This window comes from Aquiflexum gelatinilyticum, from assembly GCF_024813435.1.
In the GTDB taxonomy this organism is placed as follows: Bacteria; Bacteroidota; Bacteroidia; order Cytophagales; family Cyclobacteriaceae; genus Cognataquiflexum; species Cognataquiflexum gelatinilyticum.
The window spans coordinates 168,974-284,316 of record NZ_JANAEZ010000005.1 but is presented as its reverse complement, the minus strand read 5'-3'; the positions used below and the strand labels follow the sequence as shown (position 1 = coordinate 284,316).

General features: G+C 40.3%; 72 protein-coding genes and 1 tRNA gene (2 of these 73 running past the window's edge). 15 read left to right on the top strand and 58 right to left on the bottom strand.

Features of this window, described 5'->3' with window-relative positions; all coding sequences use genetic code 11:
- The 21 genes from NK987_RS13150 to NK987_RS13050 all read right to left on the bottom strand — a co-directional run.
- Positions 1-1,367 carry the 5' portion of a type I restriction-modification system subunit M gene (locus NK987_RS13150; protein ID WP_259264222.1) on the bottom strand. The gene continues 442 nt to the left of window position 1, outside the view, so 1,367 of the gene's 1,809 nt are visible here — the first part of the coding sequence; it begins with the start codon at positions 1,365-1,367; the stop codon falls past the left edge of the window.
- 353 nt (positions 1,368-1,720) lie between these two features.
- Positions 1,721-2,722, bottom strand: a complete 1,002-nt coding sequence (locus tag NK987_RS13145; protein ID WP_259264221.1) for a DNA-protecting protein DprA — start codon at positions 2,720-2,722, stop codon at positions 1,721-1,723.
- A gap of 14 nt (positions 2,723-2,736) precedes the next feature.
- Positions 2,737-3,417 carry a phosphoribosyltransferase gene (locus tag NK987_RS13140; protein ID WP_259264220.1) on the bottom strand — a complete coding sequence of 227 codons (681 nt, stop codon included), beginning with the start codon at positions 3,415-3,417 and terminating at the stop codon, positions 2,737-2,739.
- The gene (locus tag NK987_RS13135) at positions 3,414-4,001 is read right to left on the bottom strand and encodes an HAD family hydrolase (protein ID WP_259264219.1); all 588 of its coding nucleotides are present in this window, start codon (positions 3,999-4,001) and stop codon (positions 3,414-3,416) included. Before NK987_RS13135 ends, NK987_RS13140 begins: the two co-directional genes overlap by 4 nt.
- 1,184 nt (positions 4,002-5,185) lie before the next feature.
- Entirely contained in the window at positions 5,186-5,662 is a 477-nt protein-coding gene (locus tag NK987_RS13130) for a hypothetical protein (RefSeq protein ID WP_259264218.1), read from the bottom strand.
- A gap of 670 nt (positions 5,663-6,332) precedes the next feature.
- Positions 6,333-10,745, bottom strand: a complete 4,413-nt coding sequence (locus NK987_RS13125) for an HYR domain-containing protein (RefSeq protein WP_259264217.1) — start codon at positions 10,743-10,745, stop codon at positions 6,333-6,335.
- Between the two features lie 48 nt (positions 10,746-10,793).
- Positions 10,794-11,336 carry a phage tail protein gene (locus NK987_RS13120; protein ID WP_259264216.1) on the bottom strand — a complete coding sequence of 181 codons (543 nt, stop codon included), beginning with the start codon at positions 11,334-11,336 and terminating at the stop codon, positions 10,794-10,796.
- 64 nt (positions 11,337-11,400) lie between these two features.
- A complete protein-coding gene (locus tag NK987_RS13115) occupies positions 11,401-11,946 on the bottom strand; it encodes a phage tail protein (RefSeq protein ID WP_259264215.1) in 546 nt (181 codons plus the stop codon).
- 63 nt (positions 11,947-12,009) lie between these two features.
- Positions 12,010-12,552: a phage tail protein gene (locus NK987_RS13110; RefSeq protein WP_259264214.1), complete on the bottom strand. Its 543-nt coding sequence runs from the start codon at positions 12,550-12,552 to the stop codon at positions 12,010-12,012.
- Between the two features lie 12 nt (positions 12,553-12,564).
- Positions 12,565-13,356: a hypothetical protein gene (locus NK987_RS13105; RefSeq protein WP_258423178.1), complete on the bottom strand. Its 792-nt coding sequence runs from the start codon at positions 13,354-13,356 to the stop codon at positions 12,565-12,567.
- Between the two features lie 755 nt (positions 13,357-14,111).
- Positions 14,112-18,695, bottom strand: coding sequence for a choice-of-anchor tandem repeat GloVer-containing protein (locus tag NK987_RS13100; protein ID WP_259264213.1), 4,584 nt, complete (start codon positions 18,693-18,695; stop codon positions 14,112-14,114).
- Positions 18,696-19,179: 484 nt separating this feature from the next.
- The gene (locus NK987_RS13095; RefSeq protein ID WP_259264212.1) at positions 19,180-19,389 is read right to left on the bottom strand and encodes a hypothetical protein; all 210 of its coding nucleotides are present in this window, start codon (positions 19,387-19,389) and stop codon (positions 19,180-19,182) included.
- A gap of 24 nt (positions 19,390-19,413) precedes the next feature.
- Entirely contained in the window at positions 19,414-21,771 is a 2,358-nt protein-coding gene (locus tag NK987_RS13090; RefSeq protein ID WP_259264211.1) for an ABC transporter permease, read from the bottom strand.
- A 261-nt stretch (positions 21,772-22,032) separates the two neighbouring features.
- On the bottom strand, positions 22,033-24,444 hold the full coding sequence (locus NK987_RS13085; RefSeq protein ID WP_259264210.1) for an ABC transporter permease: 2,412 nt from the start codon (positions 24,442-24,444) through the stop codon (positions 22,033-22,035).
- Positions 24,445-24,727: 283 nt separating this feature from the next.
- On the bottom strand, positions 24,728-27,136 hold the full coding sequence (locus NK987_RS13080; protein WP_259264209.1) for an FtsX-like permease family protein: 2,409 nt from the start codon (positions 27,134-27,136) through the stop codon (positions 24,728-24,730).
- A 387-nt stretch (positions 27,137-27,523) separates the two neighbouring features.
- Positions 27,524-29,974, bottom strand: coding sequence for an ABC transporter permease (locus tag NK987_RS13075; protein ID WP_259264208.1), 2,451 nt, complete (start codon positions 29,972-29,974; stop codon positions 27,524-27,526).
- A 125-nt stretch (positions 29,975-30,099) separates the two neighbouring features.
- Complete coding sequence (locus NK987_RS13070) at positions 30,100-32,556, bottom strand: ABC transporter permease (protein WP_259264207.1); 2,457 nt, start codon at positions 32,554-32,556, stop codon at positions 30,100-30,102.
- A gap of 291 nt (positions 32,557-32,847) precedes the next feature.
- Positions 32,848-35,268: an ABC transporter permease gene (locus NK987_RS13065; RefSeq protein ID WP_259264206.1), complete on the bottom strand. Its 2,421-nt coding sequence runs from the start codon at positions 35,266-35,268 to the stop codon at positions 32,848-32,850.
- A 101-nt stretch (positions 35,269-35,369) separates the two neighbouring features.
- Complete coding sequence (locus NK987_RS13060) at positions 35,370-37,811, bottom strand: ABC transporter permease (RefSeq protein ID WP_259264205.1); 2,442 nt, start codon at positions 37,809-37,811, stop codon at positions 35,370-35,372.
- A 326-nt stretch (positions 37,812-38,137) separates the two neighbouring features.
- Positions 38,138-40,564, bottom strand: a complete 2,427-nt coding sequence (locus tag NK987_RS13055) for an ABC transporter permease (RefSeq protein WP_259264204.1) — start codon at positions 40,562-40,564, stop codon at positions 38,138-38,140.
- Positions 40,565-40,815: 251 nt separating this feature from the next.
- Entirely contained in the window at positions 40,816-41,544 is a 729-nt protein-coding gene (locus NK987_RS13050; protein ID WP_259264203.1) for a head GIN domain-containing protein, read from the bottom strand.
- 416 nt (positions 41,545-41,960) lie between these two features.
- Here NK987_RS13050 and NK987_RS13045 point away from each other — a divergent pair, with 416 nt between their 5' ends.
- Positions 41,961-43,622 carry a DUF7133 domain-containing protein gene (locus NK987_RS13045; protein ID WP_259264202.1) on the top strand — a complete coding sequence of 554 codons (1,662 nt, stop codon included), beginning with the start codon at positions 41,961-41,963 and terminating at the stop codon, positions 43,620-43,622.
- 218 nt (positions 43,623-43,840) lie between these two features.
- Here NK987_RS13045 and NK987_RS13040 read toward each other — a convergent pair whose 3' ends face one another.
- The 10 genes from NK987_RS13040 to NK987_RS12995 form a co-directional block, all read right to left on the bottom strand.
- A complete protein-coding gene (locus tag NK987_RS13040; protein ID WP_259264201.1) occupies positions 43,841-46,246 on the bottom strand; it encodes an ABC transporter permease in 2,406 nt (801 codons plus the stop codon).
- Positions 46,247-46,655: 409 nt separating this feature from the next.
- Positions 46,656-47,003 (bottom strand): hypothetical protein, encoded by a 348-nt coding sequence (locus NK987_RS13035; protein ID WP_259264200.1) that lies wholly within the window; start codon positions 47,001-47,003, stop codon positions 46,656-46,658.
- 3 nt (positions 47,004-47,006) lie between these two features.
- A complete protein-coding gene (locus NK987_RS13030; protein WP_259264199.1) occupies positions 47,007-47,321 on the bottom strand; it encodes a hypothetical protein in 315 nt (104 codons plus the stop codon).
- A 1,023-nt stretch (positions 47,322-48,344) separates the two neighbouring features.
- Positions 48,345-48,986, bottom strand: coding sequence for a hypothetical protein (locus NK987_RS13025; protein WP_258423195.1), 642 nt, complete (start codon positions 48,984-48,986; stop codon positions 48,345-48,347).
- A gap of 375 nt (positions 48,987-49,361) precedes the next feature.
- Positions 49,362-49,760 carry a hypothetical protein gene (locus NK987_RS13020; protein ID WP_259264198.1) on the bottom strand — a complete coding sequence of 133 codons (399 nt, stop codon included), beginning with the start codon at positions 49,758-49,760 and terminating at the stop codon, positions 49,362-49,364.
- A 197-nt stretch (positions 49,761-49,957) separates the two neighbouring features.
- Positions 49,958-50,572 carry a hypothetical protein gene (locus NK987_RS13015; RefSeq protein WP_259264197.1) on the bottom strand — a complete coding sequence of 205 codons (615 nt, stop codon included), beginning with the start codon at positions 50,570-50,572 and terminating at the stop codon, positions 49,958-49,960.
- Between the two features lie 285 nt (positions 50,573-50,857).
- Positions 50,858-51,457 (bottom strand): hypothetical protein, encoded by a 600-nt coding sequence (locus NK987_RS13010; RefSeq protein WP_259264196.1) that lies wholly within the window; start codon positions 51,455-51,457, stop codon positions 50,858-50,860.
- 334 nt (positions 51,458-51,791) lie between these two features.
- Complete coding sequence (locus NK987_RS13005; RefSeq protein WP_259264195.1) at positions 51,792-54,167, bottom strand: arylsulfatase; 2,376 nt, start codon at positions 54,165-54,167, stop codon at positions 51,792-51,794.
- A 480-nt stretch (positions 54,168-54,647) separates the two neighbouring features.
- Positions 54,648-54,992: a type II toxin-antitoxin system PemK/MazF family toxin gene (locus NK987_RS13000; protein ID WP_113922341.1), complete on the bottom strand. Its 345-nt coding sequence runs from the start codon at positions 54,990-54,992 to the stop codon at positions 54,648-54,650.
- Positions 54,973-55,212, bottom strand: a complete 240-nt coding sequence (locus NK987_RS12995; RefSeq protein ID WP_259264194.1) for a hypothetical protein — start codon at positions 55,210-55,212, stop codon at positions 54,973-54,975. The genes NK987_RS13000 and NK987_RS12995 overlap by 20 nt, the downstream gene beginning before the upstream one ends.
- Positions 55,213-55,291: 79 nt before the next feature.
- Between NK987_RS12995 and NK987_RS12990 the strand changes: the two genes are divergently transcribed.
- Positions 55,292-55,543 carry a hypothetical protein gene (locus NK987_RS12990; RefSeq protein ID WP_259264193.1) on the top strand — a complete coding sequence of 84 codons (252 nt, stop codon included), beginning with the start codon at positions 55,292-55,294 and terminating at the stop codon, positions 55,541-55,543.
- Positions 55,544-55,766: 223 nt separating this feature from the next.
- Here NK987_RS12990 and NK987_RS12985 read toward each other — a convergent pair whose 3' ends face one another.
- The 5 genes from NK987_RS12985 to NK987_RS12965 form a co-directional block, all read right to left on the bottom strand.
- Positions 55,767-58,220, bottom strand: a complete 2,454-nt coding sequence (locus tag NK987_RS12985) for an ABC transporter permease (protein ID WP_259264192.1) — start codon at positions 58,218-58,220, stop codon at positions 55,767-55,769.
- Positions 58,221-58,499: 279 nt separating this feature from the next.
- Complete coding sequence (locus tag NK987_RS12980; protein ID WP_259264191.1) at positions 58,500-60,968, bottom strand: ABC transporter permease; 2,469 nt, start codon at positions 60,966-60,968, stop codon at positions 58,500-58,502.
- 278 nt (positions 60,969-61,246) lie between these two features.
- Positions 61,247-61,519: a hypothetical protein gene (locus tag NK987_RS12975; protein ID WP_259264190.1), complete on the bottom strand. Its 273-nt coding sequence runs from the start codon at positions 61,517-61,519 to the stop codon at positions 61,247-61,249.
- A gap of 192 nt (positions 61,520-61,711) precedes the next feature.
- The gene (locus NK987_RS12970; RefSeq protein WP_259264189.1) at positions 61,712-64,162 is read right to left on the bottom strand and encodes an ABC transporter permease; all 2,451 of its coding nucleotides are present in this window, start codon (positions 64,160-64,162) and stop codon (positions 61,712-61,714) included.
- A gap of 315 nt (positions 64,163-64,477) precedes the next feature.
- Positions 64,478-66,034: a carboxylesterase/lipase family protein gene (locus NK987_RS12965; RefSeq protein WP_420841182.1), complete on the bottom strand. Its 1,557-nt coding sequence runs from the start codon at positions 66,032-66,034 to the stop codon at positions 64,478-64,480.
- A gap of 368 nt (positions 66,035-66,402) precedes the next feature.
- On the opposite strand from NK987_RS12965, the gene NK987_RS12960 reads away from it, so the two are divergent.
- Positions 66,403-67,026 (top strand): hypothetical protein, encoded by a 624-nt coding sequence (locus NK987_RS12960; protein ID WP_259264187.1) that lies wholly within the window; start codon positions 66,403-66,405, stop codon positions 67,024-67,026.
- Between the two features lie 32 nt (positions 67,027-67,058).
- On the opposite strand, the gene NK987_RS12955 is transcribed toward NK987_RS12960, so the two are convergent.
- From NK987_RS12955 to NK987_RS12935, 5 genes are all read right to left on the bottom strand, one after another.
- Positions 67,059-69,428: an ABC transporter permease gene (locus NK987_RS12955; RefSeq protein ID WP_259264186.1), complete on the bottom strand. Its 2,370-nt coding sequence runs from the start codon at positions 69,426-69,428 to the stop codon at positions 67,059-67,061.
- Positions 69,429-69,497: 69 nt separating this feature from the next.
- Positions 69,498-71,921 (bottom strand): ABC transporter permease, encoded by a 2,424-nt coding sequence (locus NK987_RS12950; RefSeq protein ID WP_259264185.1) that lies wholly within the window; start codon positions 71,919-71,921, stop codon positions 69,498-69,500.
- A 7-nt stretch (positions 71,922-71,928) separates the two neighbouring features.
- Entirely contained in the window at positions 71,929-74,289 is a 2,361-nt protein-coding gene (locus tag NK987_RS12945) for an ABC transporter permease (RefSeq protein WP_259264184.1), read from the bottom strand.
- A 268-nt stretch (positions 74,290-74,557) separates the two neighbouring features.
- Positions 74,558-75,256 (bottom strand): ABC transporter ATP-binding protein, encoded by a 699-nt coding sequence (locus tag NK987_RS12940; RefSeq protein WP_258423211.1) that lies wholly within the window; start codon positions 75,254-75,256, stop codon positions 74,558-74,560.
- A 257-nt stretch (positions 75,257-75,513) separates the two neighbouring features.
- Entirely contained in the window at positions 75,514-76,764 is a 1,251-nt protein-coding gene (locus NK987_RS12935) for an efflux RND transporter periplasmic adaptor subunit (RefSeq protein WP_258423212.1), read from the bottom strand.
- Positions 76,765-77,209: 445 nt separating this feature from the next.
- On the opposite strand from NK987_RS12935, the gene NK987_RS12930 reads away from it, so the two are divergent.
- Both NK987_RS12930 and NK987_RS12925 read left to right on the top strand, forming a co-directional pair.
- Positions 77,210-78,598: a sigma-54-dependent transcriptional regulator gene (locus NK987_RS12930; protein ID WP_259264183.1), complete on the top strand. Its 1,389-nt coding sequence runs from the start codon at positions 77,210-77,212 to the stop codon at positions 78,596-78,598.
- Positions 78,599-78,701: 103 nt separating this feature from the next.
- Positions 78,702-79,943 (top strand): sensor histidine kinase, encoded by a 1,242-nt coding sequence (locus NK987_RS12925; RefSeq protein ID WP_259264182.1) that lies wholly within the window; start codon positions 78,702-78,704, stop codon positions 79,941-79,943.
- A 314-nt stretch (positions 79,944-80,257) separates the two neighbouring features.
- On the opposite strand, the gene NK987_RS12920 is transcribed toward NK987_RS12925, so the two are convergent.
- Together NK987_RS12920 and NK987_RS12915 are read right to left on the bottom strand one after the other, a co-directional pair.
- On the bottom strand, positions 80,258-85,936 hold the full coding sequence (locus tag NK987_RS12920; protein WP_259264181.1) for a right-handed parallel beta-helix repeat-containing protein: 5,679 nt from the start codon (positions 85,934-85,936) through the stop codon (positions 80,258-80,260).
- Between the two features lie 945 nt (positions 85,937-86,881).
- Positions 86,882-86,955, bottom strand: a tRNA-Pro gene (locus NK987_RS12915).
- Between the two features lie 204 nt (positions 86,956-87,159).
- Here NK987_RS12915 and NK987_RS12910 point away from each other — a divergent pair.
- Complete coding sequence (locus tag NK987_RS12910; RefSeq protein WP_259264180.1) at positions 87,160-87,576, top strand: CBS domain-containing protein; 417 nt, start codon at positions 87,160-87,162, stop codon at positions 87,574-87,576.
- A gap of 378 nt (positions 87,577-87,954) precedes the next feature.
- Here the strand turns inward: NK987_RS12910 and NK987_RS12905 are convergent, their stop codons facing one another.
- From NK987_RS12905 to NK987_RS12870, 8 genes are all read right to left on the bottom strand, one after another.
- Positions 87,955-88,338, bottom strand: a complete 384-nt coding sequence (locus tag NK987_RS12905; RefSeq protein ID WP_259264179.1) for a DUF4174 domain-containing protein — start codon at positions 88,336-88,338, stop codon at positions 87,955-87,957.
- A gap of 69 nt (positions 88,339-88,407) precedes the next feature.
- A complete protein-coding gene (locus NK987_RS12900; RefSeq protein WP_258423218.1) occupies positions 88,408-89,697 on the bottom strand; it encodes a metallophosphoesterase in 1,290 nt (429 codons plus the stop codon).
- A 191-nt stretch (positions 89,698-89,888) separates the two neighbouring features.
- Positions 89,889-90,728 (bottom strand): transglutaminase family protein, encoded by an 840-nt coding sequence (locus NK987_RS12895; RefSeq protein ID WP_259264178.1) that lies wholly within the window; start codon positions 90,726-90,728, stop codon positions 89,889-89,891.
- A 10-nt stretch (positions 90,729-90,738) separates the two neighbouring features.
- The gene (locus NK987_RS12890; RefSeq protein WP_258423220.1) at positions 90,739-91,470 is read right to left on the bottom strand and encodes a proteasome-type protease; all 732 of its coding nucleotides are present in this window, start codon (positions 91,468-91,470) and stop codon (positions 90,739-90,741) included.
- Positions 91,467-92,447, bottom strand: coding sequence for an alpha-E domain-containing protein (locus NK987_RS12885; RefSeq protein ID WP_258423221.1), 981 nt, complete (start codon positions 92,445-92,447; stop codon positions 91,467-91,469). The genes NK987_RS12890 and NK987_RS12885 overlap by 4 nt, the downstream gene beginning before the upstream one ends.
- Positions 92,448-92,453: 6 nt before the next feature.
- A complete protein-coding gene (locus NK987_RS12880) occupies positions 92,454-93,881 on the bottom strand; it encodes a circularly permuted type 2 ATP-grasp protein (RefSeq protein ID WP_259264177.1) in 1,428 nt (475 codons plus the stop codon).
- A gap of 186 nt (positions 93,882-94,067) precedes the next feature.
- Positions 94,068-96,128: a methionine--tRNA ligase gene (metG, locus tag NK987_RS12875; RefSeq protein WP_259264176.1), complete on the bottom strand. Its 2,061-nt coding sequence runs from the start codon at positions 96,126-96,128 to the stop codon at positions 94,068-94,070.
- 50 nt (positions 96,129-96,178) lie between these two features.
- Positions 96,179-96,841 (bottom strand): TetR/AcrR family transcriptional regulator, encoded by a 663-nt coding sequence (locus tag NK987_RS12870; protein ID WP_259264175.1) that lies wholly within the window; start codon positions 96,839-96,841, stop codon positions 96,179-96,181.
- Positions 96,842-96,960: 119 nt separating this feature from the next.
- Between NK987_RS12870 and ligA the strand changes: the two genes are divergently transcribed.
- Genes ligA through xseB form a run of 5 tightly spaced genes read left to right on the top strand, consistent with a single transcriptional unit; the run spans position 96,961 to position 102,344 of the window.
- Positions 96,961-99,423, top strand: coding sequence for an NAD-dependent DNA ligase LigA (gene ligA / locus NK987_RS12865; protein ID WP_259264174.1), 2,463 nt, complete (start codon positions 96,961-96,963; stop codon positions 99,421-99,423).
- Positions 99,420-99,920, top strand: a complete 501-nt coding sequence (locus NK987_RS12860; RefSeq protein WP_258423226.1) for a DUF6913 domain-containing protein — start codon at positions 99,420-99,422, stop codon at positions 99,918-99,920. The genes ligA and NK987_RS12860 overlap by 4 nt, the downstream gene beginning before the upstream one ends.
- A complete protein-coding gene (dapA, locus tag NK987_RS12855) occupies positions 99,914-100,771 on the top strand; it encodes a 4-hydroxy-tetrahydrodipicolinate synthase (RefSeq protein ID WP_259264173.1) in 858 nt (285 codons plus the stop codon). The genes NK987_RS12860 and dapA overlap by 7 nt, the downstream gene beginning before the upstream one ends.
- A gap of 60 nt (positions 100,772-100,831) precedes the next feature.
- Complete coding sequence (gene xseA / locus NK987_RS12850; protein WP_259264172.1) at positions 100,832-102,148, top strand: exodeoxyribonuclease VII large subunit; 1,317 nt, start codon at positions 100,832-100,834, stop codon at positions 102,146-102,148.
- Positions 102,138-102,344 carry an exodeoxyribonuclease VII small subunit gene (gene xseB / locus NK987_RS12845; protein WP_258423229.1) on the top strand — a complete coding sequence of 69 codons (207 nt, stop codon included), beginning with the start codon at positions 102,138-102,140 and terminating at the stop codon, positions 102,342-102,344. The genes xseA and xseB overlap by 11 nt, the downstream gene beginning before the upstream one ends.
- 21 nt (positions 102,345-102,365) lie before the next feature.
- Here the strand turns inward: xseB and NK987_RS12840 are convergent, their stop codons facing one another.
- From NK987_RS12840 to NK987_RS12820, 5 genes are all read right to left on the bottom strand, one after another.
- Positions 102,366-102,869, bottom strand: a complete 504-nt coding sequence (locus NK987_RS12840; protein ID WP_258423230.1) for a UpxY family transcription antiterminator — start codon at positions 102,867-102,869, stop codon at positions 102,366-102,368.
- A 141-nt stretch (positions 102,870-103,010) separates the two neighbouring features.
- Entirely contained in the window at positions 103,011-106,421 is a 3,411-nt protein-coding gene (locus NK987_RS12835; protein WP_259264171.1) for an efflux RND transporter permease subunit, read from the bottom strand.
- 7 nt (positions 106,422-106,428) lie between these two features.
- Complete coding sequence (locus NK987_RS12830; protein ID WP_259264170.1) at positions 106,429-107,556, bottom strand: efflux RND transporter periplasmic adaptor subunit; 1,128 nt, start codon at positions 107,554-107,556, stop codon at positions 106,429-106,431.
- Between the two features lie 29 nt (positions 107,557-107,585).
- Positions 107,586-108,944, bottom strand: a complete 1,359-nt coding sequence (locus NK987_RS12825; protein WP_259264169.1) for a TolC family protein — start codon at positions 108,942-108,944, stop codon at positions 107,586-107,588.
- The gene (locus NK987_RS12820; RefSeq protein ID WP_258423234.1) at positions 108,941-109,558 is read right to left on the bottom strand and encodes a TetR/AcrR family transcriptional regulator; all 618 of its coding nucleotides are present in this window, start codon (positions 109,556-109,558) and stop codon (positions 108,941-108,943) included. Before NK987_RS12820 ends, NK987_RS12825 begins: the two co-directional genes overlap by 4 nt.
- A 216-nt stretch (positions 109,559-109,774) precedes the next feature.
- On the opposite strand from NK987_RS12820, the gene NK987_RS12815 reads away from it, so the two are divergent.
- Complete coding sequence (locus NK987_RS12815; protein ID WP_259264168.1) at positions 109,775-110,581, top strand: alpha/beta hydrolase; 807 nt, start codon at positions 109,775-109,777, stop codon at positions 110,579-110,581.
- Between the two features lie 117 nt (positions 110,582-110,698).
- Here NK987_RS12815 and NK987_RS12810 read toward each other — a convergent pair whose 3' ends face one another.
- Together NK987_RS12810 and NK987_RS12805 are read right to left on the bottom strand one after the other, a co-directional pair.
- A complete protein-coding gene (locus NK987_RS12810; RefSeq protein ID WP_259264167.1) occupies positions 110,699-112,033 on the bottom strand; it encodes a S41 family peptidase in 1,335 nt (444 codons plus the stop codon).
- A gap of 52 nt (positions 112,034-112,085) precedes the next feature.
- Positions 112,086-112,475 carry a Dabb family protein gene (locus NK987_RS12805; RefSeq protein WP_258423237.1) on the bottom strand — a complete coding sequence of 130 codons (390 nt, stop codon included), beginning with the start codon at positions 112,473-112,475 and terminating at the stop codon, positions 112,086-112,088.
- 74 nt (positions 112,476-112,549) lie between these two features.
- Here NK987_RS12805 and NK987_RS12800 point away from each other — a divergent pair, with 74 nt between their 5' ends.
- From NK987_RS12800 to NK987_RS12790, 3 genes are all read left to right on the top strand, one after another.
- A complete protein-coding gene (locus tag NK987_RS12800) occupies positions 112,550-113,536 on the top strand; it encodes an aldo/keto reductase (RefSeq protein ID WP_259264166.1) in 987 nt (328 codons plus the stop codon).
- Between the two features lie 96 nt (positions 113,537-113,632).
- Positions 113,633-114,925 carry a glycosyltransferase family 4 protein gene (locus tag NK987_RS12795; protein ID WP_259264165.1) on the top strand — a complete coding sequence of 431 codons (1,293 nt, stop codon included), beginning with the start codon at positions 113,633-113,635 and terminating at the stop codon, positions 114,923-114,925.
- A protein-coding gene (locus NK987_RS12790) for a DegT/DnrJ/EryC1/StrS family aminotransferase (RefSeq protein WP_259264164.1) crosses the window boundary here: on the top strand, positions 114,900-115,343 show its 5' end (the start). It continues 663 nt past the right edge of the window; 444 of the gene's 1,107 nt are visible here — the first part of the coding sequence; its start codon is at positions 114,900-114,902; the stop codon falls past the right edge of the window. The genes NK987_RS12795 and NK987_RS12790 overlap by 26 nt, the downstream gene beginning before the upstream one ends.

The following is a 115,343-nucleotide window of genomic DNA, read 5'->3' as shown; positions in this document are numbered from 1 at the left end:
AGGGGCTTTCTCATATTTTTATAAAAGCCCTCTGATGAAGCATTAATCAATTGTACTTTTCCTTTTCGGCGGGCTTCCTTTACATTAGTCAATAGCCAGATGTAGGTGGTGATTCCTGTATTGTAGAACATATCATTGGGCAACTGAATAATACATTCCAACAAATCATTTTCCAGTATGTATTGACGAATACCGCTTTCACTACTGCCTGCATCCCCTGTAAACAAAGCCGAACCATTTTGGACAGAGGCAATGCGGCTTCCACCATCCTTCGGGTCTTTCATTTTAGAAAGCATATGGAGCAAAAACATCAACTGTCCATCATTGCTTCGGGAAGTCAAACAAGTTTCTTCCAATTCGCCTTTGAAGTTTTTGATTTTTAGATTAAACCGTTTATCTTTTATCTCCACTTTTTTGCCTGCGCCCACATTCAGGTTTTCAATGTCCTGCTTCCAAGAAGTGCCATGAGGTGGATTAGTGAGCATAAAATTGAACTTCAAATCAGGGTCAAAGCCATACTCACTCAAAGTAGAACCAAACTTGATTTTATCAGGATCTTCCCCTTTCAGTAGCATATCCGACTTGCAGGTGGCATACATTTCGCCAGTATTTTCCTGTCCGTAAAGGTGAAAGGTTGCTGTTGATTTGATTTCGCCTTCTGGGTCCGTTGCGAAATGTTTAGACTGAGTCAGCATAGCACCCGAACCCCCACAAGGGTCATAGACCAAAAATGTACCTTTTTGTATTTTTTCCTTCACAGGCAAATACACCAAATGGGTCATCAACTCAATGATTTCTCTTGGTGTAAAATGTCTCCCTGCTGCTGCGTTTGTTTTTTCGTTAAACCTGCGGATTAAGTCCTCAAACATGTAGCCCATCGCCATCGGGGAAATCTTTTCGGGGCTGAGTTCTACCTTTGGGTTGCAGAATTTTTCAATCAATGAAAAAGTGATGCCTGTTTCCTCAAAAGTCTTTAACTGATTGCGGAATTTGAATTTTGAAATTATATCCTGAACATTTTCAGAAAAACCATTGAGATAATCTGTAAAATTTGTGTCAATATTTTTAGGGTCAGCCAAGAGTTTTTTCATTGTAAATTGAGAAGTGTTGTAGAAAGCCAAACCACTTCCATGGACTTCACTAGTCAATAAACCTGAGATGTTATCAATCTTGCCCTTAAATTCATTGTGTGTTTTTAGCACCTTTTCTTTGGTTGGTTCTAATGCCAAGTCCAAACGCCTCAAAACGGTCATTGGTAGGATTACATCCTGATACTGATTTTCAAGAAATTTATTGATCAGTACATCATCCGCAACCGTCCAAATAAAGTTGATGATAGATTGTAAATTCTGTGTGTTTAAATTCATATTCCCTTTTTCTTCGATTATTTATTCTCTTTACGGTGATTCAGAGATTTGTCAAATGTTTAAGATAATCTAAACCTTGCAACTTTTATTTCAAAATGAATAATTATATCCATTTACTATTCGACTAAATTAGTTTAAAAACCCTTTTCAGCCTATCCCGTGAACAGGGTATTTTTCGGAAAAACGGGAAAAAATCAGCAACATACTACTTACAATATTCACGGGGGAAAAAGGATCGAGGTTATTGCCTCGTTCCTTGATTGAACTACAAAACTTGTTTAAAAAAGTTAAATAACAATTTGTCAATAGCTTAAATTTTTTAGGATTTCTGTCTAGCTCAATATTTTTGAATATTATTCAAAAAGTTTTTTTTGTTCTATTTTCAGGTTTTTAGTAGCAGTCTTAATATTCATTATTTTTTCGACTGTCTCTACATAATTTTCCTGTGTTATAATTGTAATGTCTTTCTGTTCTTTAATAATATCTCTATTCAAGTCAAACATTGGATTGTTTTCATCAATACTCTTGTCATACATCACCGCACGAGGAATATTGTAATCCCTTGCATAGCCCATTGCCAATCGAGCACCACTATCAAGTTTTTGCCCAAACTTTTTCCATCTTTCCGCAGAATTTTGAGCATAGCTTGCCGCTAAAACTATTGTGTCACAAAATAATGCCTGAAGTCGGTCGCGTTCTTTATAACGACTGCTTAATTCCATTGGAGTTTTAAAGTCATTACCATATTCAGTGACAAGAAGTCCACCATCTTCTACAATTTGAAATGCTAAACCTTTATTTCTCGAAGGCATTATATTGGTTAATGGACCTGGCAAAATAGCAACCGTCTTGCCATTAGAATCTAATGCTTGCTGATGGGAAATGCTATCACAACCAAAAGCCAATCCACTTACTATTGTAGCACCCATTTTTACAAACTGAGCCACTATTTTTCTTTCTCTTTCTTCGATGTCGCCTTCAGGATTTAAAAGCCCAATAACTGAAATATTTTTATTAATAATGCTCAATAACTCAATATCGCCTTTATAATAAAGAAAAATAGGTTGTTCGCTTTCTTTTACATGACCTCGGTACTTCGGAAAATTATCGTCCCCCAAAGCAACAAAACCATCACAGCAATTTTGAAATTTATCTACAATTTTTGCTTCAAAATTTCTCTTAAGATTTTCAAACTCATCTATATGAGTTGGTTCTCCTTTGATTGTTTTATTTAGAAGGTTTACAATGGTTTCAACATTCTCATTGCCTTTCAAATTTTTTACAATCCATGCGTTGCCAATTCCCTTGTAGGATTTTGTAGTTAAAATATTTAATGAGTTCTCTGTATATTTCATATTATGAAGATTTTTTAATAAGACTTTGCTGCTGTTTTGCCTAAAGCGTAAAATATAACAGAATTTGCCCCATTATCTAATAAAGCCTGAATAGCATCTTCGTCAATATTAATTGATTTTGTGTATAAATCATCTACTAACAAAATGTCTTTACCTTTTACATCTCCTGAGATATTGCAGGTTTTTTTTATAATGCCAGGATATGGTAAGTCACCGTCACCACCGTAACCTGATTTGTCTAAATGTGTTGTACGGGTGTTTTTATGTCTAGAAATGTACGTTGTGCCGTCACTAAATCCGATAAGGTCATTTATTGCTGCTTTCACACCCTGTTTAAATAATAATTGACTGTGTGAGTAAAATGTTTCAGCTTTAGCTCTTGGAATAACGCAAACAGTAAGATTTTTTTTACCTGTTCTAATTAAAATCTGCGGTAAATCCGCTTTTAATATTTGAATCATGCTATTCTTAGCCCTATTTAAAACATCATTACTCTTGTCTTGAAATTGGTTTTTTAGAGTGGTAATAATATTTTCAATTGTTCCTATTGTTACTCTCCTTTCGCTATTTCCACCATGATAATCTTCATGGTAAAAAGCATCTATAGTTTGGCGGACAAAAATACCAGTCTGCAGTGTTTGTGTTGTCGGATTTGTATACCAACTTTGAGTGGAGATAATTTTAAAACTATTCATATTGACATTATTTTTGGGTTAATAATTTTAATACCTGCTTCAAGAGCATCATTTATTTCTGTTTCTTCATTTTCAAAAGCTATAATGTTATTGGGATTAACTCCCAATTTTGAAATTGCATTTTGAAACTTATTTATTTTTTGCTTTTGTTTACTAATCTCTCTGTAGAATATTTTACTGAATCTGTCTGTGAGTTCAAAATAATTCAATGTGGTCAATGCCCTGTCTTTACGGCAATTTGTTACTAAAACAGTCTTATTCGTTTGTGAATATTTATTGAGAATATCCACGTTTTCTTGTATAAGTTTTGTTTCGTGCAAGAAATCTTCGTAGAAATTTTCTTTCTCTTGAATTATCATATCATATACAGATTCTGTTAAACATGGGACAGTAATTTTGAGAACACTACGGTTAAACCGGATTAATGTATTGTAAGTCTGGTCTGTGTCTGTTTTTGTGACGGATTTAATAGCTTTATTATAAGCTAGAAAGTTTGCCCAGTTTGTATCAACTAATGTTCCATCCATATCAAAAAATAATATTTTATCTTCTGTAATTATACTGTCTGTTTTAATCTCTTTCATTTTTCTTGATTATGAGAAAATTTCAGTTTTTGTTTTATAACTACTGCCGACTGTTAGCTATTAATACTTATTCATAGCAATTACTATAGTACCAAACATACCCATTCCCTAAGAACATAAAAATACCGTGATCGGGGTATTTTTTGATTATTGAAAGAATTTTTTACCAAAAATGGAGATGATTTCAAGGAAATCAGAAAATTTCCTTTAAGAAAAGGCAAAAAAAGAAAGTAAAGTTATTCGCGGCAGCCACTTACCTGTGCAGGTCTTTATGACCAGACTTGCAGATGGAAACTAACCATTCGATGGGTTCTTTGCTTCTGTTCTTTTTTTGACAGATTGTAAATGATGCACTTGGCTTGCCCTATTTCCTACCTCTCCTCGACCCTGTCCTCAAGGAGAGGGAGAAAATTGATCTCCTAGACACTCTCTTTTTCTGAAGGGAATGTTTTGGGCTTTCGTCAATTCTTGATTTAAATCATTCATGTTCCTTTCCGATGTTACTTTTTTCTTGACAAAAAAGTAACCGAAAAGTCAAGAAAATCCGATCCTATCAACCCGAAAGGCCCTTGCCGGCCCGGCGGATTTTCTTCCCGCCCGCGATCAAATGAGGTACTTTCTGAAGTTTGAGGGATTGGCTATCCTGCCAAGACTGGGTAGGATTTCTAATCCACGAATGGGTGGGATTTGTTATCCCAACCTCCTATACCTGCTAATTTGCAATTGATCCACCTCTCCCGGACCCTATCTTCAAGGATAGGGAGAAAGTCGTGGTGGTCTTTGTCCGTACAGACCATTCAGTATTTCTCGAAAAAGTATGTCCAACACTCGAAATACCTTCTTTAACATGCGATGGAGCGTCTTTTTTTCTCGTTAAAGCAAGTTCGAAACTCGAAATAGTTTCTCCATGATGCGATAAAGAGTGTTTTTTCCTCGATAAAGTCTGACCATCACTCAAAATACCATCTCCAAGACGCGATGACGAGTCTTTTTTCCTCGATAAAGCATGTTGAACACTCAAAATAGTATCTCAAAGATGCGATGAGGCATGTTTTTACCTCGAAGGGCTATATTGGAAATGGTATTTGGTCTTTGTGAAAGGCACAGGACTGACAGTCTGTATAAAAAGAAACTGCCGGAACATGATGTCCGGCAGTTGGTCATTCAGCAATTCCCTGCTGTGTTTAAGATTCGGTCCCGTTTTCCTTTTTGCGGGCTTTCTGTTCGTACCTGACCTTGAGGTCAGCCTCGATGGGCTTGGCATTTGGCACGTCCATCTTTACGCCCTGCTTGACCTGATTGTAGTAGGCATTTGCAAACTTCATCAGGTCCACCCCCAGTTCCAGCAATGTGTCGTTGAGGTTGCTGTTGACCTGATTGAGGGCGTTGTAGACCGGAGTAAGCTCCTGATAGGCCTTCCAGTCCGCCTGCAGTTCTGCAACATTGGCAAAAGATGGGAGGAATTGGGGGTTGGAAATCGAATATTCCACGACCTTTTCTACATAAGGTCGAGAGGCCTCTCCCATCTTGTTGCGTTTCTTGCGCTGTTCGTTGGTAAGGGCGACGAGTACCGGACTCAGCTTGGCTGTAAGCACGGCGATCGCATCCTTGATCGCCTGCAGATCCGCCGGTGGGATCTCAATGGAAACTTTGTTATCCATAAAAATGGGGTTAATGTGAGATAGGAAAGCACAGTCCACCTAGACTGAAGGCTTAAGTTATCGATTTGATTTCTTTCATCAAAGAAAAGAATCATTTATTTTTAAGTATGTTAGTTATATAATATATTGGGATAGGCATGGGAACTATATTTATTCCCCAAGGTCTTTGTGTTTCTCCACCTCAACCCGGCTCTCTCCCCACGACTGTGTGGGATTTGAAATCCCACCCTCCCATACCTGCCAATTTCCAATTGGCCCAAGACCATTTCGAAAAAAGTATGTTAAATACCCTCTTTTTTCTGGTGGGAATTTTTTGGGTTTCCGTCAATCCTTGATTTAAATCCTTCATGTTCCTTTCCGATGTTACTTTTTTCTAGACAAAAAAGTAACCAAAAAGTCAAGAAAATCCGATCCTATCAACCCGCAAGGCCCTTGCCGGCCCGGCGGATTTTCTTCCCGCCCGCGATCAAATGGGGTACATTCTGAAGTTTGAGGGATTGACTATCCCGGCAAGACCCGGTGGGATTTGTAATCTCCTGCAATCCCGGCCGATTTGTAATTGGTCCACCTCTCCCCGACCCTTTCCTCACGACATCTTTCGAATCGGCCTAATGCAAAAAAAATCCGTCCCGGATTCGGGACGGATTAATCATTTATATAAAACGAGGTATTATTCAAATATCAGCTGTACACGTTGCAGAGACGGGTATTTGTCATAATCTAGGATCAGGATATACATCCCTGCCTGTGTGACGTTGCCTGAGAAGTCCAATCGGATTGCTTTACCTTCCCCTATCTCGGCTTCCCCTTCGGACAGTTTCGAGCCGGTGATGCTGAATAGGATGTACTTCACTTTCCCTTCCCCGAACCTGCTGTCCACGATACTCACCCTTCCGTCTTGTACCGGATTCGGGAAGGCTTTCAGCGAATAGGCTCTCTGGATTTCAATGGCAGGTTTTTCATTTTCCATGACATCATTTTCAGGTTTGTCGGTTTCGGTTTCAGTCCTGAAGGCATTGCTGACTATGGTAAAGGTAATCGTCTTCTCAGGTCCTGCTGTTCCTTTTCTTCCACTTTCGGAATATGCCATTGCTGTCAGGGTATAGGTTCCCGAAGTGAGCGTCTTGCCTGAATAGTTGCCATTCTTGTCGCCAAAGAGCGCATAGGGTGCCACATTCTCAGTAGTAGTTCGGCTCACAGGTCCTGACAGTTTGATGTACACACTGCCCACTATCGATGGATTGGTATTCGCACGCACGTTAAGCTTTAGGCCGTTGATCTGGCTCTGGTTGATCACCATGCCATTGGTCAACTCAAACATATCAACATCTGTGTCGGAATTGATCAATGTGAAAGATACAATGCCTAGGTTGGGAGCAGCCACGACCGTGATGGTGGCGGAGGCCGTCAGGCCGCCGTCTTCAGAAGTCGCGGTGATAATCGCCTGACCCGGAGTATTTCCTGTCACCAATCCGTATGAATTGACGGATGCTATGCCGGAATTAGAAGATCCCCAGATTACTGCCTTATTGCTTGCGTTGGAAGGCTGTATGGTGGCGGTCAGCTGTACTGTCGAACCTGTCGCTATTTCTGCTGTGGCAGGGTCTACACTGATCCCGCTGACTGGAACTGGAGGACGGACTATACTGAAATTGACTGTCAGTGCAACTCCTTCTTCGCCACTCCTTCCGCTAAGGGTATATGGAACGGCTGACATGGTATAATTCCCGTTTGGAAGTGACCTGCCGCTGTAATTCCCGTTGTTGTCACCGAAGAGCGCATATGGTGCCACGTTTTCAGTCTTTGTGGAACCCACAGGTCCTGTTATCCTCATGAATACACTGCCCACCACTGATGGATTGGTTTCCGCACGGATGTTGAGCTGCATCCCCTTTACAAGGTCTGAATCTATCTCCATGCCTTCCGTGATCTCAAAGAGATCTTCGTCGGTCTGTGAGTTCACCAATACAAAGCGGGTCACTTTTTGTTTATCCTCTACAACAATTACTTTTTGTTGGACATCGACCGCTTCGTTTCCTGCAGCATCTTTCGCAGACCATGTGATGGTGGTCTCGCCCAAAGGATATGGATCTGTCAACTGCATGCCGTCATTCCTTACCCCAGTGACGGTGGCAGAACAGTTATCAGATACCGTAGGCTCGGGAACAGAAACACTCGTGACTGTCTGACCTGATGGAACGGTTACGTTGATATCAGAAACTGACCCAAACTCCGGCAATTCGTTGTCGACCACTGTCACATCAAAACTACATGTGGCCTGATTGCCTGCTGCGTCTGTGGCGGTATAAGTAACTCGGGTAGTTCCCACAGGGAAGAAATCACCTGGTTTAAAGTTGCTGACTAAGTCTACAAAACCGCTGTTGTCCGTAGCCGTCGGTTCAGTCAATCTGAATATAGCACCGCACTCACCTTCATCGTTTGACACAAAGAAATCCGGAGGACAGTTGCTGATCACAGGATCCTCGGTGTCAGGATCAGCGGTGACGGTTACGTCAAAACTGCATTCCGCTGAATTGCCTGCCTCATCTGTTGCTACGTAGGTAACAGTTGTAGTACCCAATGGGAATATCGAACCACTGGCCAAACCTGATGTCAATACTATGGCAGGCACTGAGCAGTTATCGGAAGCTACAGCCGGTAGGTAATTGATTATTTTCCCCGTTTCACCAAAAGCAACTGTCTCGTTGATGTCGCCGGAACAGAACTCAAAGGACGGCGGAATATTGTCTCTCACAACGATCCTTTGACTCACATTGCTTGAATTTCCATCTGCATCAACAAAAGTCCATGTCCTAACCTCTACAAAATCACTTGGGGAAGCTCCCGGGGCTATTGTTACTGTAGGGCTTACTGTAATCGGTCCTAAACAGTTGTCAATTGCAGTGAGATCCACCACTGGCGGAAGCTCACTTGCGCATTGAAGATTCAAATCCGCAGGTGCTGCGGTTGGCACCGGAGCAATATCATCTTTTACTATGATTTTCTGGCTTATGCTGCTTGAATTTCCTGAAGCATCGGTAAAAGTCCAGGTATAGATTAATTCAAAATCATTTGGTGAAGCACCGGGTTTCAATTGTATTGATGGGTTAACTGTTATCTTACCATCACAATTATCTATCGCAGTTAACTCAATAGATCCCGGGATATTACTTCCACACTGAAGATTCAAATCCGCAGGTGCAGTCGGTGGCACGGGAGCAAGATTATCACTCACATTAATTATTTGTTCCACAAAGACTGCGTTTCCTGTGGCATCGATAAATGCCCATTCGTATTTAATGGCAACACTTGTTGGTCCTGTTGATTGCTGGGTAACTGTCGGCATTGCCTTAATCTCACCGCTACAATTGTCTATTGCTGTCAACTCATAAGGAGCAGGGACATCACCGATACACTGAAGATTAAGGGTTTCAGGTGAAGTAGGTGGCACAGGCGGGGTAGTGTCATTTACTTTTACTGTAAAGCTACAGGTAGCCTGATTGCCTGATTCATCGGTAGCGGTGTAGGTTACTTCTGTTGTGCCCACAGGGAATACCGCACCCGATTCAAAGTTGCTGACAAAGTTTACTGCACCGCTGTTGTCTGTCGCTGTCGGAGGAGTCCAACTGACTGCGGCACCGCATTGACCCGCATCGTTGGATACAATGATGTCTGTCGGACAGTTTTCGATGACCGGGTTTATGACATCTAAATCTATACAGAATTCGAAATTATCAATGTTTATATATTGGAAGGCTGATCCCAAAGAAATCTCCAATTGATCGATGAGGATTTTGGAATTATCTGCTCCTCCTTCTGTGCTTAAATCAAAAATGTAATATCCGCTATTTGCACTAAAGTCTGTCGGGAATCCGGATGTTTTTGTGATGGAATAAACCTGGGAACCATCCTTCTTGCCAACAACAGTTATACTACCATCATTCGTAGGGAAATTACCGGCATCGTCTGATGAAAGGAAAACCGCAAATTTCTTTAAACCGATATCTTTGGTTAGAGAATTGATAATATATGGTCCGGATCCCGTATTGAGCAATACATACCGAGAGCCATTGATTCCAATTGAAGGTGTTTGTGTTTGGACCTCCAAATTTCCCGTAATCGAGAAATTATTTCCCCCATAGGAAAAGGTCTTACTGCCATCCGTCTCATCTTCAAAGTCCTCGACCAGACATGGGCTAATGTTATGTAGTTGCCCAGCAGTGAAGGCAGCTGTGCCGCTTACATTGTTTTCATTGGCGATGTCGGTACCTGCCTTGATATCTAACCTGATGGTACCTTCACCAGATAATCCCGTAACAAGAACCGAATAAGTGGCATTTGATCCTGTAACCGAAGCTATTGTTCCATTTGCAGAGCCTGTCTTGGTCAACTCAAAATCGTCTACGCTTACATTTTGTGCGATTTTCGAAAATTCAACATTGTAAGTAACTGATGTGGCTGTACTAAGGGGAGCACCGATCAGGTTAATCGCCAAAACTGCCGGAGCAGTATTGTCACCATCAACAAATGGATCATTGTAGGTGACTTCATCTAAAATCAAAAAAAGATCTACCCCTTCTATTAAAACATAGTCCACATCAAAAAAATCAGGGTCAGTGGCAAAAGATTTAAGACCTGAAGTCCCACTATCAAAATTGATAGTTTTTGTACCTCCTACCTGTGCACCCCCCTTAAATGCTTTGATTGTTCCCGAATCAGATGTTCCCAAAGCATTTGAAATATCCCGATCCTGAAGCCAAATACTCAAAAACTGAAAAGAGGCATCGTCTGCCCGGGATATTTTCCAACCAATTATGCCTCCTATTTCCTGGTTACTGTCATCTAATCCAGGACCACCGTTTTTCCCTTCATTTATATCTATTCCTACGCAGACTGTGCAAGTAGCCGAAGCACCTTTGATTGCCTCAAACCTCAATTCTCCCTCCACATGCGGATTAGAAAGCCCTTGGTTTTGGATGTAGCTGTTAAAGTTTACAGTGGTTTGTTGCCCGAAACCTTGCTGGGACCAAGCAAACCATATGGAGATGAATAAAAATATTTGTCTTTGGTACGAAAGTTTCATGGTAGTCAGGTTAAAATGAAGAAATAAAAATTAATACAATTTCACGCCTTACGGCCTCGAAGGGAAAATACCTTGGAGTGCAATAATATAATTTACTGCCAAATAGGGAGGCATATTATTAAAGGGTTGTCCCCCGCCTGTAATCCCGACCGTACTTGGCGCCATTGCCGCATTTGCACCTGAAGCATAGGTGTTGACGCCAATGGGATCCGCACCCCGATCAGGTACTACATTGACATTGGCGGGGAAGGCATTGCTAGGATTTGATTGGGTACCTGCTGCTGATGAAGCAAGAATAGGATGGTTATGGGGAGGAAGGTTATTTACGGATAAAAAGGTTGTAGGTGTCCCCGCTCTTTCACCCTGACTATAATTGGGCAAACCCGGTCCCTGACCCGGATGGATTAGCAAGCGTCCCCTCAAATCGGGCAGTGCAAAGGTTGTGCGACCATCTCCCCCATAGGTGGTGCCAAGCAATGAAAATAAAGCTTGATTTTGTGAAATTGCTAAGAGAGAACCATTGCATAATGCCCATCCTCGCGGGGCAAAATTGAAGGCTACCATCATGATTTGTCCTAAATATGGTTCCATTTCTTTTTTGTTTAATTAGTAAGAGAGAAATAAAAAAGAGAGATTTTTATGTTTTTTCCTGATATCAGGGTCTTGGAGGGTAAATTCCTTCTAGTGCAATAACATGATATACTGCCAAATAGGGAGGCATATTGTTGATGGGTTGTCCTCCGCCTGCATTCCCGACCATGCTTGGATTCATTGTCGTATTTGAATTTGAAGCATGGGCATTGACTCCAATTGGATCTGCTCCCCGCTCAGGTATCACATTTGCATTGGCAGGGAAGGCATTGCCGGGATTTGATTGGGTTCCATCTGCTGATGAAGCTTGAATCTGATGGTTGTGAGAGGGGAGATTGGTGACAAGCAAAGTGGTTGAAGGTGCCCCCGCCATTTGACCCAGACTATAATCGGGCAAGCCCGGACCCTGACCTGGATGGAGCGCCATGCGTCCCCTAAGATCGGGCAGTGCAAAGGTTGTTTGACCATTACCACCATAGGTGGTGCCTAATAGTGAAAATAAAGCAGTATTCTGTGCAATCGGTAAGAGTTGACCGTCGCATAATGCCCAGCCTCGCGGGGCAAAATTGAATCCTACTACCATGATTTGTCCTATATATGGTGTTTCCATTATATTTTTGTTTAAATACTAAGAGAAAAATTAAAACGAGAAATTTTCATGTTTTTTCTGATGTCAGCCCGGTGAAGGGAAAATTCCAAACAATGCAATAATATAATTTACTGCCAAATAAGGAGGCATATTGTCAAAGGGTTGACCACCGCCTGCATTCCCAACCATGATAGGATTCATCGTCGTATTTGGATTTGAAGCATAGGCGTTGACGCCAATTGGATCTGCTCCCCGCTCAGGTATCACATTGGCATTGGCAGGGAAGGCATTGGCAGGATTTGATTGGGTTCCAGCCGCTGATGAAGCCTGAATGGTATGATTATGGGGAGGAAGGTTACTTACTGTCAAAGTGGTAGAAACAGCACCCCCCGTTTGACCCACAGAATTAGAAGGCAAACCTGGTCCCTGACCTGCATGAAGCGCACTACGCCCCCTAAGATCGGGCAGTGCAAAGGTTGTTTGACCATCTCCGCCATAAGTAGTACCTATCAATGCAAACAAAGCATCATATTCTGAAATTGGTAAAAGAGAACCGTCACAAAATGCCCAGCCTGGAGGGGCAAAATTGAAACCTGTCTCCATGATTTGTCCGATAAATGGATCCATAGTTTTAAATGATTAAATGATGTAGTGATTAAAAGCTCCTTTATGCTGGTTGATGGTAGTAACTCCAAAATTTTTGGAATTTTCGGAGTTAACTTGAAGAAATACTTCCTGATTATCTTTGTTTCTTAAAGAAAAGCTTTTTGACTTTTCTGATGTGTCTGAATCTGTAAAAAACCAATCGACATCTTTGCTGCTTTTTACAAAGTCTCTATAATTCAAATAAGGAAAAACATCTTTGGGATTTTCCAACAAACAGATGACCTTATCACATCCTTCATTTTTCAATTCTTGACTTTTTGCTTGGATTATGTTGAGAATTTGGGTGATACTCTGGTTACTTCCAGTAAAGGCAATACCTAATACTCCGATCTTTTTTCCATTCAATTTGATAACCACCTTTTCTTGGAGAGCAGCCAAACCGCCTCTTGTACTTTTATCAAAATTTGAATTTATTAGAGGGTACGGCGCTTCCGCTATTTTCTTTTGCAAGTCATCATCAGAAAGCTGTAAAAGGCCGGGGTCAAAATTGATCAGTTGGGCAATTGATCCTGATGGACCGATACCAATCATATCCTTTGTATTTCTATACCTACCCGAATTGATAAAAATCAGGGCAGAATTTCTTGCATAGTTGGAGTCCATGAGATTCTTCAGGTTCTCTTCATCTATTCCCGGACCGAGATGTACCCAACTGATTGACTTGGGGTCTCCCAAAGCCAATACTGCCGAAGGAATAGAAATCAATGTGGATACCACAGAGGCAGCAATTGATTTTTTTAAAAATAATCTTCTGGAGAAATTCATATTTGAGGAATTTATTTTTAGATATAAACAATAAACAGTTTGGTATCCAACCTTAGGTCAATAGTCTAAGAAATCTTACCATTAAATTGGGGATAATTCATGCTGATACCTTTGTTTAAAAATAATGATGTTCAAGCACAGAAAAACACAGTCTAGGACAAACGCTTTCTCTTTCTGTCCCAACGTATGATTTTATTTACCCACTTGAAATCGGGAAGGAAAAGGCATGTCAAAAAGTAACCAAAATGAAAAAAATCTAAGAACAGAATCCAGAACTACCCTCAGTGATTGCGGTGATGAAAATTTGTGTTATTTGAGTGTTACAGTTCTAATTGTTTTAGTTGTTGTAATTGTTCTACTGATTGTAATGGTTGTCTGCTTTGCGTTATCAGGTTGTCAGGTTGAGGAATCCGTTCTTCTGAACCGGAGCTTGCGGAGGTAAAGAATCACTTTGACTAGTGAGACACTTCGCTTCACTTATAAATTCCAAATTTCTTTTGTCTCGTTTCTTGCTTCTTGCCTCTAAGACTCTCATTATTAATTTATCATTCTAAATTCAAAATTTCCCTTGTTCCTGCCTCTTGGATCTTATTGGTTGCCTGATAGTCGCTGTCATCAATATCTGGTTTTTTCCAAAGCCGACTTCCCCAAAAACATAAACCCGGGGAAGCCCAACCTTATATCAATGGTCAGATTTACCCGGGTTTTTATTCAATTTGTATTCTCAGTTTACCGGTGATAACCGGCATTCAACATCACTCAAAGATCAGTTGTACACGTAAAGGAGCCAGATAAACATCGCTGTCAAGGATCAGGATATACATTCCTGCCTGGTTGACGTTTCCTGAGAAGTCCAATCGGATGGTTTTGCCTTCTCCGATTTCTGCTTCCCCTTCAGTCAGTTTCGCACCGTTGATGCTGTACAGGATGTACTTCACTTTTCCTTCCTTAAACCTGCTGTCCATTATACTTACCCTGCCATCCTTTACCGGATTAGGGAATGCCTTCAGGGAATATCCGCTCTGGATTTCCATGCCTGGTCTTTCCTTCTCCATGGATTCATTTGCAGCGGGGTCAGTTTCATTTGTTATCCTTAATGAATTGTTGACTATGGAGAAAGTAATGGTCTTTTCAGGTCCCGCCGTACCTCTTCTCTTGCTCTCGGAATACGCCCTTGCTGTCAGCGTATAGGTTCCCGGAGACAGTGTCTTTCCTGAATAATTGCCATTTTTATCCCCAAACAGGGCATATGGGGCATCATTCTCAGTTGTTGTACGGTTTACCGGACCTGATAGCTTCAGGTACACACTTCCTACTACCGATGGATTTGTATTTGCCCTGATGTTCAGACTCAGTCCCTGAACTTCGCTTTGGCTGATCTGAAGACCATTTGTAACAGTCATAATATCCAAATCCGTTCCTGCATTTACAAGGGTAAATGATTCGATGTCAAAGTTTGGAACAGCCTGTACGGTGATCGTCGAAGAGGCCATGAGCCCTCCGTTGACTGTAGTCGCAGTGATGGACGCCTGCCCTGTAGCATGTCCCGTCACCAATCCGTTTTCGTTTACCGTAGCAACCGATTCGTCGGAACTGCTCCAGTTCACTGCCTTGTCTGTCGCATTAGACGGGAATACTGTTGCTGTCAGCTGAAATGCACTGCCTTCATTAATGGTGGCTGTCGATGGACTTACCGTTACCCCTGTCACAGCAACTAAAGGTGCTACGATGGAGAATTGGATGGAAGATAGGATTCCGGCTGTGCCGCCTCTGTTGGAAGCCGAATAAGCCCTTGCCGTCAGGGTATAGGTCCCTTCAGGCAGCGTCCTTCCTGAGTAATTGCCGTTATTGTCACCAAAGAGCGCATATGGTGCTACATTTTCTGTTGAAGTACGGTTTACAGGTCCCGAGATTGTGAGGTAAACACTCCCCACCACTGATGGATTGGTATTTGCCCTTATGTTCAGGCTTAAGCCCTGAACCTGATTCAGGCTGATCTGGAGCCCGTCTATAACTGTCAAAATATCTGCATCCGTCCCGGCATTGATCAAAGTAAAGCCTGTAATGGACAAAGGAGGCTCACTTTGAGTGACAGTCACTTTCTGGATCACTTCCACAGCATCATTTCCGGAAGGATCCTCCGCTGACCATGTAATAGTAGTCTCTCCTAACCCAAATGGCTCTCCAAGATCTTTACCGTCACTTCTTAATCCTGTGACCGTGGCAGAACAGTTGTCAGATACCGAAGGCTCGGGAACCGACACACTGGTGACTGTCTGACCTGACGGAACGCTTACATCGATATCAGATACTGATCCAATCACCGGCAATTCATCATCTGCTACAGTTACATCAAAACTACAGGTCACCTGATTGCCTGCTGCATCGGTAGCGGTGTAGGTAACTTTTGTAGTCCCCACAGGGAATACCGCACCCGGCTCAAAGTTGCTGACTAAGTCTACAGAACCGCTGTTGTCGTTCGCAGTCGGTGCAGTCCAACTGACTGCCGCACTGCAGTCACCCGGATCGTTGGACACGGTGATGTCTGTCGGACAGTTGTTGATTATTGGGTCTACCGCATCAGCATCTTCCATGATTGTCACTTTAAAGCTACATTCGGCGGTATTGCCTGCTGCATCTGTTGCTAGGTAAGTAACTATAGTCTCCCCTACAGGAAAAGTTGCTCCGCTTGCAAATCCTGATTTCAATTCAATCCCTGCTCCTGTACAGTTATCGCTGAAAGACGGATCGCTATAGCTGATCGTTTTTCCTGTTTCTCCGAAGGCAACCGTCTCGTTGATATCGTCAGGACAGGAAATAATGGGATCTTCCGTATCAGGCGTCAATAGGATTTCTACCTCAAGGCTTCCGGTAGCACCTGCATCATCCGTGACCACTACCTTATATATACCTGCGGCTAGGTTATTCAAATCTTCTACGTCAGCAGTATATGTATCCGGTCCTGTCCAGGAGATGACGGTCGTTCCGCTAGCCCCGCTTATGGTCAGGTCAATGCTTCCGTTACTTCCGGGGCAAGATTCATCTTCTTTGGTCGCTGAAAGGTCCAATTCAGCAGGAGGAGGAGTAAACAACGTGAATGATCCAAGAGGAACTGCACCGTTACTAAAGTTAAATTCTGCATTGCTGACAAAGGTTTCATATCTGAGATCGTATTCGAATACATTTCCCCAAGTATCCACACCTCCTCTAGACGTCATCCCGTAAAGCTTCCCATTATATTCCGTTAAACTACCAACAGCAGCGTCACCATCAATTCCTCCAAATGCGTGTTTACTGATATAAATATTTGTAACCGGATCGTACTCAAAAATAACACCTTTATCTGGTCTACCACCCTGACTGGTCATCCCATATAGTTTGTCTCCATATAAAATCAAACTACCATTTGGAAACCAACCGTTATTCTGATCGAAATTGTACTTTTCAGTAATTACACCACTTAAAGGATCGAATTCAAATAAAACTCCCCCATTACCGGAACCGCCACCTGAAGTCGTTCCGTATATTTTGCCATTATAAACTGTTAAATTACCCCTGGGACTAACTCCGTTTGTCATATCAAAATCATATAGCATCAATCCCCTCGTTCTTGGGTCATAACCAAATAAAACACCAACTCCACTATTCCCCCCACGAGAAGTCATCCCATACAAAATCCCGTCATATTCCGTTAAACCTCCTTGAGGGCTGCTACCATTAGTTCCATCAAATTCGTGCTGTTTGGTGTAGGTTTTGGTAACCGGGTCATATTCGTAGATTAAACCATGATCTATAAACCTTCCACCTTTGGCAGTCATTCCATATAGCTTACCGTTATAAGCCGTTAAAGCCCCATTTGGCCCACTACCATTATCTCCAACAAAATCAATATTCTTCGTGTATCTTTCAGTAGCAGGATCATACTCAAAGAGAACTCCCAGATTATCTTTCCCACCTGCATCAGCAGTTCCGAATAACTTGCCATTATAGTTGATTAGACTCCCAGTGGGATAACTACCATCCGTTTCATTAAAATCCAGTTTTTTGGTATAATGGAGAGTACTGGGTTCGAATTCAAAAATCACCCCACCATCATTTAAACCACCATTAGGAGTCATACCGTACAATTTGCCATTAAAGGATGTTAGATTACTACGAGGGAAGTTACCATTCACTTTATCAAAGTAGTAATTTGGGGAAATCAACTTTTCATCAAAGTTAAATTCATAAAGAACTCCAAAATTAAGTGGTCCCCCTTCAGATGCCATCCCGTATAATTTACCGTTGAAAAGTGTTAAACTCCCAAATGGAGTACTACCATTACTCCCATCAAAATCATATTTTGTTATACTCCTAAGAACTGGATCAAACTCAAAGACAAATCCCAAATCATTCGATCCACCTATTACTCTCGTACCAAATAGTCTATCATTGTAGACTGTTAAACTACCATCATGAGGGATACCGGAACCACTATCACCATCTATAAAATTGTGTAACACAGAATAATCACCTCCACTAACCACAAACAAAACACCACTATTGAAAGAACCTCCTAAGGTAGTGGTCCCATATAAATCATTATTAAAAAGCGTTAAACTACCAAAGGGTTTTTCTCCATTTGTACCATTAAAATCATGAATTTTATTGTAAGTGTCGCTGCCTGGATTATAAGAGAAAATCACCCCTTTATTAAAATTTCCCCCAAATTGAGTCATTCCGAATAAGGTTCCATCAACGTTTATTAAACTGCCTGAAGGAAAGGCACCATTTGCTTGGTTAAATTGGTACTTTGTACTATATATTTCTAGGATTGGATCGTATTCAAAAATAACTCCTGGATTTGGATCGCCTCGAAAATCCGTGCCAAATATTGTCCCATACAATTTACCGTCGCGAACAGTTAAACCGCCTTCTGTTAAAGAACCTATTCCAAACTCAAGCTTTTTTAAATAAACTCTTGTGTTTGGGTCATATTCAAAAAGAACGCCACCCAAAAAACTTCCACCAGCTGAAGTTATCCCGTACAGCTTTCCATTTAATTCTGTCAGATTATGTTGGGGTGATAAACCAGGCGCAAAATTAGAAAAACCTGTGGGTGCAGGGTCCCTCAAGGATTTGCTATTGATATCATATTCAATAATTGCCCCATTACCATCTTTTCCTCCTAAAGAAGTTAGTCCAAAGAATTTGGGGGTTTGGGCCAGTAATGGCACCATCGTCAGGAAGAATGCCAAAAAGGATAAACTCCAGAAAGAGGTGGAAATATGCTTCCATTTATTCGAGGAAATAGGATACTTCTGCCATTGAGAGTATTCATTGAGTATAATTCTATTCATATTGGTTTATTTAAATTAGAAAACTAATTTCTACCTATTTTTCAAGGTAGTTCAGGTATTTAAGAAATCTATTCATGAGTTCGCTCAAGGTTTAGGACATATTTTGAAAAAAACAAAAGATAGGATTGGGTGAATTTTGATATGCAGAATGGGATTAAGCTGATGTTTTTACAGATTAATTACAACCAACAAATACTTTATATCAATTATATTGATTATTAAATACAAAAAAATGTAGGTCGGGACGAACACCTGCTTTTTTTGTCCCAAGCAATGGATTTATTTTCCCAATAGAAAAGCAAATAGGAAGAGGAAGACCTAAAATAACCCAAATTGAAAAATATCGGGGTTCAAAATTCAGAACTACCCTCAGTGATTGCGGTGATGAAAATTTGTGTTATTTGAGTGTTACAGTTCTAATTGTTTTAGTTGTTGTAATTGTTCTACTGATTGTAATGGTTCTCTGCTTCGAGTTATCAGGTTGTCAATGTTGTCGGGTTTGGAAATCCGTCATTCTGAACTGCAGCCTGCAAAGGTGAGGAAACTCATTTAATCTGATTCTAAATGTTGTAATGGTTCTAGTTGTTGTAATGGTTGTCTGCTTCACTTTGTTATTGTTGTCGGGTTGTAAGGTTATCTCGTAGAAGAGAACCCGGTATTCTGAAATCACCATCATAAATTCTCCAAGTCTCATTTATTGGCTCTCACTTCATCCAAATCACTCGCTTTTCAAAACCTTGGCAGGATTGATCATGGCGGTTTTGATGGCCTGCGAACTGACGGTCAAAAATGCGATCCCCAAAGCCGCAAGCGCTGTCCAAAGGAAAATCTTCCAATCGATGGAGATTCTATAATCAAAGGTTTCCAACCAAGAATCCATGAAATACCATGTTACCGGAATTCCTACCAATACTGCAATCAGGACCAACTTTGTAAATTCGGATGATATCAACCTCACCAAACCGGGAATGGATGCTCCTAGAACTTTCCTGACTGAGATTTCTTTTCTTCTTTGCTCTGCTATGAAAGTAGCCAATCCAAAAAGCCCCATGCAGGAAATGAGAACAGCCAAGACTGTAAATAATCCGGTCAATTGAGCCGTACGATTCTGGGATTCAAACTTTCGGGCATGGACCTGATCTACAAAATTATAATCAAAAGGAGCTCCGGGGTTGAACTTTGCAAATACAGCTTCAACATTTGCCATTATTTCGGAATAGTCCTCTCCAGGATTTAGGCGGACATGGATAAAACTCAGATTTCTTTTGGGACCAAAGACCAAAATAGGCAATACCTCATCAAAAGGCGATTCCATTATAAAATCCTTCACCACGCCGACAACAGTAAAATTCAGCTCATCGTCTTGGATCACCTGTCCCAAAGGATCTTCAAATCCCATTCTCTTTGCTGCGGTCTCATTGATCAATACTGCATTGCTGTCACTTGGGAAAGTATATACATCGATATCCCTTCCTGCAATCAGTTCAAAACCGGCAGTTTCAACCAAATTCGCATCTGCTCCCATTCGGTACATGGTAGGTCTGTAACTATCATCTTTGCCCTGCCATTTCATCGTATTGGTATCACTATGCAGCTCTGTAATGGGAGAAAAAGTATAACTAACAGAATTGACCTCTTTCAAAGCCGACAATTCATTGCGGAAAGCCACCATGTTATTCTGCATTGTTCCGGAGACCTGATGGTAAATTAGGTTTTCCTTGTCCAACCCAAGATCTCTGTTTTGGACATGGTTCATCTGATCGCGGATAATCCATACGCTCGAAATCAATATGGCTACCACTGCAAATTGGAAAACTACCAAAGCTTCACGTGGATTGACCCAATATTTCTTGGCATTCAACTTCAGTTTGAATACTGAAGTAGCTTTGAAGGAACTCATCAAAAAAGCAGGATAACTTCCGGCCAATATCCCGATGACGATGACATAGACAAAAGAAATCACCCAAAACAAAGGCTGAGTAAATGGGCTTTGAAGTTCCTTCCCATTAAAATTACTGAAGTAAGGCAAGGCGATCGCAACTATTGTCATGGCAAATCCATAAGCAAACAAGGCGATCATGACCGATTCGACCAAAAACTGCCAAACCAACATCCCGCGACCTGCACCGGAGATTTTTCTTACTCCGACTTCCTTTGCCCTGTTTTCACTTTGGGCAGTACTGAGGTTGATAAAATTAATACAGGCCAATAGCAAAATGACAAGCGCAACTCCTCCAAACAATCGTATCAGTTCGATCTTGCCGCCGACAGAAACACCGTTTTCAAATTTAGAATACAGATGCAGGTCAGACATGGGGAACAAAAAATCGCTTACGCTTTTGTCTTCCGAATTCATGGCAGTAAATCCTGCGAATTTTTCATTGAATTCATTTACATCTGTACTTTCATGAAGCATTGCAAAAGTCCTGTAAGAATTATTGCCCCAAAAAGAATCCGCCCAACCCATTGATTCCAGTTTTTTGAATGGCAAAAAGACAGTGAAATTGAAGTTGGTGTTTTGTGGTAAATCCTGGACCACGGCCATGACCTGGAAATCAAGTTGCTTTTCTAAAACTACTGATTTTCCCATTGGGTCTTCCTTTCCAAAAAGCTTTTCTGCAACAGTTTTGGTAAGAATAATTCCATCCGGAACAGACAAAGCAGACTCGGTATCACCGGAAATGACTTCAAAAGTAAACAACTTAAAGAAACCGGGATCCACAAAAGTTGTCTTTTCATAGAAGCTGTTTGATCCTACCGTCAATAGATGCGGGTCCCATTCTGTAAGCCTTGTGGTTGCTTCCACTTCAGGAAACTTGTCTTTCAATGCTGGACCGTAAGGCGCAGGTGTATAATCCCAACTCATCACTTCCCCATCTATAGTGGTGTTCCGCCAAACTGCATAAACCCGATCCGAATGGGCATAAAACCTGTCGATCGAAAGCTCAAATTGGATCCAGATCAAGATCAAAACAGAAGCTGCAATCCCTATTCCTAACCCACCGATATTGATAATGGAAAACCCTTTACTTCTCAGGATATTTCTCCAGGCAATTTTCAGATAGTTTTTCCACATGGTTCTAAAGATTTAAAGATTGGAAAATTTTAAAATTGAAAGATTTAATGGTTTAAAGGTTAGAAGGTTGCAAGGTTGCTGAATCCGTCATTCTGAACCGCAGCCTGCGGAGGTGAAGAATCTCACTTAAAGAGACTCTTCGCTTCACTCAGAGTGACGACATGCATTTATTTCATTATTCATTCAGAATTCAGAATTCCCCAAGTCTTGTTTCTCGCTTCTCGTCTCTTGCCTCTCGTCTCTTGCCTCTCGCCTCACAAATTACTCACTCTTAAGGCTATCCACAGGATTCATCATAGCGGCTTTGAAAGCATGTGAACTGACTGTTGCCAATGCAATCACAATTGCGATCATTCCTGCAAGGAGAAATACCCACCATTCGATTGCTATCCGGTAAGCAAAGTCCTGAATCCAGCTGTCAACCACATACCATGAAATCGGAATGGCAATCAGTATAGCTGCCAATATCAATTTCATAAAATCCTTGGATAGCATCGCCACCACGCCACCAACAGATGCACCAAGGACTTTACGGATTCCGATTTCTTTGACCCGCTGTTCGGTGGTGAAGGACACCAACCCAAACAATCCCAAACAGGATATTAGGATCGAAAGCAAGGTCAGCATGCTGACAATGGTATTCAAAGTCTGATCGGAACGGTACATTTCATTAAAGTGGTCATCCAAAAACTTATATTGAAATTCCTCTTCCGGTATGATTGTGTCCCACACCGACTCGATATGTGCGATTGCTGCAGGAGCTGCATCGCCTTTGATTTTGACAGAGACCTCGGAATAGCCCCAATCTTTTTTGTTGAAAATGGCCAAGGACTCAATCTTATAGTGAAGTGAATTGAAGTTGAAATCCTTGGAAATACCAACAATCTGTCCCACAGAATCCATCCAAGCCAAGCCGATGGGTTGCCCGATCAAAGATTCAATCGGTCGGGTATTGCCTTCACTTTTGAGCAATTCTTTGGCGAGTGATTCATTGATGATAAATGCATTGCCGTTGTCAGAACTTATGTTCTGGTCAAAATCCCTACCCGCAATCAAGTCGATTTGATACACATCAAGATAATCCGGATCAACCACTATATGGGAAGTAGAAAGGATTCTTTCAGGTCCATCTCCCCGGAATACAATTCCTGTCTGATGGAGATTATTACCAAGCCGTTGACCCGATCCGGTTACCTTTTCTATGGCTGGATTTGCAAGGAGTTCTTGCTTCATGGATTCATACCTCGAAAAGAAACGCTGATTCAAGGGAATGGTCAGCACCTGTTCATGGGAAAAACCGAGGTCCTTTTCCTGCATAAATCTGATCTGTTGTGTCGCAAAAAGTGTCGTGATAATCAGGAATACCGCACCCGCAAACTGGACAACGACTAGTGCATTTCTGAATTCTGATTTTTTGTTTCCGACTTCAGGCGAACCTTTCAAAACTTTTGCCGGACGGAAATTAGAAAGGTATAAAGCCGGATAAGTTCCGGAAAGCATGCCCACCGCAACAGCCCCTAAAATGAGATTGAGCAGTAGAAAAGGATTACTAAACAAAGGGAAATCCAATTGTCTCTGGCTGAATTCATTAAGATATGGCAAAGCAATGGAGACCAACCCAATGGCAAAAAACATGGCTATCAGACTGATAAAAACCGATTCTCCGATAAACTGGATAAACAATTGTGGTTTGGAAGCCCCTGAAGCTTTCCTCACCCCGATTTCCATGGACCTTCCTATGGACTTTGCGGAGGAGAGGTTTACAAAATTGATCCCTGCAATAAAGAGCACTATGAGCGCGATGTAAAAAAATACCTGTGTATAGGCTCCATCAAATTTTCTGTAATTAAAATAATCATGGGTAATCTCTGATGAATTTGCATGGATTTCTTGGATCGGTTGCAGGAAAAGCTCGAACTCTTTCGCCCTTTCCTCCCCTAAATGGGACACGAGGTAGTCTGGAAATTTGGATTCGAGATTTGAAATGTTTGCTCCATCTGCCAATTTGAGGTAAGTCGTATACCAATTTGCTTCCCAATCACCCATCGCCTGAGGACTAAAGTAGGTGCTAAAAGAGGTCAAACCTTCAAATTGCAAATGTGAATTTGCCGGGATATCTTCCATCACACCGGTAATCCTATAAAAACTACTGTCCTGAGCGGAACTGAAAACTGTCTTTCCAATCGCAGATTCATCACCAAAGATCAGTCTTGCAGAAGAGGCCGTCAGCACCATGCTATTAGGTTCCTTCAGGGCAGAATTTGGATCTCCCTCCAACATCCTAAAATCAAATAGGTCAAAAAATGTAGAATCCGTCCATAAGATATTTTTAAGTGAAGTTTCTTTTTCTCCGTTTCTGAGTACCATTTCACCACCTTGGGTTAGCCGGGTAAAGTTTTCTACTTCAGGCATTTCCTCCAATAATGTAGGACCCATGGGGTACATGGTCAATGCTACCTTTTGTGGAGAAACCATTCCCTCCCACTTTTGAACTTCATTGAGACGGTAAGTATTTTTGGTTTGGAAACCATCAAAATCCCGCTCATAACTGACAAAAAGCATTATTAGAATACATACAGCCATCCCGATAGATAGTCCGGAAATATTGAGGAAAGAGAAAAGTTTGTTTTTCCTCAGGTTACGCCAAGCTATTTTTAGGTAGTATGTCCACATGGTAGGTCTAGATTAATGTTTTGAGGCTCGTTTTGTTTAAATGGTTGTAATAGTTCTAGTGGTTGTAATAGTTGTAATGGTTGTCTGCTTCGCGTTGTCAGGTTGTCGAGTTATCACGTTGTCTGGTTTCGGAATCGAGATTTTTTTTTCATCATTCCTAATTCAAAATTTTTAAAGTCTCGTCTCTCGCTTCTCGCTTCTCCCACATTTCTAATTATAAACTCATAATTCTGAATTCCCCAAATCTTGCTTCTTGTGTCTTGCATCTTGTGTCTTCATAAACTCATTCATCTTTCAGAATCTTCGCAGGATTGGTCTGTGCCGCTGAATAGGAATGTAAACCTACGATCAGGAGACAAAGTGACATGACACCAAGACCCGAAAGCCCATAAATGAAATATGGCATTTCTACTTTGTAGCTGAAGGAATTCAGCCATTCGTTTAGAAAATAATAAGCAGGATACACCGCCAAAACAAAGGAAACCAAAATCAGGATAACATATTCCCTTGATATTAGTCCCAAAATCTGCACTATGGACGCGCCCAATACTTTTCTGATACTGATTTCTTTGGTTCGCTGCGCAATGGTATAAGAAGAAAGTCCAAACAATCCCAAAGCTGATATGATGACTGCAAGGATGCAGGCCATTCCCAGCACATTTCTGATCTTCAAATCCTCTTCATAAAACGTAGCAATCGCTTCATCTAAAAACTTGAATTCTGAGGCGTCGTAGGGATATATCTCTTTGAAGATTCCCTCCATTTCTGCTTTGGCGAGGGCTAGGTTATAACCGCTTTCTAATTTGACATTCAGCACATTAAAACCTTCAGGTACATAAGTAAGCACCATCGGACGGATTTCTTCTCGCAAAGTCCGTGAATTAAAATCATTGACCACTCCAGTGATTTTCCTCTGGTTGGCACCGAACCTCACCAATTTCCCAACCACTTCATCCGGATTGTTGACGCCGATTTCTTTGGTAAAGGCTTCGTTAACCATGATTTCATCAGTTTGGTTGGAACTGCTTTTTCCTGCCAAGATCTTCAAACCATTCACTGACACAAATGCCGAATCGATATTCTTGACCTGAATGTAATAGCGGGTTTCAGAAGTATCCTGTGGGACATAGATATCCGAAGTCCAAAGCCCGTCCGAGGAAACCAAATCTCCGCTCAAACTTGCACTTTTCACAAAACTAAACTGAGATACCCTTTCCCTTAATCTTTCAGCCTTATCTATGCCAGCCATAAAAGGCAACTGTGTGTATACCACCGCATCCCGGTCAAAACCCAAAGGTTGGCTGGATACATATTTCATCTGAAACGAGATCACCGAAACCAAGATGATAAAGGCAATGGAACTGGCAAATTGTAATACTGTGAGATTTTTTCTCAGAAAAACTCCTATTGAAAACTTTCCACTTTGTTCCTTCTCCCCTTTGAGGGCACGTTGCGGATCATAATTGGCCAAGATCAGCGAAGGATATATCCCTGCCAATAGGGTCAGCACAAAAGAGATAAGGGTCAGAAAACCTATATTTTCCAGCTTGAGGTAATTCACTTCCAATCCTGAAGGAAGGTAATTTCTGAATACCAACACCAAGGCTTCTGCCATCGCCAAACTCAAAAGACAGGCAAAGAATACCATCAGATACGTTTCTGACAAAAACTGAAAAACCAACTGGGATTTGCCTCCACCAAGGGTTTTTCTGATACCCACTTCCTTAGCCCTGCCGATGGCTTGTGCTGTTTCGAGGTTGATAAAATTCAGACAGGCCAATGACAAAATGATCAGGCCGATAAATATCAGGCCATTTAAGAAAACCTTTGATACTGTCTGGGACCCCCCATCAGATTGGTCAAAATGCATTTCTACCAAGGGCTGCAGCGTAAACCTAGAGTTTCCCCCTTCTTGGTTGAGGTTCTTTTCAGATATTTTTGTCAATCCGGCAAGTAGGTCTGAATCAGTCTTCAGGGTTTCTTTTTTGATAAAGAGTTGTGAACTGGAGTTGACATTGCCCCAAGAGTCAAGTCCAAACCAATTTTCTTTATCCATACTTCTGATTGTAGAATAAGAAATGAAATCCGTGAAAAGGAAATCCGTATTTTCATCAAAGTCAGCCACAACACCGGTAATCTGAGCATTGATCGTGTCCGAGTCATAGTAAAAAATCTCCTTGCCCAAAACCTGGGAAGGTTCCTGCCCGGGAAAATACTTTTGCATGGAAGCATGGCTGATGACGGCTGTGTAGGGATTTGCAAGGGAATTTTCAGGACTTCCGGCAAGCCATTTTCTTGGAAAAATCTGGAAAAACCCTGCATCTGCAAAAGTCACGTTATTGGTCCTTCCCATCACTTTTTGTCCCTCAGGCAAAAACACCAAGGTCTCCCAAAGGGTATAAAGCCTCCCCTTTTGCGCTATGCCGGTCAATTCTTTGTCGATCACTTCTCCCAATGGACCGGGAGTTCCGGAATTCGGGAATTCCCCATCCCCAAAATCAGTAATCATCCCTACCCTGAATATCTGTTCGGTATCAGGATGGAATTTGTCAAAACTGTTTGAGTACCAAACGATGTTGAAAATCAAAAAACAGATAGAAATCCCTATTGACAATCCCAAAATATGGGTCGCTGTCCTAAGTTTATTTCTCTTTAGATTTCTCCAGGCGATGATCAAGTGGTTTCGAAACATAAGGGAAGGGGATTTAGTGGTTGTGATTGTTGTAATGGTTATAGTGGTTGTAATTGTTATAATGGTTTTCGGGTTGTCAAGTTGTCTGGTTGTCGGAATCCGTCATTCTGAACCGGAGCCTGCGGAGGTGATGAATCTCATTTTTCTGAGACTCTTCACTGCGTTCAGAGTGACGACCGATGTTTATTTCATTTTTCATTCTGAATCCGAAATTCTTAATTATTCATTCATAATTCATCATTTCTGTAAATCTCGCTTATCGCTTCTCGCATCTTGCTTCTTTTCAAGAGGCTTGGTACTTGGTATATAATACTTTGTTCAATAACGATTTCTTCTCCTTTTCGCGAATCTGTCTCGTGTCTCATGTCTCGCTTCTCGCCTCTAAAATCACTCGTTTCTTAAACTGTCCACCGGATTCCGGATCGCAACTTTAATGGATTGGAAGCCGACGGTCAACATCGCTATCCCCGCAGCAAGCAATCCTGCAAATCCGAAGATCCACCAATTGACAGTTACCTTATAAGCAAAATCTTCCAACCATTTATCCACTGCCCACCAAGCAAATGGAGAAGCAATCAGGATGGCGATAATTACCAGTTTGACAAAGTCCTTGGAAAGCATGGCAACTATTCCCGCGACATTTGCGCCTAATATTTTTCGGATTCCGATTTCTTTTGTCCTTTGGAAGGCCGTGAGCGAGGCCAGTCCAAACAATCCCAGACAGCTGATCACAATTGCAATAGCTGTGGTCAGGTTGATAAGCTTTGAAAGATTCCGCTCCTGCACATAAATGGCTTCCAAGGCTTCGTCGTAAAACTTATATGAAAAGGTCTCAGGCGGATAGAAGCTGTACCATTTTTCCTCTATTTCGGCCAGACTCTTTTGCCATTGTGAAGGATCATTGCTGTTGAGTTTGATATTGAAGGTCCCAAGATTTGACTTTTCATGAATCATGACTAGGGGCTCAATTCCTGTATAAAAATCTTTGATATGGAAATCCTTAACCACCCCTATGATAGGAAATGCTTCTCCCTCTCTTCTATTGATAAATTTCCCGATGGCATACTGAGGGCTTGAAAATCCATAAGCCTTAGCCGCGGTCTCATTGATCAGGTATTCGTTTTCAGTTTCTGAAGATTCAATATTCCTTCCGGCAACCAACTCAATATCATATACATCGAGGTAATTGGTATCAACCCATTTGATATTGAGTTGTCTTTCTGTGGAAACACCGCTGTTTTCATCCATATAGGCAAATGGGGCCGAATTGTATCCGGTAGCCAACGGTTCACTACCTAAGGAGACTTTTTGAACACCTTCGACATTTTTCAATTCCTCTTGCAAAGGAAATGATTTGATCTGCAAGGCTGAGTCCCACAGTATTTTGATGGGAATATCCACAAGGACAATCGCTTCTTTATTGAATCCCAGGTCTTTTTGCAGCACATATTTCAACTGTTGTCCCACGACCAACGCTCCGATAATGAACACTTGAGCGATGGTAAATTGAAATACAATCAGGCCCTTTCTCAAAGTCAACTTGCCTGTTCCGGTATTGACAATAGTTGGACCACGCATGATATTGATAGGCCTGACCTTTGCGATGAGCCAAGCAGGATAAATTCCTGACATCATGGTTGACAACAAGACAAGCAAAACCAAGAAGACAGCCGCTCCGATATGGTTTGAATACTCCAAAGTTCCTTGAGGAATGAGATCTCCCAAAAGCTTGAAAGCGAAATTGGAAAGGAAAAATGCCAGAATTATTGAAAGCAAAACGGTGATCAATGTCTCCCCTAATATCTGGGAGATCAGCTGAACCCTTCCTCCTCCCAACGTCTTTCTGACACCTATTTCCTTACTCCTTTGAGGTAATTGCACAGTGCTGAGGTTGATGTAATTGATGCAGGCCAAGAGCAAAAGAAATCCGCCGATGCCAATGAGTCCATAAATCACAGGCTTGCTTGCTTTTCTTAAATTATAGTCATTGATATGGGTCGAAAAGTGGGATTCTGAAATTGGAAGCAATTCATACCATTTTTTTACAGAGAGATTTTGCTCCCGGTTTTTGTTAAACTCATCCCATTTGGAAGCTGATAGTTCGTTGATCTGTTCCAAAACCGTCACCGGATCGGAATCTTCAAAAAACCTGAGATAGAGTTTATCCGATCCATTCGTATTGGTCCAATCGCCAAGAGCGTAAACTTCCGGCTTGAGGTAAATGAATTCCTGAGCGGTAAATTCCGTAGGACCTTCCAAGTCCTTGACAATTCCGGAAATGGTTTTTTGGATTTCCCCATTATAGACCAAAGGTTTTCCCAGTATTTCTTCAATTTTCAATTGGGGAAAATATTCCCTTGCCCGGTTTTCGGTAAGAACAACATTATTGGGATTTTCAAAACTTGAAGCGGAATTTCCCACCAACCAAGTATAAGGAACCATTTCAAAGTAGGATTCATCGACAGCCACTATTCCCTCCTGATCTTCGACGAGTATTGGTTTTCCTACCTTCTGAGAAATTTCCACGCTCCCTATCCACTGTCCAAAAACAGGGACAGCTTTCTCTACACCCGAAACTTCCTCCCGGATAGCCTGATAGATTGGTGCAGACACACCTCCATACCTTGATTCTCCTTCATCATAAACCGCCCCAGTTATGAGCCTAAATGTCCTCTCCTTATGAGGAAGGTCCTTATCATAACTATACTCAAAATCCACGATCCTGTAAATCATCCAGCTTGAAGCAATGCCAATCGCCAATCCTAGAATATTCAACCCTGTAAACAGTCTTTGTCTCCAAAGGAAGCGAAGTGTGGTTTTCAAATGGCGGTGGATCATGGGGGTTTTATTTGGTTGTAATTGTTCTAATTGTTATCAAGTTGTCATTGTTGTCGGGTTTTCGGGATCCGTCATTCTTAATTATTAATTCATCATTATGAATTCTCAAAGTCTCGCTTCTCAAATCACTCGCTTCTCAAAGAATCAACCGGATTAGCCATTGCCGCACGGACAGATTGGACTCCCATAACTCCCCACGCTACCAACAAAACACCCAAGGCAGAAAATACAAAAATCTCCCAACCTAAGTCAATCCTGAATTGATAATCTTCCAGCCACTGACTCATGCCATACCAAGCCAGAGGCGCAGCAAAGACAAAAGCAATCAAAACCAGTTTGGTAAACTCTTGAGAAAGCAAGAAAACTATCCCTCCCACACTTGCCCCAAGTGCTTTTCTGATACCGATTTCTTTTCTTCTTTGCTCTGCAGTATAGGCTGTCAAGGCAAATAAACCGAGACAGGCTATAAAAATGGCTATGACGGTAAAGGAAGCGAAAACCTTTCCGATACGGGACTCGGCTTTGTACATATCGCCAAACTTATCATCAAGGAATGAATAGTTGAAGGGTTGACCCGGTGCTATTGACCTCCATTTTGATTCGACCAGATCTATAACTTCTTTACTGTCCTTGGCATTGAACTTAAAAGAGGCAAATCCCTGAGGCCTTTTGCTGGGATAAATCATTACGGCATTGATATTTTCCTTTAGGGATTCAAAGTGGAAGTTTTCGACAATCCCCACGATGGTCTTGTATTCCAAATCCATATTGGATAATCCATCTGTAGGATTTCCGGAAAAAGTGGCTATCCGCTGTCCAATCGGATTTCCTTCCAGATTAAAGTTCTTCAAGGCAGTTTGATTTAGTATCACTGCATTGGAGTCAGAAGGAAATTCCACGGAAAAATCCCTCCCTTCTACGATTTTCATTCCCAAAGTTTTGATATAGTCAAAATCAACAGACCAGTTCTGAAGACTTACCAAGTTCTCCTGCTGCTTTGGATCTTTGCCTTCACCCCACCATGGATTGTCTGATCTCCAAGTACCGGAAACAGGCAGAAAACCGCTGAATGTCCCCACATCCACCAAACTGCTTTGCACGATTTCGTCTTTGAAGGACTGCGCCTGATCTCCAAGGGCATAGATGTCCTCCACCATGATCACTTGGTCTTTGTTGAAGCCGAGCTCCTTTTTCTGAATATAATTAAGCTGACTGAATACTGAAACTGTGGCAATGATCAGGATAATAGAGATTGCAAACTGAAATACTACCAGGCTGCTTCTAACAGACCCACTTCCTTTTCTGCCGGACAAATTGCCTTTCAAAACTTTTATCGGTTCAAAGGCTGCAAGGAAAAAGGAAGGATAAATTCCTGCCAAAAGTCCCACGAAAAGCGCACCTCCTAGTAAGCTAACGTAAAACAAAATGTCGGAATAAGGAATCTCCAATGAGCGGTTTGAAAGCTCGTTGAAAAACGGAAGCAAAAAGACAGTTATCGCCAACGCGACAATAAAAGAGAACAAACTCATCAAAAAGGTTTCGGTCAAAAATTGCCACATCAGATCTTTCTTACCCGATCCAAGCGCTTTTCTCACTCCCACCTCTTTGGCGCGGCTTGAAGACCTTGCAGTGGAAAGGTTCATGAAATTGATACAGGCTATCAACAGAATAAATACCGCGATGGCAGCAAACATGTAGATGTAGGTGATGTTGAAATTGGGTTCAAACTCACCTTGAAGGTTACTGTAAAGGTGGATATCAAGCAAAGGCTGAAGCGAATAATCAATTTTGTTTCCGCTTGATTCAAACTCCGTCAGGCTAAAACTTTCTCCCATCACCTGTCCCAAAGCCGGGACAACATGGGTTTGGATCATTTCCTTGAGTTTGGCATCGACAGCAGCTGGATCAGCACCTTCATGGAGTAAAAGGTAAGTGGGAAAATTATTGCTCAACCAAAAAGTGGATTGAGCTTCTTCCAATCCGGCTGCAGCCAAGATCAGATCAAAATGAAAATGGCTGTTGACCGGCATGTCTTCATAAACAGCTGTGATTTTATAATTGGATTTATTGTCCAAAATCAGGGTTTTGCCTACGGCACTTTCATTAGGGAAGAATTTGTCCGCGGTTTTTTTGCTGATGGCCATTGTATTGGGTTCATCCAAAGCACCTTCAACATTGCCTTCCAACAAGGGTACAGTAAAAACTTTGAAAAAGTCCTTACCGGCATAGACAACATCATTTTCCTTAATGTTATCTTCTTCCCTTTTGACCAAAAATGATCCCTGACTCCTAAAGTGAACTGCTGCTTCCACTTCAGGAATCTCAAGTGGCATGGCCTCAGCCATGGGTGCAGGGCATTGGATCATATTGAAACTGTTTCCGCCGAATATGATGTCGGATTTTACCCTGTAAATCCGCTCCGCATTTGTGTGATGCTTGTCGTAACTCAGTTCATTAAACAAAAACAGGGAAATGATAATGCAGATCGCTATACCAAGGGAAAGGCCTAGTACATTGATCAAGGAGATCGTTTTGGTTTTCCAAAAACTCCTGATTGCGGTTTTGAAGATGTTTTTGAACATAGGAAGAAAATTAAAGTGGTTGTAGTGGTTATGGTGGTTGTAATAGTTTTAATTGTTATCTGCTTTGCGTTGTCAGGTTGTCTGGTTTCGTGAACCGTCTTTCTGAGTGTAGCGAAGAATCTCAGATCTAATTGGTGGATTTGGTCTGTTGGTGGCCATTGTTGTCGGATTTTCTGGATCCTTCATTTTTCATTATTAATTCATCATTCCTAATTCCTATTTCCCCAAGTCTTTTTTCTTGCTTCTTGATTCTTTGCGTCTCATATCTCACGTCTCAAATCTTTTGTCTATTTATTCATCCGTCAAACTATCCACCGGATTAGCAATGGCTGCTTTTATTGCTTTAGATCCTACCGTCAATGCGGTGATCAGCAGGGAAACTAACATCACTGAAAAGAATAAACCGACCGACATCGGGGTTTTGAAGGCAAAGGAAGCCAACCATTCCTGCACCATGAAATAGGCTAGCGGAATGGCAATCACAAATGCCAGCAAAACCATTAAGATAAATTCCTTGGAAAGCATCAAGGTAATCTGTGTTACCGATGCGCCAAGGACTTTTCGAATTCCAATTTCTTTTACTTTTTGACCCACCATAAATGACACCAAGCCATAAAGTCCGATACAGGAAATCAAAATGGAAAGCACCGCAAATATTTTATAAACCAAAGCCAGCTTCTGCTCGCTTTCATAAAACGCGGCAATAGATTCATCAAGAAAATTTCCGCTGTAAATTTGTTCCGGATATATTTCTTCAAACTTTCCCTGAATCGCCTCCAGTGTTGCCTTTTGCGCAGATCTGTCAAGGCGAACCGCAACTTGCCTGTAGTTTGGTTTGTTACTCGTAATCAGCAATTGCTTAATTTCTTCGCGAAGTGAATTGACCGTGAAATCTTTTACCACACCTGTGATGGGAACCCAATCTCCGCCACCTCCTAGTCGGATGTTTTTGCCGATGGCTTCCTCCGGGGATGGAATCAAAAGTTTCTTCGCCATGGTCTCGTTGATCACCACATTTCGGATGGTATCACTCATAGGATATCCCTGACCCGCAACAAATTCCATTTCATACAAATCAAAATAGTCCTCGTCTGCAAACTTGAGAAAAGCAGGAAAAACAATGTCCTTACTCTTGTTGTCAAAATAAAAATTCGAAGCGGAGTTGTTGTCCGAGGAGGGTACATCTGAAGCCATACTCGCTCCTATCACGCCGGGAATCCCCAGTAACTGCTGCTTGAATCCTTCAATCCGAACATCTGATTTGGAATCAGTAGGTACATCGATAAAGTAAACCGCATCCTTGTTAAAGCCAAGGTCAGTATTTTGAACCAGATTCATCTGTCTGATTGCAATCAATGTACCGATCATCAGGATCTGTGCAATGGCAAACTGCAATACCACCAAACCTCTTCTGATAGAAACGCCTCCTATCTCTGCGCCTTGAAACTTGTTTTTCAATGCGCGGATAGGCTGAAATTTGGAAATAATCATGGCAGGATAAAAGCCTGCGAGCAAGGTCAGGATAGATATCAAAGCCAACATAAAAAATAAAATAGGCTGCTGAAAGAAACTGATTGTAGCCGGGACATCTGCGATCTTATCCAAAAAAGGCAATAAAAGATTGGCTAATCCAAATGACAAAACAGAAGCCAGCGCGATGGTCAAAAAAGTCTCTCCAAAGGATTGCAAAGCTATTTGGGATTTTGAGCTGCCCATCACTTTGCGCACGCCGATTTCTTTGCTTCTGCCGATGGCCTGTGACGTGCTCAGATTGACAAAGTTGATCGAGGCCATAATCAGAATAAAAACCCCTACAATGATCAAAGTCTGTATCGTTGATTTTCGGACCAATCTTCCGGTCAGCGGCTCCAGATCAGAATTAAAATGGATATCACTCATCGGCTGCAGGTGATGTGTCCTAATAGAAGTTCCCCGACCTTCGAAGTGCTTTTTAGAAAAATCATCCAACTGACTCTGAATCAAAGTCAGATCTGCATTGGGATCCACCAAAACATAGGCCTGAAAATTACTCCCGGTACTCCCCCATTCTCCAAGATCATACCCAAATACATCCTGATGCGATCTGAGTGTCTCATAAGAAACCAAGATGTCAAAATTAAAATTACTGTTTTCAGGTATGTCCGCTACCACCGCACCTACTTCCAAATTCACGCCATTGGTAAGCTGAAGTGATTTCCCTTGTGCAGTTTGCCAAGATCCAAAAAACCTGTCTCCTTCTGCGCGCGTCAAAACAACCATTTCCGGTTGGTTCAAGACCCCTGCACTTCCTGCCAAAAACTCCAAGTCAAACAAGTCTGCATATTCCGATGTGGAGAAAAACAGAGACTCAGATCTAAATTTGTTTATTTCTGAAGGTTTATCATCCGATTGGACATTGACTTGAACATCATAATGGGAAATCACAGGTACCACCTTTTCAAACCTTCCCTGATCTGCCATCAAGGCATCCGGCACAGGATTGGAAACACCGGGTGTTTTTTCGGTGATGTTTTCATATGTATCGTGGGAGACAACCCGGTAGATTTTGTCATAATTGCTTTGAAACTTATCATAACTCAGTTCGTGCTGCACTACGATAAATAGCAACAATGCCGCAGTAATCCCAATAGTCAGACCGAGGATATTGATGGCCCCGATCCATTTGCTTCGTGTAAGAGAGCGCCAGGCGATTTTGAAATAGTTTTTGAGCATGGAAGAAATTGTTGTAGTGGTTGTATTTGTTATGATTGTTGTCAGGTTGTCAATGTTGTGTAGTTCGTTGTCAGGTTGCGTCACCCTGATCCTCCTTGATTTTAATCATTTCTAAGACTTTCAATGGGATTAATGGTTGCCGCCCTATAAGCTTGGGAAAAGATTATCCCCAAACTGATCAACAAAACAGCTCCTACTCCAATCCCGATCGGAACTACTCCGATACTAACCCTAGAGGCGAAGAAATTGAGCCACAAATTATTGATGAAATAGGCTGATGGTACTGCTACCAAAACAGCGATCCCCAATAAGACCAAAAATGCCTTAGATAATAAAAAGACGATCTGAGGCGTACTTGACCCAAGGGTTTTTCTTATCCCGATTTCTTTGATCCGCGTTTGGGCGGTATAGGTTGCCATTCCCAAGAGTCCCAAACAAGAAACAAATACTGCTAAAAAGGAAATCAAACCGATCACGGAGGATACATCACCCAAAACCTGATGTATGAATAACAGCTCTTCGTCCAGAAATTTGTAAGAAAACTTGGAATTCGGATTCACTTCTTTCCAGGATGATTCCAATGCCGCAAGCGTCTCAGCTTGGTTTTGGTTTGAAATTTTAACCAAAGCAAAGCCAAGTTGGTCTTCCCTGTTTCGCAATACCAAGCTTTGCATTTCTCTGATGGATGGAAGAAACTGAAAATCCCTGACCACACCTGCTACCTGCAAATTTTGGTATTCACCGTTAGTATTTATTGTAAATTGCTTCCCGACAGCCTCATCCACACTTCCGAATTTGAATTCCCCTACTGCCTTTTCATTTATCAAGACCAGATTGGGACTTCCTTCAGCAGGAAGGTTAGACCCTGCCAGGATTTCCAATGCAAAAACATCTACTGCTGAGGAATTGATGTCAAAGAAATTGGTGGAAATACTATCCAAAGGAAAATCAGGGTTCACCACATCACTTCCAAAATTCCAACCTCCTGCAGGCAACAGCGATGACGCCCCTACTTCGATGACTGATGGATTGGAAGTTACAGCTTGGGCAAATCTCGAGTAGTTCTCAGTGTTGTAAAGCTTAACGGTAACAATGTTATCCTTTTCAAATCCATAATCGAAATTCAACATATGCATGGATTGTGACTTGATCAGCACTACTGAAATAATGAAAATCAGAGAAATGGAAAACTGTACCACCAACAGGATATTTCTTATCCTCAGGTTTTTGAACAATCGGACTCCACTTAATTTATTGAATAAGTTAATGGGATTCAGTTTGGACACATAGGAAGCAGGAAGCAATCCAGCCAAAATCCCAACAGTAATGCTGAAACCTATAAAAATCAATATTGCAGGTAGATTTTGATCAAAGGATATCTTGAGATACTTGTCAAAAGTCATACCTGCCACGCCTTTTTGGAGTAACTGGAGCAGAAAGAAAGCCAAGACCAATGAGCAAAGGGAAATAACCACAGCTTCAGTAATAAACTGTGCAAAAATCTGTGTCTTGCTTGCACCTGAAACCTTCCTGATCCCTACCTCTCGGATCCTGGTGAGTGCTCTGGCCACCGACATATTGGTATAGTTCAGACAGGCTGATATCATTACAATGATACATAGCACACCCAATATCAACAGGACTACTTTTGGAATCCCAACATGGGTTGTGTTTCCAATTATCCCCATCGGGTTAATTTCTCCCAATGCGACAGCTTTAAAAGAATGTTTGTTCTCAAATTTTGACCCATATATTTCCTCAGAAACTTTATCAAGAATTGATTGAAAGTCGCTTTTTTTCTTGCCTTCCTCCAATAGCACGTAAGTATAATTGGTCCAAACGTTGTTCCAATCCTGCTCATCTGTAGCCAATACCGATCCTTCTGGTAAGGATTTCATTGTACTCATTGAGGCCAAAAGTTTGAAGGGTAGATGGGTTTTGCCGGGATTGGGGTTGAGTACACCTGTGATGGTAAAGTAGCCGAAGTCAGTTTCAATATTGCCTTCCTCAATATCGGTGGCCCTGATATCTTTGTCGTGGAAAGCGACTGTTTTGCCAAGGGCTGATTCATTATTAAATAGTATCTCCGCCAACTCTGAAGTGATGACCAGAGAAAAAGGTTTTTTCAATGCTGTTTCGGGATTTCCTTCCCTGAAAGAAAAATCAAGTATTTTAAAAATGTTCTCATCAGCAAAATAACCTCCTCCCGATGCAAACTTATCTTCATAGATGACATCTCCCCCAATTTCACTGTTGAGGGCCGAAGCCTCAGCTATAATAGGGTATTCCCTTTTCAGTTTTTCAGCCAACGGCAAAGCAGAGCTCGCTGTTTCTCCTTGGTTGGTCTGATACTCCGTCGAATGTACCCTGTAGATTCTATCCTTTTGGCTATGGTAGGAATCATAGCTATACTGGTCCATCACGATCATGATAATCAGCAAACAAATAGACATACTTACCGCCAAGCCAAGGATATTGATTATGCTGAAGGATTTATTCCTTACGAGGTTTCTCCAAGCGATTCTAAAGTAATTTTTGAGCATGGGGTTATGGTTGTAATGTTTGTAGTTGTCACAATTGTTCTCAGCTTCTCGTAGTCGAGTTATCAGGTTGTTGGGTTATCGGAATCCGAAATTCTGAATACATTATTTTAAATTCATCATTTCACATTATCCCACTTCCATGCCATCAGAAAAATGCCTTCTATTTATCAAAAAGGCTGTTTGTGTAATATTTTGCTTAAAAACCCGAACATTTTTGTCCGCCAGTGGGCAAAAATGAAGTGCTGATTTTTTGAGCTGAAAAAAAGAAAAATCCACCCGGTCGATGCCTGAGGTGGATTTTTTGGTTTAGGTTCAACAGGATTTATTTATTCATTCTTTATCGATTTCACCGGATTGGCCAAAGCTGCTTTAATCGCCTGACCTGAAACGGTGACCGCTGCAATCAAACCCGCTACCAAGCCAGCAATCAAAAATACCTGCCAAGAAATCCCTATCCTAAAAGCAAAATCCTCCAACCACTGCGACATGCCATACCAGGATATGGGCACCGCGATCAAAAATCCGAAAAAGACAAGTTTCATAAAGTCTTTGCCCAACAATGTCACAATATTGAATGTCTCTGCTCCCATTACTTTTCGGATTCCTATTTCCCTTGTCCGCTGTTCGGTCTCAAAAGTCGTCAAACCCAACAAACCTAAAATTGAAATCAGTACAGCCAACCCTGCAAAAAAAGTGAAGATGGTCTTCACCTTATTTTCGGCCTCATATTGCCTGTTGAATCCTTCATCCACAAAAAGCGGATCAAAGGGATAATCGGGTCTCAACTGCTGCCATTCCTCTTTCAGGTAGGCCAAAGTCTCTTCTTTCTTTTCTGCATCGATTTTGATGGTCACAAGATTGCTCCGATCCACCGAAATCATAAATACGATCGGAACAATAGGCTGATGAAGCGATTCAAAATGAAAATCCTTCATCACACCTGTCACATAACCTTTTCTGCCGCCATAGTTGAATTGCTTTCCAACAGCTTCCTCAGGACTTGACCAACCGATGGCCCTGATAGCCGCTTCATTTAAGACAAATGCTTCTGTAGAATCTGTCGCCTGTAAATAATCAAAAGTCCTGCCTGCCACGATCGGAATACCGAATGTCTGGGTAAAATTATGGGCAACATGGATATCTGCGATCCGCACATTGACCTGACTCAACTCACCGTTGACTTCTGCAGAAGCGCCTTGTGAATCGAGCAAACGGCCTGATGGAACCCTGCTAGAAATACTCACTTCCCTGATTCCGGGGTGGTTTTCCAGCCGGTCTTTGAGGATCAAATAATTGCCTGTAATATTTTGATTGGCAGGCAGGACCACCAGATCATCCTTCTTGAATCCAAGGTCTTTGGATTGCATAAAATTGAGTTGGCTGATCACTACCAATACCGCCACGATCAGCATGACCGATATGGCAAACTGCCCTGTGACCAAAGCTGACCTGAATTGCTTGTGTCCCGAACCGGCTTTAAAGACACCTTTCAGGACTTTGGAAGGTGTAAATCCAGATAAAAACAAAGCAGGATAACTTCCTGATATCAAACCAACAAAGAGCGCCAAACCTAGCAATCCAAATAAGTACTCAGGATTTTTAATAAGGTTAAAGCTTAATGCTTTATCCGTGAAATTGGCAAAAACCGGCAAGAACACAAATACCAGAATCACGGCAAAAACCAAAGCAATAAATGCCAGGACAAATGACTCTCCCATAAACTGCCTTACCAAACCGGACCTGTCAGCCCCCATCACTTTCCTCAACCCCACTTCCATAGAGCGCAGTGAAGACCGTGCCGTGGATAAATTCATGAAATTGATACAAGCAATCAAAAGGATAAACAGCGCTACTGCCAAATAAACATAGACATAATCGATATTTCCGTTTGGTTCTATTTCTGAATCAAGGTTGGAATGAAGGTGAATATCTGTCAAAGGCCAAAGAAACAATTGGGTACCTTTGGAAGCAGGAACTCCAGCCTGATTTTCGCCCATGTGCCTATCGATCAGCTCGGGCAATTTGGCTTCCAAAACTTCTGCTTTCACACCTTCGGCCAAAAGAAGGTAAGTAGAGAAATTATTGGAACCATAATTTTGCATCATCTGCTCTTCCCCTCCATAAAAATCATTGACAGGCCGCATTGAAGCGAGGAAATCCACCTGAAAATGAGAATTGTCAGGAACATCTTCCATCAGTCCCCGAACCTGAAAAGGGACCCTGTTTCCGACAAGCTCCAATTCCAAGGTTTTTCCGATAGGATTTTCATTGCCAAAATATTTTTTGGCCATGGTCTCAGTCAGGATAATCGCATCGCTGAATTGGCCAAGCACATCAGATTTTCCTTCAAGCAGCTTCCATGAAAACACTTCGAAAACCTCCGGATCAGCGAAAAAAAAGCGCTCCTCTACAAACGCGTCATCATTGTATTTGACCAAAGGGTTGAAATTGAAAAACCTTACTGTTTGTTCCACATCATCTCCAAAGTCAGATTTGATCAGTGGCCCAAAAGGCGGAGCAGCATGGCCAAGGTGAAGACTGATTTCTCCATCCTGATTGAACCAAGCCCGCGAAACCCTTACAATTCGGTCAGAATTTTCATGGTATTTGTCGTAACTCAGTTCATGCTTGACAAACAAAAGAATCAAAATACTTACTGCCATCCCAACAGCCAAACCAAAGATGTTGATCATGACATATAGCGGATGCTTTTTGGTATTTCTGAATACGATTTTGAAATAGGTGCTGACCATGGTTGTAGAGTTCTAGTGGTTGTAGTGGTTATAGTGGTTGTAATTGTTGCCTGCTGTGCGTTGTCATATTTGTCTGCTGCGCGCCTGCCTGCGGTAGGCAGGTTGTCGAGTTCTCGTTATAGTCGAGATGTCAAGTCTTGAATCTTGCGACTTGCATCTTGCATCTCTTTTTCTTTTCGAATCCAACATTTTAAATTTTATCATTCCGAATTCATCATTCCAAAAACTGAATACTGACCACTGATTACTGTCTACTGATCACTCTTTTTAATCACCCTTGCCGAACCTGTAGAGGATATATTGGTACTCTCAGGATTTCCTGAATAATAAACATTTCCGGAACCCGTGGATTTCACATTCAGGTTTTCTACCGCGCCAATGTATGATTGTCCTGAACCTGTTTTGTTGATGCTCGCTTTTTCAGCTACCAATTCAGAACCTTTGAAATCGCCTGAACCTGTTTGGGATACACTAAGCGTTCCTACAGTTCCACCTGCGATGGACACGATTCCCGATCCTGTCAATCCCACAGATAGGTTGTCCGCATTTACGTTTTTCAAAATGACACTCCCTGAACCTGTATTTCCCAAGGAAAGCGACCCTGCAGAAATATCAGATTGCATCTTGATACTTCCCGAACCGGTGCTTTTCAAACCTTCCACTTCCCTGACAGTCACATAGACAGTCAAGCCGATATTCCGGTAATTGCCTTTTTCGAGGGAAATTTTTAAGGTATTGTTTTCAACTTCGGTGATGACTTTGTCCAATGAAATGTTGGTGGATTCCAAGCGGACCTCGTCTTTGTTTCCCTTTTGGACGATGACATCCCAACTTCCGCCTGAGTATATTTTTGTAAAATTACCCGGTGTACGGGTTTCGGTTTGTTGTGCCAACACTGATATGGCGATAAAGAAAAGAGAAAAAGCGAGAATGATGGATTTGCTGTTTTTCATGGCTATAGAATAAGAATTGGTTTCCATATCTTTTTCAGAGATTGTGCCAAAGCCAAAAACAGGCTTAAAGAGTATAAATTGGCAATTTTAAGAACATTCATTGTCCGTACAGGACTGATTTTGTTCGCTCACGGTCAATAAATTGAAGGAAGACTTTGTGAATTTGGATTTAGGAATGCGGAAATGATTAGGATCTGGTAACTTCCTCATTTCTATGGACTCAAAGACCTTGAACCTGTTTTTTACTATTGGTTTTCCCGTGTTTTGATTTGATTCATTGTAATAAATAAATATTCAAATTTCGAATCAAAATTTAATTCCTTTAACCTACATTTAATAGGTTTGAAATAGGGGAAAAATTCATTTAATACAGGTTTTTCTTTTTTTCCATTCTGCAATTCTATCCTTTAAATATTTTAAGTTTTTAACAATCAAAAGCACCTATGACCACAACATGTAAAAAGACCAACAAGGTCTATCTTTTTGTTAAAATAGGCTCCTTTGTTTGTTCGATATTTCTAGCCGTTTTGATTATTTCCTGTCAAAATCAAGGGAAATCCGCACTTGATCAGGAAACAGTTGAAAGGCTGAGGGAGAAAGATATCGATGTTTTTGGTTCTTATGCCATCATCAAACTTCCCATAGAAAAAGGAGTCAAAGTCAGAAATCCTGTTAAAATCATCTTGGGACCGGACAGTGTACTGTATGTAGCAAACAACACCGGAGAAATCTATTCGCTCCATGATTCTGATGGAGATGGTTGGGAAGATGAGGCAAGGCTGTTTTGTAATGTGAAAGATGATGGACTCCGCACTCCTGTCGGCCTTTTATTCAAAGGCAATGAACTTTATGTTGGCACTGCACAAGAAATCCGGATTTATACAGACCAAGACGGTGATGGGAAAGCTGATATTAGCAAAACATTTTTTGATAAAATACCTCAATCCGAACATCCCTATGAATTTACTTCCGGATTGACTTTTGGGCCTGATGGCTACTTATATGTTGTTTTGTCCACAGATTCATGGAATGCAGGCGCAGCCGCGGATCCCGATGGATTTAGAGGTGCGGTACTCCGAATCAGCCCTGACGGAAAAGAAGTAGAAAAATTTGTTACAGGAGTGAGATCAGTCCACAGTATGGTTTTCAATCAATACAATGACCTCTTGTTTATAGACAATGGCGGCGGAGGAAATCCCACCGAAGAACTCAATCGCGCACAGCAGGGCAAATTCTATGGACACCATCCTGCTAAATACAACAATCCTGAATCCAAGGAATTACCGATCCACAATTTTGTCTCCGAAGTGGCACCTGCAGGAATGGTTTTCAATCCCATGACAAATGATTTTGGAGGAACTGAAGGTGACCTTTTTGTATCATTTTTTGGACCGGGTGAAAGATGGGAACGGGGTGCTATCAGTAGGTTGGAAATAGAACGTCAAGAAGACGGAACCTACCAAATTGAGGAAATACCGGTAGCCAAAAGAATTCCGAAAATATCCGATTTGGCATTTGGGTCAAATGGTGACCTTTACATTACCCATGTCGGAAAGACCGACTATTGGTATCAGCCTATCGAACAGATAGAAGGGGCCATTTACAGAATGACCTATGCCCCTTGGATCAAACCAATGCCGCGCGAAATGCTCGCTGAAGAAAAATCGTCTTCCTCCTCAGAAGATGTTTTGGCTGCAGGAAAACAGCTTTTTGCCGAAAAAGCCTGTAGCGCCTGTCACAGTGTAGATGGTAAAAGTGACTTAATCGGTCCTGACCTCATGGACATTGGAAAATTCTATTCCAAAACTGAATTGCTGGAGGAAATCAACAATCCTTCCCTACGGTTAAAACCCGGAATGATTGCTACTAAAATCACCAATGTGAATGGTGAGGTATTTTTGGGAAGAGTTGTGGGTACGGACCAGGATTATATCAAGTTGATGGTTATTGGAAACCGTGTCCTGGATATTCCAAAGGCTGAAGTGAAAAGTGAAGAATCATACGAAAAGTCATTGATGTATAACGGCTTGCTCAATGGTATGAGCGAAGAAGAGACTGACGCCCTTTTGTCTTATATCATCAATTTGAAAGAGGAAAATGATTAGGGTCAAATAGGAACAATTGCAGGGAATAAATTTTTTTCGAAAGATCCGGAGAAACAGAAATGGAATCCGTAGCAATTGTTTACCTCCCCTAAATCGAATAATCTTTAACTCTTTACCCTTTTCACATTATTTCGCCAATTTTTGTGTCTCCACAAACATTTTTCCTTTTTCTCAATGCCTTCCGTGCCCCCTGTGAACTCTGGGGTGATTTATAAATTTCATTCATCCTTAATGGAATCCACGGGATTGGCCCAAGCGGCTTTCAAAGCCTGCGAACCCACAGTCACCAATGCGATCAACAAGGTCAGACCTCCCGCTAACAGGAATGTGGAAAATGAGATTCCTGCTTTGTACGGAAATCCTGACTGCCATGTATCCAATGCCCACCAGGAAAAAGGAAAGGCCAACAGCAAAGCAATCCCCACCAAGATGACAAAATCCTTGCTGACAAGTTGGATAAGGCTTTCACTGCTGGCGCCAAGTACTTTGCGGATTCCGATTTCCTTGGATTTTTGTTGGACAGTGTAGGCTGCCAAGGCAAACAAACCCATGCAGGATATCATAATGGCAATGATCCCTCCTACCAAAAATGCCTGTCCTAACTGCTGTTCCTGTTTGTATTGCACGGCATACCGTTCGTCCATGAAGAAATAGGAAAAGGGATTTCCGGGAAAAATTCCCTCATAAATCTCCTCGATAGATTCTAGGTTGGCCCTCATTTGGTTGCTGCTGACGACCATGCTGAAATACCCCGATGCTTGTGATGGTAAAAAAACCATCGGCTTGATCTCTTCTTTCAAAGACATGTGGTGGTAATCCTTGACCACAGCCAAAATTTCGTAAGGGTCTCCCCACAGGATACTTTGCCCCACTGCCGCTTCACCGGATTCAAATCCCAATTCCAATGCTGCTTTTTCATTGAGCATGAGTTTTTTGGAATTACCCCATCCTTGACTTGCTTCTTCGGTAGTGAAATTTCTTCCTGCCACCAAGGTCATCCCATAGGTATTGACAAATTCATCATCCATGATCATCATGCCATAGGATTTGTCTTTGTCCTCTGGACGGGGTACCATCGGCGTGATGCCACTCGCAAAGAAATTGTATCCGATTCCCGGCAAGGCATTGGAAGTGCTTAATTTCTCCACAAAAGCCTGTGACCTGACCGTTGATTTGAAAGCTGATATTTTGGAAGCTCCGTTTTCACCGATATCACTTGGCCCATCTATCACCAACTTCTGTGTGAGGTCCATTCCCAGATTTTGGTTTTGCATAAAACTGAGTTGGTCGCGGATGGCGATGGTACCTACGATGATGGTCACCGATATGGCAAACTGCAGGATGACAAGTGATTTCTTGAGCGTTTGACTGCTTTTTGGCTGAAAATTGATCTGAAACTGATGTCCAAATTTCCCGGAAAGTGCCACCACATAAAATCCTGAAAGAAGGGTACAAAGCATGAATATGGCAAAAACCACCAACCAAAATACCGGCAATGCATATGCCCCAAACCAAAGCGCCTGTCCGAATATTTTCTCAAACCGACTTTCCAACAGATTGACAATCAAAAAAGAAATCCCGAATGCAAATGCCATCAGCATCAAAGTCTCTATCATAAACTGCTGTGCAAGCTGCCAACTACCGGCGCCCAGCACTTTTCTCATCCGGATTTCCTTGATCCTTGTCAGGATGTTTGCAGCGGAAAGGTTCAGGTAATTGACATAAGCTATTGCCAATATCAACAAAGCAATGGCTGCGAAAACCAGCACAGTGCCCATACTTCCCTGTGTTGGCAAAGGATCAGATAAGGAATTGCCCAAATGGATCTCAGAAAGCGACTGCAAGATGACAGTTTCGTCCTTGGCATCCGGATTTTGCCTTACAAATTGCGTGATCAGGTTTTCTGTGTTTGATTTGTCAACTCCGTCTTTGAGGGTGACGAAGAGGTTGACAAAACCGGATTCCATTCCATTGGGGTCTGCCCAATCGTTTCCATTGCGGTTGGCTGCATTTTCCAAAGTATGGATGGAGAGAAAGATCTCTCCTTTGATATCAGACCTGTCAGAAATTTCATCCAAAATCCCGCTGACGGTATAGTCGGTTTTGCCAAATTGGTTGCTCACCTGAATGGTTTTGCCTATCCCGTTTTCACTGCCAAAAAACTTCTTTGCCAATGTAGCTGAAATTACCACCGAATTTGGTTGGGTCAGATCGGCATTTCCTTTAAATATTGGAAAGGAAAATGCCTTGAAAAAATCCCCGTCCGCATACATGATCCGATCCTCTTTGAAAGATTCCTTGGTATCGGGGATGATGACCAATCCACCTGCTATCTGACTTGCCAAGGTATTGACTTGGGCTATATCCGTAAACTGTGATTCCATTACCGCTGCATATCCGGGAGGAAGAAAAATCTCAGGTTCACTGTTTCCATCAGTCAGCACCAACCTGAATATGTTGTCCTTATTCTCATGAAAATCATTGTAGGTCCATTCAGATGCTACAAAAGAAAACAGCAACAGGAAAGAACTTAGGCCCAAGACCAAACCGGTGAGGTTGATAGAAGTAAAAAGCTTTCTTTTGGATAGACTTCTCCAGGCAATGCGAAGGTAACTGTGGATCATGGGAGTATAAAATGAGGGTTTGGGAAAAGGGACAAAAGAGAAACAAGCTTCAATTGATATTGTTGGCTTTGCCAGTTCTATGCCACAGAAAGAGGCCTAAATTGAAAGAATTAAGCGATTTGTCCGCCTACGCACAATCTCTACCCGATCAACTTCGTCCGAATTCGGTCAATTGGTTAGTGAAAAAAATTGAACTCAACTTTTGATTGAAGAGAGAAAAGTCAAAAGGTTCAAAAAGCTATGGTTGGGAATTACAGGATCTGAAAAAAATAACGTTTTGGCGCTTGGCGAAGAAGCGGATTTCGAAGCACTAAACTGTCTGCCAGCACTGAGCTTGATACGAAGCACAAATCTTCATTTAAGCACTGCACCCGCTTTTTTGCCAAACGCCTGTTAGCGGGTCGTTGTTCTATTTTCGCTTGTAATTGTCCAACCATATTTTAAATCCCATTGCTTCTGCCGAGTCTCCGTCAGCTTGTTGTTTAATTATGTTCAATGCTTTTTCTTCAATTGTCTTGTCTGTTGGAATACGTTCTAAAATATGAACTGCTGCCCAAACATTAGTTTTATTTTCAGTTTTATCTAAAAGCTTTGCAAAATCTTCAATTGTGTCCATTGTATGTTCGTAACCGATTTTTTCTGCTATCTCGTACATTTTGTCAACTGATTTGTTATGAAGTTTAACAGATTTCTTGTCGCCATAATCCGTCGAAGCACAAGTCTTTGTAAGCTCTATATATTCCTGAATTAAGTTCATTGTTTATTCTTTAACGTCATTTGAGCATTCTTGAAAAGTCATATTAAAGTCTCGCTGTCTTTTGTAATTTAAGTCGCCACTTAATTTTTCATATTCTGCCCAAAGCATAACATCTCTTGTGTCAAAAGTTGCCGATTCAATATATTTATTCAAGTCTGTCAAGTTTCCCTTTGCTAAAAATATGATACAGCGAATAACTCTGTCTGTTTTCAGATAGTCAACTTTGTTGATTGCGTCAATTAACATTGTCGTTGCCGTGTTTGCATTCTCTCCAAAGTCAGTTTGTATTCTTGCTTTTATGTCGTCTTTAAATGTCATTCGTTGGTGTCGTCTTACAATGCCCGCTAACGTTTTGCTTTATTCTATAATAGGGGAAAGCATCCATATAGCATGCTTTCCCTAATATTGTGGAAATAACCCATTTGTCAAACTTACCTTTTCTTTGACAAACAAAAAATCCCGTGATCGGGGTATTTTTTAATAGAGAAAGAAAAAAAATGGATTTTCAAAAATATAAGGGTGGAATTGCATGCCGATAGCTATTGACATCCATCATGTCCAAGGAAAAAGCCTTATAGCCTACTCCAATACCTTACAGGCCTGTCCAAAAATATCACCTCACCCACTTCGGAGAACCATCGTGTCGCCTAAAAGCTGACAGCGAGAACCAAAAAGGTGAGACGGGTCACTTCCGAGGCGAGAGCGAGGAGCAAAAAGGTGACACGGGTTACCAAAATGGTGAGACGAGTCACCAAAAAGGTGACAGCGAGGTGCAAAAAGATAAGACGGGTTACCTAAAAGGCGAGACGTGTCACCTCCGAGGCGACCCGTGTCAGCAAAAAGGCGACCCGTGTCAGTAAAAAGGTGACTTGGGTAGGTAATGAAGTGGAGGGGGGTACTTCGGAAGTACCCCCCTCCACTTGGGAAGTACCCCCTTTGGGCAAAATACTCCTACCTCCCGGTTCTCGAGAAAGGTATTTCTTGGCTTGGGAAGAATTCAGGATTTTTTATCAGCGATCAGCTGCCAAGGGTTGAACTTCTCGGAATTGGAATTACAAATTCCAAAGAATAAAAGGGTGGAATTACAAATCTCACCCAGTCTAATTTCAATTGTCTAAACTACACCCAAAGGAGAATGGTAAGTTTGAAGATTGAAAAAGATAGGGAAAGGAATTACAGATTCTGAAAAAATAAAGATTATTATGTAAAAAAGTACGCGATTACGAAGCACTAAACTTTCGGTAAAGCAACAATTTTGATACGTGCCAAAAGCCTTGATTTTACTACTAATTAGCCTATTTTTTATTTACATTTTTGTGGGTTCGTGTTATTTAAAATACCTTATGCATGAAAAGAAATTGTATAAATAATACAAAAAGTAATAAAGCCTAAGTAAGTAACGGGATGAAATTTCTTATTAATTGTCCAGTCATAAATAAAAAGTGAAATAAAAAAAGCAGACCATGTCCCAAAAATGGCAATGTCCCAACTTAGGTCTGAAATGAGGAGTGAATCAAGATTTGTACGTGCAATTGACCTGCTCAAAATTGGTCCTAACATAAAAAAGGATGCAACAAGTATAAGCCTTTTATGATAGGGCAGCCTTTTTCTTTTCAAATATGCCAAGGTCACCAATATTGCAAAACCAAATATTAAAAATCTATTTGCCTTAACCATTGGCTCCATGTTATTCCAACCATTGAAAATAACAACAAATATGTATACTGTAGTAATGAATACACCGATAGCGGCTATTAAACCGGCGACCCCAAAACTGATGTGAGCTTTATGATTCCCTTTTTTTATAAAGTTGGTTTGTATGACAAGCATAATAAACCAGGCAAAACAAAATAAGCCGTGAATAATAAATTTTGGGTCACTGTTACTTTTCTGACCAACATCAGTTATCAAATTGTCTGAGAAAGCTAGTATGGACAAACCAAGGAGTATGCTACTTACAATCAAAAAATAATATTTTTTCATATGATATACAACGTGTTATTTATATTGAGAATGACGCACAATATTTTGCTTTATTCTAATATAGGAGAAAGTATCCATATAGCATACTTTCCCTAATATTGTGGAAATAACTCCTATATCCAACTTACCTTTCCTTTGACAAACAAAAAATCCCGTGATCGGGGTATTTTTAATAATGAAAGAAAAAAAATGGATTTCCAAAAATATCAGGGTGGAATTGCATGCCGATAGCTGTAGACACCCACCCAGTCCAGTTTCAATTGTCTACATTATAATCAAAGGGAGGGGTATTTTGACTTAAGAATTGCCAATAAGCAAATTAGACAGTTTTTTTGTCGGGCTGCTTCTGAAAAATTGATTTGTCCAATCGTCGGTTTATTGTTCTTTAAATTGTTCTTTCAATAGTCCAACAATGTAATTTGCTTCTGCGTCATCGACTCCAAGTCCAAACGAAAAGGTCTTGAGGCCATAGTCAAATTTTATTTTCCCGGGTCCAAGACCCCAAAATGCCATACGATTTCCGCTAAATAAATCATCATTACTTTTTTCTGTCCGGAAGTTTTTAATTGCTGAAATTTCCATTCTATTTTTCTTTCCTATTCCAAATACAGACTTTTCAAATAAAATTTCATTTCTGTCAGTTATAAATTTTTCTTGACCAAAATACCCCCAAAGGAGCATAAAGGAAACCGCCAGTCCACCAACAGTCCAAGCTAAAAGCCAAAATGCCAAAAAGCCGCCCGCTCCTGAATTATCAATCCCTGAGTTAAACAAAAAATCAGAAGCTGATACAAAACCAAAAAACCACCCGCCCATCCATGCCGTCCCAAACAGCAATGAAAACCAATTTTTCTTTGAAGGAATGATAATTTTTAGTCCTCCGAATGTTTTATCAATTTTAGCTTTACCGTTGTTTGTCATTGATCCGTGCTTTTTTGTCTGGTTCTCAAATACTTTCTATTTTGATTATTTCAATCATTCATTTTATCCAAAGCAATAAGCATTTTATTCAATTGCTCAATCCTTGTTTTTTTGTATTCTCCTTCCCATGAGTCTATCAGGATAGGTAACAGTTCTCGCTTAAGGGCAGTTTTTGTTAACAATTTAATGTCCTCATCAATTTTACCTTCCAAGACAAACTGTCCAAAGCCTATTGCAATGATGGCATCGTCTTGTCCCTTTAAAGTCCTAGCTCCGATTTCATTGGATGAAATGTAAATTTTAAGGATTTCTTCGTCCAATTCATTAAAGTCAAATGGCTTGTAACCCCATTCATCAATAAGGTCTGAAAGAAATACCGTTGGGCTTGACGTTTCGTTTGATTCCCTCCAATCTAAGAAACCATAAAAAGCATCCGAACCGTCATCGCTTCCAAATGGGCCTGATTCTTCAATAGGACTCCAATAAAATGGTTCGTTCAATAAGACTTTTGCTTTTGGATGCGCCTTTTCGGGTGAAAGTTCAAAATTTTCCATGATTTGTTTCTTATTATCAGATGGTTGAGAACTATTTCCGGATTGTCCGTTGCAGGCTCCAAGATGTGAAAGGCCCATAATCAAAAACATCAGTGTTTTTTTTATTTTCATAAAATCAGGTTTAGTATCCTTCTCCAATCATAAAGGAAAGCATCCATATAGCATGCTTTCTATAGTATTGTGGAAATAACTCCAATCTCAAACTTACCTTTTCTTTGACAAACAAAAAAACCCTTGGTTGGTGTATTTTTTAATAGAGGAAGTAAAAGAATGGATTTCCAAAAATATCAGGGTGGAATTGCATGCCGATAGCTATAGACACCCACTGAGTCCAAGGAAAGCCGTATTGACTACTCTCAGGCGGTGTAAAAAATTGTTACCTACCACACTTCTCCATCATTGAAACTTTAAATTATTAAGAAACTTTGATCTTAATCTATCTGTCCAGGATAATTTATCAATTTGTTCATCTAATACTCCAATATCTTTCAAATTTAGATACGTCCAATATCTAATCCTCCAGTTTTCATCCTTTAGAAGTTTTTTCATTTTCTTAATTGTCAGCATATCATCGTCTTTAACAAAATCTGGTAATAGATCCAGAGAACAAAATCGAAAAGTAGAATTTTCATTATCCAACTGTGTTGCTAAAATTTCTACAATTCTGTCCCGATGTTTAAATTTATTCGGATCAATAAATGTAAATTCTTGAAGATGATTAAGAATGTTATATGGAGTCTTTGATTGTTTGGCAGTTTCAAATAGACGCTCAATCTCAGTTATAAAAAAGTCCGCCCAGTTATCTAAATCCTTCGATAGAGCTTCATAAATAATGGGTAGGTTATTAAGTCTATTGAATTTTTCATTTTGAATTGCATTTATAAATTTTTCAGGGTTATCGTTAGCAAGATTCAAAATTGAAATCAAAGTTTCTTGTTTTTCATGATCATTAAGGTCGTAGAACTTTTCAAGTTTGTTTATCAAATTATTGTCCATTTTTTATTATTTGGCTTTTAGTACGTTTCTTTCTTCAGGAAAAAGTAAGGCATTTTAAAATAGACTGCTTTCCCAAATATTATTGAAATAACCACAATTTCAAACTTACCTTTCCTTTGACAAACAAAAAACCCTTGATCGGGGTAATTTTACTAAAGGCAGAAAAAGATTTTTGGGAATACGACTTTGATCACTTTACTAAACCTTGGCGGCCATTGCGGTTAAAAAAAATAGCCAGCTTCTGGAGAAGCAGGATAACAAATTGGGTTGGGTATAAAATAAATAAAGGGCGAAAAAACGCCCTTTATTCTTTTATGATCTCATTTTTGTAGTATCATTTTGCTCCGGGTTTCGTCTCGATGGTCACTGATTTAATCTTACCGGTGAACTTTTCTTTATCCGCATAAGCCGGATTTACCGGGGTGTTTTCATCAGTTCCGACATCGGCTGACTCATCTATTCCAAAGGTATTGCTGTTAGTCCTGGTGATTTTCCCTTCACCGATTACATTTCCATTCACTGAAATGGTGGCAGTGCCTCCACCTCCACGACCACCGTCATAGGCAAAATCAAGTTTGATGGTATGTTTGCCTGCTTCCACTTTTTGTTTGGAGGTGACCGAATACTTTTCAAGTCCCACCCAATTGTAGAAGTAGGTTAGTTTTCCATTTTCCATGTAGAAAGACCATCCGCCAAAGTCCCCGCCCTGACAGATGATAACGCCGTTGGCATTGGCAGGAACATCCACCTCAGCTGTAATGGACAGGGAAGTGTTTTTTACATTGATGAAAGCATTTTCAGGAATACCCTTTGCCCCTTCATAAAGCACGAGTTTGGTACGGCCGTTCATGAGGTCAGGTCTACCCGCGATTACCGGATCGAAGCGCTCGATGCTACGGTCGTCTATGGGCAACACATTATATTTCAATGCTTCTTCCATAAACTTCTTTTTCAGCTCTTCGAGTTTCTCGGGATTTTGATCCGCAAGGTTATTGGCTTGGCTAAAATCTTCATCGACATTATACAATTCCCAGATATCTTCCTGAAGAGGACGCCTAGGTTGCCCTTCCCATGGTGCTTTATGGATGGTTCCTGCAAACCATCCTTCATGGTAAATGGCCCTGTTGCCGATCATTTCAAAATATTGGGTTTTGCGAGTGTCTTCCGCTGTGGCATTGTCAAAGGAATAACTCATGCTGACACCTTCAATAGGTCTCTGGGCAATGCCATTGACAATTTTTGGCGCAGGAACTCCCACTGCCTCATAAATGGTCGGGGCCACATCCACAACATGATGGAACTGGGAACGAACTTCTCCCTTTGATTTGATACCGGCCGGCCAATGAAGTACCATGCCATTTCGTGTACCTCCAAAATTTGAGGCAACCTGCTTTGTCCAGGTAAAAGGCGTATTTCCTGCAACTGCCCATCCTGCAGCAAAGTGGTTGTAAGCATGCTCTGAGCCTAGCTTATCAATTACTTTCATTTGCATATCGAGAGTTTCTTGGACACCGTTGAAGTAGGTATTCTCATTGAACATTCCGATCATTCCACCTTCGGCGCTTGAGCCGTTGTCACCGACCACATAAAAGAAAATCGTGTTTTCCAATTCCCCACGTTCTTCAAGGGCTTCTACCAGACGGCCAACCTGGCTGTCGGTATGCTCCGCAAATCCCGCAAATACTTCCATCTGCTTTTCAAACAGCTTCTTTTCATCTGCAGTTAGATTGTCCCAATCCTTAATGTCAGTAGGTTTCGGGGCAAGTACTGTATTTTCCGGAACTACGCCCAAAGCTTTTTGCCTTGCCAATGTTTCTTCGCGGACCTTGTCCCAACCTTGGGAAAATTTTCCTTTGTATTTTTCAATGTATTCCTTTGGCGCATGGTGTGGTGCGTGAGTAGCTCCAGTAGCAAAATAGACATAAAATGGTTTATCAGGAGTAAGAGATTGCTGTGTGTTCATCCATGCGATGGCCTGATCGGTCATGTCATTTGTAAAATGATAATTTTCGTCTTTTACATTTGGATAGACACGGGTCGTCCCATCGTACACCATTGGATGCCATTGGTTGGTTTCTCCTCCGATAAAGCCATAAAACTTATCAAAACCGGAATGCGAAGGCCAACGATCGTAAGGACCGGACACAGAACCTTCCCAAGGTGGAGTTTCGTGGTATTTTCCAAATGCTGCCGTGCTGTAGCCATTCAGCCTCAGCACTTCAGCTACCGGTGTGATGGTCTGTGGACGGATGCCTGTATTGCCGGGGAAAGCCGTAGCAACTTCCATGATGGCACCTGCATTATTAGAGTGATGGTTATATCCTGTGAGTATGGCAGTCCGTGTGGGAGAACACAAAGCTGTCGTGTGAAAACGGTTGTATTTCAATCCGTTTGCTGCCAGTTTTTCCAAAGTAGGCATGTGGATGGGACCGCCGAAAGCACTGGAGTGCCCGAAGCCAATATCATCAATCAATACCACGACTACATTGGGTGCATTTTCGGGTGCATTTACCTGAAACCGTTTAGGTGCTGTCGCATTGCGTGCATCGAGCTCGTTGATTGCCGGATATAACGGTTCTTGGATCGGAAGAATAGAACGGTCCAAAACCCCAGAATCCTGCGAAATTATTTCATTCTCTTGGGTTGGTGGATTACAAGCAACCGCTGTAAATAAGGCTAAAGCAAAAAAATAATTGGTGGATTTTTTCATTTTTTCCAAGTTTAGGTGTGTCGATTATTTGAACTTATTGGGATGTTTTCTAAAGTTATCATTTATCCAAATAATTTGATAAAAAGGAAATAAATTTACTTACAAAAAAATTTGAATTACCCTCAAAGCACCAAACAATCTCTCCTACTTTCACACTATTTCAAATTAAAAAGAATCTATTTCTTCAAAAATTTAAAATCCTGTTGATTATGGATTTACAAGAATCAGGAAGAGGCCTCTCAGGGATATTTCATTGTGACCATAGAGAAACCTTCGCGACCATGGCTCTGGAAAAAAAACACCACAGAGTTCACAGTGTACACAGAGAAAAAATAGAATAAGCTTGGACCATGGCGACCATTTGCGAAACCTTGGCGACCTTTGCGGTTAAAAAATATCGGGCTTGAGGAGAAGAAGGAAAAAGAATTTGAATGTTTGTGCAGACACAAACGTGGGCATCAAGAATCAAAAATCTATCTTTCAACCCAAATCCATCAAAATCCTTAAGTTTTCTTTGACCTTTTCCGCGGTAGCCCTGTCCACCTCTCCTATCTTTTCCAAAAGTCTATTGTTATCTATTGCCCTGACCTGATCAATCATGACATCACAATCTTCTATGAGGCCAAATTTTGCTTTCTTAAGGTGAACCCTTAAAATCTCTGCCTCGGGCTTTACATTGGTGGTAATCGGACAAATGATAGTAGAGGGATGTTCCTTGTTAAGCAAATCGGTCTGAATGACAATTACAGGTCTGACCTTACCTGCCTCAGTTCCCCTTCTTGGGTTCAGGTCAGCAATCCAAATTTCAAATTGCCTGACCTTCATCGAACAGTTTTTCGAATTCAGCCAAAACTTCCAAAGAGTCCTGTGCTACGATTTTTGATTCCTTGCTTAACTGTTCTGACAATAGTTTTCGTTTATGAAGTCTGTTGTAAAATTCAATCGCATCGTTGATATACCTGTTTCTGTTCTTTTTGCCTTTTGAAATGATAAGTTCAGTCTCCTGAAAAATATCGTCTTCAAGCTTCAATGATAGGTTTTTCATAGCTAAAACATTTATTTAAAGGTATATACTTTTGATATATACTGCAAGTTTTAAAAAATTCAAATAACCAAATAGAATTATGGTTTCTTTATTTTCTGTACCAACAAAACACCCCGTGATCGGGGTATTTTTACTAAAGGAAGAAATATATTTTTGGGGAATAAGACTTGGCGACCATTTGCGAAACCTTCGTGACCATTGCGGTTTAAGAAATATCCACCTTCCGGAGAAGCAGGAAAACAATAGAAAGTTTAATGTTTGTGCGGACACAAACATGAGCGACAGATTTTTCTCTGCTTTCGAAATGACAAGGGAAAGGTCTTTCCAATAATCAGGCATTTATTTGATACCATCATCCTCTGCGATAAGATTCTCTCTTTCTCTGTGCTCTTTGAGAACTCTGTGGTAATTAAATTGAATAGATTTCTCTCTGCGTTCGAAATGACAAGGGGAAGGTTTTAGCCACTATTCAAACCTTACTTTGGATACTATCTCCCACATTTATCGTTCTATATTTCTCAGTGCCTTCCGAGACCACTGTGGTGATTCAATTTTCAATTCGACTTCAAAGAATCCACCGGATTGGCTAAGGCAGCTTTGACAGATTGGAAGCTGACGGTCAGCCAAGCGATCGCCAAGACTGAGATACCTGCTATCAGGATTATCCACAGGTTTACATTGATCCGGAACGCAAAGTTTTGCAGCCACCATTTTTCCATCACCCACCAAGCGACCGGTACTGCCAAGGCAAAGGCAATCAAAATCATTTTTGTAAAATCTTTGGAAAGCATCAGAACCACCCCACCCACTGAAGCGCCCAAAACCTTTCTAACGCCGATTTCTTTTGTTCGGAGCGAGGTTATATAAGCCGACAGGGCGAATAATCCGATACAGGAAACAAAGATGGCCAAGACAGAAAATATGGAGAAAATCCTTCCTGTCTGCTGTTCTTCTCTGTATTGTTGGTCGAGACTTTCATCCAAAAAAGAAAACTTGAATGCCTGTGCCGGAGCGATTGCTTTCCATTTGGCCTCGACGGCTTCGATGGCGGCTTGGGTCTGATTGGGTTTGATCCTTGCAAAAACATACTGTCCGCCAATATTCGCTCCAAAGCTTTCCGTATTCTGCAGTACCAAAGGCGTGATTTCATCCCTGAGTGAAATGAAGTTGAAGTCCTTTATAACGCCGATGACCGTGTGTGCTACTGTGACATTTCCTTCAGGTGTGTTTTGTGTTTCCAAGAGTTTGGCACCAATCGGCTCATCTATCCCCATGACTTTGACGGCTGTTTCATTTAGCAAAACATAAAGTGAATCATTGGTTTCTTCCGAAAATCCTTTTCCTTCCAAAATCTCAAGACCCAATGTTTCCGAAACACCGTCTGCCACCACCATGGATTTGGTGGTGAGGATTTCGGAAGAACCTTCGGGCTGAAACTGTATCCCAAAAAAGGTGGATTCCTGCCCCGGTGATGCAAAAGCGATCGCTGCGTTTTCTACCTGAGGCATGTTGCGGAGTTCTTCTACAAAGGTTTTGAGGTTTTGCGGACCAAAGCTGAATCCCCTTTCGACTACCAAGACATGTTCTTTGTCAAAACCCAAGGAGATATGCTGCATGTAGGCCATCTGATCCCTGATCACCAAGGTCCCGATGATCAGGATGATGGATATCCAAAACTGGAACACCACCAAGCCGTTTCGGATCCATTTTCCTTTTTGGCTGCCGGTAAACTGCCCTTTCATGACGTCTGTTGGTTTGAAGGAGGACAGTACCAAAGCAGGATAAAAACCTGCCAAAAGGCCCACAAAAAGGATGATGCCTAAAATAGATAATGCAAAGCCAAAGCTAAATGGAAGTTGAAGATTTCTTTCGGTCAGGTCATTGAAAAAAGGAATGGCAAACTGTGCAAGGACCAAAGCCAAGAAAACCCCTACTCCGCTCAAAAGTATGGCTTCAGTCAAAAACTGCCGCATCAGCTGCGGCCTGAGAGAGCCCATCACCTTTCTGATGCCCACTTCTTTGGCCCGCTCAGAGGATCTGGCAGTAGCGAGGTTCATGAAGTTGACACAGGCGATTCCCAAAATCAAAAACGCTACCGCAATCAGAATATAGACTGAGTTGATATTACCCGAAGGCTTCATCTGTGCTTCGAGGTATGTCGGAAAAAGGTGGATGTCATTTAATGGCTGGAGAAAATACCGATAGCCATTTCCCGCATTCCGGTATTCTTCCCAAGATTTTCCCAATTCCCTTTCGATCTGTCCGGCTGCGTATTTATCCACCAATTGTGGGATTTTGGCTTCCAACACTGCAGGATCGGTACCTTGCCTGAGTTTGAAATAAGTGTAAGCAGAAAAACCGGTAAAATTCTCCTGTTGGAGAAATGGAAAACCGGTGTTGGATACAATCGCGCTGAACTTGAAATGGGAATTGAGCGGAATATCAGCTATAACTGCAGCAACTGTAAATTCCAGGTTTTCACCGATCCGGATCAGTTTACCCAATGGGTCTTCCCCACCAAAATACCTTTTTGAAAGCTCCTCTGTCACGACAATCTCATTACCCTTTGTAAAGAGATTGTCTGAATTCCCCTTGATTATTTCAAAATCAAAAATCTTAAAAAATGAACTGTCTCCGGAAATAATCATCTCTTCGTCGAATTTGACTTCCTCATCCCTTGGGTTTTTGTAAGTCAATTCCACATTTGGAAATCTTGAAGAGATGGTTGCTTCCTCGATTTCTGCAAATGTCTCTTTTGCTACTCCTGCAAATGAATGGGGAATGATGGCGTAATAAGTGGAATGGTTTGGGTAAATCCTTTCCAATGACATCCGATAAATCCTGTCCTGATCTTTGAAAAATCTGTCATAAGAGAATTCATTTTGTATAAAAAGTACGATCAATATGCAGCTCGCAATCCCCACTGCCAAACCGACGACATTGATGAATGTATAGACCTTCTGTTTGAAGAGGCTTCTGACAGCGATTTTGACATTGTTCTTGATCATGGGTTTTTGGTTGAAGGGTTATTGGATTTTGAAATAAAGTAAATAGATTGAAATATCCCTGAAATTGATATTCATGGATATTGGATATTGAAGGATATTAATTTCCAGAATTGCCGCGAATGAGGAAAATTATATCTCTGAAGGCAATATATCCATTTATATCGCGCAGCATATATCTACCGTTTTCGTAAAGCATATTTCAATTTATATCGCGAAGCCTATTTCAACAATATTTCACGAAGTGTATTTCAATTATATTTCACGAAGTATATTTCAATTTTATTCTGATTTAAGTGAATCCACAGGATTGTCTGTAGCTGCTCTCCAAGATTGGATGGCGATAGTCAGCCAGGCAATAAGAATAGCAACAGCAGCCGTGAGTACAAAAAACCCAACCTGCATCTGTACTTTATTGGCAAACTGTTCCAGCCAAGTTACCATGATATAAAACCCAATCGGCAATGCCAAAACAATAGCTATAATGACCGGCTTGAGGAAATCTTTAGTCAATTGGTGGACAATGGAAAGAGGACTTGCACCCATCACTTTACGGATTCCGATTTCCTTTCTTCTTCCCTCCGCCATAAAGATGGACAAGCCGAGCAAACCCAAACTTGAAATCAGCAAGGTTAACAAAGCGAATAATCCCAGCAGGTTGCTTAGTCTCGTTTCTCTGTCGTATTGTTTGATCAGACTATCTTCCAAAAGCGAATACTCAAAGGGAATTGAAGGATTGATTTCTTTCCATTTGGAAGACAAGGCTGCTGTGGCTTGTGGAATATCCTCGCTATTGATTTTGACCAAAAGGTGCGAACTGTTATCGGAAATCCCGTTTTGAACAGGCGCATAAATGGTTGGCTGTATCGCAAACCGCAAGTCAGAGGTTTGATAATCTTTGACCACACCAACCACATTTCCATGAAAATCCATAAAACGTTCTCCGTTTTCTTCTGTAAATACTTCTATCGGTTTTCCTAGGCTTTGTTCGGGAGAGAGTCCCATCATTTTGGCAAGTGATTCATTGATGATAAATCCACCATTTCGTACCGCAGGGAAAATTTCCCTCATTTTGAAAGCGTCCCCTTTGTCGTTGAATTCAGGAGAAAATTCCCTTCCCGCAACCATCTCTACACCAATAGTCTCAAAATAATTGAAGTCTATATACTGTTGGTTGATCCAGTTTTGGTCATTTGGATTTTGACCTTCATAGGAAAACTGAGGACCCCAACCTGTATCTATACCCGGCCGGGCACTTGATCCCAATACATTTTCAACAAATGAAAACTGCTTGTAAGCATTGGTGAGACTTTCCCTGTTAGAGCGTGATACTTCCCCCATTGATATTGAAATGATATTTTCCCTATCAAAACCCAAATCAGCTTTGCGCATGTATGATTGTTGGAAATAGGCCACTGTGGCGCAAAACACCAAGACTCCCGACATCACAAACTGCAATACGACCAAGCTTTGTCTAAGGGCACTCTTATTGGACTGAAAAGTAGTTCCCTTCAAAATCAGATTTGGCTTCAATCCTGAAAGGTACAATGCCGGAAAAAATCCAGACAAAAAGGTGGAAACCGCCAAAGTGATCAAAAGAAACAGCCAAACTTGACGGTCAGCAAAAAGGTTGAAAGGAATCTCCTGTTGCAACAATCCGGAGAACACCGGCAACAATATCTCAACCAGAATCAGTGCCAAAACCATTGCAAACACATTGACGAGAAATGATTCCGTAAAGAATTGCAGGACCAATTGTGATTTTTTCGCACCTGTCACTTTCCTGATTCCGATTTCCTTCATCCGCTTGATGGCACGGGCAGTGGAGAGGTTGATAAAGTTGATGCAAGCCAAAATCAAAATAAAAATCCCAATACTTAAGAAAATGTAAACAGTGGACTTGGGTGTACTTGGACTCAGTTCACTTTGATAGGAATTGTCCAAATGGATGTCTGTGATAGGCTGTAAAAATGGAACGTACTTTTTGGCTTCCTCCTCTGATCTTGCTTTTTTGGAAGCTTCCATCGTGCCTTGATTGATGAAGTCAACTTCAGAAGCATCTTTTAACTTGACATATGTATAACAAAATGGCCACCAAAAACTCCCGAATTCAGCAGTGAGCGGATAGCTTTCTGTGGCTTTAAATGAGTTGAGAGAAGTGATAAAATCAAGGTCCAAATGTGTATTTGAGGGTAAATCTTTCAAAACGCCTTTGACCACAAATTCAAAATCACCTGTCGAAATCAAACTTTTACCAATCGGATCCTCCTTATTAAAGTATTTTTTGGCCATGGATTCCGTCAACAAAATCTGAAACGGGTCATCCAAAACCCCGGTTGTAGTCCCACTCAGCAACGGAAAATCAAAAACCTCAAAAAAACCTTCATCCGCAAAAGTGAATTTTTCTTCCCTGAAACTCTCTTCCTGATTTGGCCCATCGGCAGGTCTGAGGTAGGTACTGGTACGGTGGATCCTGACTGCGCTTTCAACCTGGTCAAATTCCTTCACCATCATCGGGGCAACTGCACCACCTGTCCAAGCCCAATTTTGGTTTCCATCCACCCTTTGGGCCACTCTGAATATCCTGTCAGAATTGGAATGAAAATGGTCATAACTCAATTCCTGCCTCACAAAAGCCAATAAAATCAGACAACAGGCCAAACCTATCGCCAAACCAAAAATATTGATGGCAGAAAAAGATTTTTGCCTTTTGATATTTCTCCAGGCGGTTATAAAGTAGTTTTTAACCATGATTGATTGGATTGTGGTTAGTGGAAATATGGTTAATGGTTATTGTTAAATGATATATGGTAGAAATACATAGAAATAAATGGATATACTTTGTTTCATTGCTATCAGTGAGATATCCATAGATAATGGATATTGATGGATATTATATTCTAAAATAACTGTGATTGTAGAAATTCTATCGCCGAAGGATTATATCCATTTATATCGCAAAGCATATTTCCACCTTATTTCACGAAGTATATTTTAACCTTATTTCACAAAGAATATATCAATTCTTTCTATTTCAACTTTGAATTCATTTTCTCCACAAATGTGATCGGAACAAATTTTTCTGTCGGAGCTCCGATGTAATACAACATCCAATTGGGATCGTGTTTGGAGAGCATTTCAGAAATGCAGTCTGCCCGGTGACCTTGTGGATTTTGACAATCATCCCAATAAAACAATTCTACTTTGTAATGGAGAGATTGCTTTTGGTTGTTGATGGTCACCTCAATATTAATGTCCTGCTTTCCGGAACCGGTTGGAATGGGTATAGCGATGTGGGTCATGATGGAGGGGGTTAATTGGTTAATGGTTATTGGGTTAATGGGTTAGTGGGTTATTTGGTTAATGGTTGTAGTTGTTGTAATTGTTGTCTGCTTCGCGTTGTCAGGTTATCAGGTTGTCAGAATCTTGGTACTTGGTACTAAATACTTTGTTCCATTTTATAGTCTTGGCTCTTGCCTCTCGCTTCTCGCTTTTTAATCTGACTTTAAGGACTTCACAGGATTTGACCATGAAGACTTGATAGTCTGTGCACTTACTATAAAGACCGAGAAGAGAATTCCGATGAAAATCGCAACTATGAAAATCCAAATACTCATCTGCGTTTTGACAGCAAAATCATTGAGCCACTGCTGCATCATGTAATAGCTTACAGGAAGTGCCAAAACGATCCCAATGACTGTAATGCTGAGGAATTGCTTGTTGAAAAGTATGGAAATCTCCATCGTCGTCGCTCCCAATACTTTTCGGATACCTATTTCTTTGATCCTGCTCGCAATGGTCAGCGAAGCCATGGCGAATAATCCCAATCCGGCAATGATGATGGCCAAAATGGCTGCGATTGAAACCAAAGTTCTGAGGCTTTGATCTTGGGTATATTGGTTGGCTATGGTATCGTCCAAAAAACTGTAATTAAATGGATCCGAACCATAGAGCGCTTTCCAAATGCCATTTATTTTGGAAACAGTCGCAGGCATGTCTTTTGACTGTATTTTGACAAAAATCTTTGGATTCATCTGCTCATTCATCATCAAAGAGTGCAAGCCAGGAAAGAAATTATCATGGGACAAAATCATGATCGCTGGAGACACCTCCCTGTACAAACTTTCAAAATGAAAATCCTTCACCAAGCCAATTGCCCTGTTTTCAGGAAATCCTCTTTTGCTTTCCAAGGAATTGCCAAAAACAGAATCCCATCCTAAAGCCGTCCTCATCGATTCATTCAATATAAATCCTCCTGTTCGGTCCGAAGGGATACTAGCCATGAAATTTCTACCTTCGATAAAATCCAGTCCGAAAATATCAGCAAAATTTTCATCTACAATATTGATCCTGAACTCAATGTTTTTGTCCTCCGGTGTATCAAATCCTGCACTGAACCAAGCATTGTCCCCATACATGGAAGTGGCCATTGCCACTTTTTCAACTTCAGACATCTTTTGTACTTCATTCTTGAAAACCTGCCCATATTCAAATCCTTTATTGATAAAATCCCCCAAACCTTGGGATGCAGGAGGAGGCACATTGATCTGAAGAATGGCGGTATGGTTAATTCCCAGCTCATGATTTTCTATGGTTTTCATTTGCCTATACATCACTAAAGTGCATGTAATCAGAAAAATAGAAATGAAAAACTGAAACCCAAGCAATGTCAATCGGAGACCCTGTTTGCCAAACTTTAGGCTCATATTTGATTTCAATACTTCTACCGGTTTGAATGAAGTGAGGAAAACAGCAGGATAAAAGCCTGCCAACAAGGATATGAAAACTCCTAGACCCAAAATGATAAAGACCCGTACCGGTAAAAATGATATGGCCAAACCTGTATCCATCAACTTATTGAAAGTTGGCAGGAAGAATATTGCCAACAAAATTCCCAAGCCCAAAGAAGCAAAAGTGATCAGAACGGATTCAGCCATAAACTGACCAAAAAGCTGTCCGCTTCCTGCACCCATTGACTTCCTCACTCCCACTTCTTTGGCACGTCCTGCAGAATTGCCGATCGCCATCGTAGTAAAATTGATACAGGCGATCAAAATGATCAATAATCCTATTGCTCCCAAAATCCATAGAATCCTTGGATTCAAAACCGATGCTGTTCCTTCAGGAATATCGGTATTCATATGAATGTCGCTCAGTGGCTGAAGTGAAAAAGTATAATCAATCGGATCTTCTCTGTCAGTAAACAGCCTCTTGATATAAGCCTGCATAGCTTCTTCAAAGATTTTACCTTGGGCAGGTTCCTTCACCATGATATAGCCATCACCAAACACCATATACCAATGTTCCCTTTGTTCTGCTGTATACAAAATATCAGCATTGGTATCCAACATCAGCAATTCATAAGTCAAGCTGGAATTTGCTGGAGCATCCTCAATTACTCCTGCTACATTGAAGCTGACGAAGTCATTTGCAAGTCGGATCAAAAGGTTCTTTCCAACCGGATCTTCATTCCCAAAATATTTTTTGGAAGTGCTTTCTGACAAAACAATGTCAGCCCGCATTTCTGAGGATTTGGGATAACTTCCATTACGCATTTTAAATGAAAACATCTCAAAAAAAGCCGGACTAACCATCATCACTGATTGGTTGAATCCTTCCCCACCTTCCACTTTTGATAAAAAATTATTGGAAACCACATTGGTGAAAATCATTTCTGAACCGAAGTTCTCTTCCATTACAGGTTTCAATGCCAAAGGAATCCCGGAAGATTTGGTAACCTCATCTCCATTTTTATAGGTGGACAATACTCTGTAAACTGAATCCTTGGAATGATGGAAATCATCAAAGCTAAGCTGATGTTGGATGTAAAAAAATAACAGCACCGTTGATGCCACTCCGATTGTCAGCCCCAATAAATTGATGGCCGTATAAGTCTTGTTTTTAAGCAGGTTACGGAAACCTATTTTAAGATAGTTCTTCCACATAGGTCGATATATTGTAATGGTAAATGACAGTTGGATATTTCCCAAAAAGGGCTATTTAATTTTTTGGTTGGAATTTTATATAAGGTCCTTAACCATTGACATGCCAATCAAAAGATTTGAAATTGAGGAAATTAGGCCTATTTAATGATTAAAAAATTTGATATCCGAACAGGTTTGTACGTGTACGGACGAAAGTAAAAAAACCCAGAAATGTAAAAATCGAAAAACCAGAAATCGCTATTTCGAAAAAATAAAAAAAGACTGCCGGAATTGAACCGACAGTCTTGATGGTTTTATTGCAAACAACCTTAAAATCTACGCTTTAGGCAAAGTCATCCTCGCTGCCCTGTCAGGATCATTTTTGACCTCACAGGTATCATTGAGTACCATTGTTTCACCTTTATCGGGAGTGAATTTTGGCCAATTGGGCAAGGTTCCGGTGTTCGGGTTTCCTGTTCTCATAAAAGCCAAAAGGGATGCAGACATTTTATCCGAGAGCATTTTTGGCCGCTTTCCTCCGCCGGTATGGGTGTACATCCTGTCTGTATTGTCAAACCAAAAGCAGATGTCAATGCAATGGAAAGCCCTCATCCTACCATTGTAGAGATTAGGTTCCCAACCAAACCAAGCCATGTAAACGGGAGCTTTTTGTTTTGATTTGGCATTTCCAGTAGCCACTGCACCTTGCCGGTTGGAGGCTACCAAAGCCATGATTTCTGCAGGCTTTTTACCGGGAAAATTTGAATTGTAGGCATTTACGATTTCAGCGGTTTTGTCTCCAAATCTTGGTTTCAATTGTTCGATGACGCCGTTCAGGTCAATTGCTTCCAATTGCGGATTGGCCCTTGTTGCGCTCCATTCGTGGAAGGTGGTACAGATCATCAAAGGCATTTCTGAATCATGGCTGTTTGGGTTAGAGAAAAACTCTCCCTTAGGAATATTGACACCATCTGCCACTGGCCCAAAACCACCACGGAAACCTGGCTGAGGAAATTCCTTTCGCATCCTATCCATGGCTTTGTATGCGATGGTAAGGTATTCCCTCCAAGGAATATCATGGAGTTTGTCAATGGAATCAGGGGTCAAACCTGCAGCTTCTACCACATATTGCCCTAATTTTCTGCTGTATTCCTGATCATTGGCTGTCAGCATACTTCCGCTCAAAGCCACACCTTTATGCACTAATCCTTTGGAAGCAGGCATCGCCATGGTTGCGGTCACTTTGGCGCCGCCACCCGACTGACCCATGATGGTGACATTGCCCGGATCTCCACCAAAGTTTGCAATGTTGTCCCTCACCCAGTGTAGTGAGGCAATGATATCAAGCATACTCACATTCCCAGAATGGGCATACTTGTCCCCTCCTACTCTGGAAAGGTCTGTAAACCCGATCGGACCGAGACGGTGGTTGATCGATACAAAAACCATGTCTCCGTTCTTGGCAAAATTTTCACCATGATAACCGTCTTGTTCTATCGCATTACCATTGGTAAATCCACCTCCATGCAACCAAACCAATACGGGCCGCTTTTTTCCATCCGCTATGGCATTTGTCCATACATTGAGTTTGAGGCAATCTTCGCTAAGGTCATCATAGTTCCAATGGTCAGCAAAGGAATAATGTACATTGGCGTACCTGTTGTCCATGATTTGTGGTGCGGTATTTCCCCACCAGATCGTATCTTTGACCCCTTCCCATTTCTCAGATTTTTGGGGAGGCATAAAACGGTTTTTACCTGCAGTATTGGCACCGTATGGCACACCCAAAAACGTATATACGCCATTGAGTCTGTATCCCCTAATTTTTCCAAAAGTGGTTTCGGCAACAGCTATGTCATCACCGATCTGTAGAAACTGCTCTCCATCAGCCATGTTTTCTGTTTGGGAGCTTGATGCATTCGTTACAAATGGAACTGCAGCGATACCGGCAGTACCAATTCCGATTTTTTGTAAAAATTCACGTCGGTTATTCTTCATCAGGTTTATGGTTAAGAGTTTATTCTATTGTCTCAAATTGTGTAAATAGATATTCATTTCCTAACCATTCATCACTTTTCACCTATCAGGTCATTTAAAACGGGATTTTATAAAAATTATAATCCAAGAAAAATTCATTTTAAGGATGAAAGATTAAACTTTGAAAGTTTAATTTCGGATTGAAATGTAACATTTGACTATCCAAATCATCATATTCTATCGATACTTTGTCCTTTTCATTCCAAACCCAATTGAAACAAAACATGCAGCAAATCAAGGATAATTTTTTGGCACAACTCGTCATTATTTATACCAGATATTTATTGGGAGGCGGATTTGTATTTGCCAGTCTGATCAAAATCAAAGGATTAAGATTTACGACTGAAAGCGGTGAAAATGAAGCTTTTGGAACTGCTTTTCATTTTTTTGAAACAATGTATCGGACAGGTATTTATTGGCAATTTTTAGGATGGGGACAATTGATAGCTGGATTGCTATTGATGACACAGCGCTATGCCAAATTGGGTGCAGTGATCAATTTACCTATTATCCTGAATGTCTTTGTGATCACTATTTCAATGGATTTCAATTACACCCCCGTCATTACCGGCATGATGCTTTTTGCCAATCTTGTTCTATTGGTATGGCATTGGAATGAATTGAGGACGTTAATAGATCTTCCTGCGATACCAGACAGGCCTAACAGGCTCGAAGACCAAAAGTCTTGGGAGATCACAGGCTTGGTGTTATTCCTTTTTACTGCCGGATATAGGCTTTTTACAGACAGGTATGATCCCATATTCTGGTTCGGAATCTGTGCATTAATCGGATTAGGGGGATTGGTTTTTGGATTGAAATTATCAAAAAACAAAAAACCCGAAGTGTAAAATACTTCGGGTTAAAAAGAGGATAATATTTATCACTCACTTTTAAGCGTATTTGCTGGATTTATTTGTGCTGCTTTGAGTGCCTGCATGGTGACTGTCAAGTATGCAATGGATAATATAACACCAGCTGCCATTGGAATAAACCACCATTCGAAATCGATCTTATAAGCATATCCTGACAACCAATCCTGCATCAACCAATATCCAACCGCCGATCCTATCAAGATGGATACCGCTACGATCATGATAAATTCCCTGTTGATGACATTTAAAATGGAAGCTGTAGATGCGCCCAACACTTTGCGGATTCCTATTTCTTTTGTTTTTTGCTCTGCCACATGGGCTGATAAGCCAAATAATCCAAGACATGAGATCAGTATCTTCAGGATACTGAAGTACTTGGCCAAGTCCCTGATTCTTACGTCTTCATTATACATATTGGCATAATTTTCATCCATAAAGGTATATTGAAAAGGAAAATCAGGGTTCAATTCTTCAGAAAGTGCTTTGATGGAAGCAATGGTCGTTTGAATATCTGCAGTATTCAATCTTACAAAGCCATTAGAACCAAATTCCCGGTCCAATAATATCACAACCGGTTCCATGTTTTGATGGAAACTCTGAAAATGGAAATCTTCCACCACTCCTGTGATTGTCCGTTCCTCTCCCCACATGTTAAATGAAACAGCCTCAGGATTATCATTAGTGATCAATTCATAAGCCCTTCTATTAATAATTGCTCCCTGGACAGAATCAGCACCTTTTGCCGGATTAAAATCTTCACCGTGGATCAGTTTCATGCCGGTAGTTTCCAGAAAGTCATAATCCACCCGCATGATTTCAAACAAGGCATTGAATTCAGGATCCTTTCCTTCCCAATTCACTCCTCCCGTATTTGAGTTTCTTCCCAACAATGAATGGTTGGATTTTGAAACAGATTTGATATCCGGGTTTTGCTTCAACCTATTTTTAAAAGCATCATAATTTTCTTGAAGATTGCCTTCCAATGGGATGACCAGAAGTTGTTCTTTGTCATATCCCAGGTCTTGATTCAAGGCGAAATTTATCTGCTGGTAGACAACCACAGTGGCTACAATCAAGATGGTAGCGAGAATAAACTGGAACAAAACCAAACCCTTTCTGGCAATCGCAACTCCCTTGCCGGATTTGGTATGACTTCTGAAAACAGAAACCACCTTGGTGGCCGAAAGGTAAAATGCCGGATAGCTGCCGGCAACCAAGCCTGTAAATAACAACACACCAAGATATTGTATCCAAAAATTGGAGTCATCGTAAGGTATTTGCATCGTTTTACCTGTAAGGTCATTGAACACCGGCAAAGTCAGCTGTACGAGTAACAGAGCCAAAATGGAAGCAAAGAATGTAATCAAAAGTGACTCACTCAAAAACTGCTTGACTAAAGCACCCTTTTCGGCACCCACCACTTTTCTTACTCCTACTTCTTTGGCTCTTTTTTGGGATTTTGCGGTGGATAGATTCATGAAATTGATACATGCAATCAGCAACACAAACAATCCTATCAAAGCAAATAACTTAACATATTCAATTCTGCCGCCCTGCTGAATTCCGTCCTTGAATTCTCCATGGAGATAAAGTTCTTTTTGGGGATAGGCAAAAAGTTTGACATTACTGCCTTCGTTTCTTTCTAGTATAAAATTTTCAAGTTTTGCAGAAAACGCCTGCCAATCTGTTTGTTTATTCAACCGGACAATGGTACTCGGGCCATTATTTCCCCATTCTTTCAGCCAGGAATTATATGGTTTTTCGGACATAAACTTAAAAGGAAGCAAATATTCCAAAGTAGTGCTGCTGGTATTGGGTATAGATTCCAATACTCCCTGAACTACAAAAGGGGTTTCACCTTCTGATTCTTTGAGCAAGAGTGTTTCACCGATAACATCTGTTTTACCAAATAATTTAATGGCTGCTTCTTTGGTCAAAACGATATGGGTCTTTTCGGCGAGGGCCGTTTCCCTATTTCCATGGAGGAGGTCATATTGCAGAATATGGAGGTAATCTTCTCCCGCAAAGAACCCGTTCAGTTTGATTTTTGTATCCTCTTTTGCAAATAGTTTTTCTTCATGCCATGAAAATGTAGCTGCTTTTTCTACCTCCGGGAAGACATTCTTCAGTTCATCAGCCAATATTCCCGGCGTGGAAGTAGTCGTAAAAATATCAGCCCCGTACTTTTGATGCTCCATGATTCGATACACCTGATCAATCTCAGTAAAGTGACGGTTCATATTCAATTCACTTTTGACCCAAAGGCCGATCAGAATGGCAGCCCAAAGGCCAAGGGCCAAGCCAAAAAGGTTGATAAAGAAAGTAAGCTTATGCTTAGCAAAGCCCCTAATTGCGATCTTGAGGTAGTTGGCAAACATTGATAAATGAGGTTTAAGTTGGTTATCTTTTAATTGTATTTTTAATTTAATCTATCCCGAAATTCAGGATTATTCACTTTTTAAGATGCTGATAGGATTGGTACCGATGCTTTTATAGGACTGGATCGCCACAGTAAAGATTGCCAATACAAAACATCCCAGACCGGCAGTCGCAAAAACCCAAAGCTCAAATGGAATTCTAAACGCAAAGTCATCCAGCCAGGTCGAAACCAGAAAATAAGCCATTGGAATGGCAATCAAACACGCTATCAAAATCAACTTCATATATCCAGAGGACAAAAGCAGAAAAATTTCAGACTCCCCTGCCCCAAAAACTTTCCTGATTCCGATTTCTTTTGCGCGCTGCTGTACGGAATATGCTGTCAATCCAAACAATCCCAAAAATGCAATGAATATGGACATGACAGTCAGCGCATTCATCAGCTTACCCATCTGCAATTCAGATTGGTAAACAGCCTGAAAATCAGCGTCAAGAAAAGAGTAATTCATGGGAACTCTTGGTTCAAACAGCTTCCAGTTTTTTTGCAACTCAGCAATGCCATCTTCAAAATTTCCCGTATTAAGCCTAACAGTGATGTAGTCCCGCAGAAAATAATCATCCATATATTCGATCACCAATGGTTTGATTTCCTGCCTGAGAGATTCAAAATTAAAGTCTTTCAATATGCCTACCACTTCCAATTCCGCTTCATCTTCATCTCCACGGTTTTTGATGATCTTTTGTCCAATTGCTTTGTCACTGATTCCCAACACTTTTGCAGCTTTTTCATTGATCAAAACTTTATACTTATCAGATCCGGCGATGTCAGTGAAATTTCGTCCTTCAACGATTTCCATGTTCAAAGTAGATACAAATTCATGATCAGCCTCATACCAATTCATGCCATTGTCGGTTATGATTTGGGGAAGATTAAAATTCCTCATTTGGAAATTTCCTGGAAGCGGAATGCCTGTAGAAAAACTGAGTGAACTGACCGATGAACTTGAAGCAAATCTTCTTTTGAAATCTTCCCTTTCTTCGTTTTTGATTTCACCGTCATTGTGGATGATAAGCAGCTGCTCTCTGTCAAATCCCACATTTGTATTTTGGATAAAACTGAGTTGCCGCTGTACTACCAATGCGCAAATAATCAATATCAATGATATGCTAAACTGAAAAACGACCAATCCACTTCTTAAACCGATGGTATTTTTTCCCTGCATCTGTACTCCTTTGATGACCTTGAGAGGCTTGAAAGATGAAAGATAAAATGCCGGATAAAACCCTGCCATCAAAGTAAGAAGGATAATAAGGATAGGAGCTACTCCCCAAATCCATGAAAACTGAAAAATATTAAACTGAATCTGTTTACCGCTGATCTGGTTGAAAGTACCATTGAGCAGCTCTACCAAAACCATTGCAAAGAAAGTACTGACCACTACCAGGACAAACGCCTCAGTCAAAAATTGACCAACCAATTGAAATTTACTTGAACCCATCACTTTCCTAACCCCTACCTCCATAGATCTTCTAGCGCCTTTGGCAGTGGACAAATTCATAAAATTGATACTTGCCAAAAGCAAAATGATTCCCGCTACAATTGAGAAAATGTTTACATAGCTTTGGTAGCTATTGGCTTCATGCTCCCTGAGCAAATGAGAAGTGAGGTGGATATCTTGGACAGGCTGGAGGCCAAAAAAGAAATCAGTTCCTGACTGTTCACCCGATAGTCTTGGCACAATTTGATCCGTCACTACCTGTCCAAGTTTTCCTTCAACTGATAAGACTTCTCCATTTGGAATCTTGACATAAGTATGTAAGATTGACCACATCCAATTGTCCATCAGGAAAATTTCCCTGTGCATATCGAGGTTGTGAACCAGCATATCAAAATGAAAGTGGGATTGCACAGGGATATCCTTAATAACTGCACCCACCATGGCGAGATCAGTAGATCCGGATCCAATAAGTATGTTTTTTCCTACCGCCTCTCTGGCTGTAATGTCTCCAAAATACCTTTTGGCCGTTGATTCTGTAAGAATGACACTTTTACCACCTGATAGGGAATTAGGATTTCCCGCCAGGATTTCAAAATCAAAAACTTCGAAGAAATTAGGCTCAGCATAGAACACTGATGCTTCTCTAAATATCTGATCCGCATTGGGGCCTGATTCGGGCTGAACAGTAAAATCATTCCATTTTAATATTCTTGTGACTGCTTCAACCTCCGGAAAATTTTCACCCAAAACCCTGCCAAGTGGTGGCGGCGCAGTGGCATACTGAGAACCTTCTCCTATACCCCAATGAGAAGTCACCCGATAGATGCTTTCAGAATGACCATAAAAACGATCATAACTTTTTTCATCTACGATAAAAAATAAAATCATAAAAAATCCTGCAATGCCAATTGTCAGTCCTGAAATATTCAAGATGGTAAACATCCTGTTTTTGTTTAGGGCTCTCCAGGCTATGAGAAAATGGTTCTTTAACATGAGGCTATCATTCGGATGACAAAGAGTTTACGGGATTGGCAGTTGCGGCTTTGAAGGCTTGAAAACTGACCGTAACCAAAGCTATAGAAAGAAGCACGGCTGCAGATCCTACAAAAATCCACCAACTCAGGTTGGTCTTATAAGCATAACCTTGGAGCCAAGCTTGGGAAAGATACCATCCCAAAGGAACCATGACCACAATGGAAATCAGTACCAAAAGGATGAAATCTTTGACAATCATGGTCAAAATTCCGCTGATCGAAGCTCCAAGGACTTTCCTGACTCCGATTTCTTTTTTGCGGTTTTCTACTGTGAAAGCCGCCAATCCAAACAAACCCAAACAGGAAAGGAAAATTGCTGCCAATCCAAAATATCTGGCAAGTTTTGAAATCCGCTGTTCCTGTAGGTATAAGGACTGAAAATCTTCATCCATAAAGCTGTAATCAATCTTTTGGGCATTCAGATTTTCAAACAATCCTGATACCGAGGCAATGGTCTCTAGCTGATTTTCGGGATTGATTCTGATGATGATTTTTTGGGCAAATGCTTTGTCATATTTCAAAAAGGCAGGCTTGACATTTTCTTTCAGTGATTCGAAATGAAAATCCTTCAAAACCCCTATTACTTCCATGTCATTTCCCCAAAGATTGACTGTAGCACCAATGGGTTCTTCCAGCCCGATTACTTTTACCGCTTCCTCATTGAGGATGATTTTTGAACTTTCATCTCCAAAATCCCTTGAGAAAGACCTTCCTTTCAAAATTTCAAAATCCATTGTTTCGATCAAATCCATATTGACCGTGATGTTCTCAAATTTGACCTGTTCATCGGGATTTTTCCCTTCCCAACTCAGCCCAATAGTCGAGCTCATCAAACCTACGAGGGGATGGGATAGACTTGATGCATTTTCAACCCCCGGGATTCCTTTTACCTGATTCAAAAATGATTCAAGTTGTGTGTCTGAAAGAGAGGAGGAATTGACTTGAAGCAAATGGGATTGGTTGTAGCCAAGGTTCTGGTTTTGGATATAAGCCATCTGTCGTCCAATCACAGAAATCCCAATAATCAAAAGCAGGGAAATTGAAAATTGAAATACGACCAAGCCCTTTCTAGCCAAAAGTTCTCCAAAGCTTCCTTTGATGTTACTTTTCAGGATTTGGATAGGTCTGAATTTGGACAAATAAACTGCCGGATAAATCCCTGCAATTAAGCCTGTGATGGCCCAGATCAAAACCAACATCAGAATTTGAGGCAAATCCAAGTTGAGATTGAGTTCTTTGAGAGTAACCTGATTGAAAAATGGCTGTAATATCATTGCCAAAACCAAAGCAAGAATCATCGCAATGAAGGACAAAAGCATAGACTCGACTATGAATTGGCTAAATAAACCGCCTCTGCTTGCCCCCATAGATTTTTTGACTCCAATTTCTTTGAGCCTATTCATGGCCCTTGCAGTGGTCAGGTTCATGAAGTTGATACAGGCAATCAATAGAATGAAGAATGCAATGGCCGAAAAAATCCAGACATAATTGATCCTTCCTCCTACCACTTTCCCATCTTCAAATGTCCCATAGAGGTAATTGTCTTCAAAAGCCTGGACAAAAGGAGTCACATTACTTTCTACCTTCCTATCCTTTAAGAAGTTGGCAATTTGGGCATTAAAGGAATCAATATCAGTTCCTTCCCTCAGTAATAAAAATGTTCCTGCATTAAAATTGTCCCAATGTGCACCGTCACCGAGCATTTTTTTGAAGTAGGGAAAAGAAAGTAGAAATTCTGGTTTATCTATATCATAAGAGCCAAAATCCTTATATACACCCCTCACTATTACTTCATTTCCAAATTCAAAAACTGTCCATTTCAGGGTTTTTCCAACGGCTTCTCCGGAAGAACCGAATATCCTGATTGCTGTTGATTCAGACAAAACCACCGAATTTATGTCTGAAAGAGCTTTCGATTTATCCCCATCCAAAAATTCGACACTGAACATTTCCAGGTATTCCTGATCGACAAATAAACCATCAGCGACCTGCACATCATTTCCATCATCAAAAGAAACTCCTTCAATGTATGGTGAAATCGCCGCTGCCATTTCCACTTGGGAAAGTTCAGCTTCCATGGCTTCGGCCATTTCTGCAGGAGTGATTCCTATGGTAACGATTCCTGTGGAATTGGCATGGTTGGTAAATACAGTGTAAATCCTATGTCCGAGTGCATGATATCTGTTGATGCTCAATTCATCTTTGACCCACATCATGATCAAAATCACTGTGGTCAATCCCATTGTGAGCCCAAGCAGGTTGATCATGAAAGTCAATCTGTGCTTTTTGAAACTTCTAATGGCAGTTTTGAGATAGTTGGTGAGCATGGCGTGGGAAGTGTGGAAGTTGGGAGGTTGATAATGTTGTAATTATTCTAGTTGTTGTCGCTAGCTGTATGCAGCTTTCTAGGTACAGAAATAAAAATCTTCAACAATCGGGAAAAGCCGAATAGCCTCTTTAACTAGGTTCAAATCAAGAGAGATTAACAATGTTTTGAGAATCTCTCTTGATAAAGTATGTATCTAAGACAATCAATTATAAATACTGCTTTTGAAATTACCAGGTAACAAAAGTCTTGTGTCTTATATCTATTTTTCAAATATGAAACTGCTCCCTGATATTCTCAGTCACCACTTTTCCATCGAATAGATTGATGATACGGTGGGCATAGTTCGCATCATGAGGGGAGTGTGTTACCATCACAATGGTGGTTCCTTCATTATTCAATTCTTCCAAAAGCCTCATGACTTCTTCGCCGTTTGCTGAATCAAGATTTCCTGTAGGTTCATCGGCAAGGATCACTGAAGGTTTAGCGACAATGGCACGGGCGATAGCTACCCTCTGTTGCTGACCACCTGAAAGTTGTTGCGGAAAGTGGTCTTTTCGATGCATGATGTTCATTCTGCCCAAAACTTCTTCTACCCTTCTTTTCCTTTCGTCAGCAGGTGTTTTGAGGTACAGAAGTGGAAGTTCAACATTTTCAAATACAGTCAATTCGTCGATGAGGTTAAAGCTTTGGAATACGAAACCGATATTTCCCTTTCTCAACTGAGAGCGTTGTCTTTCAGAAAATTTGGCAACCTCATTTTCGATGAAATAATATTGGCCTGAATCGGGATTGTCAAGCAGTCCGATGATGTTAAGCAAAGTAGATTTGCCACAACCTGATGGGCCCATGATGGCGACGAATTCTCCTTTTTTGATTTCTATCTGGATATCGTCCAGTGCTGTGGTTTCTACTTCCTCCGTAGTGTAGAGTTTTCGGAGATTGACGGTTTTAATGATGTTTTCCATGATTCGTGTGGTATGATGTGCTGATTAATTTATAAGTTTTATTTATTGTTTTTTGATAGACTTGCGATCTGCAATGAGCAATGGATAGTTAAATTTTTTCTGATAATTTGTGGTTTTCATTCAAAATTTTCAACACAGGAATTAATCTGACAAATGGCTTAATCGTTTATTAAATAATCAATACAACTAAATTCTTTAATCGGACTGAGATATTTACATTGCCTGAAGCCAACAAGTGCCTTTCGACTTACTTCCCGCTACTTCAAATTCAAAACCTCATTTTTTCCAAAATTCTCATATCCACTGACGATGACGCGGTCGCCCGGCTTGAGGCCTTCGATTACCTCATAATGCTCTGGATTTTTACGGTTTAGCCTAATGTTTCGCTTTTCCGCAATGCCGGTAGACTCATCCACGACAAATACCCAATTCCCTCCTGTATCTTTGTAAAACCCTCCTGTTGGTAATAAGATGGCTTGTTTGCTTTCGCCAAGTTCAAGGCCAATTCTTACTGTTTGTCCCCTCCGTATTCCGGATGGCGTCTCCCCTGTAAAAACCATGTCGACCTCAAATCTTCCACCTGTGACATTGGGATAGATTTTATCGATTTCAAGTTCGTAACTACTTCCAGAGAATGTGAAGGTGCCTTTTAATCCTGTACTTATCCTTGGAAGGTACAATTCGTCTATCTGTACTTTTACTTTGAATTTATCTAGAATATCAATCTGACCATATCGCTCCCCGGCATTGATAGATTGTCCAACCTCAATTTGCTGGGTAGATAACTGACCAGAAATCGGAGCCCTGACAACAAGGTTATCGAGAATGTGACCTACTCCATTGAGAGACTGATTCATTCTGTTTTCAGAATCATAAAGCTGTCGTTTTTGAGCTACTCTTGAAACTGAATCATTTCTATAGGCCACGTATGTCAATTTTCTTCTTTTGACATTGTACTCATATTGTTCTTTCACCTCTTCAAATTCACGATCTGATACCAGTTTTTTGGAATGAAGTTCCTTAAACCTTTCGTATTGAGGTTTAAGCAGGCTGATTTGATAATCAATTTCGGCAAGTTGCCCTTGTTGGCTTAAATCATTTTGATCCAACTGAAGCCTGACTTGTCTGAGGTTGTTAATTTGGAAGTAGAGGCCTGATTCCCTTTCCATCACCTCCAATTGCAGTTTGCTATTAGAAAGTAACAATATCGTGTCACCTCTATCGACTATGGCACCTGATTCTCGGATAATTTTTGAAATATTTCCACCTTCTAAAGCATCTAAGAAAAAAACTTCCCCTGGTTCAATCGTCCCGCTTACCGGAATGTAATCAGTGTATTCTCCTTCTATGACAGTGGCAATGGTAATCCTGTCCTTATTGACATTCATAGAAGACCTTGAGTCGGCAAAAAACAATTGGTAAATGATAAAGGCCAACAGGAGTGTGCTTCCTGTGATGATAGCGATGAACTTTGGAGTCCAGGTCTTTTTCTCAATCTTCCTATCCATTATAAATTTTCAGTTTTACTTTGACTCTCAATAGCCAATTAACATGCCATCAAAAAAACCGCTCAAAAACAACCAAAAAGGGCATATCCTATTTTTAGCTTTAGATTTTTCGAACAAAAACGTCCGCCTGCGACCAAAGAATGAATAAATCAGTGCAATTATTCTTAGGGAAAATTTCCTATAGATTTAATAAAAACTGCTTAAATTCAATCCATTGAGCGATTTTGAAATGATATTGTCCGTTTGTATCATTTCGGTACAAGTTTTGGCATTCTGAAGTAAGAAATACGAAATGTGAAGTGCGATGGTCCTTTCTAAAATGAAGTTCAAAAGCAATTTATTTCGGCTGTTAAAAAAATTGCTTTGCCTCTATATACTTCAGTCTTTCTCAAATCTCGTGTATCCATGTCTCACATCTCACGTCTAATATCTCTTGTCTAATTTTATGAAAGAAAACAAACCAGGTAAAATCCTCATCGTCGATGACAACGAGGATTTGTTAAAAGCTGCCAAAATATTTTTAAAGAGGCACTTTGGTCAAGTGGATACAGAAACCAATCCAGGTCTACTGCCAGTACTCATTATCAATGAGCAATACGATGTGATCCTTTTGGATATGAATTTTACCAAAGATGTCAGCAGCGGACAGGAAGGATTCTATTGGTTGGACAGGATTTTGGAACTTGATTCTTCTGCAGTGGTCGTATTGATTACGGCATACGGGGATGTGAATACGGCCGTCAAAGCCATCAAAGAAGGTGCAACAGACTTTGTTTTGAAACCTTGGGAGAATGAAAAATTACTCGCAACACTGAACTCAGCGCTTCAGCTGAGACAATCAAAACTTGAGATATCTCAATTAAAAACCCAACAGCAACAACTCTATCAAGACATAGACAGCAAATTCAAAGACATCATCGGACAAAGTTCTTCCATGGTCAAGGTCTTTGAAACAATAGAGAGAGTCGCTGCTACTGATGCCAATGTGTTGATTTTGGGAGAAAACGGTACAGGAAAAGAATTGATTGCCCGTGCCATTCATAGGCATTCCAAAAGACACCGCGAGGCATTTATAGGCGTGGATTTGGGATCTATTACAACTACTCTTTTTGAAAGCGAGCTTTTCGGACACAAAAGAGGTTCATTTACAGATGCCAAGGAAGACAGGGCAGGAAGATTTGAGCAGGCAAATAAAGGCACATTGTTTTTGGATGAGATCGGAAATCTCCCTCTCCCACTCCAATCTAAACTTTTGGCTGCATTACAAAATAGAGAAGTAACCCGTGTAGGTGCCAATAAAGCAATTCCTGTAAATATCAGGTTGATTTCTGCCACCAATATGCCGATCCACAGCATGGTCTATGAGAATACATTCAGGCAGGATTTACTCTATAGAATCAATACGATCGAAATTACCTTGCCTCCCCTGCGGGAGAGATTGGAAGATATCCCACATCTTGCCAATCATTTTATCGAGGTCTATTCTAAAAAATACAATAAAGAAATCCGAAAAGCCGGTGAAGCATTGATCAAACGCATGCAAAAATATCATTGGCCTGGAAATATCCGTGAACTTCAGCACAGCATCGAACGGGCAGTTATCATGACTACACATGGTGTGTTACAGCCTGAGGACTTATTTATGCAAAAGCAGCTTAGTCCTGAAAAACAAGAGGAATTGGTCAGCTTAGACCATTTGAATATAGAAGATGTAGAAAAAATATTGATCAGAAAAGCCCTTCAAAAACACAACGGCCATATCACCAGAGCGGCTGAAGAATTGGGATTGACCAGGTCATCATTGTATAGAAGATTGGAAAGGTATGGGCTTTAGGTCATTTTCAATAGGTATTTTAATTCGTGTTTTGCTGATCGTGGTCTTTGCCTATTTGGGCCTGTTTTTTTTCTTTAAAGAACAGTCCATGGTTCAAACCATTATGTTTTCAGTAATTGTTTTCTTTTTGGTACTCAATCTGATTTCTTATGGAAATACCACAAACAGGAAAATAACCCGGTTTTTGGAATCAATCCGTTATTCTGATTTTTCATCATCATTTACCAAAGACAGCAAACTTGGAAATTCATTTAAAGAAATGAACATGTCTTTCAATGAAGTCATTGAGGCATTCAAAAAAACAAGGGCAGAAAAGGAAGAGCAAATGCTTTTTCTCCAGATCATGATCCAGCATATCAACACCGGGATATTATCTTTTGATAGTCAGGGACGAATAGGTGTGATCAATGGAGAAGCCAAGCAGCTGCTTCAGATTCCGCAATTCAAAGACATCAACGATTTGGGGAAGTTATCTATTGATTTATTAAAAAATGTCCTTTCTCTGAAGCCGGGGGGTTCATTTTCTATCAAAATCAACAACGAACTCCATCTTAACGTGCAGTCAGCTTCTTTCAAAATGGAAGGAAATAGTTGGACTTTACTTTCTTTTCAAAATATTCGTTCTGAATTACAAAAGAATGAATTAGAGGCATGGCAAAATCTGACCAAAGTCCTCCGTCATGAAATCATGAATTCAATGACGCCTATAGCGAGTCTTGCAAATTCATTGGGAATTATTCTGGAGGAAGATATCCACGAAGAGGAAAAAGGGGAATTGATCCTTGAGAAAGACAGTTACGTTGACTTATGTGAAGGCCTGGAAACCATCTCCAAACGCAGTTCCGGATTGGTTGATTTTGTAAATGCTTACAGGGATTACACCAACATCCCACAGCCTGTGCTAAAGAGATTTGCTGTCCAACAGTTATTTGAAAACATCTGTGTTTTGCTCAAGGAAGAACTGGCGAAATCAGGAATACAGCTTCAGACAGAAATAAGTCCAAAAGAACTTGAATTGTTGGCTGATCAGGATTTAATACAGATGATTTTGATTAACCTGGTGAAAAATGCAAAAGAGGCCATGGAAAAATCAAACACAAAAACGATTATTCTAAAGTCAGGAATCAACAGCCAATCTTTCCCATTTATACAAGTGATAGATTATGGAGAAGGGATTGTTCCTGAAGCCTTGGAAAGGATTTTTGTCCCTTTTTTCACTACCAAAAAATCCGGCAGCGGTATCGGTTTGGCCATTTCCCGTCAGATCATGAACCTTCACAAAGGAAATCTTGAAGTGGAGTCAATTCCCGGACAAAGGACTGTTTTTACGATGAAGTTTGGGTGATACAGACTTTTTTTTGATCTTATTTCATTTCTTAATGGTCAAATTCTAGCTGATTTATTGGGAAAACATCTGATTTTTCTAAATGGTTGGTCACTTTTTTTACAATTCTTTTCAAAATGGACAAGAAAACTTGGAATAATCGACTTCAGTCGATTTTTTTTAGAGTTCCCTTTTGCCTTAATCTCAACAAAACCCAGATTTTATCCTTAGAGTGGTAGGGAAGCATTAATTTGTGGCATATAATTCAACATAAAAAAAGCCTCCAAAATCAAACAATGACCTTGGAGGCTGAATTTTAAATCAAAGGATTAAGCTTACTTTTTCAAGAACTTAAAGACCTGTTGGTAGCCGTTGGTATTAACCAAGAGAACATGAGTTCCAGGTTTTAACCTAAGGTTAGCAATCTCCAAGACCAAAGATCCGTTTTCAGAATCATACTCTTGGTTCAACAATTGAACACCTTTCATGTCAAAGATCGTGATTTCAACACGCTCAATTCCCATATTTGAAAGTTCAAGGTTGATTTTGTCTTCAACAGGATTTGGATAAATCTTGTTAACACCCAAACCATCCCTCTGTTGTGGACCTTTTTCTATCACAGAATCATTTTCTTTAGACTCACTGTAGGTACCGCTTTCATCTTGGTTTCCGTTGATCCTAAATGAACCACTTATGATAGAAAAATTAATGGTCTTGATAGCACCCGCCGTTCCTCCTCTGTTTGAAGAAGAATAGGCTCGAGCAGTGAGCGTATAGTTCCCAACAGGTAATGTCCGTCCATTGTAATTTCCATTGTTATCTCCAAAAAGAGCATATGGTGCTACATTTTCAGTCACAGATCGGTTTACAGGACCAGATAGGGTCATGAAGACACTACCTACAACTGACGGGAAGGTATTCGCTCTGATATTCAGACTTAGCCCTTGAGTTTGGCTTTGACTTATCTGAAGACCGTCAGTGATTGTCAATATATCAGAATCTGTTCCGGCATTGATCAAAGTAAAGCTTACAATGCTTAAAGGAGGATTATTTTCCGTTACTGTCACTAAGGTTATGGCTGTAAAGCCTCCATCTTGAGTTGTAGCAGTTATGATAGTCTCTCCAGGGTTTAATGCAGAAACCAATCCACTGTTACTCACTGATGCCACTCCAGGGTCAGAAGTCGACCAATTAACTGTTTTATTGGTAGCATTTGCAGGCAATACCGTGGCAGTAATTTGAAGTGTATTTCCTACTACAAGAGAGGAAGTTGAAGGAGTAGTTGTTATTCCTGTTACAGCCACAGGAGCCGATACAATTGAGAATTGAACTGAAGATAATATTCCAGCTGTACCATTTCTGTTGGTTCCTGAATATGCTTGTGAAGTCAATGTGTAGTTTCCTAAAGGAAGCGTTCGTCCATTAAAATCACCATTTGAGTCCCCAAACAATGCGTAAGGAGCCACATTTTCAGTTGTTGAACGATTTACTGGTCCTGAAAGAGTCATAAATACACTTCCAACAACAGCAGGGTTAGTATTAGCCCTAATATTTAGACTAAGGCCTTGAACCTGACTCTGACTGATCTGAAGCCCATCCGTAATTGTAAGGATATCTGTGTCAGTTCCTGCGTTGATTAGTGTAAAGCTTACAATGCTCAATGGAGGAATTGCTGTACCATTACATTTACCCGGGACTGGCTGAAAACCAATTGTTCCTAGCGCGTTATCTGTACCATCAGTTAAGAAAGGTTCGAAAGTGATAGCACCAGTAACCAAATCGTCCACAACCGCAAAATCAGCTGAACCAAACCAGTTACAGTTGGCAGCAATGTTTCCGTCAGTAATTACCGCGATAGCATCAATTTCCAAAGCCGATCCTGCACTTGACCTCAACAAGCTGTTTTCCGTTATGCTGATTGAATTGTATGGATCCGAAGTCCCTGCTCCACCGCTTTGGAGGTATATGCTTCTGTTGGAACTGCTGACTTTATTGTTACTGATCATAAAATTGCTATGAGAGCCTGTCGGCGGATTCGTGCCTGCCTGAGTCCTGATTCCTATTACAACATTTGAAATCTCATTTGACAACAAGTTAATTCCAGAATATTCTCCGTTGCCTAATGTGATAATGCCATCATAAGCTCCACCGAAAGTATTTTCCGAAACAGAAACATTGCTTACAGAACGGTTGCTTGCAGATAGTTGAAGTGAATACCTGGCTTTGTTAAATGTACCGTCAGAATTGTCAAACAACGGGCTAACTATCCCAAGATCGACAGTATTTCCACTGATTACTACATCCCGAGATCCATCGATATTCATGCCCCTGCGACCATTGAAAGAGGCATTGGAATGTAAAATCGTGTTGTTACTGATTGTTAAACCTGTAATGTTGAACAGAGCAATAGCTGTTGCATCCGCAAATTGGATATCAGTGATACGGTTATTGCTCACAGTCCAATTTTCAGCCCCAATTGATGTTGTAACTGCTCCTGAAGCAAAACCATATACTATGGTCTGTTGACCCGTATTACCTTCTGCAATATTGTTGGATAGAGTAACATCACTCCAAGGACCAGCACCACCTGCCGCAAATGCAGCTCCTGCACCTGTAACATTAAATCCATCTATGTTGATACCGCTGCTTTGTAAAGAGAATGTTCCATTCAAGATGGATTCTGCAACTCTTGTCCCCGTGTTTGGATTGATACCAAAATTCGATCCGCGGATAAAAATTGATTTGTTTACCAATACATTTTCAACATAAGTGCCAGCATCTGCTTTCACCAAGTTTCCGGCAACTGCAGCATCAACCCCGGCTTGAATTGTGCCATGGCTGCTGAGCAAAGTTGTCTCTGTAACATCTGAATAAACGCGTACCGGTGCAACACCACCACACGCATTTGCAACTGGCTGAAAGCCCAAAATTGAAGGCTCATTATCAGTACCATTTGTCAGGAATGGAACAAAATTCACAGTTCCGCTTATAAGGTTGTTAACTTCGGCAAAATCAACAGATCCAAACCAATTACAGGTTGCATTAAGTTCTCCAGAAATTGCACCATTGTAAATTGCTTTTCCTCCTAAAAGACCTGTTATGCTGTTTTCTGTAATTGTAATATCCTTTCCAGAAATATTTTCACCATCACGAACAGCAATTCCAGTATACCCACCTGTTATGGTGTTATTCTTTACCAACACTGTTCCAGTAAAACTAGAGCCATAAAGTCGGATAGCACCTCTTCCAACCTCTTGGGAAATATTGTTGGCATTGTTAATTGAATTATTCTGGACTATTGCATCTCCGATTTCATTTGCCAACTGAATTCCAGTATTTCCTGTGCCATCAATTGCGTTCCCTGAAATGGTAACCGAAGGAATCGATCCTGATGAAATCGCAGAGTAGTTGATATTATTGAAAACGTTGTCTGTAATTGTAGCAGACAAAGATCCTCCTAATAATTGCAACGCACTTGTTGTTGGTGTGGCATTAATGTCTTGGAATAAGTTGTTACTGATTAAAACATTTTTCCAAGAAGTTCCTTGCCCATAGTAAATTGCATTCGCATTTTGAACAAGATTATTTGTAAAACTCACATCGCAGTTGCTAGGTCCGTTTCCAATGTCATTACCATCATGCAAAGGACTTCCCAATTCAAATAAGAATCCATCGACACTTACATTGGTGGTTGTGTTCAAACAAGTTACCTGAAAAGCCCTACTTGTACTAGAAGATCCTTGAACAATTGATTCCGGACCACGAGCGCTTGTATTCGGGTCAATACCATAGTTGGCACCCCTGATTTCAAGATCTTTTGTAACTATGACATTTTCAACATATGTCCCTGCATCGACCCTCACAACATTACCAGTCACCGCCGCATTTACACCTTCCTGGATTGTTCCATGGCTGCTTAATAAAGTAGTTTCTGTTCCATCAGAATAAACACGGACAGGGGCTATCCCGTTACACGCGTTCGGAACAGGCTGAAAACCAATAACAGATGGTACATTATCTGTACCGTTGGTCAAGAAAGGAACAAAATTAATCGCACCTGAAACCAAGGCATCGACACTTTCGAAATCACTAGATCCATACCAGTTACATGTTCCTGAAACAGGGCCATCGGTTACATTGAGATCAGTATCGACAGTAAAAGAACCTCCTATAAATGAATTTTCAGATACCGAAATATTTGTAAAAGATACTGGGCCTGTTCCTGCGCCTGAATGGAGATTTCTAAGCCAAACTGCAAAATCTGAAGCATCTACCAAATTACCGTTAATTGTAATATTGGCCATATTGGTCCCGTTTGCAACAGGAACTGCTCCGCCTGAGTTGAATGTGAAGGCCCTAAATACATCAGACACATCATTGTTTTCAATCAGGACACCAGAAAGATTTCTTTGACTCAATCCCACAACTGCGGAATATGTCCTAGTAAAGCTGTTGCCGCTGATGGTAATGTTTGAAACTGCCCTATCACTCATGGAAATCTGAATTCCAAATGGTGCATTGGTTAAAGCACTAGGGGCAATATCTCCCATATCAATAGTATTTCCTGAAACCGTCACATTGATACTGCCATCAAGGTTAATTCCACGACGGCCGGTAAAGGAACTATTTGCATGTTCTATAATATTTCCATTTAAAATAAGTCCATCAATATTAAATAATGCCAAAGCAGTTGCATTCGCTGATTGAATGTCAACAATTCGATTATTGCTTACCTCCCAATTTTGAGCTCCAATTGATGTTGTTACAGCACCGGAGGCAAAACCATATACGATAGTTTGCTGACCTGTATTGGCCTCAGCAACGTTGTTAGTCAAAGAAACATTGCTCCAAGGACCTGCGCCTCCCGCTGCAAATGCGGCACCTGCTCCCGTTACAGTAAATCCATCTATGTTGATTCCACTGCTTTGCAAGGAGAATGTTCCATTCAAGATGGATTCTGCAACTCTTGTCCCCGTGTTTGGATTGATTCCAAAATTAGCGCCCTTAAACCCAAGAGGTTTGTTAACAATTAAGTTTTGAGAATATGTCCCTTCCTGTACATTGATTATATCATTAGTGGCGCCATAATCTATAGCACTTTGAATACTATTATTGACAGCATTTAGGACATATTGATTTCCGGGAACATAATATACCAATCCATTTCTACCACTTCTATTTCGATGGTACATAGTACTCTCTATTCCAAAAAGTGTTGCTAGCGACAATGCACTAAAAGCTGTCCCATTATAAGTTCCTGCACTGATATCCAGTCTGAAATCTGTCGAAACATTAGAAAGATTTACAAATGTACTTATAAGGGTCTTGAACTCATTGGCTTCAAAAGTATAAGAACCTGTAGTAGGTGTTGTTCCTCCAAATGAAAGGAAGGATCCACTATTTTGGAAAATGTTTCCTGATAAGGTTATACCAGAACCCATGTCATCAATGTTGATGGCGGTTCTACAATTTTCAAAAACGTTATCATCAATATTGATCAAACTTAACGGACCGTTAAGAAAAATACCGGAATTCCAAGTTTTGTGTCCACTAAAAAGTCCTCCAGAAACATCTCCTGTAAATTTATTGTTTCTAATATCCTTTACTCCAGCTCCATTTGATATTTCTATACCTCTTACAGTACTTCCAGTAGTACTACCAAATCGTTCAAGGATATTGTTTTGAAATATTACTTCTGCACTTCCCCCTAAGGAAATCGGCGTTACAGTATTTGTTTGGAATATGTGAAAGCCATCTATCGTAACAGTATTCGAGCCAAGGATATTAATGTTTCCATCAGAAATAATAGATTCAATAACCCTGGTACCTGTATTTGGATTTACACCAACATTCGCACCTTGAAGAATAATATTTTTTGAAATAGATATGGTCTCCGAATAGGTACCCGGGAAGACAACCAAAACATTACCATCTGATGCTAAATCAACCGCACCTTGAATTGTTTCACTAAACCCAACAAGTGGAAGAGATAAAGTTTCGTCGGAATAAATCAAAACCAAATTTGCAATAGTACCATTGGACCCAAAATCTTTCTCTATATCCTTTCCTATTGAAGGAGGAGGGATTAAAATTAGAGCTAATATGAAAAAAAACACCCATGTCCGAAATGAACAAATGTTTTCTTTTAAGGTATAAATAAAATTCATATTTAATCAGTTATATGGTTTGAACAAAATTTAAATAATAAATTAAAATTTTAATTTAAAAAGGTGTGACCTAAAAATCCTTTCAAATTAATTCAATATTACTTTTATGAGGAATTGAAATAACCTATCGGTTTTCTGTAAGAATAAAATGTAGAGTAACCGACGAGCTCGAAATAGGCTTCTAAATTATTTGATTTTTTATATTTTTTCATGTAATAAGATATTAGATTTTTTGTTTTGTGTATTTTTTATTGATATATTATAATTAGTTGATTTTTAAAAAAGAATTATTTATAGCGTTAATTTTTTAATATTTTATTATTCAACGAACTTCAATATCATTAATTAGTATTTATTAAACAAATTTTTGTATTTAAAAAAATTAATAATAACAATATATTAACACCATAAAATTAAACACATTCTAAAATGGTCACTAATTGACACTAATCTATGTTTATTCAGAAAGTTATAAACAATACTATTTCGTTAAAAATAATTTTTAATTACCTATTCTTATATATTTTTTACTTTTAATTATTTTTTATATGTTTTTTTCAATAATAAGATTTCGTCAATTAAAAAAAATTATCATTTATAATATAATTTTAGATTTCAACCTCTTCTTACTAATTTCCTTTTTCAAAAAATAGGATTCCTGTTTTTATTCTTCTGAAAAAAATTGAATGCTTTTGAATATCAAAGCTTATTAAAGTCAAAGAATAAGGCTGATACAATAAATCAAAAAAAAAATCTCAACCTAATTGGTTGAGACCTTAAAATTAAATATTGTCGGGGTGACAGGATTTGAACCTGCGACCACACGCCCCCCAGACGTGTACGCTACCGGACTGCGCCACACCCCGATTTGGATTCGAAAATAGTATTTTCCTGAATAATTCTAAAATACAAGTGGATTTTGTTACTTTTTATCCTAATGAAAAAAAAACAACTATAAAAAAACCTTTTTTTAATCAATTAAGCTCAAAATCAACTTTGAATATGACTTTAATCAGGTTAAGGTTTTTTACATCCTTGTACATTAGAGTAATAAAATAAACCTAAAAATCATGAAAAAGCGAGAACCTGTAAAGGAAATAATGACCAAGGATGTATATACAGTTCAGGAGCATGAAAAACTATCCAAGGTTGTAGAGATGTTTAGAAAACATAAAATTCGACATATACCTGTGCTGTCCGGAAAAAAAATTAGCGGAATCATCAGCCGAACTGATATCAATAGGTTGACCTTTGGTGCATTATTCGAAAACCAGGAAGGAGCTGACGAAGCTGTTTTAGAAATCCTTAGTATCAATCAGGTTATGACAGCCAAACCAAAAGTCGTTTCAGAAGAGGATTCAATAAAAGATATTGCTGAAATCTTTGCAAATGAGGAATTTCACGCTTTACCTGTAGTGGCGGGAGATGAACTGAAAGGAATTGTAACCACAACGGATGTGATACAATACCTGCTTGACCAATACTAAGATTTGGATTGTCTAGAATCAGAATCGCTAAAACGTGAAAATTTTGGTACCATCGATGTACTTTGACAAGTTTTGCAAATTACAGATTTTGGATTTGTTTTAATCGCTTGATTTATAGCTTCTTGACCATTATTAAATGGTCCTAAATATATCCTTTCTTGGAATGTTGGTATTTTCGAACATTCACGATGGTGTATTTCGAACTCTCCTTCTTTGTTGGCGATTGCGGATAAATAGTAAAATTTCATTAAGTAAAATTTAAATTCAGTCAAATTTAAAAATTTAAGCACCTTTAAAAAATAACCTAATCAGGGTATTTTTTAAGTATTCAAGCTAAAAAACATACTATTATTTAAAAGATTAACAATCAAATTCTTTTCATTTAATCCTTTTGATTTCCAATTGCCTCATTGGCATTGAATCAATAGTCCTAAAAATATAATCCCAATCAGGTTCTCCTTTTTTGTTCAATTTAATTCCCCCATCCAATCCAATCAAAATCCAATTACCCTCAGCTATTGAAGAAGTAAGTTTTTCCCTTAAGGCATTCAAATAATTTTTATCAAACGAAACAGCGGTATTGGATTGGATATGCTCAGGAATTGATAAAAAAATAATTTTCCTTTCAGAAAGTTCATCTTCCAAAGATTTAAGGTCAAATTGAGGGTAATGGTGCTTTGCGGGAAAATAGATTACAATGCGGTTTTTCCATCTCAAATCTTCAAGGGTTAGATTTTCTTTTTCTCCCAAAATGAATGACATCAAAATTACAATTGACCAAAACATGAATCAAAAACCAAGAAAAGAATGTTTTGTTCAGATGTAACTTACCTAATTTTTAGCAGAAGCCAAATGGATTGGAGCTGGTTTTTTCCCCTTCTTTAATTCGATCACAGTGATCTCCGGCCATATACCTACCCTTCCGGCAAAAGCATGAAAACCAAAACCCCTATTGACATATAAGTATCTTCCGGCTTCTTCTGCCAATCCGGCCCAATTGGGATATCGGTATTGGACAGGGCTCCATTTGACCAATTGGGTTTCAATACCAAACTGCATACCGTGGGTATGTCCTGAAAGTGTCAGATGAACAGGATTAGGATTGTTTTTGACTTGGGCATCCCAATGGGATGGATCGTGGGAAAGCAAAATTTTGAAATCCCCGTTTTCAGTTCCTTTCAATGATTTTTGCAAATCGCCTTTTTCTTTGAATCCAACTCCCCAATTTTCAACTCCTGCAATTACGATAGATTGCCCGTCTTTTTGTATCCTGATATTTTCATCCAAGAGCAAATCAAAACCTAGCTTTGCATGCTGTCCCTTCAATTTTTCAAAGTTTTCTTTTTTTGCTTCAGGGCTTGGCCATGAGGAATAATCCCCGTAGTCGTGGTTTCCCAAGATTGAAAACTGACCATATTTTGCCTTTATTTTTGAAAATTCTTTAATCAGTGGTTCAATTTCATCTGCCCTATGGTTGACCAGATCACCTGTAAAAACAAAAAGATCAGATTTTTGGTCCAATACCATCTGAACCCCACTTGCCACGGCTTTGTGGTCCTTTAAGCTTCCAGAATGGATGTCAGAAATCTGCGTAATGGTAAAGCCATCAAAGGCTTCAGGCAAATCTTCAAAGTATAAGACTTCCCTGTGAACTTTGAAATTGTATTTACCATACTTGATCCCATAAACAAAGCTAAAGAGGGGCACAGAAGCGACTGTCAAGGCCAAAATACTCACCCAAACTGTTCTAGATGGAAAGGAATAACCTTTGGCACCATTCATTGCAAAAACCGTAATGGCTTGAATATTTCTAAAGATATCTTCTCCAAAAAGGACTAAAACAATGACTAGCTGAGTAACTATCAAGGTGAGAAAAACACTGGATAGGGTCTGTGCCGAGGATGCAAATTCTCCCGTTGAAAAAACCTGAACAGATTTAAATACTAGCCAAGTCAATAAGCTCAACATAAATGCCCAATAGGACCATTTAATCATTTGTTGGATGCGAATTAGCTCGATTCCCATGCTGACGGTTCTGATAGCCTGAAACACATACCAACTCAAAAAGAGTATAAAGATGATTAAGATGGAGAAAAATATTATTGATCCGGATTGACTCATTTCTTTGAAGTTTTACAATCCTGTATACATAATAAGATTGGATTTTGTTCATTTTGGTCAAGATAAACTATTGAAAAAAGGTATGTCTTGGAAAAGATTGAACTTATACCTTGTAAAAAATCATCTTCTGATCAACACAAATTGAGGAATACGAATTAATGAAATCCAGTGTGTTTCCTAGTTAAAAAAAATCAAACAACCTTAATCACCACATCAGTGGTCAAATGAGACTGAGAGGCGCCGCCGTAATTCCCTACAACCGGCGATGCAAACTTTGGGTCATAGCTGATTGCCAAAGGAATATATCGGCTATCTGCCAATAATCCCAAACTTGGATCCAAACCAATCCAAGAAGCTCCGGGAAGAAATACTTCAACCCAAGCATGAAGCTCGTGTCCAGCGTCCAATTCAGGGTTGAAAGCATAGCCGCTGACAAACCTGCAGGCTAATCCGATACTTCTCAGCATGGACATCAGCATCCATGATAAATCACGGCAAGAACCAATTTTACTTTCAAAAACCTCCCCCAAAGGCATAATACCCTCCTCATGACGGATGATATGTTCCCAATTGGAATGGATTTTGGCCAAAAGCAAAACTAAAAAACCTACAAGACCATCTGATTCTTTCATCATACTTTTGAGGAATTCATCCAATCCGGGCAGTTTTTCTCCCTCAATATATATCCTTAAATAGTCTCTGACTTCCTCAGGATAAGAAAAGGTCTCAAATGGAAAGACGGGTTGCGGTTGGATGATAAATCCGTAGGGATTAAACTCCCCAACTTCTATTTCAAAATCACTTTTGATTTCCAAAAAATCCGATTCACCTGTAAACCAAGCTTGAAAGTAGGGGTTGTTCTCAAAATTGATCCTTTCATGAAACCCAAGAGGAGTGGGAAAAACAGTCCAATTTGAGTTTAAAACTTTGAAATAAAAACGTTGTAAAGGAATCAGATAAAATTCGTGGATGTTAAGCTGTACTTTCTGATCGTAAGTATATCTTGTTGAATGTCTGATTCTTAATTTCATTTCTTTAAATTCATACTATTTCAAACTCCCGAAAAGCTTTTTGCAAAACTTCCGCCGGTAATACCTTTATCGCTTCCTTTAACCGGTTATTCCAAAAAGCAGAAATATGTTCAAGTTCTTTTTGCTCAAACCTTTTTTCAATAGTATGATAGGTGTCATTTTCCAAAATCACAGTATCAATCGGGTAATCTACATCATTGGCTGAAATCCTTGTGGCATCAAATGCAAGGAAAGCACATTTCAAAGCATAATCCAAAGATTCTTCATAACTCAAGGATCTTCTCAAAACAGGATTGCCTGCACCTGTATTTCCTATGATGACAAAAGGCGTGCCCCTTCTGATTTCTATCCAATTTCCTTGTGGATAAAGCAGGTATAGCTTTGGCACTTTATCATGCTCCAATTGGCCTCCAATAATTGAAAATAAATTGAATTTAAGTCCTGATTCTTCTAGATATTCTTTATCCTCTTTTGCAACAATTTTTACCTGATTTCCAAATTCATTGACGGCTTTATAAAGCTTGGTAAAGTTGGCATCTTGGTCTTCAATGACTTCAGAAAAATAGGTGATTGCCTTGTCCCTTACAGACCGCAAACCCGAAGTCATGATAAAAAAGGAATGTTTCTCTCTATTTACCGTAAAGACTTTTTTGGAAGTAGTAGTTTCGTTTCCTGAAGTGATGCGGGTGTCAGATAGGCCAATCAGGCCGTTTTTTGTTTTTATTCCTAGGCAAAAGGTCATTCCTGAATCTGTGTTTGATTGATAAAGTTATCCTTAATTTGGAAGAAGTTGGTATTTATTTTATTTGAAACATCATTTATTTTTATTTGGAGTTGGTCAAGGTATTCGTGAAGACCCATGTTTATGATTTCTTCCACATCGGTAAATTCCAGGTTTGATCTCAATTCCCCGATGGCTTTTTCTGCAGAATTCTTGTAACCGCTATCCGCCAGACCGGAAATTTTGTGAAGACAACTCTCTGCCTCTCTGATGCAATAAAAAACAGACCTTGGAAAATACTTATTCAAAATAAGAAACTCAACCACTTTGGCTGGCTCAATATTTCCGTACATCCTTCTATAGGTATTAAAAGCTGTTACTGACTTTAACAAAGCCGTCCAATGAAGGAAATCCAATGGACTACCTACCAAACTCGGTGCTGGTAGCAAAATATGATATTTGACATCTACAATCCTGCTGGTCTTATCTGCCCGTTCCAAAAACAGCCCCAATTGCCTAAAATACCAGCCTTCTGTCCTTGCCACAGTACTGTCAGCAAGCCCATAAAGCAGAAGCACTTGATTTTTTACACTTTCAAAAAAAGCCCTGGGGTCTTCTTTGTTCCAGTCTTTTTTATCAGCCCTTTTCAAAACAAAATGATACAATTCATTTAGATTTTCCCAAGTTTCCTTGGTTAGGTTTTCACGGATTACCCTTGCATTTTCTCTGGCATAAGAGATAGAAGAAATGATCGAGTTTGGATTATCTGAATCAAATGTCAGAAAATGGATAACATCCTTTCTTTCAAAGTTTTTATGCTTGGTTTTATAGATTTCATTGTCGCCTGTGGTGATGACCAAGGGTTCCCACTGCTCTTTCAAGTCAGGTGGAAGGTCAAGCATCAGGTTGAAATTCACATCAATAAACCTGGAATAATTTTCGGCCCTTTCGAGGTATCTCCCCAGCCAATATATCGAACTTGCAACTCTACTTAGCATAGTATTTTAATTATATAAAACCCAAGTATCTTTACTTCCCCCGCCTTGGGAGCTGTTAACTACCAATGACCCTTTTTTCAATGCCACCCTCGTCAGCGCTCCGGGTATCACTTCGATTTCTTGTCCATACAAAATATAAGGTCTCAAATCCACGTGCCTTCCTTCCAATCCATTGTCAGTCAAAGTTGGTACTGTGGATAAGGATAAGGTGGGCTGCGCGATATAATTGGTCGGATTGTTTTTGACAAGGTTCCTGAATTTGGCATGTTCTTCTTTGGTGGCTTTGGGACCTATCAGCATGCCGTAACCTCCTGCAGCATTGGTTTCTTTTACGACAAGGTCTTCAATATTGTCCAATACATATTTTCTATCCTGTTCTTCTCTGCAGAGGTAGGTAGGTACATTTTCCAAAATCGGATCTTCACCAAGGTAATATTTGATCAATCTCGGAACATAGGCATAGACAGCTTTGTCATCCGCCACCCCTGTTCCAGGCGCATTGGCGAGCGCAATATTTCCAGCCTTATAGGCTTCAAATATCCCCGGTATGCCCAGCATAGAATGTGGGTTGAAGGTCAAGGGGTCTAGGAATGTGTCATCAATCCTTCTGTACAAAACATCAATCTGCTCCAATCCCTTGGTAGTCTGCATAAAGACTTTCTTGCCTTTGGTGATCAAATCCACACCCGAAACCAACTCCACTCCCATCTGCAAAGCAAGATAGGAATGCTCAAAATACGCAGAATTATAAATCCCCGGAGTCAAAACCCCGACAACAGGCTTTTCTTTATTGGAAATGAATTGAAGCATTTTCAAAAGCTTGACCGGATAATCCGAAACAGGCATCACACCCAATTTATTGAATAGGTCGGGATAAGCGCGCTTGATGATTTCACGGCTCTCGAGCATGTAGGACACACCCGACGGACAGCGGAGATTATCCTCTAGAATAAAATAGTTTCCGTCATTGTTCCGGACCAAGTCTGTTCCCGTGATGTGGCACCAAATTCCTTTGGGAGGTGTAAGTCCTTCACAGGGTTTGAGGTAATCCTTGCTGCCAAGAATAAGGTCTTCCGGTACAATTTTGTCCTTCAGTACTTTTCTGTCATTATAAATATCCTGCAAAAAAAGGTTGAGTGTATGGATCCGCTGCTTCAGTCCTGCTTCGATTTTCTTCCATTCCTGATGCGCGATAATCCTTGGGATAATATCTAGGTGAAGGATTTTTTCCATCCCCTGATTATCATGGTAGACATTGAAAGTCATCCCCATCGCTACCTGAGTCTTATTGGCAGAGTATTGAAGATGGGACATCCTTTTTGAAGTGGTTTTTCCCAAAAGTTTGAGAAATTCCTGATAATGGGGCCTCACCTGACCCTCTTTGGCAAACATTTCATCAAAATTATCCCCAACTTGGTATTGATTCGTCTCCATATGGCCTGTTTTTTGGATTTAAAAATGATATGGCTTGAATATAGCGGATTTTGAAAAACAAACAAAAACTTGGACTCTGATTCATCAAATTGATAAAATTAATATCTGATCATTAAGAAATTATTAAAAATAAAAAAGCCTTGAACTGATTTTCAATTCAAGGCATTCCATTCAGCGTATTTAATATCAGGAAATCGTCGATCCTTCAGATGTTGGAGTATTGGGTTGAAGAAGCCTTAGGCTGCCGTCCCGGTCTTCGGCCATCAAGATCATCCCTTCAGAGTCTATCCCCATCATCTTTCTTGGCGCAAGGTTGATCAACATGGTAACCTGCTTTCCAATCAGATCCTCAGGTTGGAAATGTTCTGCCACGCCACTCAAAACTGTTTTCACTCCCAAACCTGTATCCACCGTCAATCTGAGCAGCTTTTTGGATTTTGGCATTGGTTCAGCAGTCAGGACTTTTACCACCCTCATGTCGAGTTTAGCAAAATCCTCATAGGAAATAATATCTTTCATAGGTTCTGCTATGGCATTTGCGATTTCATTCTGTTTTTTGGTGTCCAAAAGTTTTTGGATTTGGGCTTCCACCGTAGCATCCTCGATTTTGTCAAACAACAGAGCCGCCTCAAAGATTTCTTGACCGATCTGCAACAATTCATGACTTCCTGCATCTGACCATTTCAATCCCTGTAGACCAAACATCCCAAAGATTTTAGCCGAAGTGAAAGGCAAAAACGGTTCTGCAACAATGGCCAGGTTTGCGGCAAAATTAAGGGCAATATTGAGGATTGTCCCTGTTCTTTCCCTGTCCTCTTTGATGGTTTTCCAAGGTTCTGTTTCTGCAAGGTATTTGTTTCCCGTACGGGCGAAATCCATCACAAATGAAAGTGCTTCTCTAAATCGGTACCTTTCGATAGAGGCTGCAATTTTTTCAGGGAAGGATTTCAACGCTTCCAAAGCATCTTTGTCCAAGTCATTCAATGGTCCCATTCCGGGTACATTCCCATCAAAAAACTTATGTGTCAGCACAACTGCCCTGTTCACAAAATTGCCATAAATGGCCACAAGCTCTGAGTTGTTTCGGGATTGAAAATCCTTCCAGGTAAAATCATTGTCCTTGGTTTCGGGAGCATTTGCAGTCAAGACATAGCGCAATACATCCTGTTTGTCCGGAAATTGCTCCAGGTATTCGTGCAGCCAGACCGCCCAATTTCGTGAAGTAGATATTTTGTCTCCTTCGAGATTCAGAAATTCATTTGCGGGTACATTGTCCGGAAGCACATATCCTCCGTGAGTTTTGAGAATAGCGGGGAAAACAATACAATGGAAAACGATATTGTCCTTGCCGATGAAATGAACCAATTTGGTATCTTCTGACCTCCAATAAGGCTCCCAATCGATCCCTTTTTCAGCTGCCCATTCTTTCGTACTGGAGATGTAGCCTATCGGTGCATCAAACCATACATAGAGGACCTTTCCTTCCGCTCCTTCGACGGGTACAGGAATTCCCCAATCCATATCTCTTGTCATCGACCTCGCCTGCAATCCGTCACCGGCTTCCAACCAAGAGCGACACTGTCCAAGTACATTGTTTTTCCAATCTTGAGCATGGTCGACCAAAATCCAGTTTTTGAGAAAATCTGTGTATTTGGCCAAATCGAGAAACCAATGCTTGGTTTCCTTCAATACAGGGGTATTGCCTGACAGTTTGGATTTCGGATTGATCAGTTCCGTTGGACTGAGTGAAGATCCACATCTTTCACATTGGTCTCCGTAAGCATGTTCATTGCCACATTTGGGGCAAGTGCCTTCTATATATCTATCAGCGAGAAACTGTCCGGCTTCCTCATCAAAATACTGTTCGGTGGTCTGTTCAAGAAATTCTCCTTTGTCATAAAGGTCCCGAAAAAATCCTGAAGCAGTTTCATGATGGATTTTCGCGGAAGTCCTTGAATAATGGTCAAAACTTATCCCAAATTCCTGAAAGCTCTTTTTCATCAGCTCGTGGTATTTGTCCACGACTTCTTGGGGACTTATTCCTTCTTTCCTTGCTTTAATGGTGATGGCAACGCCATGCTCATCAGACCCACCGACAAAAGCCACATCTCGACCTTGTGAACGCAGGTATCTCACATAGATGTCAGCAGGAATATAGCATCCAGCCAAGTGACCGATGTGCAAAGGACCATTGGCATAAGGCAGCGCAGCAGTGATTGTATATCTTTTGAATTCGCTTGGTTTCATAAGCCGCAAAGGTAGAAATTAGAATGGAATGGGTAAGTTGGAAATTGATTTCAAATTAAGGCCATTTCTTTGCGTGCATCTTCCGTAAGTATGCCGGTGTAAATGATCTGAATGGCCTGATCGTAGATTTCAGCAGGACTGAGTTTGAAACTTGCGCGCATTTCCTCAGGAAACTGACTTAAAAATTTGTGGTCTATCAGATTTTGTATCGCGGAAGTATAGATAAATACAATAAAAGAAACATTGACCGAAGGGAGTACATATCCCTTTTCAATGCCTTCCTGAATCAGTTTTTGAAATCTCAAATACCCGGATTCTCTGATATATGCCAATAAATCAGCCCAAATGGATGGTGCATGGTCACGAAGTTCATCCAATATCTTGGGGTTGATTGTGGATACATCAGAGGCAACGGTTGTCAGCAGTGATTTTAATTTGACTGTGTATGGAATGAGCTTGTTCTCCAAAAGCATACTGACCTTGATTGAAAGTTTGGTTTTTAGCACGTCAAAAGTAGCACCCAAAAGTTCTAATTTACCGGGAAAATACTTATAAAGTGTCTTCTTACTCATACCCAATTCCTGGGCAATTTCATCCATGGTGGTATTTTTATAGCCTTTCTTGATAAAGTATAGGTAGGCTACTTCTAGGATTTTGGCTTCGATATCTGATTTCTTACTCATCGATTGGAATAGAGGGGCAAATATAGGCATTCCCATCGATTTTTGCCCCATGGTGTAAAATGTCAAATAGCCTGAAAGAATCCTTGGTGTTTCTTTCTACAAAAGTTAATTTTGGAATCTTACCTTTTAATTTTCATCCCAATACCGTCATGAACCCAACTGAGGCCAAAGCTCGGATTGCTGAACTAACCAGGCAAATCAATCACCACAACCATCTATATTATCAGGAGGACAGGACAGAAATCAGTGATTTTGAATTTGACAGGTTATTGGAGGAGTTGGTCAAACTGGAAAAGGCATGCCCTGAATTCCTTGAGTCTGATAGCCCAAGTCAAAGGGTTGGCGGAACCATTACCAAGGAATTTGAAACAGCTGAACATGGCTACAGGATGCTTTCTTTGGGAAACACCTATTCTGAAGAAGACCTTTTGGCTTTTGATGAAAGAGTAGCCAAAGGATTGGGACACCGTGATTATGAGTATTTCTGTGAATTGAAATTTGACGGTGTGGCCATCAGTTTGGTATATGAAAACGGAAAACTTGTCCGAGCAGTCACACGCGGAGATGGAACACGTGGAGATGTGGTCACCGAAAACATCAAAACGATAAGAAATATCCCCTTGAAAATCCATGGGGACAATATTCCCGACCGGTTTGAGGTGAGGGGAGAAGTGTTTTTGCCAAAAAAAGAATTTGAAAAGATAAATGCCGAAAGGGAAATTCTTGGAGAACCACTTCTTGCAAATCCAAGAAATGCTGCTTCGGGCACAATCAAAATGCAAGACAGCACTGTAGTCGCCAAAAGACGATTGAACTGCTACTTTTACCAATTATTGGGCGAGGAAATCGGAGTTACAAAACACGACGAAGCTATTACAATGATCGAAAAATGGGGGTTCAATGTCTCCCCTACCCATTCCAAATACAGGGATATCCAAGGCGTACTTACATTCATTGAAGAATGGAAGGAAAAACGCTTTTCACTCCCCTTGGATACCGATGGTGTTGTGCTGAAAATCAACGACTATGACCAAAGAGAAGAATTGGGGTTCACCGCAAAGATTCCACGATGGGCAATTGCATATAAATATCAGGCCGAAAGCGCAGCCACAAGGTTACTTTCCATCTCTTACCAAGTAGGCAGAACCGGTGCCATTACTCCCGTAGCCAACCTTGCCCCTGTGCACCTTGCCGGAACAACAGTCAAAAGAGCCTCCCTTCACAATGCCAATGAAATACTCCGACTTGGCCTGCATGAAGGCGACATGGTGCAGGTAGAAAAAGGCGGCGAAATCATCCCCAAGATCACCGAGGTTGTTTTGGACAATAGAATTCCCGGATCCAAACCCATTCAATACATAGACCATTGCCCGGAATGTGGAACCAAACTTGAAAGAAAGGAAAGCGAAGCCAAGCATTTTTGCCCCAATACCAAAGGTTGTGCGCCACAGATTCTCGGGCGAATTGAGCATTTCGTCCATAAAAGGGCAATGGACATTGACTCTTTGGGTACAGAGCGGATCAGGACTTTGATCGATCAGGGATTCATCAAAAATCCTGCTGATATATACGATTTGGAAGCTGTTCAGGAAAACCTCCTCGGACTCGAAATGAGCCAAGACCAATATCAAAAAACCGATGATGGCTTGCTTTATATCTCTTTGCCAAAGGCATTCTTCGCCTTAACCGAAGGAATTTCCTTGACTGCCATCCAAAGTTTCTGCGAAAGTCAATCCGAAAAACCACTGCTGAATGTTCTTCAGAATTTTCAGGCATTTATCCGAAACAGCAAAAAGAAAACTGCACAGAATGTAGGCACTGTTCAGCTCCTAGAAAATCTCCTGATGACTTCCGAATTTTCGGTTTTGGAGGATTATGTGCCTGTTGCCTTGGTTTTGAGTCTTTTGATTGGAAACAGATCTACCCTATCTGAAATTTCAAAAGCCGCTTACCATGAAAATACTGTTCATGGAATTCTTTTGAAAATGAAGCTCGAGCTCACCAATGAACAGGAAGACCGGATCAAAAAGCTTAAAGCCAACACCTTTCAGGAAGGTGTGATCAGCAACATGATAGAAGGGATTGAAGCCTCAAAGAACCAATCCTTTGAAAGGGTATTGTTTGCCTTAGGAATCCGCAATATCGGGGAGAATACAGCACAGATTTTGGCAAGACATTTCAAAAACATAGATGCACTGGGAGCGGCAAGTACCGAACAGCTTTTGGAAATCAATGGCGTAGGAGAAACGCTTGTCATCAGTTTGCAGGACTACTTCCGAGATCCTGAAAACCTGCTTTTGATCCAAAGGTTGAAAGATAAGGGATTGAGGTTTGAAGTAGAGGAAAGTACCGCTGTTTTGCAAAGCAATAAATTAGAGGGAATGAAAATCCTTGCTTCCGGCCGACTCAACCATTTTAAAAGAGACGAAATCATTGACTTTATTGAAGCCAATGGAGGTCAATACTTGAAAGCTGTCTCGAAAGGACTTGATTTTATCATAGAGGGAGAAGAAATGGGACCAAGCAAAAAAGAAAAAGCAGAGAAATTGGGGATCAAATTGATTTCTGAAGAAGAATTCCTCAAAATGGTAGAAAAACCAATAGCGCCATGAAGTGGATCAAAGACCGGATGATCACCTATCAATTGGATAAAGCCCTCAAGAACAAGAAAAAAACCGAAGTTGCTTTTCCTATCAATCCTAGGCGGGTAGCGATTTTGGCATCTAACAAGGAGGAATTTCTGGAGTCAAAAGAGATGCTAAGGAAAATATGGGGATTCAATATCAGGATCATTGGTGGATATTTTTCTGAAGAAAATACAGATGCGGAAGCCATTTGCCCGATTTATTTTTCCATTTGGGGTTTGCCCACCGATTACTTCAATGAGTTTATGGAGGAAAAACTTGATTTTATTTTGGTACCCACTTTACACCTTAGCCCATATTTGCGTTATTTGCTGCTCGCAAACAAAAGTCGGTTCAAAATGGGTTTTTTCTCAAAAGAAAACAGTCCCATCCTCGATTTTATGATTAAAACTGAAGGTGAAAACCTCAAGCCAAACCTAGAAAAGCTGATGGCTTATTTCAAAAAAATAAAAGAAACATGTTGAAGTTACACGGTACGGGAGTGGCCTTAATCACCCCATTTTCTGAAGACGGATCAATTGATTTTGCAGGATTGAGAAATGTAATCAACCACGTTATAGACGGTGGTGTAGATTATTTGGTAGTATGTGGCACAACAGGCGAAAGTGCTACTTTATCCAAATCAGAAAAAAAACAGGTTCTAAAAGCGGCTTTGGAATACAATGCCGGCAGGATTCCTGTCGTATATGGTATCGGAGGAAATAATACCTCCGGAGTATTGGAAGAAATCCAAGAAACAGATTTTTCAGGGATTGACGCTATTCTTTCTGTCAGTCCTTATTATAATAAGCCAACGCAAGCAGGAATAATTGCCCATTATACAGCCATAGCAGATTCTTGTCCTGTTCCGGTGATTTTGTACAATGTACCCGGTCGGACCATGTCCAATGTGGCTTTTCAGACGACTGTCCACCTTTCCCAACATCCCAACATTATTGGAATGAAGGAGGCAAGTGGCGATCTTTCCCAATGCATGAGGATAGCAGCAAGGATGCCAAAAGATTTTCTTCTGATATCGGGAGATGATATCCTGACTCCGTCTATGCGGGTCATCGGTGGTCAGGGCGTAATTTCAGTGTTGGCGAATGCTTATCCTGCTATTTTCAAAACCATCTGCCACGGCAATCTTGACGAAGCAAAAGAGGCAGCCTTCAAGCTTTTGGATATCAACCCAATGATGTATGAAGAAGCCAATCCGGTCGGATTGAAGTTTCTTATGAGCCATTTGGGGATTTGCGGAGAAACGGTTCGTCTTCCTTTGTTAAAGGCTACAGAAAGTCTGAAAGAAAGGATTTTGAAGAATCTTGTAAAATAAAATTCAGGGGCAAAAGAAGTTTCCTTTTGCCCCTACCCTACTTTTTGAGTAATTTCCCAAATGCAACAGGCCATTTCCCTTTTAGCGCTTAACCAACTGATCCGTGAAACATTAGATGTTCATCTTGAACCTTCTTATTGGATTGTAGCTGAAATCGGGGAACTCAAACAGGCAGGACAAGGTCATGCTTACCTCGATCTCGTAGAAAAGCAAGGGAATCAGATTGCAGCCAAAATGCGGGCAAATATCTGGGCTTATTCCTATAGGACTATTGCAGGAAGATTTCAAGCCACTACCGGTCAATCACTCCGCGCCGGAATGAAAATTTTGGCTCAGGTGACGGTTACCTTCCATGAACTATACGGAATCAGCCTCAATATCAAGGACATTGATCCCAATTTCACTTTGGGTGAAAGGGCAAGAATCCGTCAGGAAATCATTAACAGACTTTCCAAAGAAGGAATGATAGAGCTGAATAAACGCTACGCACTTCCGACTGTTCCCCAAAAAATCGCTGTCATCAGTTCTTCCACAGCGGCAGGATACGGTGACTTTGTCAATCAGATTGAACAAAACAGGTTTGGCTACAAAGTATGGAATAAGCTTTACCAAGCCACCCTACAAGGAACTGATGCAGCTGCGACCTTGATATCAGCATTTCAAAGAATAGAAGCAGACCAAAACTTAGAGAAGTTCGATGTCATCGTATTGATTCGCGGAGGAGGAGCTCAATTGGATTTGGATTGCTTTGACGATTATGGACTTGCGATGGCTATCGCAAAATCACCGCTTCCGGTGTTGACAGGAATAGGCCACGAGCGGGATGAAACCATCGCAGATCTTGTTTCACATACCAAAATGAAAACCCCGACAGCAGTAGCTGAATTTATCCTTTCAGGATTTAGGGATTTTGAGGACAGCCTCAACCTCTGGACAAAAAACCTGAGCAGGTTTGCCGGCCAAATGTTGGTTCAAGAGGATAAAAAGACAACCGAACTTGAAAACAGGTTGAAGAACCTAGTCAGATTCAATCTTTCAAAAAACATCGAAAAGCTGACTTTCTACCAAAATAGAATTAAGTCATCCTATCATAATCAGATCAAATTCAGTGCTTTATCCTTAATTAATTTAAATAAGAATTTAATCAAATCATGGAAGGTATTTATTGAAAAGGAAAACCGGAATTTAGAATTATTGGAAAAAGACTTGAACAAATCTGACCCTAATACTTTCTTTGAAAAGGGGTATACACGATCAGAAATCAACGGAATTCCGATCCATAAATCATCTCCCAAAATTGGGCAGGAAATGTTGACATTTTCAAAAAATATAATCCTATCAAGTACAATCAATGAAATCAAAGATTATGGAAAATAAAGCGAGTGGTTATGATGAAGGAATCAAGAGGATAGAAGAAATCGTGGCTATTCTCGAAAGTGGAGAAAAAGGAATGGACGAGTTGTCGGAACTGGTCAAAGAGGCTGCGATGCTCGTCAAAAACTGTAAACTGAAGTTAAGGTCAACTGAATCCGAAATAGCAAAAGCCTTGGAAGATAATGCAGAGGAAAATTGAGTTTTTTTAAATAATCCAAGTTTACAAACCGATTACTTTTAGGAATTTCCGTTCGATATTCACCAATAGGTTTTGGTTGATTCCGGGAATTCTGATGATGAAATAATCCTTATTTCCTTTGTTGACGCATTCTCCCTTCATGTTTTGAAGTGGGCCTCCCATAATTTCGACCTGCTCTCCTGCTTCAATATCCGAGCCGTCAGTTTCTACGGCTACGCCGGTATCAAGAATTCTTTTGATGGTTGCGATTTCCTCTTCTCTAACAGTGGCATGTTCTCCGGAAAAATTTACAAACTTAACAGCTCCAGGAACTTGTAGTGATTCCCATAATTTGGTGCGGTTGGTTTTGACGAAAACGTATCCATTGAAAAGTGCTTTTTGGACTTTCTTTTTTCTGTCACTCCACTGCCTCAATTCTTCAACGATTGGCAAGAATACCTCAATTCCCATTTCATTCAGTCTTTTTGCTACTTTTTTCTCTGACCTGGAAGTAGTATAAAGAACAAACCACTGCAATTCCGACATATAAAAATTTATTTTACCGGATGCAAAAGTAAGGATTTTAAGCTCTTGACTGACATATCTTTTTTTAAAAAACAAAAAACCCCCGGAATATTACTCCGGGGGTTTTGACATTTAAAAACCACCAACCTTTATTTAATCATGCTATTTCATTCTACGAATCAACATGTTTAATTTATCTGCCAATAAATACATGACAGGTACGACTACTAACGTCAAGAAGGTCGCAAAGGTTAGACCGAATATTACTGTCCAAGCCATTGGTCCCCAAAACGCTGCATTGTCGCCCCCAACGTAAAATTGAGGATCAAATGAACTAAGTAATGATCCGAAATTTATATTCATCCCTATTGCCAAAGGAATCAAGCCAAGTACTGTTGTAATCGCCGTAAGCAATACAGGTCTTAACCTTGTCTTTCCTGCTAGAATTATACTGCCAAGCAACTCATCCATTGGAAGGAATTCACCCTCAGGTGTTCCCAACTCTTCTCTTCTTCTTTGTCTTACTAGATTGGTATAATCAATCAACACGATCGCATTATTTACCACTACTCCTGCAAGAGAAATAATACCAATACCCGTCATGATCACGACAAAATCCATGTTGAAAATAACCAACCCCAAGAAAACACCGATGGTACTCAGCACTACAGAAGCCATGATAATCAAAGGTGTTGTCACTGAATTAAATTGAGCTACAATGATCAAAAATATGACTGAAATGGCTATGAACAAGGCATTCATCAAGAATGCTGTGGATTTTGCCTGCTCTTCCTGCTCACCTGTGAATTTTACAGTTATGCCTTCAGGCACATCATACTGAGCCACTAGCTCCTTCAATTGATTGTTGATCTCAGTTGGATTATAACCATCTGTTACATTTGAGAAAATTGTAATTACCTTGTTGAGGTCTTTTCTTTTAACAGAACCATATGTAGATCCATATTGCAAATCAGCAACAGCCGAAATCGGAACTTCCTTTTTGTTACCAAATTTGTCCCTAAAGCTGATTTTCTTATTGATCAAAGAAGAAATATCATAACGGTATTCGTCATTTAACCTCAATTGGATAGGAAAATCCTCTTCTCCTTCCTTGAATCGGGAAACCTCAAGTCCAAACAAAGCTGTCCGCAATTCAGTCGCAATTGTGGCGGTCGAAAGTCCGAACCTTCTGGCATTTTCCCGGTCAATATTGAGAATGACTTCAGGGCTACCCAATTCAAGATCTGACTTTAATTCTTCAATTCCGGGAACATTAGCAGACGCGAGATCTTCTCTGAATTGCCCTACAAATCCGATCAATTGTTCGAAATTTTCTCCGCTTACTTCGATATTCACCGGCTTACCTACAGGAGGTCCATTAGTCTGCTTATTGACTGTCACCAAAACACCAGGATAAATCTCCACCATCTCACGGATTTCTTCCATGATTTTATTGGTATTGATTCCTTGCCTAAATTGGTATTCGACAAAGCTGATTGTGATTTTTGCTTTATGGGGAGTATTGGCAATACTGGGGCCCATGGTCTGATCGCCTGTACCTTCACCTACTTGGGTGATGACAGACTCGATGATCGTTCCATATGGTTCAAGCAATTTTAACAAGTCTCCTTCCATCCTATCTACCATAAATGAATTGGTCGCTTCAGTATCCGTTCCGATTGGATTTTCGATGAAAATATTGACCAAGGCAGGCTGGTTATCCGGAAAGAAAAGCACTTTTGGAGCTCTTATCCCGAGTAATGCTATGCTCAAAAACAACAGCAATACGGTACCTCCAAAAAACAGATATGGATTCCTACCTCTTAAAGCAAAGGCCAAAGTCTTTTCATATGCATTTTCCATTTTGACAAGTAGCACATTTTGGAACCATCGGATAGCACCTCTAAGCACAAAAACATTGAAAACGGTCAGGATTGCAGCTAGCATCAAAATATTTGCAAAAGCAATCCAACCGGCAATGTATCCGATGATGGCCATTACTGTGAGTACCAATGAAACAACCAATGGCCTTTTCTTTGACTTGACGATGTCCAGATTTTCAACCTTCATATAAACTGATGCCAAAGCCGGATTGACCACCAAGGCCACAAATAGAGAGGAGGAAAGGACAATGATCAATGTAATAGGAAGGTATTTCATAAATTCCCCGATGATATCATCCCAAAATGCCAAAGGCAGAAATGCTGCAAGAGTGGTAGCCGTAGAAGTAATGATTGGCCATGCAACTTCACCGACACCTTCTTTGGCTGCCCTTACCGGAGACATTCCTTCGCTCATAAGTCGGTAAATGTTTTCCACAACCACAATTCCATTATCTACCAACATCCCCAAAGCAAGAATCAAAGCAAACAACACCATTAAGTTGAGTGATATTCCCAATGAATTCAAAATGAGGAAGGAAATGAACATTGACAAAGGAATCGCAATACCTACAAAGAGGGCATTTCTGAAACCCAAGAAAAACATCAAAACCAATACCACCAATATAACACCGAAGATGATACTGTTTTCAAGATCGGCTACTTGTGCTCTTGTGGTCTTGGACTGGTCATTGGTAATGCTGATTTCCAAATCCTGAGGAAATCTCTGGGCTTTTGCTTCCTGTATGATTTCTTTGATTTTATCAGCAGCGTCCAATAAGTTTTCTCCACTCCTCTTGATCACATTTACAGTGACCACCGGAAGTTTGTTGCTACGGGCATAGCTTGTTCTTTCTTTATAAGTATCAGTAACAGTGGCCACATCACGGAGGTAAACAATCTTGCTTTCCTCGGTTTTGATGATAATGTCATTCAATTCATCGGGGGATTTGAATTCTCCGGTCACCCTTAATGATCTTCTGAAATCTCCTGAAAGAATATTTCCTCCGGAAATGGTCACGTTTTCTTGGGAAATCGCATCGGAAATATCGCTGAATGATACTCCTAAAGCTTCCATCTTGTAAATATCCGCATCTACACGGATTTCTCTTTCTATTGTACCACGCAGTTCAGCCTTAGAAATTTCACCAAGCTTTTCGATCTCATCCTCCAAAAATTCACCATATTTCTTCAACTCTTCCTCTGAATAGTTTCCGGAAATATTGACATTCATAATGGGAAAGTCTGAGGTGTTGATTTCCAAAACATCAGGCTCCTGATCAAGATCTGTAGGAAGCTCGCCCTTGGATTTGTCCACTGCGTCTTTCACATCCTGGATTGCTTTGGCAATTTCAACACCTGGATTGAATTCCACCACTATGGATGAAAAATCCTGAACTGAAGTAGAAGTGATGTTTTTGACGTTATTGAGCGACTTGAGCTCTTTTTCTATCGGTCTTGTGATAAGGTTTTCCATATCAACCGGAGAGTTTCCGGGATAAGCAGTACCCACATAAACCGTTGGTATGATGATTTCCGGAAAACTCTCCTTAGGCATCGTCCTGTATGCACCCAAACCCAATGCCGTGATAATGATCACTAGAATGAGTACGGATATCTGGTTGTCAACGGAAAACGAACTGATTCCAAATTCCCTGATAACTCCTTTTTTCTTTTCTTCTATCTCTGCCATAACAAAATTACTTGGCAATGTTTACAACAAAATTATCCCCCACTTCTCTGAATCCTTTGTCGACCAGGACTTCAGTTCCTGTCAAACCTTCCAAAACTTCAGTCACCTCTTTGTAGGTTTTTCCTCTTTTGATATACCTTTTCTTACTCAGGCTTTCATCGACAGTATAGACATAATCGCCTTTGTTGTCCTGAAGGATCAGGTAATTGGGTACCGTTACAGCAGTTTTGTTTTCATAATCCATGATTTTGATTACTGAAATCATGTTTGGCTTCAAAAATTCCAAAGAAGGAACAGCAATTTCAACCTTAAATGTCCTGTTATTAGGATTGATGATAGCTCCTACTGAGGTAATCTTTGCCCTGAGCTCTTTTTCCACTGAAGGAAAAGTAACCTCAACCGAATCACCTTTTTGGATCAAGCCTACATATTTTTCAGAAATGTCAGCCTCAATAAACAAGTCACTGTCACCCACAAACTGAAACATAGGCACTCCCGGCTGAACCAGTTCACCCAATCTTACCTGAACAGTTTCTACCGTACCGTTAAATGGCGCTCTCACCAAAGTTTTTGATTGTTGGGTCTTTAGCGAAGCGAGATTGGCTTCTAGCGTTTCTTTCCTGTTTTTTGATTCCAAATATTGGATTTCAGTACCAATCTGTTGCTTCCATAACCTGTCCTGCTTATCAAAAAGAATTTTCGCCAACTCAAGCTGTTTTTCAACTTCGTCAATATTTCTAAGGATAGTCTCTGCATCTATTTTGGCCAAAATCTGACCTTTGCTTACCCTCATTCCTTCTACAGCTGTGATTTCTTGGATTCTACCCAAAACCTCACCTGATATACTGACATTTTTCTTGGACAAAACCGATCCTGTGACTTCGACGAAATGCTCAAAATGCTTTTTTTCAACTTTTGTTGTCGAAATAAGAATGGATTTCCTGTTTTCTTTAGCAAACTCAGGGTCCAATACCGCAATTTCTTTTTCCAAGGTTTCTATCGATGTCCTGAGACTGGCAGCATCAGCCTTCATCTTAGCCAATTCTTCTTTTTTGATACTGATCTCATCTTTGGGGCCACATGAAGCAGCCAAAACCAAAATGGCGATGATTAAAAAGGGAAAATTCGTTTTCATATTTTCTGTATGTTTTTTCTTTTGATAAATTATAATAAACCCAATGCTTTTTCCAGATCCACTTTGGCGATCAAAGCATCATAAAGCGCTGAAAAATAGTTTGTTTCGGCGTCCTTCAGGGCTGAATCAGCCTCTACCACTTCAAGGTTTGAACCAACGCCTTCATCGTATTTTATTTTTGACATCCTAAAGACCTCCATAGCAAGTTCCCTGTTTTCTTGCTGGACTTTCAATGCCTGAATGTTATTCTCGAGGTTGGTTCTAGCTTGGAATTTTTCTACCTCGATATTGCTTTCCAAAAACAGTTTTTGGTTTTCCAACTGACTCAGCTGTGCTCTTTTTTGTTGGATTTGAGAGCTTTTCAACAAACCGTCAAAAATCGGAATACTCAATCTCAATCCTATAAATGCGCCTGTAAACCACCTGTCATTTTCCCAGATCAAACCAGTAGACTGTGCAGCGGCGTTTCTTTGGTAAGTACCAAAAAAATCTAGATTTGGGATATACTGTGAGGTGGTGTATTTGATATCCAACCCAACCAAATCAATGTTGGTATTGATCTGATCCATTTCTACCCTACGGGTACCTTCAAATGCGAACAGTTCATTGATTTCTTGGGGACTGTTCAGATCAGAAAGGCTTTCAGCCAATTCAATGTCAAATTCCATAGGAAGTCCCATTTGAAGCTTCAGGAGTTGGACGCTGATATCCCGGGCAGCATTGACCCTATCCATTTCGGTCAAAAGGTTATTTCGCTGAACCCTGATCCTGGAAACATCAATTTTCTCAGAAAAACCAGCTTCAAACAATGCCTGGGTCTCTTTTAACAATGTGTCCAATCTTCCAAGGTTGGCGCCTATCAGGCGGCTGCGCTGTTCATTGACCAAAACTGAGAAATAAGCTTTCTTGATAGTTTCCTTGACATCAATTTCACTCTTTTCCTTGTCAAATTCTGTCAACATCTTATATGTACGAGCGGCTTTTAATCCCACAAAATAGGATCCGTCAAAAATCATCTGATTAAGTTGGACCACCAACGCCGAACTGTAATTGACACCAAATCTTAGTGGAAGGACATCAGAATCGATATCCGGCTGTTGAAATCCTCCTTCGTTTGGCACAAAAACAATCGGAATTGCGGCATTGTGCGTGATGTCATAGCTACCCGTAATCTGGGGTAATCCGGCCGACCGGCGTTCTACAATCTGTGCTTTGGCAATCATGGTCTCCAACTGTGCGTTTTTCGCATCCACGTTGTTTTCCAGGGCATACCGCAAGCTTTCTTCAAGTGTCAACTTCAGGACCTGATCAGATTGGGCATGTCCTTCAATCAACATAGCACAAAGGAATATCCCTATTCCTAAGAACTTTTTGGCTGTGGTTTTCATTGGTTTTCGTTTTTCTGTTTTAAGTATGCTTCTCTTCCTTTTTCTGTAAAAATTCCATATAGAAAGTGTTCGAAAATTTCTATCTGCAAATCGACCATGTTGTATTTTGATGGGGGAAATTTTATCGGATCAAAAGTGATCATCATCTGTTCCAATCTCAGTAAGGCTATAATCTCATTGTTTATTTCAGGCCTGAAAAAACCCTCTTCTTTTCCTCTTTCCAAAACATTGACCACTTCCTTAAAAATATGGCTGTGTTTGAAATCTTCGAACAATTGCCAGCATTGTGGAAAATAGCGCTGCAGTTCATTCATGACCAATGGATTGATATCTGCAAAACGCTTTCTCATATAAGTGGAAAGCCCCACTAGGTGCTCAATAATCCCATCATTTATTTTTGGGAGTATTTCCATCATACATTTGTCCTTCTCTAATGAGGCTGAAAATGTTTCATATACCAATTGGTTTTTATCTGCAAACTCCTGATAAATGGTTTTTTTCGACATCCCAGCTTGACGGGCGATATCATCCATTGTCACGGACCTTACGCCAAAACGCATGAACTGCTCTGCCGCAGTTTCAATTATCTTATTTCTTGTCTCCAAATTTTCCATAATTAGGATACAAAACTCAGGAAACTATTTGAATGTTCAAAGTTTCTTAAGTTTTTTTTGAAATAATATTTTGAAAAACCTAAGTTTGATTGGATACAAAAAATAAAAAAAACCAATTTTATCATTTATACAGAATTATATACTTAAAAAACATTTTTTTATAAATTAATTATTCACAAAAGTTACCTTTGATTATATTTTATTTTAAATAAAAAAATGAAATTTCTGGAGACTACTTTTGGCCATTTGGCTTACAAAAAACATGGAACCGGTCAAAATATCTACTTACTTTTTCATGGATTTGGCCAAAATATGAAAGCATACGATTCATTTTTAGCCCTCAGAAGGGAAACCGACACTTATTTGGTTTTCGATATGTTTTATCATGGACAGAGCAGTTGGAAATCGGTCAACCAAAAATTAACAAAGGCAATCTGGAGAGAAATTGTACTTCAATTGATGCAAAAAGAAAAGTTCGAAAAATTCCATCTTGTCGGATACAGCATGGGTGGCAAATTCTGTCTGATCACGTATGAGTTGTTTCCAAATTTTGTCCAATCACTTCTCTTGATGGCTCCTGATGGAATCAAAACCGGCTTTTGGTACAACATGGCAACATTTCCGGGATTTTTAAACAAGGCATTCAGGCATGTTGTTTTTCACCCTGAACGGTTTTTTAAGACGATGGATTTTTTCCACAGCTTGGGATTTCTCCAAAGCAGCTTGATTAAATTTGTAAAATCTCAAATGAATACGAGAACAAAGAGGGCACAAGTATATTTTACCTGGAATGTGTTTAAACCACTCCGTCCTGATTTGGGGCTAATCATCAAAACTATCAGGATGAACCAGACACCCATTTCATTATTCACAGGTCAATTTGATAAAATGATCACTTCGGATAACCTCAGCAGGTTCAATTCCAAAATCCCACATCTTTTGATGTTTGAATTGAATTCAGGTCACAACATCTTGATTGAGGAAACTTTTAATTTCCTTTCTTCAAAAAATCAGATTCCCTGAAAAATCTATAAAAGACAAGAATAAATAAGGTTTCATTCGTTAGTATGAATATAAAAAGCAAAAGCGGCTTGATTGCCGCTTTTAACTTTTACTTTGTAATTATTAGTAATTCTATTCTCAATACATCGGGAATTCTTTCATTAAACCTTCAAATGCATCTATCATTTCCCATTTTGGAATGTAGGATGTATGCTTCATCCTCGCACTCACAGAACCGCTTTGGATGAACTCCAGGGCAGCTTTCAATCTCTTTTCTTCTTTGTCATCCCAATTCCTTGCAGGATCGTCCCCAACTGTAAAATTGACAGGGAATCCGTCAAAATACTCAGCCCTTCCTTCAGAATTGGCTATGGCAAAAGTTATGGGTACCAATTCGACATCGTTGCTGCTTAGATTTCTATTGAAGCTTGACAAAGGAAATGACCCTACAGGTTTACCATAGGTGTTATCGCCAATCAAAACCAGATCCATATAAGGGTCTAGACAATTGACCAATAACTCAGAAGCTGAGGCTGAACCTCGTGAAGTAATGAATATAACACGGTCAAGGTTGAGATTTCCTTTCTTGGAAAAATTCACAGTCCGGTTGTTTCCGAATTTATTACCATTGTGTTTGTTGGTATACATTACTCTTCCATTGGCACTTGAAGGAGCGATATAATTCAAAATCTGCTCAGTCACAGCTACAGATCCTCCTCCATTGTACCTCAAGTCAATAATCAGTTCATTGATACCTTCAGCAATAAAGTAATTGAACAAATCCTCCACTTCTTGACTTCGGGTCGGACTAAGACCTGCAGTTGCTTTGAAGCTTTGATAAACCCAATGACCTACCTTTTTCGAGCCGACTTCATATACATTTTTGTATAAAACAGAATTGGTCTGAAATGCTCCCTTCTGGATAGTTCTTGTTGTCTCAGTTCCGTCAGGAAGTTTGAATTTGAAGGTATTGGTTACTCCAACTTCATTGGCCCCCAAATTAAAAGAATAACCTCCTGTGCTTGTTTTATAGTCAGATATTGGCTTTCCGTTTATCTGGGTAATCTGCCATCCTCTTTTCCAACCATCCTTTCCCGCAGGTGCTTCATCATAAACAAAGGCAACGAATAACTTTTCATCCTGATCAAAAGCGAAACTGAAACCATGTGCGCCTGAAGCTTGTCCTGTAAATGCCGCGTCAAATGCTGCTCTGGTAGTGAGGTAAGACCATCTATCCAATGGTTTGAACATCAATTCATCCAAAACAGCTTGGTTGGAAGCGAATTTTGAAACATCAAGTGTCTGAGGTAGCTCGGATTCCCAATAGTACCACTCTTTCAAGCTTTCAAAAATCGCTTTTTTGACAACATCTTCTTGTACTATAGCAGGAATTTCTTCTTCTGGGTTACAGGCGGGAAACAGCATGACAGCGACCATGAAAATTCCCCAAATGGATAATCTTACTTTTGACATAAACTTAACTAAGATGATTTTTTGGATATACGTAATTCTGAGCCAAAATGGTTTAAATCACAAAATCATAAACTTTTACACCTGACCACTTGTTCGAGTTTTTCTCAATAAATGCCAAATGCATCGGATCAGTCTGATAATAATTCTGGTCTTCGATGCTCTTAAAAAACAAAGTACATGCTACTTGGTAACTATGGTCGACCACATCTCTTGCTTCGGTGGGTGCCGGAACACCCATGTAGAAATTATCCACGGTCTTGCATTTTCCAAGCACTGAGGCCTCTTTCATAAAATCTTTTGTGTCTACGCCATCTTTCAACCAGAAAAACACCTGGTGGATCATTTTTTGTTTTGTTTCTTGTTCTGCCATAAGTGAAATTGGTAAAGTTGCTGCCGCTCCGGCAACGGTTAAGGTTTGGAGAAATTTTCTTCTGGATTTCATAAGGGTAATTTAAAGGTTTAAAGATAAAAATTTAAATTGCTTCCTGAAATTGACATCCAAAATAATCGGTTAGCATGAAATATAATAAGTTTGGGAAAACAGGATGGTCAGTCTCTGAAATATCCTTAGGCACTTGGCAGGTCGGCGGAGGATGGGGAAATCTATTTGATAAAAAGCTTGCCAATCAAATCATCCACGCAGCAATAGATCAAGGAATCAATTTTATTGACACCGCCGATGTATATGATAATGGATTGAGTGAAGCAGCAGTAGGCAAGGCTATTAGGGAAAGTTTAGAAAGGATATTTGTAGCTACAAAATGCGGAAGACAAATCCAACCGCATGTTTCTGAAGGATATACACCAAAAAATCTTAGAGCATTTGTAGAAGCTTCCTTGAAAAATACAGGACTTGAAGCCATTGACCTCATACAACTTCATTGCCCTCCTACCAATGTTTACGGACGGAATGAAATTTTTGAATTATTTGAAAAACTTAAAGAAGAGGGTAAAATTCTAGCTATGGGAGTAAGTGTAGAAACTGTCGATGAAGCTTTGGCGGCAATGAAATACGATATCGTTTCTTCCATTCAGGTTATTTTTAATATGTTCAGAATCAAGCCCTCTGAAACGCTGTTTTCTCATCCTGATATTGAAAACTTTGGGATAATTGCCAGAGTACCTTTGGCAAGTGGCCTCTTGACAGGTAGACTGACACTTGATACTGTTTTTTCCAAAGAAGATCACCGACAATTCAATCGGAAAGGAGAAGCTTTTGACAAAGGAGAGACTTTTTCAGGAGTAGATTATAAAAAAGGACTTCTTGCAGTAGAAGAATTAAAAGAAATATTCCGAGGCAATGAATCTTTAGCGTCATGGGCTATCAGGTGGATACTAATGTTTCCTCAAGTCAGCACAGTAATTCCAGGTGCTTCCAAAATCGATCAGGTTCTTTCTAATGTCAAAGCTTCTAATCTTCAAGAGATTTCGTCCAAGGAAATGGAAGCTGTCAAAAATATTTATGACAAATATTTCAAGGCAGACATACATCATTTGTGGTAAAGTTCGACGGAGTTTTTCCAAAAGCAAATAAGAGAAACCTTTATATCCAAATTGATCAAATTGTTTACTGTAAACTGAACACAATCAACTGTACAAATGGCTAAGCGAGTACTTATCATCACTTATTATTGGCCACCTTCTGCGGGTTCGGGCGTACAGCGATGGTTGAAGTTCGCAAAGTATTTACCTGAATTTGGTTGGGAACCGGTCATCTTCACTCCCGAAAACCCTGATTTTGAACTCAAAGATGAAAGTCTTGAAAAAGAAATCAGTCCTACTTTAGAGGTACTGAAATTTCCGATATGGGAACCATATGGTCTTTTTAGAAAGATAAAAAAAGAGCAATTGGCTGACACTTCAAAAGTCCTTGAAAAGAAGAAAAAATCTTTCACTGACAAAGCCGGAATCTGGCTTAGGGCTAATGCTTTGATTCCTGATCCAAGAAAATTCTGGATAAAACCTTCGGTAGAATTCTTGACTGAGCTGATTGAAAAAGGGCAATTTGATGCCATTATCACTACAGGGCCACCACATAGTTTGCATTTGATAGGATTAAATCTCAAGCGAAAAACTGGCATCACCTGGATTGCGGACTTCAGGGATCCTTGGTCCAAATGGGAGTTCCTAGATACAATGCCCATGTTGGATTGGGTACGAAAAAGGCATGAAACTTTTGAAAAAGAGGTGCTAAGTGAAGCAGATTCCATTATGACTATCAGCCCAACTTTTCAAAAAGACTTTGAAAATCTTTCGGGTAAAAAAATCCACCTATTGACCAACGGATTTGATATGACCGATTTACCCGAAAATTGGTCCGCTTTAAAGCCCTCTGCAAATGGTCTTGAAATACTTTATACAGGTGTGATTGATGCGATCCGCAATCCTATTCCTTTTTTAACAGTTTTGAAAGAAGTCTTCGAAAAGAAATCAGTAAAAGTTAATCTTCGATTTGTAGGCAAAGTTTCCGAGAATGTCAAAAGTGAAATTGAATCAGATTCTTGGCTTAAAGAACATGTGATATTGGAAGGGTATGTCACACATGAGGCTATTTTTAAGTTTTACCAAAATGCCCATTTGCTTCTTTTGATCCTGACCGATACCAAAAATGCCCAAGGAAACATTCCCGGAAAACTTTTTGAATATATAGCTACAAGGAGACCCATTATAGCTTTGGGAGATCCTGATGGTGATAGTGCCAAAATATTATACAATTCGGGTTCGGGAAATGTTTATACCCATAAAGATATAAAGGGAATACGTTCTTTTATGCAAGATTTCCAACCAAAATCTGACTTTAGTGAATCCAGTTCAATCGAGAATTATTCCAGAAAAAAGCTAACCAAGCAACTCGCCAAAATATTAGATGAAAAAGCCGATTCCGTTTCTTGACCTGAGTTTGATTGACCTGGAACTGAAGTCTGCTTTGGAGCGGAAATTTTCAGACATGTTATCCAAGGGAATATTTTCCGGTGGAAAGGAAGTGGAGTTGCTTGAAAAAAATCTTTGTCTTTTCCTAGACACAACATGTGCCGTTGTTCCTTGTTCAAATGGAACTGATGCCTTAGAAATCGCTCTCCGTGCTATAGGGATCGGGAAAAATGACGAAGTGATTGTACCTGCCTTGACTTGGGTTTCCACTGCTGAAGCAGTATCGATGGTAGGAGCAACTCCTGTTTTTATTGATACGGATTCTTCAGGACTGATGAATTTGGAATTGTTGGACAGTGCCTTGAGTCCTATGACAAAAGCAGTGATCGGGGTTCATCTTTATGGGAAAATGTTGGATATGGAAAAACTTGTATCATGG

Coding starts and splice junctions, on each gene's coding strand:
- NK987_RS12895 (WP_259264178.1), bottom strand. CDS start 90,728: ATGAAATTAAGAATCAGACATTCAACAAGATATACTTACGATCAGAAA.
- NK987_RS13075 (WP_259264208.1), bottom strand. CDS start 29,974: ATGATCCACCGCCATTTGAAAACCACACTTCGCTTCCTTTGGAGACAA.
- NK987_RS13065 (WP_259264206.1), bottom strand. CDS start 35,268: ATGCTCAAAAACTATTTCAAAATCGCCTGGCGCTCTCTTACACGAAGC.
- NK987_RS12965 (WP_420841182.1), bottom strand. CDS start 66,034: ATGGCTGATGGAGAGCAGTTTCTACAGATCGGTGATGACATAGCTGTT.
- NK987_RS13115 (WP_259264215.1), bottom strand. CDS start 11,946: ATGGAAACACCATATATAGGACAAATCATGGTAGTAGGATTCAATTTT.
- NK987_RS12795 (WP_259264165.1), top strand. CDS start 113,633: ATGGCTAAGCGAGTACTTATCATCACTTATTATTGGCCACCTTCTGCG.
- NK987_RS12880 (WP_259264177.1), bottom strand. CDS start 93,881: ATGGAGACGAATCAATACCAAGTTGGGGATAATTTTGATGAAATGTTT.
- NK987_RS13025 (WP_258423195.1), bottom strand. CDS start 48,986: ATGAAAAAATATTATTTTTTGATTGTAAGTAGCATACTCCTTGGTTTG.
- NK987_RS12810 (WP_259264167.1), bottom strand. CDS start 112,033: ATGTCAAAAGTAAGATTATCCATTTGGGGAATTTTCATGGTCGCTGTC.
- NK987_RS12860 (WP_258423226.1), top strand. CDS start 99,420: ATGAAGTGGATCAAAGACCGGATGATCACCTATCAATTGGATAAAGCC.
- NK987_RS13145 (WP_259264221.1), bottom strand. CDS start 2,722: ATGAAATATACAGAGAACTCATTAAATATTTTAACTACAAAATCCTAC.
- NK987_RS13035 (WP_259264200.1), bottom strand. CDS start 47,003: ATGAACTTAATTCAGGAATATATAGAGCTTACAAAGACTTGTGCTTCG.
- NK987_RS12820 (WP_258423234.1), bottom strand. CDS start 109,558: ATGGAAAATTTGGAGACAAGAAATAAGATAATTGAAACTGCGGCAGAG.
- NK987_RS12835 (WP_259264171.1), bottom strand. CDS start 106,421: ATGGCAGAGATAGAAGAAAAGAAAAAAGGAGTTATCAGGGAATTTGGA.
- NK987_RS12900 (WP_258423218.1), bottom strand. CDS start 89,697: ATGAGTCAATCCGGATCAATAATATTTTTCTCCATCTTAATCATCTTT.
- NK987_RS12995 (WP_259264194.1), bottom strand. CDS start 55,212: ATGAAAAACCTATCATTGAAGCTTGAAGACGATATTTTTCAGGAGACT.
- NK987_RS12885 (WP_258423221.1), bottom strand. CDS start 92,447: ATGCTAAGTAGAGTTGCAAGTTCGATATATTGGCTGGGGAGATACCTC.
- NK987_RS12935 (WP_258423212.1), bottom strand. CDS start 76,764: ATGGATAGGAAGATTGAGAAAAAGACCTGGACTCCAAAGTTCATCGCT.
- NK987_RS13130 (WP_259264218.1), bottom strand. CDS start 5,662: ATGGATAACAAAGTTTCCATTGAGATCCCACCGGCGGATCTGCAGGCG.
- NK987_RS13055 (WP_259264204.1), bottom strand. CDS start 40,564: ATGGTCAGCACCTATTTCAAAATCGTATTCAGAAATACCAAAAAGCAT.
- ligA (WP_259264174.1), top strand. CDS start 96,961: ATGAACCCAACTGAGGCCAAAGCTCGGATTGCTGAACTAACCAGGCAA.
- NK987_RS12925 (WP_259264182.1), top strand. CDS start 78,702: ATGTTTTCAGTAATTGTTTTCTTTTTGGTACTCAATCTGATTTCTTAT.
- NK987_RS13045 (WP_259264202.1), top strand. CDS start 41,961: ATGACCACAACATGTAAAAAGACCAACAAGGTCTATCTTTTTGTTAAA.
- NK987_RS13030 (WP_259264199.1), bottom strand. CDS start 47,321: ATGACATTTAAAGACGACATAAAAGCAAGAATACAAACTGACTTTGGA.
- NK987_RS12970 (WP_259264189.1), bottom strand. CDS start 64,162: ATGTGGAAGAACTATCTTAAAATAGGTTTCCGTAACCTGCTTAAAAAC.
- NK987_RS12930 (WP_259264183.1), top strand. CDS start 77,210: ATGAAAGAAAACAAACCAGGTAAAATCCTCATCGTCGATGACAACGAG.
- NK987_RS13135 (WP_259264219.1), bottom strand. CDS start 4,001: ATGAAAGAGATTAAAACAGACAGTATAATTACAGAAGATAAAATATTA.
- NK987_RS13040 (WP_259264201.1), bottom strand. CDS start 46,246: ATGATCCACAGTTACCTTCGCATTGCCTGGAGAAGTCTATCCAAAAGA.
- NK987_RS13010 (WP_259264196.1), bottom strand. CDS start 51,457: ATGGACAATAATTTGATAAACAAACTTGAAAAGTTCTACGACCTTAAT.
- NK987_RS12975 (WP_259264190.1), bottom strand. CDS start 61,519: ATGACCCACATCGCTATACCCATTCCAACCGGTTCCGGAAAGCAGGAC.
- xseB (WP_258423229.1), top strand. CDS start 102,138: ATGGAAAATAAAGCGAGTGGTTATGATGAAGGAATCAAGAGGATAGAA.
- NK987_RS13005 (WP_259264195.1), bottom strand. CDS start 54,167: ATGAAAAAATCCACCAATTATTTTTTTGCTTTAGCCTTATTTACAGCG.
- NK987_RS13110 (WP_259264214.1), bottom strand. CDS start 12,552: ATGGATCCATTTATCGGACAAATCATGGAGACAGGTTTCAATTTTGCC.
- NK987_RS12955 (WP_259264186.1), bottom strand. CDS start 69,428: ATGTTTGCCAACTACCTCAAGATCGCAATTAGGGGCTTTGCTAAGCAT.
- NK987_RS13000 (WP_113922341.1), bottom strand. CDS start 54,992: ATGAAGGTCAGGCAATTTGAAATTTGGATTGCTGACCTGAACCCAAGA.
- NK987_RS12950 (WP_259264185.1), bottom strand. CDS start 71,921: ATGTTAAAGAACCATTTTCTCATAGCCTGGAGAGCCCTAAACAAAAAC.
- NK987_RS13100 (WP_259264213.1), bottom strand. CDS start 18,695: ATGAATAGAATTATACTCAATGAATACTCTCAATGGCAGAAGTATCCT.
- NK987_RS12990 (WP_259264193.1), top strand. CDS start 55,292: ATGGTTTCTTTATTTTCTGTACCAACAAAACACCCCGTGATCGGGGTA.
- NK987_RS13085 (WP_259264210.1), bottom strand. CDS start 24,444: ATGTGGACATACTACCTAAAAATAGCTTGGCGTAACCTGAGGAAAAAC.
- NK987_RS13125 (WP_259264217.1), bottom strand. CDS start 10,745: ATGAAACTTTCGTACCAAAGACAAATATTTTTATTCATCTCCATATGG.
- NK987_RS13140 (WP_259264220.1), bottom strand. CDS start 3,417: ATGAATAGTTTTAAAATTATCTCCACTCAAAGTTGGTATACAAATCCG.
- NK987_RS12940 (WP_258423211.1), bottom strand. CDS start 75,256: ATGGAAAACATCATTAAAACCGTCAATCTCCGAAAACTCTACACTACG.
- NK987_RS12945 (WP_259264184.1), bottom strand. CDS start 74,289: ATGCTCACCAACTATCTCAAAACTGCCATTAGAAGTTTCAAAAAGCAC.
- NK987_RS13070 (WP_259264207.1), bottom strand. CDS start 32,556: ATGTTCAAAAACATCTTCAAAACCGCAATCAGGAGTTTTTGGAAAACC.
- NK987_RS13105 (WP_258423178.1), bottom strand. CDS start 13,356: ATGAATTTCTCCAGAAGATTATTTTTAAAAAAATCAATTGCTGCCTCT.
- NK987_RS13050 (WP_259264203.1), bottom strand. CDS start 41,544: ATGGAAACCAATTCTTATTCTATAGCCATGAAAAACAGCAAATCCATC.
- NK987_RS13095 (WP_259264212.1), bottom strand. CDS start 19,389: ATGAGACTTGGAGAATTTATGATGGTGATTTCAGAATACCGGGTTCTC.
- NK987_RS13015 (WP_259264197.1), bottom strand. CDS start 50,572: ATGAAAATAAAAAAAACACTGATGTTTTTGATTATGGGCCTTTCACAT.
- dapA (WP_259264173.1), top strand. CDS start 99,914: ATGTTGAAGTTACACGGTACGGGAGTGGCCTTAATCACCCCATTTTCT.
- NK987_RS12800 (WP_259264166.1), top strand. CDS start 112,550: ATGAAATATAATAAGTTTGGGAAAACAGGATGGTCAGTCTCTGAAATA.
- NK987_RS12980 (WP_259264191.1), bottom strand. CDS start 60,968: ATGGTTAAAAACTACTTTATAACCGCCTGGAGAAATATCAAAAGGCAA.
- NK987_RS13080 (WP_259264209.1), bottom strand. CDS start 27,136: ATGTTTCGAAACCACTTGATCATCGCCTGGAGAAATCTAAAGAGAAAT.
- NK987_RS12805 (WP_258423237.1), bottom strand. CDS start 112,475: ATGAAATCCAGAAGAAAATTTCTCCAAACCTTAACCGTTGCCGGAGCG.
- NK987_RS12910 (WP_259264180.1), top strand. CDS start 87,160: ATGAAAAAGCGAGAACCTGTAAAGGAAATAATGACCAAGGATGTATAT.
- NK987_RS13120 (WP_259264216.1), bottom strand. CDS start 11,336: ATGGAACCATATTTAGGACAAATCATGATGGTAGCCTTCAATTTTGCC.
- NK987_RS13090 (WP_259264211.1), bottom strand. CDS start 21,771: ATGTGGAAAAACTATCTGAAAATTGCCTGGAGAAATATCCTGAGAAGT.
- NK987_RS12815 (WP_259264168.1), top strand. CDS start 109,775: ATGAAATTTCTGGAGACTACTTTTGGCCATTTGGCTTACAAAAAACAT.
- NK987_RS12840 (WP_258423230.1), bottom strand. CDS start 102,869: ATGTCGGAATTGCAGTGGTTTGTTCTTTATACTACTTCCAGGTCAGAG.
- NK987_RS12985 (WP_259264192.1), bottom strand. CDS start 58,220: ATGATCAAGAACAATGTCAAAATCGCTGTCAGAAGCCTCTTCAAACAG.
- NK987_RS12830 (WP_259264170.1), bottom strand. CDS start 107,556: ATGAAAACGAATTTTCCCTTTTTAATCATCGCCATTTTGGTTTTGGCT.
- NK987_RS12960 (WP_259264187.1), top strand. CDS start 66,403: ATGCAGCAAATCAAGGATAATTTTTTGGCACAACTCGTCATTATTTAT.
- metG (WP_259264176.1), bottom strand. CDS start 96,128: ATGAAACCAAGCGAATTCAAAAGATATACAATCACTGCTGCGCTGCCT.
- xseA (WP_259264172.1), top strand. CDS start 100,832: ATGCAACAGGCCATTTCCCTTTTAGCGCTTAACCAACTGATCCGTGAA.
- NK987_RS12890 (WP_258423220.1), bottom strand. CDS start 91,470: ATGACCTTTTGCCTAGGAATAAAAACAAAAAACGGCCTGATTGGCCTA.
- NK987_RS12905 (WP_259264179.1), bottom strand. CDS start 88,338: ATGTCATTCATTTTGGGAGAAAAAGAAAATCTAACCCTTGAAGATTTG.
- NK987_RS12870 (WP_259264175.1), bottom strand. CDS start 96,841: ATGCCTATATTTGCCCCTCTATTCCAATCGATGAGTAAGAAATCAGAT.
- NK987_RS12825 (WP_259264169.1), bottom strand. CDS start 108,944: ATGAAAACCACAGCCAAAAAGTTCTTAGGAATAGGGATATTCCTTTGT.
- NK987_RS13060 (WP_259264205.1), bottom strand. CDS start 37,811: ATGCTCAAAAATTACTTTAGAATCGCTTGGAGAAACCTCGTAAGGAAT.